This is a genomic window from Seohaeicola saemankumensis (genome assembly GCF_042678485.1).
Lineage (GTDB): Bacteria > Pseudomonadota > Alphaproteobacteria > Rhodobacterales > Rhodobacteraceae > Seohaeicola > Seohaeicola saemankumensis.
This window is the reverse complement of the sequence record NZ_JBHTKR010000001.1, coordinates 280154-392778: the sequence shown is the minus strand read 5'-3', so window position 1 is coordinate 392778 and position 112625 is coordinate 280154. Positions and strand designations below refer to the sequence as shown.

At 64.0% G+C, this 112625-nt stretch carries 106 protein-coding genes and 2 tRNA genes (2 of these 108 running past the window's edge); 35 read left to right on the top strand and 73 right to left on the bottom strand.

All coding sequences use genetic code 11. The annotated features are described in order from the left end of the window. The 6 genes from ACFQ3C_RS01865 to ACFQ3C_RS01840 all read right to left on the bottom strand — a co-directional run. Positions 1-660: the 5' portion of an ABC transporter permease gene (locus tag ACFQ3C_RS01865; RefSeq protein ID WP_380788680.1), read on the bottom strand. 150 nt of this gene lie to the left of the window's left edge; only the first 660 of its 810 coding nucleotides appear in the window; the start codon lies at positions 658-660; its stop codon lies beyond the left edge, outside the window. Further along, positions 650-1624 carry an ABC transporter permease gene (locus ACFQ3C_RS01860; RefSeq protein WP_380788678.1) on the bottom strand — a complete coding sequence of 325 codons (975 nt, stop codon included), beginning with the start codon at positions 1622-1624 and terminating at the stop codon, positions 650-652. The genes ACFQ3C_RS01865 and ACFQ3C_RS01860 overlap by 11 nt, the downstream gene beginning before the upstream one ends. After that, positions 1624-2613 (bottom strand): ABC transporter ATP-binding protein, encoded by a 990-nt coding sequence (locus tag ACFQ3C_RS01855; RefSeq protein WP_380788676.1) that lies wholly within the window; start codon positions 2611-2613, stop codon positions 1624-1626. Before ACFQ3C_RS01855 ends, ACFQ3C_RS01860 begins: the two co-directional genes overlap by 1 nt. A gap of 76 nt (positions 2614-2689) precedes the next feature. Beyond that, on the bottom strand, positions 2690-3847 hold the full coding sequence (locus ACFQ3C_RS01850; protein WP_380788674.1) for an ABC transporter substrate-binding protein: 1158 nt from the start codon (positions 3845-3847) through the stop codon (positions 2690-2692). A gap of 200 nt (positions 3848-4047) precedes the next feature. Further along, positions 4048-4950 carry a LysR substrate-binding domain-containing protein gene (locus tag ACFQ3C_RS01845; RefSeq protein WP_380788672.1) on the bottom strand — a complete coding sequence of 301 codons (903 nt, stop codon included), beginning with the start codon at positions 4948-4950 and terminating at the stop codon, positions 4048-4050. 75 nt (positions 4951-5025) lie between these two features. Then, on the bottom strand, positions 5026-6456 hold the full coding sequence (locus ACFQ3C_RS01840; protein WP_380788670.1) for a DUF2793 domain-containing protein: 1431 nt from the start codon (positions 6454-6456) through the stop codon (positions 5026-5028). A 178-nt stretch (positions 6457-6634) separates the two neighbouring features. Between ACFQ3C_RS01840 and ACFQ3C_RS01835 the strand changes: the two genes are divergently transcribed. Together ACFQ3C_RS01835 and ACFQ3C_RS01830 are read left to right on the top strand one after the other, a co-directional pair. After that, the gene (locus tag ACFQ3C_RS01835; protein WP_380788668.1) at positions 6635-8299 is read left to right on the top strand and encodes an amidohydrolase; all 1665 of its coding nucleotides are present in this window, start codon (positions 6635-6637) and stop codon (positions 8297-8299) included. Between the two features lie 57 nt (positions 8300-8356). Continuing rightward, positions 8357-9739 (top strand): ABC1 kinase family protein, encoded by a 1383-nt coding sequence (locus ACFQ3C_RS01830; protein WP_380788666.1) that lies wholly within the window; start codon positions 8357-8359, stop codon positions 9737-9739. Positions 9740-9803: 64 nt separating this feature from the next. On the opposite strand, the gene ACFQ3C_RS01825 is transcribed toward ACFQ3C_RS01830, so the two are convergent. From ACFQ3C_RS01825 to ACFQ3C_RS01810, 4 genes are all read right to left on the bottom strand, one after another. After that, positions 9804-10910, bottom strand: coding sequence for a diguanylate cyclase domain-containing protein (locus tag ACFQ3C_RS01825; RefSeq protein WP_380788663.1), 1107 nt, complete (start codon positions 10908-10910; stop codon positions 9804-9806). A 3-nt stretch (positions 10911-10913) separates the two neighbouring features. Then, on the bottom strand, positions 10914-11525 hold the full coding sequence (locus tag ACFQ3C_RS01820; RefSeq protein ID WP_380788661.1) for a heme NO-binding domain-containing protein: 612 nt from the start codon (positions 11523-11525) through the stop codon (positions 10914-10916). A 227-nt stretch (positions 11526-11752) separates the two neighbouring features. Continuing rightward, a complete protein-coding gene (locus tag ACFQ3C_RS01815; RefSeq protein WP_380788659.1) occupies positions 11753-13312 on the bottom strand; it encodes a trimethylamine methyltransferase family protein in 1560 nt (519 codons plus the stop codon). Between the two features lie 121 nt (positions 13313-13433). Next, complete coding sequence (locus ACFQ3C_RS01810) at positions 13434-14123, bottom strand: HAD family hydrolase (RefSeq protein WP_380788657.1); 690 nt, start codon at positions 14121-14123, stop codon at positions 13434-13436. Positions 14124-14265: 142 nt separating this feature from the next. Here ACFQ3C_RS01810 and ACFQ3C_RS01805 point away from each other — a divergent pair, with 142 nt between their 5' ends. Continuing rightward, entirely contained in the window at positions 14266-14721 is a 456-nt protein-coding gene (locus tag ACFQ3C_RS01805) for a MarR family winged helix-turn-helix transcriptional regulator (protein ID WP_380788655.1), read from the top strand. 39 nt (positions 14722-14760) lie between these two features. Here ACFQ3C_RS01805 and ACFQ3C_RS01800 read toward each other — a convergent pair whose 3' ends face one another. Beyond that, positions 14761-15045 (bottom strand): DUF3572 domain-containing protein, encoded by a 285-nt coding sequence (locus ACFQ3C_RS01800; protein ID WP_380788653.1) that lies wholly within the window; start codon positions 15043-15045, stop codon positions 14761-14763. Between the two features lie 99 nt (positions 15046-15144). Here ACFQ3C_RS01800 and ACFQ3C_RS01795 point away from each other — a divergent pair, with 99 nt between their 5' ends. Then, positions 15145-16599 carry a diguanylate cyclase gene (locus tag ACFQ3C_RS01795; protein WP_380788651.1) on the top strand — a complete coding sequence of 485 codons (1455 nt, stop codon included), beginning with the start codon at positions 15145-15147 and terminating at the stop codon, positions 16597-16599. Between the two features lie 37 nt (positions 16600-16636). On the opposite strand, the gene ACFQ3C_RS01790 is transcribed toward ACFQ3C_RS01795, so the two are convergent. From ACFQ3C_RS01790 to ACFQ3C_RS01775, 4 genes are all read right to left on the bottom strand, one after another. After that, a complete protein-coding gene (locus ACFQ3C_RS01790; RefSeq protein ID WP_380788649.1) occupies positions 16637-17191 on the bottom strand; it encodes a periplasmic heavy metal sensor in 555 nt (184 codons plus the stop codon). A gap of 2 nt (positions 17192-17193) precedes the next feature. Continuing rightward, positions 17194-17601, bottom strand: coding sequence for a hypothetical protein (locus ACFQ3C_RS01785; protein WP_380788647.1), 408 nt, complete (start codon positions 17599-17601; stop codon positions 17194-17196). Further along, positions 17588-18172 carry an RNA polymerase sigma factor gene (locus ACFQ3C_RS01780; protein ID WP_380789106.1) on the bottom strand — a complete coding sequence of 195 codons (585 nt, stop codon included), beginning with the start codon at positions 18170-18172 and terminating at the stop codon, positions 17588-17590. The genes ACFQ3C_RS01785 and ACFQ3C_RS01780 overlap by 14 nt, the downstream gene beginning before the upstream one ends. Before the next feature lie 105 nt (positions 18173-18277). Next, positions 18278-18802: an EF-hand domain-containing protein gene (locus ACFQ3C_RS01775; protein ID WP_380788645.1), complete on the bottom strand. Its 525-nt coding sequence runs from the start codon at positions 18800-18802 to the stop codon at positions 18278-18280. Positions 18803-19075: 273 nt separating this feature from the next. Here ACFQ3C_RS01775 and ACFQ3C_RS01770 point away from each other — a divergent pair, with 273 nt between their 5' ends. Together ACFQ3C_RS01770 and ACFQ3C_RS01765 are read left to right on the top strand one after the other, a co-directional pair. After that, on the top strand, positions 19076-19531 hold the full coding sequence (locus ACFQ3C_RS01770) for a DUF983 domain-containing protein (protein ID WP_380788643.1): 456 nt from the start codon (positions 19076-19078) through the stop codon (positions 19529-19531). Between the two features lie 24 nt (positions 19532-19555). Then, positions 19556-20260 carry an NUDIX hydrolase gene (locus ACFQ3C_RS01765; protein WP_380788641.1) on the top strand — a complete coding sequence of 235 codons (705 nt, stop codon included), beginning with the start codon at positions 19556-19558 and terminating at the stop codon, positions 20258-20260. Here the strand turns inward: ACFQ3C_RS01765 and ACFQ3C_RS01760 are convergent. Next, a complete protein-coding gene (locus ACFQ3C_RS01760; RefSeq protein ID WP_380788639.1) occupies positions 20223-21125 on the bottom strand; it encodes an EamA family transporter in 903 nt (300 codons plus the stop codon). The genes ACFQ3C_RS01765 and ACFQ3C_RS01760 overlap by 38 nt on opposite strands. Before the next feature lie 21 nt (positions 21126-21146). After that, complete coding sequence (locus ACFQ3C_RS01755) at positions 21147-22061, bottom strand: fatty acid desaturase (RefSeq protein WP_380788637.1); 915 nt, start codon at positions 22059-22061, stop codon at positions 21147-21149. A 106-nt stretch (positions 22062-22167) separates the two neighbouring features. Between ACFQ3C_RS01755 and ACFQ3C_RS01750 the strand changes: the two genes are divergently transcribed. Continuing rightward, positions 22168-23028 carry a helix-turn-helix domain-containing protein gene (locus tag ACFQ3C_RS01750; protein WP_380788635.1) on the top strand — a complete coding sequence of 287 codons (861 nt, stop codon included), beginning with the start codon at positions 22168-22170 and terminating at the stop codon, positions 23026-23028. A 12-nt stretch (positions 23029-23040) separates the two neighbouring features. On the opposite strand, the gene ACFQ3C_RS01745 is transcribed toward ACFQ3C_RS01750, so the two are convergent. The 5 genes from ACFQ3C_RS01745 to ACFQ3C_RS01725 form a co-directional block, all read right to left on the bottom strand. Beyond that, positions 23041-23565 carry a lipocalin family protein gene (locus tag ACFQ3C_RS01745; RefSeq protein WP_380788633.1) on the bottom strand — a complete coding sequence of 175 codons (525 nt, stop codon included), beginning with the start codon at positions 23563-23565 and terminating at the stop codon, positions 23041-23043. Between the two features lie 91 nt (positions 23566-23656). Continuing rightward, on the bottom strand, positions 23657-24841 hold the full coding sequence (gene arsJ / locus ACFQ3C_RS01740; protein ID WP_380789105.1) for an organoarsenical effux MFS transporter ArsJ: 1185 nt from the start codon (positions 24839-24841) through the stop codon (positions 23657-23659). A 62-nt stretch (positions 24842-24903) separates the two neighbouring features. Then, complete coding sequence (locus tag ACFQ3C_RS01735) at positions 24904-25914, bottom strand: ArsJ-associated glyceraldehyde-3-phosphate dehydrogenase (RefSeq protein WP_380788631.1); 1011 nt, start codon at positions 25912-25914, stop codon at positions 24904-24906. Beyond that, positions 25911-26765: a metalloregulator ArsR/SmtB family transcription factor gene (locus tag ACFQ3C_RS01730; RefSeq protein WP_380788629.1), complete on the bottom strand. Its 855-nt coding sequence runs from the start codon at positions 26763-26765 to the stop codon at positions 25911-25913. Before ACFQ3C_RS01730 ends, ACFQ3C_RS01735 begins: the two co-directional genes overlap by 4 nt. A gap of 50 nt (positions 26766-26815) precedes the next feature. Then, complete coding sequence (locus ACFQ3C_RS01725; protein ID WP_380788627.1) at positions 26816-27862, bottom strand: aldo/keto reductase; 1047 nt, start codon at positions 27860-27862, stop codon at positions 26816-26818. Positions 27863-27971: 109 nt separating this feature from the next. On the opposite strand from ACFQ3C_RS01725, the gene ACFQ3C_RS01720 reads away from it, so the two are divergent. From ACFQ3C_RS01720 to metG, 3 genes are all read left to right on the top strand, one after another. Further along, positions 27972-28595 carry an ImuA family protein gene (locus ACFQ3C_RS01720; protein WP_380788625.1) on the top strand — a complete coding sequence of 208 codons (624 nt, stop codon included), beginning with the start codon at positions 27972-27974 and terminating at the stop codon, positions 28593-28595. Between the two features lie 137 nt (positions 28596-28732). Further along, positions 28733-29956, top strand: a complete 1224-nt coding sequence (locus ACFQ3C_RS01715; RefSeq protein WP_380788623.1) for an MFS transporter — start codon at positions 28733-28735, stop codon at positions 29954-29956. 74 nt (positions 29957-30030) lie between these two features. Then, positions 30031-31752 carry a methionine--tRNA ligase gene (metG, locus tag ACFQ3C_RS01710; protein ID WP_380788621.1) on the top strand — a complete coding sequence of 574 codons (1722 nt, stop codon included), beginning with the start codon at positions 30031-30033 and terminating at the stop codon, positions 31750-31752. A gap of 129 nt (positions 31753-31881) precedes the next feature. On the opposite strand, the gene ACFQ3C_RS01705 is transcribed toward metG, so the two are convergent. The 11 genes from ACFQ3C_RS01705 to ACFQ3C_RS01655 all read right to left on the bottom strand — a co-directional run bounded on the left by ACFQ3C_RS01705 (position 31882) and on the right by ACFQ3C_RS01655 (position 48168). Continuing rightward, on the bottom strand, positions 31882-35076 hold the full coding sequence (locus tag ACFQ3C_RS01705) for an efflux RND transporter permease subunit (protein ID WP_380788619.1): 3195 nt from the start codon (positions 35074-35076) through the stop codon (positions 31882-31884). Further along, positions 35073-36038, bottom strand: a complete 966-nt coding sequence (locus ACFQ3C_RS01700; protein ID WP_380788617.1) for an efflux RND transporter periplasmic adaptor subunit — start codon at positions 36036-36038, stop codon at positions 35073-35075. The genes ACFQ3C_RS01705 and ACFQ3C_RS01700 overlap by 4 nt, the downstream gene beginning before the upstream one ends. A gap of 184 nt (positions 36039-36222) precedes the next feature. Next, on the bottom strand, positions 36223-38715 hold the full coding sequence (locus ACFQ3C_RS01695; RefSeq protein ID WP_380788615.1) for a Lon protease family protein: 2493 nt from the start codon (positions 38713-38715) through the stop codon (positions 36223-36225). Between the two features lie 170 nt (positions 38716-38885). Continuing rightward, positions 38886-40727, bottom strand: a complete 1842-nt coding sequence (locus ACFQ3C_RS01690) for an ATP-binding protein (protein WP_380788613.1) — start codon at positions 40725-40727, stop codon at positions 38886-38888. A 328-nt stretch (positions 40728-41055) separates the two neighbouring features. After that, complete coding sequence (locus tag ACFQ3C_RS01685) at positions 41056-42633, bottom strand: oleate hydratase (RefSeq protein WP_380788611.1); 1578 nt, start codon at positions 42631-42633, stop codon at positions 41056-41058. Positions 42634-42764: 131 nt separating this feature from the next. Then, positions 42765-43514, bottom strand: coding sequence for a glycosyltransferase family 2 protein (locus tag ACFQ3C_RS01680; RefSeq protein ID WP_380788609.1), 750 nt, complete (start codon positions 43512-43514; stop codon positions 42765-42767). Continuing rightward, positions 43511-45019, bottom strand: a complete 1509-nt coding sequence (locus tag ACFQ3C_RS01675; RefSeq protein WP_380788607.1) for an ArnT family glycosyltransferase — start codon at positions 45017-45019, stop codon at positions 43511-43513. The genes ACFQ3C_RS01680 and ACFQ3C_RS01675 overlap by 4 nt, the downstream gene beginning before the upstream one ends. Then, complete coding sequence (locus tag ACFQ3C_RS01670) at positions 45006-45266, bottom strand: lipid-A-disaccharide synthase N-terminal domain-containing protein (RefSeq protein WP_380788605.1); 261 nt, start codon at positions 45264-45266, stop codon at positions 45006-45008. The genes ACFQ3C_RS01675 and ACFQ3C_RS01670 overlap by 14 nt, the downstream gene beginning before the upstream one ends. A 244-nt stretch (positions 45267-45510) precedes the next feature. After that, the gene (locus ACFQ3C_RS01665; protein WP_380788603.1) at positions 45511-46527 is read right to left on the bottom strand and encodes an NAD-dependent epimerase/dehydratase family protein; all 1017 of its coding nucleotides are present in this window, start codon (positions 46525-46527) and stop codon (positions 45511-45513) included. A gap of 36 nt (positions 46528-46563) precedes the next feature. Continuing rightward, positions 46564-47892: a UDP-glucose dehydrogenase family protein gene (locus ACFQ3C_RS01660; protein ID WP_380788600.1), complete on the bottom strand. Its 1329-nt coding sequence runs from the start codon at positions 47890-47892 to the stop codon at positions 46564-46566. A gap of 190 nt (positions 47893-48082) precedes the next feature. Further along, positions 48083-48168: transfer RNA gene (locus ACFQ3C_RS01655), tRNA-Leu, on the bottom strand. 123 nt (positions 48169-48291) lie between these two features. Here ACFQ3C_RS01655 and ACFQ3C_RS01650 point away from each other — a divergent pair. Next, complete coding sequence (locus tag ACFQ3C_RS01650) at positions 48292-49110, top strand: rhomboid family intramembrane serine protease (RefSeq protein WP_380788597.1); 819 nt, start codon at positions 48292-48294, stop codon at positions 49108-49110. After that, positions 49107-49499 (top strand): GFA family protein, encoded by a 393-nt coding sequence (locus ACFQ3C_RS01645; RefSeq protein ID WP_380788595.1) that lies wholly within the window; start codon positions 49107-49109, stop codon positions 49497-49499. The genes ACFQ3C_RS01650 and ACFQ3C_RS01645 overlap by 4 nt, the downstream gene beginning before the upstream one ends. Before the next feature lie 3 nt (positions 49500-49502). Here ACFQ3C_RS01645 and ACFQ3C_RS01640 read toward each other — a convergent pair whose 3' ends face one another. Then, positions 49503-49997 (bottom strand): PaaI family thioesterase, encoded by a 495-nt coding sequence (locus ACFQ3C_RS01640; RefSeq protein ID WP_380788593.1) that lies wholly within the window; start codon positions 49995-49997, stop codon positions 49503-49505. 60 nt (positions 49998-50057) lie between these two features. After that, positions 50058-50924, bottom strand: coding sequence for a methylenetetrahydrofolate reductase [NAD(P)H] (metF, locus tag ACFQ3C_RS01635; protein WP_380788591.1), 867 nt, complete (start codon positions 50922-50924; stop codon positions 50058-50060). A 94-nt stretch (positions 50925-51018) separates the two neighbouring features. Here metF and ACFQ3C_RS01630 point away from each other — a divergent pair, with 94 nt between their 5' ends. Then, entirely contained in the window at positions 51019-51924 is a 906-nt protein-coding gene (locus ACFQ3C_RS01630) for a LysR family transcriptional regulator (RefSeq protein ID WP_380788589.1), read from the top strand. 182 nt (positions 51925-52106) lie between these two features. On the opposite strand, the gene ACFQ3C_RS01625 is transcribed toward ACFQ3C_RS01630, so the two are convergent. Further along, entirely contained in the window at positions 52107-52700 is a 594-nt protein-coding gene (locus ACFQ3C_RS01625) for an NAD(P)H-dependent oxidoreductase (RefSeq protein WP_380788587.1), read from the bottom strand. 232 nt (positions 52701-52932) lie between these two features. On the opposite strand from ACFQ3C_RS01625, the gene ACFQ3C_RS01620 reads away from it, so the two are divergent. Continuing rightward, the gene (locus ACFQ3C_RS01620) at positions 52933-53733 is read left to right on the top strand and encodes an inositol monophosphatase family protein (RefSeq protein WP_380788585.1); all 801 of its coding nucleotides are present in this window, start codon (positions 52933-52935) and stop codon (positions 53731-53733) included. Between the two features lie 102 nt (positions 53734-53835). Here the strand turns inward: ACFQ3C_RS01620 and ACFQ3C_RS01615 are convergent, their stop codons facing one another. The 3 genes from ACFQ3C_RS01615 to ACFQ3C_RS01605 form a co-directional block, all read right to left on the bottom strand. After that, on the bottom strand, positions 53836-54903 hold the full coding sequence (locus ACFQ3C_RS01615) for a DUF2235 domain-containing protein (protein ID WP_380788583.1): 1068 nt from the start codon (positions 54901-54903) through the stop codon (positions 53836-53838). Further along, the gene (locus ACFQ3C_RS01610; protein ID WP_380788581.1) at positions 54878-57187 is read right to left on the bottom strand and encodes a xanthine dehydrogenase family protein molybdopterin-binding subunit; all 2310 of its coding nucleotides are present in this window, start codon (positions 57185-57187) and stop codon (positions 54878-54880) included. Before ACFQ3C_RS01610 ends, ACFQ3C_RS01615 begins: the two co-directional genes overlap by 26 nt. Positions 57188-57345: 158 nt before the next feature. Further along, entirely contained in the window at positions 57346-58515 is a 1170-nt protein-coding gene (locus ACFQ3C_RS01605; protein ID WP_380788579.1) for a type III PLP-dependent enzyme, read from the bottom strand. A gap of 69 nt (positions 58516-58584) precedes the next feature. Between ACFQ3C_RS01605 and ACFQ3C_RS01600 the strand changes: the two genes are divergently transcribed. Then, complete coding sequence (locus tag ACFQ3C_RS01600; protein WP_380789104.1) at positions 58585-59016, top strand: Lrp/AsnC family transcriptional regulator; 432 nt, start codon at positions 58585-58587, stop codon at positions 59014-59016. A gap of 87 nt (positions 59017-59103) precedes the next feature. Beyond that, on the top strand, positions 59104-62055 hold the full coding sequence (locus tag ACFQ3C_RS01595) for a valine--tRNA ligase (protein ID WP_380788577.1): 2952 nt from the start codon (positions 59104-59106) through the stop codon (positions 62053-62055). 143 nt (positions 62056-62198) lie between these two features. On the opposite strand, the gene ACFQ3C_RS01590 is transcribed toward ACFQ3C_RS01595, so the two are convergent. Further along, complete coding sequence (locus ACFQ3C_RS01590) at positions 62199-62984, bottom strand: crotonase/enoyl-CoA hydratase family protein (RefSeq protein WP_380788575.1); 786 nt, start codon at positions 62982-62984, stop codon at positions 62199-62201. Positions 62985-63132: 148 nt separating this feature from the next. On the opposite strand from ACFQ3C_RS01590, the gene ACFQ3C_RS01585 reads away from it, so the two are divergent. After that, positions 63133-64251: a pyridoxal phosphate-dependent aminotransferase gene (locus ACFQ3C_RS01585; RefSeq protein ID WP_380788573.1), complete on the top strand. Its 1119-nt coding sequence runs from the start codon at positions 63133-63135 to the stop codon at positions 64249-64251. A gap of 84 nt (positions 64252-64335) precedes the next feature. Here ACFQ3C_RS01585 and ACFQ3C_RS01580 read toward each other — a convergent pair whose 3' ends face one another. Then, on the bottom strand, positions 64336-65532 hold the full coding sequence (locus tag ACFQ3C_RS01580) for a pyridoxal-phosphate-dependent aminotransferase family protein (RefSeq protein ID WP_380788571.1): 1197 nt from the start codon (positions 65530-65532) through the stop codon (positions 64336-64338). Positions 65533-65675: 143 nt separating this feature from the next. Here ACFQ3C_RS01580 and ACFQ3C_RS01575 point away from each other — a divergent pair, with 143 nt between their 5' ends. After that, a complete protein-coding gene (locus ACFQ3C_RS01575; RefSeq protein WP_380788569.1) occupies positions 65676-66350 on the top strand; it encodes a fused DSP-PTPase phosphatase/NAD kinase-like protein in 675 nt (224 codons plus the stop codon). A gap of 66 nt (positions 66351-66416) precedes the next feature. Then, positions 66417-67154 (top strand): CAF17-like 4Fe-4S cluster assembly/insertion protein YgfZ, encoded by a 738-nt coding sequence (gene ygfZ / locus ACFQ3C_RS01570; RefSeq protein ID WP_380788567.1) that lies wholly within the window; start codon positions 66417-66419, stop codon positions 67152-67154. A 125-nt stretch (positions 67155-67279) separates the two neighbouring features. Here the strand turns inward: ygfZ and efp are convergent, their stop codons facing one another. Then, the gene (gene efp / locus ACFQ3C_RS01565; RefSeq protein WP_380788565.1) at positions 67280-67843 is read right to left on the bottom strand and encodes an elongation factor P; all 564 of its coding nucleotides are present in this window, start codon (positions 67841-67843) and stop codon (positions 67280-67282) included. A gap of 211 nt (positions 67844-68054) precedes the next feature. Between efp and ACFQ3C_RS01560 the strand changes: the two genes are divergently transcribed. Next, a complete protein-coding gene (locus ACFQ3C_RS01560) occupies positions 68055-68375 on the top strand; it encodes a DUF6280 family protein (protein WP_380788563.1) in 321 nt (106 codons plus the stop codon). A 117-nt stretch (positions 68376-68492) separates the two neighbouring features. Here ACFQ3C_RS01560 and ACFQ3C_RS01555 read toward each other — a convergent pair whose 3' ends face one another. The 3 genes from ACFQ3C_RS01555 to ACFQ3C_RS01545 form a co-directional block, all read right to left on the bottom strand. Beyond that, positions 68493-69467, bottom strand: coding sequence for a hypothetical protein (locus ACFQ3C_RS01555; RefSeq protein WP_380788561.1), 975 nt, complete (start codon positions 69465-69467; stop codon positions 68493-68495). Between the two features lie 72 nt (positions 69468-69539). Beyond that, a complete protein-coding gene (locus ACFQ3C_RS01550) occupies positions 69540-71000 on the bottom strand; it encodes a TolC family outer membrane protein (RefSeq protein ID WP_380788559.1) in 1461 nt (486 codons plus the stop codon). Between the two features lie 56 nt (positions 71001-71056). Continuing rightward, positions 71057-71710 (bottom strand): protein-L-isoaspartate O-methyltransferase family protein, encoded by a 654-nt coding sequence (locus ACFQ3C_RS01545; RefSeq protein ID WP_380788557.1) that lies wholly within the window; start codon positions 71708-71710, stop codon positions 71057-71059. Between the two features lie 168 nt (positions 71711-71878). Here ACFQ3C_RS01545 and ACFQ3C_RS01540 point away from each other — a divergent pair. After that, a tRNA-Cys gene (locus ACFQ3C_RS01540) sits at positions 71879-71952 on the top strand. Positions 71953-72032: 80 nt separating this feature from the next. On the opposite strand, the gene ACFQ3C_RS01535 is transcribed toward ACFQ3C_RS01540, so the two are convergent. From ACFQ3C_RS01535 to ACFQ3C_RS01485, 11 genes are all read right to left on the bottom strand, one after another. Further along, complete coding sequence (locus ACFQ3C_RS01535; protein WP_380788555.1) at positions 72033-73046, bottom strand: tyrosine-type recombinase/integrase; 1014 nt, start codon at positions 73044-73046, stop codon at positions 72033-72035. Positions 73047-73961: 915 nt separating this feature from the next. Next, positions 73962-75416 carry a phage major capsid protein gene (locus tag ACFQ3C_RS01530; RefSeq protein ID WP_380788553.1) on the bottom strand — a complete coding sequence of 485 codons (1455 nt, stop codon included), beginning with the start codon at positions 75414-75416 and terminating at the stop codon, positions 73962-73964. After that, positions 75409-76041, bottom strand: a complete 633-nt coding sequence (locus ACFQ3C_RS01525) for a head maturation protease, ClpP-related (RefSeq protein WP_380788551.1) — start codon at positions 76039-76041, stop codon at positions 75409-75411. Before ACFQ3C_RS01525 ends, ACFQ3C_RS01530 begins: the two co-directional genes overlap by 8 nt. After that, a complete protein-coding gene (locus tag ACFQ3C_RS01520) occupies positions 76038-76649 on the bottom strand; it encodes a hypothetical protein (RefSeq protein WP_380788549.1) in 612 nt (203 codons plus the stop codon). Before ACFQ3C_RS01520 ends, ACFQ3C_RS01525 begins: the two co-directional genes overlap by 4 nt. A 533-nt stretch (positions 76650-77182) precedes the next feature. Further along, positions 77183-79273 (bottom strand): acyltransferase family protein, encoded by a 2091-nt coding sequence (locus ACFQ3C_RS01515; protein WP_380788547.1) that lies wholly within the window; start codon positions 79271-79273, stop codon positions 77183-77185. A 196-nt stretch (positions 79274-79469) separates the two neighbouring features. Continuing rightward, entirely contained in the window at positions 79470-79745 is a 276-nt protein-coding gene (locus tag ACFQ3C_RS01510; RefSeq protein ID WP_380788545.1) for a hypothetical protein, read from the bottom strand. Between the two features lie 208 nt (positions 79746-79953). Next, positions 79954-81279, bottom strand: a complete 1326-nt coding sequence (locus tag ACFQ3C_RS01505) for a helicase RepA family protein (protein WP_380788543.1) — start codon at positions 81277-81279, stop codon at positions 79954-79956. Then, positions 81276-81725 carry a hypothetical protein gene (locus ACFQ3C_RS01500; protein WP_380788541.1) on the bottom strand — a complete coding sequence of 150 codons (450 nt, stop codon included), beginning with the start codon at positions 81723-81725 and terminating at the stop codon, positions 81276-81278. Before ACFQ3C_RS01500 ends, ACFQ3C_RS01505 begins: the two co-directional genes overlap by 4 nt. Continuing rightward, entirely contained in the window at positions 81725-82018 is a 294-nt protein-coding gene (locus tag ACFQ3C_RS01495; RefSeq protein ID WP_380788539.1) for a hypothetical protein, read from the bottom strand. The genes ACFQ3C_RS01500 and ACFQ3C_RS01495 overlap by 1 nt, the downstream gene beginning before the upstream one ends. 93 nt (positions 82019-82111) lie before the next feature. After that, entirely contained in the window at positions 82112-82651 is a 540-nt protein-coding gene (locus ACFQ3C_RS01490) for a GNAT family N-acetyltransferase (protein WP_380788537.1), read from the bottom strand. A 53-nt stretch (positions 82652-82704) separates the two neighbouring features. Next, a complete protein-coding gene (locus ACFQ3C_RS01485) occupies positions 82705-83514 on the bottom strand; it encodes an ABC transporter permease (protein WP_380788535.1) in 810 nt (269 codons plus the stop codon). Positions 83515-83641: 127 nt separating this feature from the next. Between ACFQ3C_RS01485 and ACFQ3C_RS01480 the strand changes: the two genes are divergently transcribed. Continuing rightward, entirely contained in the window at positions 83642-84868 is a 1227-nt protein-coding gene (locus ACFQ3C_RS01480; protein WP_380788533.1) for a sugar transporter, read from the top strand. A 34-nt stretch (positions 84869-84902) separates the two neighbouring features. After that, positions 84903-85556: an ABC transporter ATP-binding protein gene (locus ACFQ3C_RS01475; protein WP_380788531.1), complete on the top strand. Its 654-nt coding sequence runs from the start codon at positions 84903-84905 to the stop codon at positions 85554-85556. Positions 85557-85582: 26 nt separating this feature from the next. Here the strand turns inward: ACFQ3C_RS01475 and ACFQ3C_RS01470 are convergent, their stop codons facing one another. After that, entirely contained in the window at positions 85583-86578 is a 996-nt protein-coding gene (locus tag ACFQ3C_RS01470; RefSeq protein WP_380788529.1) for a glycosyltransferase family 2 protein, read from the bottom strand. A gap of 186 nt (positions 86579-86764) precedes the next feature. On the opposite strand from ACFQ3C_RS01470, the gene ACFQ3C_RS01465 reads away from it, so the two are divergent. The 7 genes from ACFQ3C_RS01465 (at position 86765) to ptsP (ending at position 94637) form a co-directional block, all read left to right on the top strand. Further along, on the top strand, positions 86765-88030 hold the full coding sequence (locus ACFQ3C_RS01465; protein ID WP_380788527.1) for a rhamnan synthesis F family protein: 1266 nt from the start codon (positions 86765-86767) through the stop codon (positions 88028-88030). Beyond that, positions 88030-89055 (top strand): hypothetical protein, encoded by a 1026-nt coding sequence (locus ACFQ3C_RS01460; protein WP_380788525.1) that lies wholly within the window; start codon positions 88030-88032, stop codon positions 89053-89055. Before ACFQ3C_RS01465 ends, ACFQ3C_RS01460 begins: the two co-directional genes overlap by 1 nt. Positions 89056-89189: 134 nt before the next feature. Continuing rightward, on the top strand, positions 89190-89666 hold the full coding sequence (locus ACFQ3C_RS01455) for an NUDIX hydrolase (RefSeq protein WP_380788523.1): 477 nt from the start codon (positions 89190-89192) through the stop codon (positions 89664-89666). Positions 89667-89795: 129 nt separating this feature from the next. Continuing rightward, positions 89796-90245, top strand: a complete 450-nt coding sequence (locus ACFQ3C_RS01450) for a DUF1178 family protein (RefSeq protein WP_380788521.1) — start codon at positions 89796-89798, stop codon at positions 90243-90245. 22 nt (positions 90246-90267) lie between these two features. Continuing rightward, positions 90268-90915 carry an SDR family oxidoreductase gene (locus ACFQ3C_RS01445; protein ID WP_380788519.1) on the top strand — a complete coding sequence of 216 codons (648 nt, stop codon included), beginning with the start codon at positions 90268-90270 and terminating at the stop codon, positions 90913-90915. Between the two features lie 143 nt (positions 90916-91058). After that, the gene (locus tag ACFQ3C_RS01440) at positions 91059-92318 is read left to right on the top strand and encodes an aspartate kinase (protein ID WP_380788516.1); all 1260 of its coding nucleotides are present in this window, start codon (positions 91059-91061) and stop codon (positions 92316-92318) included. Positions 92319-92396: 78 nt separating this feature from the next. Then, on the top strand, positions 92397-94637 hold the full coding sequence (gene ptsP / locus ACFQ3C_RS01435; protein ID WP_380788512.1) for a phosphoenolpyruvate--protein phosphotransferase: 2241 nt from the start codon (positions 92397-92399) through the stop codon (positions 94635-94637). A gap of 183 nt (positions 94638-94820) precedes the next feature. Here the strand turns inward: ptsP and ACFQ3C_RS01430 are convergent, their stop codons facing one another. Continuing rightward, complete coding sequence (locus tag ACFQ3C_RS01430; protein WP_380788509.1) at positions 94821-96434, bottom strand: AMP-binding protein; 1614 nt, start codon at positions 96432-96434, stop codon at positions 94821-94823. Between the two features lie 66 nt (positions 96435-96500). On the opposite strand from ACFQ3C_RS01430, the gene ACFQ3C_RS01425 reads away from it, so the two are divergent. After that, positions 96501-96665 carry a hypothetical protein gene (locus tag ACFQ3C_RS01425; protein WP_380788506.1) on the top strand — a complete coding sequence of 55 codons (165 nt, stop codon included), beginning with the start codon at positions 96501-96503 and terminating at the stop codon, positions 96663-96665. Between the two features lie 19 nt (positions 96666-96684). Here the strand turns inward: ACFQ3C_RS01425 and ACFQ3C_RS01420 are convergent, their stop codons facing one another. The 4 genes from ACFQ3C_RS01420 to ACFQ3C_RS01405 form a co-directional block, all read right to left on the bottom strand. Then, positions 96685-97473 carry an aspartate dehydrogenase gene (locus ACFQ3C_RS01420; RefSeq protein ID WP_380788504.1) on the bottom strand — a complete coding sequence of 263 codons (789 nt, stop codon included), beginning with the start codon at positions 97471-97473 and terminating at the stop codon, positions 96685-96687. A 6-nt stretch (positions 97474-97479) separates the two neighbouring features. Then, on the bottom strand, positions 97480-97887 hold the full coding sequence (locus tag ACFQ3C_RS01415) for a (R)-mandelonitrile lyase (protein WP_380788501.1): 408 nt from the start codon (positions 97885-97887) through the stop codon (positions 97480-97482). Between the two features lie 67 nt (positions 97888-97954). Next, positions 97955-98719 carry an EcsC family protein gene (locus ACFQ3C_RS01410; protein ID WP_380788498.1) on the bottom strand — a complete coding sequence of 255 codons (765 nt, stop codon included), beginning with the start codon at positions 98717-98719 and terminating at the stop codon, positions 97955-97957. Between the two features lie 72 nt (positions 98720-98791). After that, positions 98792-99280 (bottom strand): GNAT family N-acetyltransferase, encoded by a 489-nt coding sequence (locus ACFQ3C_RS01405; RefSeq protein ID WP_380788495.1) that lies wholly within the window; start codon positions 99278-99280, stop codon positions 98792-98794. Positions 99281-99428: 148 nt separating this feature from the next. Between ACFQ3C_RS01405 and ACFQ3C_RS01400 the strand changes: the two genes are divergently transcribed. The 3 genes from ACFQ3C_RS01400 to ACFQ3C_RS01390 all read left to right on the top strand — a co-directional run bounded on the left by ACFQ3C_RS01400 (position 99429) and on the right by ACFQ3C_RS01390 (position 101550). Beyond that, positions 99429-100034, top strand: coding sequence for a flavin reductase family protein (locus ACFQ3C_RS01400; RefSeq protein ID WP_380788493.1), 606 nt, complete (start codon positions 99429-99431; stop codon positions 100032-100034). An 83-nt stretch (positions 100035-100117) separates the two neighbouring features. Continuing rightward, positions 100118-100987 (top strand): S-methyl-5'-thioadenosine phosphorylase, encoded by an 870-nt coding sequence (locus tag ACFQ3C_RS01395; RefSeq protein ID WP_380788489.1) that lies wholly within the window; start codon positions 100118-100120, stop codon positions 100985-100987. 32 nt (positions 100988-101019) lie between these two features. Then, positions 101020-101550: an adenine phosphoribosyltransferase gene (locus ACFQ3C_RS01390; RefSeq protein WP_380788486.1), complete on the top strand. Its 531-nt coding sequence runs from the start codon at positions 101020-101022 to the stop codon at positions 101548-101550. 81 nt (positions 101551-101631) lie between these two features. Here ACFQ3C_RS01390 and ACFQ3C_RS01385 read toward each other — a convergent pair whose 3' ends face one another. From ACFQ3C_RS01385 to coxB, 11 genes are all read right to left on the bottom strand, one after another. Next, complete coding sequence (locus ACFQ3C_RS01385) at positions 101632-103050, bottom strand: FAD-binding oxidoreductase (RefSeq protein ID WP_380788484.1); 1419 nt, start codon at positions 103048-103050, stop codon at positions 101632-101634. A gap of 48 nt (positions 103051-103098) precedes the next feature. Continuing rightward, entirely contained in the window at positions 103099-103935 is an 837-nt protein-coding gene (locus ACFQ3C_RS01380; RefSeq protein WP_380788482.1) for an MBL fold metallo-hydrolase, read from the bottom strand. A 129-nt stretch (positions 103936-104064) separates the two neighbouring features. Beyond that, positions 104065-104649, bottom strand: a complete 585-nt coding sequence (locus ACFQ3C_RS01375) for a GNAT family N-acetyltransferase (protein ID WP_380789103.1) — start codon at positions 104647-104649, stop codon at positions 104065-104067. Further along, positions 104649-105911 carry a M16 family metallopeptidase gene (locus tag ACFQ3C_RS01370; RefSeq protein ID WP_380788480.1) on the bottom strand — a complete coding sequence of 421 codons (1263 nt, stop codon included), beginning with the start codon at positions 105909-105911 and terminating at the stop codon, positions 104649-104651. Before ACFQ3C_RS01370 ends, ACFQ3C_RS01375 begins: the two co-directional genes overlap by 1 nt. Then, on the bottom strand, positions 105908-107296 hold the full coding sequence (thrC, locus tag ACFQ3C_RS01365) for a threonine synthase (protein WP_380788477.1): 1389 nt from the start codon (positions 107294-107296) through the stop codon (positions 105908-105910). The genes ACFQ3C_RS01370 and thrC overlap by 4 nt, the downstream gene beginning before the upstream one ends. Before the next feature lie 4 nt (positions 107297-107300). Beyond that, the gene (locus ACFQ3C_RS01360; protein ID WP_380788474.1) at positions 107301-107975 is read right to left on the bottom strand and encodes an SURF1 family protein; all 675 of its coding nucleotides are present in this window, start codon (positions 107973-107975) and stop codon (positions 107301-107303) included. A gap of 114 nt (positions 107976-108089) precedes the next feature. Further along, on the bottom strand, positions 108090-108890 hold the full coding sequence (locus tag ACFQ3C_RS01355; RefSeq protein ID WP_380788472.1) for a cytochrome c oxidase subunit 3: 801 nt from the start codon (positions 108888-108890) through the stop codon (positions 108090-108092). A 25-nt stretch (positions 108891-108915) separates the two neighbouring features. Beyond that, on the bottom strand, positions 108916-109500 hold the full coding sequence (locus ACFQ3C_RS01350) for a cytochrome c oxidase assembly protein (RefSeq protein WP_380788470.1): 585 nt from the start codon (positions 109498-109500) through the stop codon (positions 108916-108918). 3 nt (positions 109501-109503) lie between these two features. Further along, the gene (locus tag ACFQ3C_RS01345; protein ID WP_380788468.1) at positions 109504-109704 is read right to left on the bottom strand and encodes a hypothetical protein; all 201 of its coding nucleotides are present in this window, start codon (positions 109702-109704) and stop codon (positions 109504-109506) included. After that, entirely contained in the window at positions 109701-110642 is a 942-nt protein-coding gene (gene cyoE, locus ACFQ3C_RS01340) for a heme o synthase (protein ID WP_380788466.1), read from the bottom strand. Before cyoE ends, ACFQ3C_RS01345 begins: the two co-directional genes overlap by 4 nt. 98 nt (positions 110643-110740) lie before the next feature. Beyond that, complete coding sequence (gene coxB / locus ACFQ3C_RS01335; RefSeq protein WP_380788464.1) at positions 110741-111583, bottom strand: cytochrome c oxidase subunit II; 843 nt, start codon at positions 111581-111583, stop codon at positions 110741-110743. A 195-nt stretch (positions 111584-111778) separates the two neighbouring features. Between coxB and tldD the strand changes: the two genes are divergently transcribed. Further along, positions 111779-112625: the 5' portion of a metalloprotease TldD gene (tldD, locus tag ACFQ3C_RS01330; RefSeq protein ID WP_380788462.1), read on the top strand. Its footprint extends 575 nt past the window's final position; only the first 847 of its 1422 coding nucleotides appear in the window; it begins with the start codon at positions 111779-111781; its stop codon lies beyond the right edge, outside the window.

Below are 112625 nucleotides of genomic sequence, written 5' to 3'. Positions count from 1 at the left end.
CGGCAGCGTGCTTTGCTGGCCCGCGGTGAAGGTGGTCACGATCACCTCGTCGAAGGACAGCGCGAAGGCCAGCATTCCGCCCGCCAGCAGGGCAGAGCCCAGGTTGGGCAGGATCACATGCCGAAAGGTCTGAAAGCCGTTCGCACCCAGATCCATCGATGCCTCGACGATGGAGCCGGACAAGCGCCGGAACCGCGCGACCGCGTTGTTGAACACGATCACGATGCAGAAGGTCGCGTGCCCCATCAGGATCGTCCAGGTCGAAAACGGGATATCCATGATCGAAAAGGCCGAACGCAGCGACATGCCGGTGATGATGCCGGGCAATGCGATGGGCAGGATGATCAGAAGGCTGATCTGGTCGCGCCCGAAAAACCGCGTCCGCGCCATGGCGGCGGCGCAGAGCGTGCCCAGGATCAGCGCCATCACGGTAGACAGGGCCGCCACCTTCAGCGACAGGTAAAGCGGCGGCCAGATATCGGCGCGGTTCCAGGCCACGGCGAACCATTGCGTGGTCAGGCCGGGGGGCGGGAACTGATAGGTGCGTTCATCCGTGGTGAAGGCATAGAGAAAGATCAGCAGGATCGGCAGGTGCAGGAACAAAAGCCCCGCGATGGCGCCGGCGGTCAGGATCAGGGGCGGGCGGCTATCAGAGCGCATCGAAAGCCCCCTTGCGCCGCGCGATCGTCAGGTAGATCAGCATGATCACGATAGGCACCACGGCAAAGGCGGCGGCCAGCGGGATATTCCCGGCCGTGCCCTGCAACTGATAGACCGCCTGCCCGATGAAGCGCCGCGACGATCCCACGATCTGCGGGATGATGTAATCGCCCATCGTCAGAGAGAAGGTAAAGATCGACCCCGCGATGATCCCCGGCAGCGCCAGCGGAAAGATCACCGTCCGCATCGTCTGCCAGCGGCTGGCCCCCAGATCGGCCGAGGCTTCCAGCATGGATTGCGGCACCCGTTCCAGCGCGGCCTGCATCGGCAGGATCATGTAGGGCAGCCAGACGTAAAGAAACACAAGCCATGTCCCGATATAGCTGGTGGACAGCGATGTGCCCCCGATCACCGGCAAGGACAGGATGCCGTTCAGCACCGCCGAGGCCCCTATCCCGTCCGTGGCCCAGGTGATGATCCCCTCGCGCGCCAAGATCAGTTTCCAGGCATAGACCTTGACCAGGTAGGATGACCACAGCGGCAGCATCACGCCAAGATAGAACAACGCCTTCCAATGGCCCTTTGCATAGCGGGCCGCGAAATAGGCGATGGGAAAGGCGATGACCACCGCCCCCAGCGTGACGGCGGCGGACATGACGACCGTGCGGATGATGATGTCCATGTTGGACGGGCGGAACAGTTCGGCATAGGTCGACAGCGTGAATTCCCGCCGGATCTGGCCCGAGAATTCGTCGATCGAATAGAAGCTTTGCAGCAGCAGGGCCGATAGCGAGCCCAGATAGACAACCACCAGCCACAACAGCGGCAGCGCAAGCAGCGCGGCCAGCAGCACATTCGGATGCCGCCAGAACACCGCCGACACCTGATCGCCCAGTCCCCGGACGGGCAGGATCGCCCCCTTGGGGTCGGGCGGCGTGCGGGATGGATCGGCCGCCAGCGTCATCAGCCCTGCTCCATCACATGCATTGCCTGCGGGTCCCAGTTCAGCCCCACATCGCTGCCTTGTTGCGGCACGGGGCTGCCCTTGTTCACAAAGACCGACAGCTCGCCCCCCGGCACGGCGACAACGACGCGCGTGCCCGCCCCCAGATAGCGCAGCGCCAGGACGCGACCGCGCACTCTTGCCCCTTCGTCCACGATGCCGATCGACTCGGGCCTCAGGCTGGCAGGGCGCGCGGGCGCGCCAAAGCTGGCCGCCATCTCGGCGCTCAGCACATTCGACGACCCGACAAAATCGGCCACGAACCGCGTGCGGGGCTTTTCATAGATCTCGGACGGGGTGCCGATCTGGGCAATCCTGCCGTCCGAAAAGACCGCGACCTGATCGGCCATCGACAGCGCCTCGCCCTGGTCATGGGTGACGAAGACAAAGGTGATGCCCAGCCGCTGTTGCAGGGCTTTCAGCTCGTCCTGCATCGCCTCGCGCAGCTTGAGGTCCAGCGCGCCCAGCGGCTCGTCCAGCAGCAGCACGCGCGGCTCGTTGATCAGCGCACGCGCCAGCGCCACGCGCTGCCGCTGCCCGCCCGACAATTCGCCCGGCTTGCGGCCGCCGTAGCCATCCAGCTTGACCAGCGCCAGCAATTCCTCGGCCCGGTCATGCCGGGTACGCTTGTCCACGCCCTTGACCATCAGACCGTAGGCCACGTTGTCGCGCACGTTCATATGCGGAAACAGCGCGTAATCCTGGAACACGGTGTTCACGTTGCGCCGATTGGGTGGCACATCGCTGCAATCCTGCCCGAAGATGCGGATCATGCCGCCTGTGGGCTGCTCGAAACCAGAAATCAGCCGCAGGCAGGTGGTCTTGCCCGACCCCGACGGCCCCAGCATCGCAAAGAACGTGCCTTCCGCGATGCTCAGGTCCACGCCATCGACCGCCCGGACCGATCCGAAATGGCGCGACACGTTCAGGAATTCGACAGCTGCGGGCATGGGATCTTCCGGGTCAGACAGGGGCGCCCCCCGCTTGCGCGGGGGTGCCGTTTCGTGAGTGGTGGAAAGGGCTGTGTCAGCGGCCGCCGATCACGCCGATATAGTCGGACACCCAGCGATAATAGGGCACGCATTCGCCCTGACTTTCGCATTTGGTGACCGGGGTGGTCCAGAAACGGATCCGTTCGAAATCGTCGAAACCGTTCTTGGTGCAACCCTCGGCGGTCTGCATCCCGCGCCCGTCGGTACAGGCCGCCGGCACCACGGGGTTGGCCCCGAACCACACCGACAGGTCGGCCTGCAGATTCGACGACAGCGTATGTTCGATCCACAGATAGGCGCAGGTCGTGTTCTCGGCGTTCACATGCAGCATCGATGTATCGGCCCAGCCGGTCGCCCCTTCCTGCGGGATCACGCTGGCCACCGGCACGCCATCGGCCTGCAACAGGTTGACCTGGAACGGCCATGTGCCCGAAGCCGCCATGCCTTCGTTGCGGAAGTCGTCCATCTGGATGAAGGCGTCATGCCAGTAGCGCGCGGTCAGCGTGCGCTGCACACGCAGCACGTCCAGCGCCGCATCATACTGTTCCTGGTTCAGCTCATAGGGCGAGGTGATACCCAGCTCGGGCTTGTGGAACATCAGATATTGCGCCGCATCCGCAATATGGATCGGCCCGTCATAGGCCTGTACGCGGCCCTTGTTGGTCTTGCCATCGGGCAGGTCCATTTCCTCGAACACCACGTTCCAGGACGTGGGCGGGCTGTCACCGAACACTTCGGTATTGTACATCAGCACGTTCGGACCCCACTGGTAGGGCACGCCGTAATGCACGCCGTCCACCACGTACCAGGGTGCTTCCTTCAGCCGGTCATCCACCGTTCCCCAGGACGGGATCAGCGACAGATTCACCGGTTGCACACGTCCACCGGCCACCAGCCGCAGCGACGCATCGCCCGAAGCGGTGACAAGGTCGAACCCGCCCTCGTTCATCAGGGCCACCATCTCATCCGAGGTATTGGCGGTCTTGACCTGCACCATGCAGCCCGTCGCCTCTTCGAACTTGGTCACCCAGTCGAATTCGGCCATCGTCTCGCCGCGCTCGATATAGCCGGGCCAGGCGACGATATTCAGCTTGCCCTCGGGCGTGCCCAATGCGGCGATCTGCGCCACGGCCGGCATCACGCCCAGCATGGCCGCCAGTGCCGTGGTTCCCATCAGTCTGAGATGTTTCATTCCAGTGCTCTCCATGTCGGTGCTTCACATTGCGCCGCCCCTTGCGCGGGCCGGTCCTTCATTGCAATCAGCGTATGGAGAGGGGGTTGCTTCGCAATATCAAAATGCAGAAGCAATCCATCGGTTTTTCCGATACCTCGCGCCAATTCTGCCGGGCATGAGGTTTTTCAGGCAAATTCAAACGATAGCCAGGCGGCGGCCTAGCGGCCCGGCAGGGTGGACTGCGCCACCCTGATGAAATTTCGGGCCTGCGGGCTGAGCGGCGCACCGCGCCGCCAGGCCAGCCCGACCTGGACGGTGGGCAGATCGCCCGACACGTCCCGGATCTCGATTCGGTCGCCTTCCAGCGACCAGGGCCGATAGACCAGACCCGGCAGGATCGCGAGGCCCGCGCCCGTGGCGACAAGGCTGCGGACCGCCTCGACCGACCGCGTCCGAAAGGCGATCGTCGGCTTGACCGCCAGCGCCGCCATCAATTGCCGCATGCTTTCCTCGATCTCGTCGACCATCAGCTGGATCAGCGGCACCTCGGTCAGCTGCTCCAGCGAAATTGCATCCGCCTGCCCCAGCGGATGGCCCAGCGGCAGCCACAACCGGTAGGGCGACACCAGAAGCGTCTCGACATTCAGCGCCATGCGGTCATGCACCGAGGATGTCAGAAGGACAGCGACATCCAGCTCTCCGCCGATCAGCAGATGTTGCAGGTATTCGCCGCTGTCCTCGATCACGTTAAGTTCGACCTTCGGATGCGCGCGACGAAAGCGCGACAGGATATCGGACAGCACGTACCCTGCCACCAGCGAGGTGACGCCCAGTGCCAGACGCCCGCCTTCCTGGTCGGCCTGGCCCCGGAACGCCTGCCGCGCATTCGACACATCCGCCAGGATCTGCTGGGCATGGCGCAGGAACTGGCTGCCCAGATGGGTGATCTCAAGCCCGCGCGCCTGCCGCTCGAACAGGGTCACGCCCAGATCATCCTCCAGCGCGCGGAGCGCTTCGGTCACCGAGGATTGCGAGATCGACAACACCCGCGCCGCCCCCGTCACCGACCCCTGTTCGGCAGCGGCGATGAAGAATTGCAGCTGTCGCAAGGTGAATGCCATGTCATGCGTCCTGCCATTTTACCACGCCCTCAGCATCGGGGCGCGGACCGGGCAAGGTCAAGCGGAAGCTGGCCGCTACAGATAGCGCCCCCCTTCGGACAGAACCCCGGCCGTCGTACCCGGAATGAAGGACGGCCCCGCCCCCGCGGTGTTGATCACACCATTCCCGGTCGCGGTGTAGCGCCCACCCTGGATCGCACCCGCGCTTTGGTTCCAGGTGACCTGGCCGCCCACAACCTGTGCGATCCCGTTCAGCCCGGCATAGACCGTGGAGAGGAATGTCACAGGCGACGCGGTCATGATGCTGACACCGCTGCCAAGGTAGATATGCCCGCCTGCCGTCGCGAACAGGAAATACGCGCTGCTGGTCACGGCAATCCGCAGGACGCAGGACAGACCCTCGATATAGGCGGCATTGTCGGCCCCGATCAGACGGGCGGTGCCAGTGCCCAGCTCGATCGTGCCGCGCAGGTTCACCCGCGCGCCATAGCGCGCCCAAAGCGTCACGCTGGCCCCGGCGATCCGCAGATCGCGCAGCGACAGATCGCAAGGCCCGGACACCTGCACGCCGTAGACTGTCCCGGAAATCGTGGTCACACCCGCCCCCGCCCCTTCCAGCGACAGCCGCAGGTTGCCATTGCCCGGCACAAACAGCCGCGCAGCTTCCGCGAAATTGCCCGCGCCGATCCGCACCGTCACCGTGAACGGCCCGCAATAAAGGCCTGCGGCCAGATCGACCGCCCGCTGCACCGTGCGAAAGGCCCCCGCGGCTGTATCGGCAGACCCGTCATTGGCGTCGTTGCCGTCCAGGCGCACGAAATAGGTCCGGTTTGCCGTCAACCGCTCGGGCGCGCCCTCGATCCCGGCGGGAAACGCGGCCCGCCCCGTGGCCGCGTCGATCACCATCGCCTCGGTCCAGGTCGCGCCGTCGGCACTGACCTTGAGATGCAGATCGTCATCACCGGCCAGGCCCATTTCCGCCCGGCCAGACCATCCGTCCTGCCACAGGATCGTGGCGGTATCCCCGCTTGCTGCCTTGTTGATCACCAGCCGATGGTCGTCTCCTTCGTGGCTGAACAGCGTGGCCGGGGCAGATACCGCCAGCCGGTTGGTCGCATCGGCCGTGGTATTGATCCCGATCCCGGTCAGGTTGTCCAATCCCGCAAGGCCGGGCACGACCCATGCGGCGCCATCCCAGACGCGCAGCTCTGCCGATCCGGCAAGCGTGGCGATCCAGCCGGGACGCGGGCTGCGGAACATCCAGCCATTGCCCGCATAGACCGCAAGCGCGCCCTCCTGACCGGACCAGGCGCCGCCTGCCCCGGCGCCGATGGCCCAGACCTCGCCCTGGGCGGGCTGCGCCGGTGGCACCGTCGCGCCGAAACCTTCGACCGCAAGCTTCACAAGCGCATCCAGCACCCGCAGGGCCTCGTTATGGGTGACATGCTTCTGCGCCTGCGATGGCAGGATGAACGGCAGATCGAGCCGGGGTGAATTATCCGACATGGGGCCTCCTCGATATTGGCTGCGGGGACCGATGGATAGGGCAAAAAGGGTCAAGACGGCCTGAACCGGGCGCGCGGGGCGTTTACCGGTCGGAAAGGATTGCACCGGGCAAAGACGCGCTTGGACAGGTCAGCCGCGACGGGCTAGGCTGCGTCAAACCCCATATTGGAAAGCCCCCATGTCCCCAACCGCCACGACGATCATCACGAATGCCCGCGTCCTGACCATGGACCCGACCTGCCCGCGCGCAGAGGCCGTGGCGCTGACCGATGACCGCATCCTTGCCGTGGGGTCCGTGGACCGGATCGCGGCCCTGGCCGGGCCGGGCTGCACGGTGATCGACGCGGGCGGCGCCAGCCTGCTGCCGGGTTTCATCGAAAGCCATCTGCACCTGTTCATGGGCGGATCCGAGCTGTCGCATCTGCAACTATTGGGGATTGAGGGCCCGGATCACCTGGGCCGCGCCATTCACGGCTATGCCGACGCCCATCCGCACCGGCCGGTGATCGTGGGGCAAGGCTGCGATTATGGCATCTATGGCCGCCCCCTGACCCGCCATGATCTGGACGCGATTCTGCCCGACAGGCCGATCATCCTGGTTGCCGCCGATCACCACACCGGCTGGGCCAATACCCTGGCCCTGACCGAGGCGGGCATTCTGCAAGGCGCCACCGTCGGCCCCGGCAACGAGGTGGTGATGGGCGCCGATGGCCTGGCCACGGGCGAGCTGCGCGAATTCGAAGCCATGGCCCCGGTGCTGCGTGTCGCCGGTGAACACCGGATCATGGCGGGCATCGCCACCGGCTTTGACCCCCTGCCCGCACCGACCCAAGAGGAAGTGAAGGCCGATCTGCCCGCCATGGCGGCGGGACTTGCCCATTGCGCGCGGCACGGTTTCACCAGCCTGGTGAACATGGATGGCAACCGCTACACCCTTGACGTGCTTGACACATTGCGCCGCGACGGGCGTCTGACCGCACGGGTGCGCGTGCCCTTTCACTACCGCAACACCCGCAGCCCCGCCGACCTGGCCGAGGCCAGCATCCTCAGTCGCGACTACAACGATGACTGGCTGTCATCCGGCTTCGTCAAGATGTTTATGGACGGCGTGATCGACAGCGGCACGGCGGTCATGCTGAACGACTATCCCGATCAGCCCGGCTGGCGCGGCGACCCCCTGCATGAGGCGGACCGCTTTGCCGAGATCTGCATCGAAGCTGACCGGCGCGGCCTGCAGATCGCGGTCCATGCCATCGGGGACGGTGCCGTGCGGCGGGTGCTGGATGGATATGCCGCCGCCCGCGCCGCCAATGGCCCGCGCGATGCGCGCCACCGGATCGAACATATCGAACTGATCGACCGCGCCGATGTGCCCCGCCTTGCACAGCTTGGCGTGATCGCGTCGGTGCAACCCTCCCATGTGCCGGGCGCGCTGGATTTCCCGCTTTTTCCGACGCTGGACAAGATCGGACGAGGACGCTGGAAAGACGCTTTCCTCACCCGCAGCCTCGCGGACGCGGGCGCAAGGATCGTCTTTGCCTCGGATTGGCCCGTCGCCGACATCAACCCGCTGCGCAGCATCCAGGCCGCGCTGACCCGTCCAACCTTCGAGGGCGCGCAGGACGAGCGGTTGACCCTGCATCAGGTGCTGGCCGCCTATACGATCGGCGGCGCCTATGCCGAACATACCGAAGACCGCAAGGGCATGCTGCGGCCTGGCTACCTGGCCGATCTGGTGCTGCTGGACGGCGATATCGAAGCGGTCGCAGCGGACCGGATCGCAACCCTGTCGGTCGTCCGCACCATCTGCGGCGGCCGCACCGTCTGGGACAGTGCCGCCTAAGCGCCGTCACAGACTGGTCACGCGCCGCATTCGCCCCATCTTGCCCCAGGCAGCAGGATGGCGGAGCAGGCAATGTCACAACAGGATCAGGATCATGACGCGATCGCCCTGCCCGATGGGCGCATCGGGCGGCTGCTGCGCCTTGGCGGCATGACATCCGGGCTTGTGGGTGACATGGCGGCGGCCGGCCTGCGCCAGGTCGCACGCGGCCAGCGCCCGCGCTTGCAGCAGATGATACTGACCCCGCAGGCCGCCGCCCGCGTCACCCGCGACCTGCGGGTCATGCGCGGCGCGGCCATGAAACTGGGCCAGATGCTGTCGATGGACCCCGGCGTGGTCCTGCCACCCGAGATGACGACGATCCTGGCCGCGCTGCGGGACGAGGCGCATCACATGCCCCCCGCGCAATTGCGCGATGTGCTGGATGCCGAATGGGGCCGCGACTGGCGCCGTCGCTTCAGCCGTTTCGACGTGCGTCCTTTCGCGGCCGCCTCGATCGGGCAGGTGCATCGCGCCCGCACGCAGGACGGACAGGATCTGGCCATCAAGGTGCAATACCCCGGTGTCGCGGGCAGTATCGACAGTGACATCGCCAACATGGGCAGCCTGTTGCGCCTGCCTGGCCTGCTGCCGCGCGGGCTGGACATCGCGCCGATGCTGGCCGAACTGCGCGAGCAGCTGCACGCAGAGGTCGATTACACAGCCGAAGCCCGCAATCTTTCCGATTTCAACCGTCTGCTGGCCGGATCAGAGGGCTTTTGCCTGCCGGTGCTGCATCCCGAGCTGAGCACGCCAAGGGTCCTGGCAATGACCTATCTGGACAGCCAGCCGCTTGACGCGCTTCTGACCGAACCCCAGGCGCTGCGCGACCGGGTGGCGGGGCAGCTCATCACGCTGCTGCTGCACGAGCTTTTCGATTTCCGCACCATGCAGACCGATCCGAACCTGGCGAATTTCCGCTATGATCCGGGCACGGGGCGGATCATCTTGCTGGATTTCGGGGCCGTGACACGCTTTTCACCAGACCAGGCCCAGGGGTTTCGCACCCTTCTGCGGGCGGGCCTGGCACAGGATCGCGCTGCGGCAGAGGCGGCGTTGACCGCGCTGGGATATATCGGCCCGGAAACGCCCGCATCCCTGCTCTGGCGTATTCTGGATATGTTCGAGACAGCGATGACACCCTTGAGGGACGATGCGCCGTTCGATTTCGCGGCATCCGACCTGGCCTACAGGCTGAACGCAATGGGGCTTGCCCTTGGGCAGGACCCCGACATGGCGCAGACCCCGCCCGAGGGCACGCTGTTTCTGCATCGCAAGATCGCCGGCATGTACCTGCTGGCCGCCCGGCTGAAAGCCAGGATCGCCATCCGCCCCCTGGTTGCCGCCCATGCCGCAGATCCCGCCCATGCCACCCCAAGGCCGGATCGCGCCTCTGCCTGATCCGGCCGTGAACGGCGGGACGGTGCCCGGCCCTGGTGCGGCAGCCGGATCCGGCGCCTGCCGGTCAATCGTCCTGCGCCTCCTGATCAAAGAAAAAATGGCGGCCCCGCCCTGCATGTTTTGACCGGTAAAGCGCCTCGTCCGCGTCGGCCATCATCCGCGCCATATCAAGCTTGTCGTAATGGGACGACAGCACGGTGCCGATACTGCCCGAGATGCGGCAAACATCGTCGCAATAAGGGATCGGCTGGCATAACCGGGCAATGATCCGCCGCGCGATGGCATCCAGCAGGCGACGATCCTGAAGATTGGGGAACACCAGAACGAATTCATCCCCCCCGACGCGCGCCACGGTATCGCCGCTGCGCGTCTCTTCGGACAGGATCGTGGCGACATGGCGCAGCACGTGGTCGCCAGCGGCATGTCCCAGCGTATCGTTCACCGCCTTGAAGTGGTCGAGATCCAGATGCATCAGCGCGAAACCATCACGCCCATAGGCCAGACGCTCAAGCCGTTGTTCAAGCGCCCTGCGATTGGCAAGGCCCGTCAGCGTATCGGTCAGCGCCTGCGCCTCGGCGGCAACCATCGCGCCGCGCAAGCGCAGGTTCAGCTTGCGGCTTTCCTCCATCGCGGCCGATTTTGCCTCGACCAGGTAAAGCAGTTCCACCGTCATGTCCGTCACCGCGAAATCCGCAGAGGTCAGGGCATAGTCGCGCAAGGCCGCCAGGATGGAGATCCCGAAGGACAGGTTCAGCACGATACCCTGATCCGACAGGGCAAGGCAGCCCTTGAAATCCGTCATCGGCTGATCGCGAAACGTCAGGCGAAGCATCTTGCCTTGCAGGCCAAGCAGATCATCCCAGCCACCGATCTGCCGCGGGCGCGTCACCTCGAAAAGGTCCAGAAACCTTGCGCCGTTCAGGCAGGTGTGCGGGCGCAACCGGGCCAGGGTCGGTCCCGCGTGCAGAACCTCGCCAGCCTGGCTGAGCAACAGATGCATCGGGCACAGCACATCCAGAACCTGCGTCATGGCCGCCAGATCACGCGTATCTGTCACCCCTGTGCCGGCCAGAGCCGGACGCCCGGCGCCAGCCGTTGCGGTCATGTTGCCTGAGTCATCGACCGGGGCGTCGCCCGCCTGGTTGCGCAGTCCCGCGCCTTGCCCGTCCATGCCTCAACCTGCCTTCCGGCCAAGTTCGAAGCGGCGCCCTTCGCTGTAGTCGCATGCGACAAGCGCAATCTCGATCACCTCGCATCCCGGCTCGGGCGCGCCATGATCCAGCACCACCAGCGCGCCATAGTCATCGGCCATGGCCCGCAAGACGCCCATCATGACCGATCCGAAGCCGGAAAACCCGCCGTCCTGCCGATAGGGCGCCCCTGTCAGGCAGCGCAGCCTGTAGCGATCATGCGCCAGCTCATGCAGTTCCAGCACCGGCAGGTCCAGATCCGCCACCGCCAGCCGGGCGCGTTCCGGCAGGTCGTCCAGCGAACAGAGAAAATCGGAAAAGTCTTCGCCGCCGAACCGCAGCAAGCGGCGCAACGCCTCGACATTGGGGTGAGAGACCAGGTAGGTGCCGATATCTTCCAGCACCTCCGCCCTGGGACGACAGAGCCGCTGGCAGGTTGCATCAAGCACCCTGCCCGTCAGCAAGGGATCATGGTCAAGCATGGCTTCGATCCCCGCGCCATGCAGCTGGGCCGCGCGGGCCACATCGTTCCAGATTGCAGCGCCATGCATGTCTGTCACGAAACACTGTATCGCCCGGTTGATCAGCCCATGCATCCCAGATCCCTTTCCTGCACCTCTGTCAGGATGCGGGAAAACCGTAAAGATTTGACCAATATCTTCAATTTGCACGACTTTCGCGCGCGACACGGCTTTCACCCGCACGGGGCATTCTGCCGGGCCATGCGCGCCTTTGGTCTTCGGCCCGGGTCGGGCAAGGGTCGGGCAAGGGTCGGCACGATTGGTCGAAAGGGGCGTGTCCGCCCCTTTCATGGGCCGGAGGATCAGAAATCGGTCGGTGCGCCGCCTTCCGCCTTGCGGCGGCTGACAAAGGCCAGCAATTCGTCATGAATGGCCACATCCATCGGTGGGGCTTCGAACTCGGCCATGATCTGGCGATAGATCCCGTGCGCGCGTTCATGCGTCCAGACAGCACCGGCGATGTCCCAGGCCTCGTAGTTGCGCCAGTCGGACAGGAAGGGTTGATAGAACGCCTTCTCATAGCGGTCCTGCGTATGCTGGATGCCGAAGAAATGCCCCCCCGGCCCGACCTCGCGGATGGCTTCCAGGGCCAGATCCTCGGGCGTGGTGGCAAAGGTCGCGGGCTCCATGTAGCGCTGGATCTGTTGCAGCACCTCGCAATCCATGACGAATTTCTCAGGGCTGGCGATCAGCCCGCCCTCAAGCCAGCCCGCCGCGTGATAGACCATGTGCGTGCCCGATTGCACCGCCGCCCAGAGGCTGTGCGATGTCTCCCACATCGCCTGACCGTCGGGCACATTGGCCGCACAAACACCGGAGGACCGCATCGGCAAGCCGTAGAACCGCGCCAGCTGCCCGGTCATCTGGGTCGCGCGCATGTATTCGGGCGTGCCAAAAGCAGGCGCGCCCGATTTCATGTCCACGTTCGATGTGAAAGTCCCGATCGCGCAGGGTGCGCCGGGCCTGATCCACTGGGCCAGCGCGATCGCGCACAGCCCCTCGGCCAGGCTTTGCGCCACCGCCCCCGCCATCGTCACCGGCGCCATGGCGCCCGCCAGCGTAAAAGGTGTCACCACCAGCCCCTGGCCCCGCCGCGCCAGCCGGATCCAGCCATCCAGCATGGGAATGTCGTGTTTCAGCGGCGAGGTGGAGTTGATGTTGGTGAACATCTTGGGGCTTGCGTCGAATTCCTCATGCGTATGCCCGCCCGCGATGCGGACCATCTCCATCACGTCCTCGACCCGTTCCTTTCCCAGGGAATAGGCATGCGCCACCTTGTCGGTCAGGGTCAGCGTATCATAAAGCACATCGAGGTGCCGGACCGAGGCATGCACATCCACGGGTTCCACCGGATAACCACCGATGAAGTGAATGCAGTTGAAATACTGGCTGAGCTTGAGCAGGTCGCGGCACATCTCGCGCGTGCCGGACAGTTTGCGGCCCGTCGCCATGTCCCAGTAGTTCGGCGGGGACGAGACATTGCCGAACAGGATGTGATCGCCGCCGATGGTGATCTGCCGCTCAGGGTTGCGCGGCGTGATCGTCCATTGCTTGGGTGCGCGGCCCAGCATCTCCATCACGAAATCGCGGCCCATGCGGACATTCTCGCCCTGCACGGTGCAGCCCGCGTCGCGCAGGATATCCAGGGCCTCGTGATTCAGGAATTCGATCCCGATATCTTCCAGGATGAACATCGCCGCCTCGTGGACAGCCTGCACGCCTTCGGCGGTCAAGGGTTCGATGGGCCGGTCCAGGTTGACAGGCAGGCGCCATGGCATCTGCTCGATCGCGGCCTTGCCGCGACGGGTCGCATGACCTGCCCGGCCACCGTTGCGTTTCCTGCGAAGCACCTCTTCCGTCATCACGGCCTCCTGCGTAGTCGGAAGACCAGCAAACTACCACCACGCCCCGCGCGCCTTTCCGATTGCGACTGAAGGCGTCGTTTTTCGTGAATGCCGCCGCAAGACCGATACGGCGGGGGGATCAGGCGTCGATCCAGGCCGGGATGTGACCGATATCGGGCAAAACGGCATCGGCCAGCGGGGCCAGATCGGCCGCAAGCGCCGTGCCGGTCAGCACGCCCAGCGTCTGCATGCCCGCGCGCCGCCCGGCCAGCAGGTCGTGATGACTGTCACCCACCATGACCACGCGCGCCGGGTTCAGCCCGGTACTGCGGCAGAAGGCCAGCAGCGGCGCCGGATCGGGTTTGGCGCCATGCCCGCTGTCGAAACCTGCGACGAAATCGAAATGCGCCAGCACACCGGCCTTGCCCAGATGCGCCAGCGCCCCGGCTTCGGTGTCATTGGTGATCACGCCCAGCGACAGGCCGCGTGCGGCAAGCCCGGTCAGGTAAGGATCAAGCGGTACGGCAGGGGCCAGCGGGGCCATCGCGGCGCGCATGCTCAGAAAGCTCTCGATCTCTTCGACGGGGCGGCCCGGAAGGGCGGTGCCGATCGCTTCGGCGGCTTCGCGATTGGTGCCCGCGATGATCGGACTTTCCGGGCGAAAGGCGCGCGCGGCCAGGTCGAACACCGCCGCATCGGCAATGCGCTGCGCCAGCGCCGCGTCGCCGGCCGACAATTCGTCGATCACACCCAGCGCCCAGACATCCCATGTCGCCCGGAAATCGAACAGCGTGCCGTCCTTGTCGAAGATGATCCCGTCAATACGCATTCCGCCCGGCCCCCTGCCCTGCACGCGGCACATTGCACGCCGTGTCCCTTGTCTGGCTTGCCATAAGGTGGCCGTGCAACAGTCGGGTTGCAAGCCCTGCGCGCGCTTGACTTTCGCGGGCCGATCCTGTGGCTTGACGTCCATGGACAGTATCGGACCTTACCGCCTTCATGCCTCGCTGGGCTATCACCTCTCTGTCGCCGCGCGCCAGCAGGAGCGGCGGCTGGACGAGACATTGAAGACGCTTGGCCTGACCCGCACAACATGGTGCATTCTTCTTGCCGTGGGCAACGAGGGGCTGTCCCAGCCGTCTGACATCGCAGGGTTCGTGGGCATCGACCGCACCGCGACCAGCCGCGCGCTGCGGCAGATGGAAGCCGACGGCCTGCTGGCGCGCTCCAGCGGCACCGAAGACCGGCGCACCCGGCGGGTCGAGCTTACACCGGCGGGCTGCGCCGCGATCGAGGCCGCGACCCCTTTTGCCCGGCAGAACGCCGCGATCATGGCCGAGCGGCTGGAGCCCGGCGAACAGGAGGCGCTGATCACGCTGCTGACCAAGCTGCGCCCAGAGGATGATGCACCGCTGAACACCCTCTGACAGGCTGGCTGGCAGGCTGGCTGACGGGCTGGCGCCTGATCAGGTCCAGTGCATCTGCGCCCCGCCCGGCAGCGCCGCGCGCGCCCGCATCGGCGCATCATAGGGCTGACGCGCCGCATCGCAAAAGGCGATGACCCAGGCATCTTCCAGCATCAGGAAATCCAGCAGCGCACCAAGGAAAGCGGGGTCTGCGGCGCCGGTGCGAAGGTCTTCCACGCTGGCGCCGCTGGCCGCCATGAACTGCCCCAGAACCTCATCATTTCCGGCCATCCAGCCCAGCGCTTCGATCGCCAGCATCTCGGCCTTTTCCTGCTCGGATTTCATTTTCTTGCGCCCGGAAAGAATTTCTTAACCAGTTTCAGTAGAGACTGCGGGAACGCGGTTGGCAAGTGGCCCTCCGCCCGCTTTCTGAGGCTGAGGACCATGCCCGGCAAAATCCTGATCGTCGATGACATTCCGACCAACCGCATCCTGTTGCGGGTGCGCCTGATGGCGGCTTTCTACGATGTGCTTCAGGCCGCCACCGGGGCCGAAGCGATGGAGGTGATCACCCAGCAGGCGCCTGATCTTGTTCTGCTCAGCGCGGGCCTGCGCGATTGCGACAGCCTTGAGCTGTGCCGCCGCATCACCGGCTTTTGCGAAAGCCCGGATCAATCCGGCGCCAGGGCCGCACCGTCCTTCCTGCCCGACACCGCCCCGGCGCCGCCACCGGTGCTGCTGCTGTCGGCGCAGGCTGATCACGGGCTGCGCCTGTCGGCGCTGGCGGCCGGGGCAGAGGATCTGCTGGCCTTTCCGCGCGATGACCTGCTGTTGCAGGGGCGATTGCGCAGCCTGATGCGTGTCGGTGACAGCCTGCAGGAATCGCATCTGCGCAGCGGCACCAGCAGGGCCCTCGGCTTTGCCGAGGCCCCGCAGGAATTTGTCACCCCGCCGCGCATTTGCATCCTGACCGACCCGACGCTGCACAATCCGGCCTGGCGTCACAGCTTGCAGGCCGCACCGCAAGGCGCGGTCAGCCAGCATGACAGCCGTAGCTTCCTGCGCGATGTCACGGCCGACAACGCCCCGGATCTGTGCCTGCTGGTGCTGGATCGCAGCCTGTCATCGCCCGGGCTGCGCCTGTTGTCAGAACTGCGCGCCCATCCCGAAACCCGCCATGCCGCCGTGATCGTCATCCTGCCGGAACCGGACAACCACATGGCCGCGGATGCGCTTGACCTTGGTGCGGGCGATGTCGTGGCGGGCCTGTTCGATCCTGCGGAACTGGATCTGCGGATCGCCAGCCAGATCCGCCGCAAACGCATGGCCGACCAATTGCGAAGCACCCTGCGCGATGGCATGCGCGCGGCGGTGACAGATCCGCTGACCGGGCTTTACAACCGCCGCTATGCGTTGCCGCATCTGATGCGGATGGCCGAACACGCGACGCGCAATGGCCGGCGCTTCGCGGTGATGCTGGCGGATCTGGACCATTTCAAGCGGATCAACGATCTTTACGGCCATGCCGCCGGCGATGCCGTCCTGGTCGAGGTGGCGCAGCGGCTGCGCGCCAATCTGCGCGCCGTGGATCTGATCGCCCGCATCGGCGGCGAGGAATTTCTGATCGCGCTGCCCGACACCAACAAAACCGAGGCGCGCGTGGCCGCACGCCGCCTGTGCCGCATGATATCCCAGGATCCCATTGATGTGCCGGGGCAGGATCTGGCCGTCACCATGACCGTCAGCATCGGCGTCGCCATGGGCCATCGCCCCCAGCCCCAGCTGTCGGATCCGCTGCCGCTAATCATCGAAAGGCTGCTGGACCGGGCGGACCGGGCGCTCTATGGCGCGAAGGCCTGCGGACGCAACCAGGTGACGATCAGCAATACCGCCGCATGATTGCCGCGTGATCATGAGCCTGTCGCAGTCCGCGCCATCAGTCGCGCGGGGCCAGGCCGCGCTCGTTGCGGCGCTGCTCGCGCCAGTTGTCCCGTCGCTCAAGCCGATCCGCCAGCCTGTCGGCAAAGGCCGCGCGCGCGGCGGGGTCCATCTGGGCGATACGCTGCAACAACAACTCCTGGCCGATCTGCTGACGCTCCAACCCGGCCTGGAACTGCCGCGCGACGATGATCTGAACCGCGGCCGGATCATAGGGGTCGGCCCGCAACGCCTGCACCACCGCATCGAAATCGGCGCGGATATCGGCCCGGCCCGGCCGCCCGTCAGCCTGCATGGCGCGCATCTCGCGCCAGATCGCGCGGCGATCCTCGCGGCTCAGGGCACCCGTGTAAGGCCCGCCAAACTGATCGGCCCGCGCGCCCCCCCTGTCGCGCAGGGCATCATGGCGCAGCATCGCGCCGACCGCCAGGCCCGCCACGGCAAGGTTGAGGGCAAGCGAGATGAACAAAAGCGCCTTGATCCAGCCGCCCAAGGGGGCACGGGCCGCACCGGCGGGGCTTGTCGGGGATCGGGGATCGGTCGGATTGGTCATGTTCAGCCCTCGCTCAGGTCCATGGCGATGTCGAAATCCAGTTCCGGCATCAGGTCGACAAGATAGGTGTCCGCGCCCTGCCCCAGCAGCGCCGTCGCCAGGTCCGCCATGCTGGCAGGGGCGGCGATCCCGATGGCCAGCCCCATCAGGCCAGCCGTCGCCAGCCCACCCAGCGCAGGCCAGCCGCCCAGCGCCGCGCGCAACTGGGTCAGCGCCGCGCGCAGCGGCGCCCAAACGCCGGGGCGCGGCAGCGGGCGCGGAGCGGCCGGTGGTTGTGCCGCCAGCGCATCGGCCAGAACCCGCGCCATCAGCGCATCCGACGGGTCAAGCGCGTCGCGGCGCGCCGCATCGAAAAAGCGCTCCAGCCCGTCATCATCCAGCGGTGTCTTGCCGTCGTCAGTCATCGTCATACCCCAATTCTGCGCGTCGCCCCGACAGGGCAGCCGTCAAGGCGCGTTTGCCCCGGGCGATCAGACTTTCGACCGCCTCGGCGCTGATTTCCATGATCCCGGCAATCTCGGGATTGCCCAGACCTTCCAGATGGCGCAGCACGACCGCCTGCCTCTGGCGCGCGGGCAGGGCCGAAAGGGCCCGCTGCAAGGCCGCCGCGCGCGCCTTGTCCTGCAACCGGTCGGCCGGACCCTGTGCATCATCCTCCGGCTCGGGAACGCTATCCAGCGCCACGCCGCGCCGTTTACGCAGACGGTCCGTCGCCAGGTTCGCCGTCACCCGGTAAAGCCAGGTGGTCACTTGCGCCTCGCCCTCGCGCCAGTCCGGCGCGATCCGCCAAAGCCGCAACAGCGCCTCTTGCGTGACATCCTCGGCCTCGGCCCGGTCGCCCAGAAGCCGCATGGCATGGGCATGCACGCGCGGCGTCAAACGCAATGTCAGCGCCCGCGCCGCCGCCGCATCGCCCAAGGCGAAGCGGCGCAGCAGCACGTCATCTGCCAGATCCGAAAGGGCATCGAAAGCCATTGTCATCGTCACTCCGGCCTATCCTGTCCCTGCCGTTTCGGCAATCAGGTGACCCGTCCGGGTGGAATGGCCCGCCAGGGCCATTCCGTCACATCTGTCAGGGGGCGTCGATCAGTCGCCCTTGTGGTCCCGGTGATGCCCGTCGCCCAGACGATGCGCGCCGCGCATCTCGCGGGCGGCCTCATATTCGGCGCGCGACAGCGCGCCATCCGCGTCCTTGTCCAGCCGCGACAGCATCCGTTCGAAACGATCGCCCTTGCGGGGCCCTGCGCGCATTTCCTCGGCCGACAGCTTGCCGTCGCCATCCCGGTCCATCCGCTCGATCATGCGCGCGCTGCGCTCCTGCATCCGCGCGGTGGCACGGGCAAGCATCTGCGCCTGCATCTCGGCCGCGTCCAGCAAACCGTCCTTGTCGGTATCGGCCGCGTCGAAGCGCAGCCCGGCATGGGCCTGCATTTCCTCGGCCGTGATCTTGCCATCGGCATCGGCGTCGATCTCTTCGAAGGGCAGCATCATGCCCCGCTCGCCCCGGTGGTCCGCCCGACCCGGTTTGTCATCGGATGCGGCGATCGCGGCAAAGGTCGTGCCGGCAAGGGCAAGGGCGGTCAGGCTTGTCATCAGGATATTGCGTTTCATCTTGGTCTCTCCAGTGTGACTGCGGCGCAAGGCCGGGGTCGTGTTCAAGGCCGGGGTCGTGTTCAAGTTTGGGGCCCGGTTGCCCCGTGTTGTGCAGGTGATACGGGCCGACCGGCGGTTTCCGTCGCACGCCACGCAACCTTTTTCGACAGGTTCATCCCGTCGCCTTCCCTTGGCGGATTTTTGCGACAAGTAGACGCGGCGCAGGGATCACCGCTTTTCAAGGCCCGTGATTTGGCAGATGGTCGCGGCTTGACCGAACCCGAGGCCTCCATGAACCAGCACAGCCCCCACGCGATGACGGCGCCGCAGACAGACACCGTCCCGGATCATGCAGCGCCCGACGGCGCGGCACACAAGCCGACACCGCGCGACACATGGCCTGCCATGTGGAAGGGATGGCGCGGCAAATGCCCCAATTGCGGCAGCGGACCGCTGCTGAAAGGCTATCTTTCGGTGCGCAAATCCTGCCCGGTCTGCTGCGAGGAATTGCACCATCATCGCGCGGATGATGGCCCGGCCTACCTGACGATCCTGTTCGTGGGTCACCTGATGGCGCCGCTGCTTCTGTTCGTCTTCGAGACATGGCGCCCCGAGCCGCTGATCCTGTTCAGCATCTTCGCCCTTGGCTCTGTCGCGCTATCGCTCTACCTTCTGCCCAGACTGAAAGGGGCGATCGTGGGCCTGCAATGGGCGCGGATGATGCACGGGTTCGCCAAGGCCGCGTGACCCTTTCGGAATGAAAGGGACCAGATGAGCATCGACAAGACTGCAATCCGCAACGCCTCGACCGTGATCGTGCTGCGCGACCGGTACAACGATCCGCATGTCCTGATGGGACAGCGCGGATCGAAAGCAGCCTTCATGCCGGACAAATTCGTCTTTCCCGGCGGGGCCGTCGATGACGCCGACCGCGCCGTGCCGCTGGTGACACCCTTGCCGGATCTCTGCGCCGGCCGGCTGTGTGACGATGCGCCGCCCGATCTGGCCCATGCGCTGGCCGCCGCCGCGATCCGCGAATTGTGGGAAGAAACCGGCCTTGTGCTGGGCGCCAAGGGCCTCTGGACCAGCCCGCCGCCTGATTGGCAGACCTTTGCCGCAACCGGCCACATGCCCGCCGCCCATCCGCTGCAATTCGTGTTCCGCGCCGTCACGCCACCCGGCCGGCCCCGCCGGTTCGACGCGCGTTTTTTTCTGGTCGATGCCGATGATCTGGCCAGCGATCCCGATGATTTCAGCGCCGCCTGTGACGAGCTTTCGCATCTGCAATGGATCCCGCTGCCGCGCGTGCGCGAATTCGACCTGCCCTTCATCACCGAGGTGGTGCTGGCCGAGGTCGCCGCAAGGGCCAGGGAAACCGAACCGCCCGCCTCTGTGCCCTTTTTCAAGAACAACGAAGAGGAAAGCCTGTTCCTGCGCCTTAAAGGAATAGGACCAGTGACAGGACGCTCGCACTGATCAGGGCGATGCCCACCGCCTCGCGGCGCGTGAATTTCTCGTTGAAGAACAGGATCGACGCGGCCAGCGAAAAGATCAGCTCGACCTGCCCCACGGCCTTCACATAGGCCACGTTCTGCAGGGTGAAGGCCGTGAACCAGCACAGGCTGCCCGCCATCGAGGTCAGGCCGATCCAGACGGCGCGCCGCCACACAAGGATCACGGCACGGATCTGCCCCGGCTCGCGCCAGCGCAGCCACAGGGTCATGGCGATGGTCTGGGATGCCGTTACGGCCGCCAGCGTGACCATGGCGCGCAGAAAGGGATCGTCGCTGGCCAGTTCCAGCGATGCGCCGCGATAGGCCACGCTGGACACCGCGAAAAGCGCCCCCGCCAGCAGCCCCAGACCCGCCGCGCGCGAGGCGATGCGCCGAAGCCAGTTGCCGGTCAGCCCCGGTGTGCCCGACAGCACCAACACCCCCACCAGCCCCAGCAGGATCGCGGCCAGACCCGCAGGCGTCACCCCCTCGCCCAGCACCACAAGCCCGGCAAAGGCGGTCAGCACCACCTCGGTGTTCTTGAAAGTGATGCCCACCGCGAAATTGCGTTGCCGGAACAGGGCCACAACGCAGATCGTGGCCAGGATCTGCCCCAGCCCGCCCAGCAGCGCGTAGACCCAGAACAGGCCCGACAGCGCCGGCATCGCAACCCCCTGAAGGGCCAGATAGACAGCCACCAGCAGCAACACCAGCGGCGAGGAATAGATGAACCGCGCGAAAGTGGCGCCCGCCGTGGACAACGCCCCCATGCTCAGCTGTTTTTGCAGCATGAACCGGGCCGTCTGAAAGGCGGCCGCCAGGACAGTTGCGATGACCCATGTTTCCATGGGCGCTCTCATGCCCTCAAATCACGGGCGACGCCAGAGGGGATGCGGCACCGGGTCCTTGGCCTTGAACAGGTAGCGCCGGAAGATCGCCGCATAGGACGGAAACATGTAACCGTCATTGCGCGCAAGATACCGGTCCCGGTTGGCGAAATAGAGGGCGGGCAGCCGGTACCATGGCAGCTTGGGATGCATGTGATGCACCACATGCAGGTTGTTGTTCAGAAACAGGAACGCCAGCAGGCCGCGATCCTCGATGATGACCGTGCGCCCGCGCGCGCGCAGATGCGCCTGATGCTCCAGAAAGGTGCGGATCTTCAGGATCGACAGCGCCGCATAGCTTGCCAGCAGAAAGGCCCAGACCGGCATCTGCCCCAGGGCCGTCACCCACCAGATCACCAGCCCCACCGCCGGGATATGCCACAGCCAGCCGCGCAGAACGGCCCTGTCGCCGGCGCGGATCGCGCGCCAGTCGGAAGCCATGAAGGCCACCTGCCCCACCAGCGGCCCGATCAGCAGCCGCCCGATCAGCCGGTTGTTGAGGTTCAGCACCGCCTGCATCCATGGCGACAGCCGCTCCCAGTCGCTGGCATCAAGGTAGTTGCTTTCCGGATCGTCATAGGGATCGGTCAGGATTGCGTCCTGATGATGCGCCAGATGGGTGTCGCGAAAGCGCAGATAAGGGATAAAAAGCGTCAGCGCCGGAAACACCAACGCCTCGTTCAGCCGCCTGGCCCGCGTCGGATGCCCGTGCAACACTTCGTGGCAAAGCGAGGAATGCAGCGCCGCCGCAAGCGTGACCATCACCATGCCCAGCGGCAGGAACCAGCCCGCGGCCCATGTCATGCCGATCGCCCAGACCCCATAGCACCCGGCCAGCAGGGCCAGTGTCGGCCATTCGATCGATTTGCCCGGAACGCCCTGCGTGCGACTGCTCATGAAAACCTGACTTTTTCATCTTTCCCAGAGGTTTAGTCGGGATGCAGACATGTTTGAATTCTGGAAATGATTAACATTTCTCGACAAACGTGATATATTTCAACATATGAGTGAAAATATCGACAAACGGCAACGTGCCGCGCAATTCCGCCAACGCCTTGTCGCCGCGATGGACCGGCGCGGCCTGAACCAGAGCAGCCTTGCCCGGCGGATCGGGGTGGACCGTTCCACGGTGTCGCAACTGCTGGGCGGCGACGGGGCGCGCCTGCCGAATGCACAGGTCGTGGGTGAATGCGCCTCGGCGCTGGGGGTTTCGGCGGATTGGCTGCTGTCGCTGTCGGACCGGCCGGAAACAGCCGCCGACCTCATGGCGATCTCGCTGTCGCTGACCGAAGCGCCGCGCGCGCTGGTGGATGAACAGATCTTCAGCTGGCACCGCGAAGCGGCAGGCTACAAGATCCGCCATGTGCCTGCCGCCCTGCCCGACATGCTCAAGACCCGCAACCTGCTGGAATGGGAATACACGCCCCATCTGGGCCGCACCACGGAACAGGCGATCAATGCCTCGCAGGATCGTCTGGACTGGATGCGGGGGGCGCATTCCGACTATGAAATCGCCCTGCCGCTGCACGAAATGGAAAGCTTTGCCCTGGGCACCGGGTATTATGCCGGTCTGTCACCCGCGATCCGGCGGGAACAGATTGACCGCTTCATGGATCTGAACGCGCAATTCTATCCCGGCCTCAGGCTCTACCTTTTCGATGCAAGGCGCGTCTATTCCGCGCCGATCACCCTATTCGGCCCGCTGCTGGCGGTGCTTTACGTCGGCCGCAACTACGTGGCGTTCCGCGACAGCGAACGCGTGCAGGCCTTCACCCGGCATTTCGACCATCTGGTGCGCGAGGCCAGCATCTCGGCCCGTGATCTGCCCGTCCATCTGCAAGCGCTGCGGGACCGGATCACCTGATCCGCCCGCGCCTTACCGCGCGCTTTGCAGGCGCGTCATGTCATAACCGTACCAGTCCAGGATCTCGCGCGCGGCGCGTAACCGGTCGGGTGCAGGCGCTGCACTGCGATCCAGGATGAAGGCCCGCGCCCCCGAAGGCGTGCCAAGGACAGCCGTGCGAAACCCCTCATCGACCCAGAGCACCCACAGATCCCCCGGCGGCGTGTCCTGTCCGCGCGGGCGCAACCGACCGGGGGCGACCAGATCATAGACCTCGCGCCGCGTCGCGCCGCCGCTATCCGTGATGTCGGCCACGATCTGCCCGGTGGTGGCGCGCCGATATAGATGGGTCTGCGGCGTGATTGCTTCGCCGGGGGCCGCAAAGGCCGCAACCTGCACCCAGTTGCCCAGGAAGCGATCGGCCTCGAACCGCTGGGTCGAGGCGAAAGGCGCGGCGGGATCGCGAAAACCCGTCATCGGCGGGGGCGGCGCCGCGCAGGCGGCCATCAGGCCAAGCGCCAGCAGGCCAAGGGCCATACGAATGGTGACACGTTGCATCAAGGCTCCCCCTCGGGCGGAACCTGCGCCCGCCATGGCGCCACCCTAGGGGGGCGTTGCCGCGTGATGCAAGACGATAGCGGAAGATCGGCTAGAGGGCGCGCAGGCGCCGCACCGCCCACCAGCTGGCCCCGGCCATCACCCCCGCCGTCGCCAGACAGAGCGGCAGCCCCCCCAGTTGATAGGACAGGCCCGACAGCAAGGTCCCCAGAAGTCGCCCCGCCGCATTCGACATGTAGTAGAACCCGACATCCATGGTCACCCGGTCGTCACTGCTGAAAGCCAGGATCAGGTAGGAATGGACCGCGGAATTGATCGCGAAGACAAAGCCGAACAGCAGCAGCCCCGCCACCAGCGACAGCGTCAGCCAATCGGCGGGCGCGCGCCCGACCAGGGCCAGCCCCGCCAGAACCAGCGGGATCGGCACCAGCAGCCCCGCCCAGCGGATCGCCTGCCCCACGATCTCGGGTTCGGGGCGCAGCGCCGCGCGCAGGATGCGCGGCGCCGCCCCCTGCACGGCACCATAGGCGATGATCCAGAGCGCCATGAAACCGCCGATCAGGAAAAAGGCCGCCCGCGCGCCCTCGGGCGTGCCATCGGACAGGACCGACTGGAAATAGATCGGGATGCCCACCACGAACCACACGTCGCGCGCACCGAACAGGAACATCCTTGCCAGCGACAGACGGTTGATGCGGGCATCGCGCGACCAGACCTGCGCGAATTTCGCCGCTTTCTTTCCCGCGGGCAGGCCCGTCGGCATGAACAGCATCACCGCCGCCAGGATCACCGCCAGCACGGCGGCCATCACCCAGACCGCCGGCACAAAGCCCATCAACGCCAGAAGGGCCGCCCCCAGGAAAAAGCCCACCCCCTTGACCGCGTTCTTCGATCCGGTCAGCAGCGCCACCCAGCGGAACAGACCGCCATCCGTCTTTGGCGCCAGCAACTTGACCGCCGATTTCGACGCCATCTTGGCCAGGTCCTTGGCCACGCCCGAGGCCCCCTGCACCGCCATCACGAAAGCCACTGACGCGGCGACACCCCATGCCGGGTCAAGCTGCGTCAGGGCCATCAGCGCCGCGATCTGCACCGCGAGGCCCGCGTAAAGCGTGACCGTCAGCCCGAACCGCGCCGCGATCCAGCCCGCCGACAGGTTGGTGACGATCCCGGCCACCTCGTAAAGCAGAAACAGCCAGGCCAGTTGCACCGGGCTGAACCCCAACCCGTTGAAATGCAGCAGCACCAGCATCCGCAGCGCCCCATCCGACAGCATGAAGGCCCAATAGGCCGCCGTCACCGCCACATAGGCGCGTAAACCGTTCGGGGCGGTGCTGCTCACATCGTCCCCGCGACCATGCGGGCGATATCGGCCATGCGGCAGGCATAGCCCCATTCGTTGTCATACCAGGCATAGACCTTCAGCTGCGTGCCGTTCACCACCATGGTGGATGGCGCGTCGATGATCGCCGATCGCGGATCGCCGCGATAATCGCAGGACACCAGCGGGCGTTCTTCATAGCCAAGGATGCCCCGCAGGTCGCCTTCGGCGGCGGCCTTGAACAGGCGGTTCACCTCTTCAGCCGTGGTGGCCCGCGCCATCTCGAAGACGCAATCGGTGATCGAGGCATTCAGCAGCGGCACCCGCACCGCATGGCCGTTCAACCGGCCTTTCAGCTCCGGGTAGATCAGCGTGATCGCCGTGGCGCTGCCGGTGGTCGTGGGGATCAGGTTGGTCAGTGCCGATCGCGCGCGGCGCATATCCTTGGCCGGGCGATCCACGATGGTCTGGGTATTGGTTACATCATGGATTGTCGTGATTGATCCGTGCTTTATGCCGATATTCTCATGCATCACCTTCACAACCGGGGCCAGGCAGTTCGTGGTGCAGCTGGCTGCCGTGACCAGCGCATGTTGCGCCGGATCGTAAAGGTGATGGTTCACCCCGTAGACGATGTTCAGCGCCCCGCCATCCTTGACAGGCGCTGAGACGATGACCTTCTTCACCCCCGCCGCATAATAGGGCGCGACCTTTTCGGCGGTCTTGAACACGCCCGTGCAATCCAGCACCAGATCGATGCCCAGCGCGGCCAGCGGCAGATCCTCGATCCGCTTTTGCGCTGTCACCTGCATCCGTTGCCCGTTCACGGTCAGGCTGTCGGCATCATGGCCCACCTGCCCCCGCCAGCGCCCGTGCACACTGTCGAACTCCATCAACAGCGCATGTTGTTCGGGCGTGCCTGCGGGATCGTTGAGCAGGACAATCTCGCCCCGTGCCGGATCATCCGCCAGGGCGCGCAGCAACAGCTTGCCGATGCGGCCAAATCCGTTCAGCGCGATACGGGTCATGCGTTTCTTCCTTCCAGCACGGCATCTCGGCCGATGTCGTCGATGCGTTTTTGCAAACTGATCCGGTCCAGCGCATCCATGGGCAGCGCTACGAAGGCCGCGACCCTGCGGCGCAGCGCATCAAAGGCCGTGGCAAAGGCCAGCGCCTGTTCCGCCTCGGCCCCCGTCGCCTTGACCGGATCGGGGATGCCCCAATGGGCGCTGAGCGGATGGCCCGGCCAGGGCGGGCATTCCTCGGACGCGGCCCGGTCGCAGACGGTAAAGACGAAATCCATCCACGGCGCATCCTCGCCCTCGAATTCCGCCAGATCCTTGGACCGCAGACCCTCGGTCGCAAAGCCTGCCCGTTTCAGCAGATCGACCGCACGCGGGTGCGGCGCCCCGCGCGGCACGGTGCCCGCCGAAAAGGCGCGGAAACGTCCTTGCCCCATGTCGTTCAGAAGCGCCTCGGCCATGATCGAACGGGCCGAATTGCTGGTGCAAATGAACAATACGTTGAACATCCCGTTCTCCTGTTCGTCATGGGAAAACAGTTCAGCCCCCGTCAGATGGGCGCAAATCTCGGGCCGCCCGCGACAGCAATCATCCGCCAGATAGGCGACAAGCGCCCCGGTGCGCTCCAGATCGACACTGTAGAACAGCGACCGCCCCTGACGGCTCACGCGGATCAGCCCCGCGCGCTCAAGGTCGGACAGGTGATGCGAAAGCGTGTTCTGCTTGATCGACAGCGCCTCGGCGATCTCGGTCGGGCGCACGCCCTGCGGCATGTGACGCATCAGCAGCCGGAAAACCGACAGGCGCCCGGCATGGCCAAGCGTCGCGAAAGCGGAAATGGCAAGGTTCGTATCCATACTTCCTGAATAATGGAAATATGGATACGGTCAAGTCTGTTTCTTCGGGATCAATAAGGCAAGGGATGCGCCCGGTGGATCTGATCGATGCGCGCGGCCAGCCCTTCGGGCAGGACCATTCCGGCGCCCGCCAGCACATGTTCAAGCTGCGCCTGTGTCGTGGCGCCAAAGATCACCGACGTCATGAAAGGCCGCGCCGCACACCAGGCCAGCGCCATATGCACCGGGTCCAGCGCGAACTCCGCCGCCAGATCAAGGTAGGCCGCGACCGCAAGATGCGCACGCTCGGTATTGCGCCCGCCAAGATCGGGGTTCAGTCTGCGGCGCGACCCTTCGGGATTGGCCCCGTCGCGGTATTTGCCGGTCAAAAGCCCGGTCGCCAGCGGCGAAAAGGCCAGCAGGCCCACATCCTCGTTCACGCTCATCTCGGCAAGGTCCGTGTCATACATCCGGCACATCAGCGAATATTCGTTCTGGATCGAGGCGGCGCGCGGCCAGCCTTTTTCATCGGCGATCCGCACCCATTGGGTCGTACCCCAGGCGCTTTCGTTGGACAGGCCGAAATGGCGGATATTGCCCTTCTCGACCTGACGCTGCAGCGCCTCCAGCGCATCCTCCATATGGGCGATGGTTTCGGCCCGGTTCTGGCCCGAGGGATCATAGCCCCAGTTGCGCCGGAACATGTACGACCCCCGATTGGGCCAGTGGAACTGGTAAAGGTCGATCACATCGGTTTTCAGCCGCTTCAGCGAGCCTTCGATCGCGCCGGGGATCGTGGCCGATGAAATCGGCGCGCCGTCGCGCACATGGGCCAGGCCTTCACCGCTGTGCTTTGTCGCCAGCACATAGTCGCCGCGCCGTCCCGGATGGGCGGCCTGCCACGCGCCGATCACCTCCTCGGTCAGACCGATGGTCTCTTTCGCGACCGGATTGACCGGATACATCTCGGCCGTGTCGATGAAGGTGATACCGCGATCCAGCGCAGTCTCGATCTGGCGATGTGCATCGGCCTGCGCGGTCTGGGTGCCCCAGGTCATGGTGCCCAGGCATAGTTCGCTGACCATCAGGCCGGTGCGGCCCAGCGGGTTCTTCTTCATCGCAACTCTCCTTCTTTGGCTGTTTGCGACGGACCCTAGCGCTTTTCACGGCAGGGTCACCCCTGAAATGGAGGTTGGAACAAATGAAGAACATGCTAAACTTGCGGCCATGACGATTCCCCTGAACCCCAGCCTGCTGACTCGCGCGCCGCACCGCCCCCACCCGGCGCTGACGGTGGCGGATGACATCCGCCTGACCCTGGCCCGCCTGCACGAGGCCTGCGGCCCCGCAAGGCGCAGCTTTGCCATCTGGCTGGCCGGGACGGTGCAGCGCAAGCATGAAGGCCCGGTCATCTGGATCGCACCCCGCCACCTGCCCGACCGGCCCAACCCCGACGGGGTGCACGGCCTGGCCCGGCCCGAAGGCTTCGTGCATGTCAGCCCCCAGCGTACCGAAGATCTGCTGTGGTGCATGGAGGAATGCCTGCGCAGCGGCGCCGCCCCCCTTGTGGTGGCAGACCTGCCCGGCCCGCCCGGCCTCACGCCTGTCCGTCGTCTGCATCTGGCCGCCGAAACGGGTGCCGCCGAAGGCGCCTTTGCGCCCCTTGGCCTGATCCTGACCCCGGAAATGGGCGGCGCGCCGGGGGTAGAGACCCGCTGGCACATGGCCCCCGCCCATACCCCCGCGCGGCAGGGCTGGGCCCTGCGCCGCCTGCGCGCACGCCAGGACCCGCCCCGCGACTGGCATCTGGCCGGCCCCGCCCATGCCGCCACGGGACCGATCCGGGCCTAGGTTGCATGATGAGTATTTGAAGAACGATGAAAGGGCGCGCGCCTGCCCCTTCATCGTTCTTCAAATACTCAGGCAATGACCCGCAAAACACGTGCAAGCCCCTTGCCATCCCCGGCAGGATCGGCAGGACTGACACAATGCGCCTGATGATATCTTTCGCGGCCCTCTTTCTGTCGGTCATCCTGCTACAGCTCTCGACCGGGGGCGTGGGGCCGCTGGATGCATTGTCGGGACTGACGCTTGATTTCAGCAATGCCCAGATCGGCCTGTTGGGTTCGGCGCATTTCCTGGGCTTCTTCATCGGTTGCTGGTGGGCGCCGCGCCTGATGGGCACGATCGGCCATTCACGCGCCTTCGCCGCCTTCACCGCCACTGGCGCGATCGGACTTCTGGCGCATATGCTGGTGATCGACGCCTATGCATGGGCGCTGATGCGCGTGGCTTCGGGCCTCTGCGTGGCCGGTTGCTACACGGTGATCGAAGCCTGGCTGCAGGCCAAGCTGACCAACGAGACGCGCGGCCGCGCCATGGGCACCTACCGCGTGGTGGACATGGGCGCATCGCTGGTGGCGCAGATGCTGATCTCGGTGCTCGAACCGGCCTCCTATGTGTCCTACAACCTGCTGGCGCTGCTGTGTTGTGCGGCCCTTCTGCCGATCACCCTGACCCGCACGGCAGAGCCTGAAACACCGGCCGCGCTGCGTCTGCGCCCCATGCTGGCGGTGACACGCTCGCCCCTGGCCGCGGCCGGGGTGGTGGTGGCGGCGCTGTCCAGCGCCTCGTTTCGCATGGTCGGCCCGGTCTATGGCCAAGGCGTGGGGCTGGCGGTGGACCAGATCGCCTGGTTCCTGGCCGCTTTCGTGGCGGGCGGCGCGCTGGCGCAATACCCCGTGGGCTGGCTGGCGGACAAATACGACCGCCGCTGGGTGCTGATCTGGCTCTCGGTTGCCTCGATCCTCAGCTCGGCCCTGACCGCGCTGACCGGCGATCTTGGCACCACGGGCGTCCTGCTGACCGCCACGCTTTTCGGGGCCACGACCTTTCCGATCTATTCGGTCGCCGCCGCCCATGCCCATGATTTCGCCGATGCATCGGAACGGGTGGAGCTTTCGGCGGCGCTGATGTTCTTCTTCGCGCTGGGGGCCATTGCCGCGCCGCTCATGGCCTCGACCCTGATCGAGGTCTACGGCCCCTCGGCCATGTTCGTGATGATCGGCGCGGGTCATGCCGTGCTGGTGATCTTCGGTCTGATCCGCATGCGGATGCGCCCCCGCGCCGCGCGCCGCACGCCCTATGTCTGGGCACCGCGCACCTCGTTCCTGATCGGCCGGCTGACCGGGCGCACCCGCGACGAGGACTGACGCGGCAAGCCACCGCTGGAACCCCACCGCACCTTGCGCTAAGGAAGGGCCAATTCGGACAAGGGCGCAAGAACATGGCACGGCATCTGATCACCTCGGCGATTCCCTATATCAACGGGATCAAGCATCTGGGCAACCTGGTGGGCAGCCAGCTGCCCGCCGACCTTTACGCACGCTACCAGCGCGGACGCGGGCATGAGGTGCTGTTTCTCTGCGCCACGGACGAACATGGCACGCCGGCCGAACTGGCCGCGGCCAAGGCGGGCAAACCCGTGGCCGAATACTGCGCCGAAATGCATGATGTGCAGGCCGGGATCGCGCGCGGCTTCCGCCTCAGTTTCGATCATTTCGGCCGCTCCTCCAGCGCGCAGAACCATCGCCTGACGCAGCATTTCGCAGGTCGGCTGGCCGCGGCCGGGCTGATCCGCGAAGTGACCGAAAAGCAGATGTATTCGAAGGCCGATGGCCGCTTCCTGCCCGACCGCTACATCGAGGGCACATGCCCCAACTGCGGCTTCGACTCTGCGCGCGGCGATCAATGCGACAATTGCACCAAACAGCTGGACCCGGTGGACCTGATCAACCCGCGCTCGACCATCTCGGGCTCGACCGACCTTGAGCAGCGCGAGACCAAGCATCTCTACCTGCGGCAAAGCGCGATGCGCCAGCAATTGCAGGACTGGATCGACAGCAAGACCGATTGGCCGATCCTGACCACGTCGATTGCCAAGAAATGGCTGAACGATGGCGATGGCCTGCAGGATCGTGGGATCACCCGCGACCTGGACTGGGGCATTCCCGTCAGGAAGGGCGATCAGGACTGGCCCGGCATGGAGGGCAAGGTCTTTTATGTCTGGTTCGACGCGCCGATCGAATACATCGCCTGCGGTGCGGAATGGGCCGAGGCGCAGGGCCTTGGCGCAGAGGGCTGGGAACGCTGGTGGCGCACCGACAAGGGCGCAGGTGACGTGACCTATACCCAGTTCATGGGCAAGGACAACGTGCCCTTCCACACCCTCAGCTTTCCGGCCACGATCATCGGCTCGGGCGAGCCGTGGAAGCTGGTGGATTACATCAAGTCCTTCAACTACCTCAATTACGACGGCGGCCAGTTCAGCACCTCGCGCGGGCGCGGCGTCTTCATGGACCAGGCGCTGGAGATCCTGCCCGCCGATTACTGGCGCTGGTGGCTGCTGTCGCACGCGCCCGAATCCTCGGATGCCGAATTCACATGGGAAAACTTCCAGGCAAGCGTGAACAAGGACCTCGCGGACGTTCTGGGCAATTTCGTCAGCCGCATCACCAAGTTCTGCCGCGCGAAATTCGGCGAGGCCGTGCCCGAGGGCGGCGCCTGGGGCGAGCAGGAAACCGCCCTGATCGAGACACTGACCGCCCGCATCCGCACCTATGAGGCGCTGATGGACGCGATGGAGGTGCGCAAATCAGCGCAGGAGCTGCGGGCGATCTGGGTGCTGGGCAATGAATACCTGCAATCGGCCGCCCCTTGGGTCACCTTCAAGGAAGACCCCGAACGCGCCGCCATGCAGACGCGCCTGGGCCTGAACCTGATCCGTCTTTACGCGGTGCTCTCCGCGCCCTTCATCCCCGACGCAAGTGCGGCGATGCTCACCGCGATGCAGGCGCAAGACGCCCCCTGGCCCGAGGGGGATCTGGGCGAGTGGCTTTCCGCCCTGCCCGCCGGACATGCCTTCACCGTGCCCGAGGTCCTGTTCGGCAAGATCACCGACGAACAGCGCGAGGATTGGCAGACCCGTTTCGCGGGCATCCGCACCTGACCCCCAAAGAAAAAGGGCGCGCCCGACCGGCCCGCCCCGTTTCTTCTTGCATTAAATATCCGCGGGGGGATCGTTGAACAGCGCGCTGCGCTGTTCAACGTAGGGGGGATGCATCCCCCCGGTCCGCCCTCACGTCTTGAAGACGCGGTAGATCGCCGGGATCACCAGCACTGTCAGCAGGGTCGAGCTGAACAGGCCGAACAGCAGCGACAGCGCCAGCCCCTGAAAGATCGGATCGGCCAGAATGACCGTCGCGCCGAACATCGCCGCAAGGGCCGTCAGCAGGATCGGCTTGAACCGGATCGCGCCCGCCTCGATCAGGATATCCACCGGCGACTTGCCCGCCGGGTCCGTGTGGCGGATGAAATCCACCAAGAGGATCGAGTTGCGCACGATGATCCCCGCCAGCGCGATGAAACCGATCATCGAGGTGGCCGAGAATGGCGCGGCCCACAACCAGTGACCCGCCATGATACCCAGGAAGGTCAGCGGCACCGGGGTCAGCACCACCAGCGGCACCCGGAATGATCCGAACTGCGCCACCACCAGCACATAGATGGCCAGAAGCGCCACCCCGAAGGCCGCCCCCATGTCGCGGAAAGTGACCCATGTCACCTCCCATTCGCCATCCCACAGGATCGTGGGGCGGCTGTCGTCCAACGGCTGTCCGTTCAACAGCACCAGCGGTTTTTCCCCCTCGGCCCAGTCCATAGCGTCCAGGGCCTTGCCCACTTCGACGATCCCGTAAAGCGGCGCCTCGAACCGGCCGGCCAGTTCGGCCATCACCATCTCGGCGGGGCGGCCGTTACGGCGGAAGACCGGATAGGACATCATCTCTTCCTCGATCCGCACCACATCGCCCAGTTCCACCACGCCACGCGCACCGGGCAGCACATTGGCGGGGATGGGCGTGGACAGGAACCGCTCGTCCATCACCCGGTCCGACAGGTCGCGCGCGACCGTGATCGGGATCGGACGGCGGCCATCCTCGCGGTGCGAATAGCCCACCGTGGTTTCCCCGTTCAGGATGCCGATCGTGTCGAACACATCCTGTTCCTGCACCTTGAAGAATTCCAGGTCATCGGGCGAGATCACGGCCCGCAACCGGCGCGGCGGGTTGCCGAAGCTGTCATCCACATCGACGATGAAATCGACGCTCTCGAAGGCCGCGCGCAGCCTGGCGGCGGTCTCGCGCCGTGCCTCGGGCGTGGGGCCATAGACCTCGGCCAGCAGGGTGGCCATCACGGGCGGGCCGGGCGGGGGTTCGACCGTTTTCAGGCTTGCGCCCTCGGGCAGATCCAGCGCCTTGAGCCGCGCGCGCAGTTCCAGCGCGATCTCGTGGCTTGACCGCGCGCCATGGCCCACCTCTGACAGGTTGATCTGCACATCGCCCATATGCGGTTCCGCCCGCAGGAAATAATGCCGCACCAGCCCGTTGAAGTTGAAGGGCGCGGCGGTGCCCGCATAGGTCTGCACGCTGACAACCTCGTGCAGGTCCATCGCGATGCGCGCCACCGATTGCGCCACCCCATCCGTCGCCTCGACCGATGTGCCCTCGGGCATGTCGATGACGACGGCCAGTTCCTTCTTGTTGTCGAAGGGCAGCAGTTTCACCGTCACATGCTGGGTATAAAGCAGGCCAAGCGAGCCGAAGGACAGAACCGCCGTCGCCAGCAGAAAGGTCAGGCTGCGCGCCTTGGTGGCCAGAACGGGCCGGGCCACACGGGCAAACACGCGCCCCAGAAAGCCGCCATCAGCGCCATCATGGCCATGCATCGGCGCGTTCCCCGCGATCTTGACCATCAGCCAGGGCGTGACCATCACCGCGATGAAGAACGAGATGATCATCGCGGCCGAGGCCACCGCCGGGATCGGGCTCATGTAGGGGCCCATCAGGCCGGACACGAACAGCATCGGCAGCAGTGCCGCCACCACCGTCAGCGTCGCCACGATGGTGGGGTTGCCCACCTCGGCCACGGCGTCGATGGCGCGGGTCACGCGGTCGCGCCCGTCCTTCATGCCCCAGTGGCGGGCGATGTTCTCGATCACCACGATGGCGTCATCGACAAGGATGCCGATGGAAAAGATCAGCGCGAACAGCGATACCCGGTTCAGCGTGTAGCCCATGATCCAGGCGCCGAACAGCGTCAGCAGGATCGTGACAGGGATCACCACAGCGACCACGATGCTTTCGCGCCAGCCGATCGCGACCAGCGTCAGCACGATGATCGACAATGTCGCCAGAAACAGCTTCAGCAGCAGCGTATCCGCTTTTTCCTTGGCGGTTTCGCCATAGTTTCGCGTGATTTCGACCGCGACGCTGTCAGGGATCAGGATCTCTTGCAGCGCCGCTGTCCGCGACAGTATCTGATCGGCCACCACCACGGCATTGGCCCCCGCGCGCTTGGCGAAGGCCAGCGTCACGGCGGGGCTGCGGGTGATCGTGCCGTCGTCATTGCGGGTCACATGCGCCACCAGGCGGTCGGACATGTCGGGCACGAAGTCGATCGTGGCCACGTCGCCCACATAGACCGGGCGGTTGTCGCGCGTGGTCAGCAAAAGCCCCGCGATTTCCGCAGGCGCGGTCAGGCTTTGCCCCGCCACAAGTCCGATCTGCTGGCCCGCGTCGCGCACACGGCCCGCGGCCATCGTGCGGTTGGCCGATTGCACCTTTCCCGCCAGCTGTTGCAGCGTGATGCCATACATCGCCATGCGTTCAGGGTCGGGCGCGATGCGGATCGCCTCGGACGCTTCGCCCACGACATAGCTCAGGCCCACATCCTCGACCCGTGACAGATCCGCGCGCAACTCGCGCGCCAGCCGGGTCAGGTCATTGGCGCTGACCTCGGCCCCGCCCTTTGCGGTCAGGGTCAGGGTCACGATCGCCACGTCATCAATGCCGCGCGCGATGATCAGCGGCTCGGGAATGCCCACGGGGATGCGATCCATATTGGCGCGCACCTTTTCATGCACGCGCAGAATGGCAGCATCCGACGAGGTGCCCACCTCGAAGCGGGCGGTGACCATCGCGCCGTCATCCATGGTCTGCGAATAGACATGTTCGACCCCGTTGATCGCCTTGACGATGGTTTCCATCGGCTCGGACACAAGGCGCACGGCATCCTCGGCCTTCAACCCCGGCGCCTGCAACAGGATGTTCACCATCGGCACCGAGATCTGCGGCTCTTCCTCGCGCGGGACGACCATCAGGGCAATGAGGCCCATGGCCAGCGCCGCCAGCATGATCAGCGGGGTCAGGGGCGAGCGGATGAAACCCTTGGTCAGGTTGCCCGCGATGCCCAGCGACTGGGGGGTGTCGGTCATTTCAGCACCACCGTCTCGCCTTCCGCCAGACCCGAAAGGATCTCGCGCAGCACCACATTCCCCTGTTCATGGCGCTGACCCAGCATCACGGCGCGTTCGCCCTGCTGCGCGCCCTCGACTGTCACGAAATCAAGCCCGGCGCGGGTGGTCACGGCGGTTTCCGGCACCAAAAGCGCGCTGCGCTGGCCCACCGCAAGGCGTACCAGAACACGGGCATCCACGAAAGCTTCGGCCAGCCCCTCGACCGCCACATCGGCGATCACGCGGCCATTCTCGATCTGCGGATAGATGCGCGCCAGACGCCCCGTCGCCCCGTCATCCGCGCCGTCGATCCTGATCTCGTCACCTTCGCGCAGGGCGCGGGCGTGGCGTTCGGGGATGGCCAGCCGCAGGAAGAAACCACCGCCCCCGATGGTGGCCACGGCCTCGCCCGGCATCACCACCGCACCGGCCGCGACCGGCACGGTCAGCACCAGCCCCGCGATCGGGGCCAGCACATCGCCCTCGGCGGCCTGCTGCACAATGACAGAGCGTTCGGCCCGCGTCGCATCAAGCTGTCCGTTCAGCACATCGACCTGGGTACGCAGCGCATCCAGACGCTGCACCGTGGTCACGCCGCGCTGCAACAGCGCCTCGCCGCGTTCCAGTTCCGCCTTGGCATTGTCCAGTTGCGATTGCAGCGACTGCAACTGCGCGTCGATGGCGCGCAATCGCAGGTCCAGCTTGTCATCGACCACACGGGCCAGCACCTGCCCCGCCTCGACCCGGTCGCCCTCAACCGCGTCAAGCGAGACAAGCGTCCCACCCAGCCGGGCGCGCGCCGGCAGACGGGTCTGCGCCTCGATCTGGGCATAGACGGCTTTCCAATCCGTCACGGGTTGCGGGGTCACGATCAGGGATTCGGCCTGCAACAGCGATGCTGACGCCAAAAAACCAACCAGAGCAAAGACTTGCGCTTTCATAATGCGCCTCCATGGGGTCTTGCTGACCCGGTGTCGGGCCAATTTCATATTCCATATAGTGAATACTTGAATCCGGCACAATGGCAGGGGAGCATGGAAGATGCCCCCACTTCTGCGCGACCGAACCCCTCTCACCATCCGGGCCAAGACTAGGGTAACGCGCCACCCCCTGCCCTGACCCAGATCAAGCCGGGCCCGATCCCTCTGCGTTGCCGGTGACCTTGCCGATCCGGTCCCGGCCGAACTGCTGGCGGGCCGTGGCAAAGCTGGCCAGGCGCGCCTCGACCAGCGCGTTCACGCTACCCTCGGGATAGGCACCGTCCGCATCCCGCACCCCGGCATCGACACCCGTCAGGATTGCGATCCCCGCGTCGATGGTGGAAACCGGCAGGATGTGAAACTGTCCGGCATCGACGGCTGCCACCACATTTTCCCGCAGCATCAGATGCGGCACATTGGTCGCGGGGATCAGCACGCCCTGATCCCCGGTCAGCCCGCGCGCGACGCAGATGTCGAAAAAACCTTCGATCTTTTCATTCACGCCGCCTATCGCCTGCACCTGCCCGGCCTGGTTGACCGATCCGGTCACCGCCAACCCCTGGCGGATGGGCAGACCCGACAGGGCCGACAAAAGCGCGTAAAGCTCTGCCGAGGAGGCGCTATCGCCGTCCACGCCGCCATAGCTTTGTTCGAACACCAGGCTTGCCTGCAGGGAAAACGGCATCTCCAGCGCATAGGTGGCCGAAAGATAGCCCGACAGGATCAGCACCCCCTTGGAATGCAGCGGCCCGCCAAGTTCGACCTCGCGCTCGATATCGACCAGCTTGCCCGCCCCCATCCGCACGCGCGCGGTGATCCGCGAGGGGCGACCGAAGCGAAACCCGCCGATCTGCGCCACCGACAAGCCGTTGATCTGGCCGGTCACGGCCCCATCCGTGTCGATCAGGATGGTCCCGCGCGTGATCGCCTCCTGCATCCGGTCGCGGATCCGGGCGTTGCGCCGTTCGGCCTCGGTCAGGGCCATCTCGATATCCTCGACCGAAACCGGCGCCGCCTCATCCGCGCAATCCTGTCGCGTGCAGGCATAATGCTCGGCCTCGCGCAGGATATCGGCCAGCACCCCCAGATGCAGCGAGAGCTTCTCGCTATCCTCGGCGCGGCGCAGCGCCTCTTCCAGAAGCCGGGCCACCGCCGCGGCTGTCAGCGGGCGCAGCCCCTCGCGCCGGATGAAAGACGCAAGCAACCGCGAGAAGAGTTCTGCATTCTCGGGGGTCAGGGCAAAATCTTCCTCGAAATCGGCCTGTAGCTTGAAGAGTTCGGAAAAATCCGGGTCCAGCATCACCAGCAACGCATGCAGCATCCGGTCCCCCACAAGCACCACCCGCACATCCAGGGGGATGGGGTCGGGTTCCAGCGACAGGGTCTGCACCAGGCTCAACCTTTCCGCCATCGAGGTGATGGCGATGGTGCGATGTTGCAGGCAGCGTTTCAGCGCCTCCCAGGCGAAGGGTTCGGACAGGACGCGCCGCGCATCCAGCACCAGAAAACCGCCATTGGCGCGATGCAGCGCACCGGGGCGGATCAGCGTGAAATTGGTCATCAGCGCGCCCATATGGGCGATATTCTCGATCCGGCCCACCAGGCGGTTCAGGGTCGGCAACTCCTCGGTTTCCAGCGGCGCGCCTGTCTTGTCGCCCTCGGCATGCGAGACCATCACATTGATCACGTAGCGTCCGAATTGCGGCAGGCGGTGGATCTTGCGGATCCCGGCCGGAAACGGCCCGTCACGTCCCTGGGCATGCGCCTCAAGGAACAGTTCCGCGTTGCGGATGATGTCCTGCGCGACCTCGTCAAGATACTGCTGCACACTGTCGATCCCGGCGAAATTCGCCCGTGCCTCGCTGATGCGGGCCTGAACCGCCTGTTCGGCCATGCTGGCATGCAGGGCGATGACCCGTTGGCGATGCGCCCGCACCAAGGCAGGCGTGCCTTCGATGATGGCGTTCAGCTCTTTCTGGAAGCGCGCGATCTTTTCCTCGATCCGCGCCTGTTCGTCCGGCGACAGCTTGTCGAACACCTCTTTCTCGATCACTTCGCCATTCCGGATGGCGGCCAGCAGAAACCCCGAAGGCGTGTTCACGATGCCCACATCCTCGGCCTTGGCGCGCGCCGCAAATTCCTGCATCCGCGCGCTGCCTGCATCGGCGAATTCCGCCTCAATCGCCTTGCGCCGCGCCTGGTAGTCATCAGCCTCGAACAGGGCCGGGATTTCCGCGCCAAGATCATCGACAAGATCTTCCATCTCGGCCTTGAGGCGCTGCGCCTCGCCCGATGGCAGCTTGAGGGCGCGGGGTTTTTGTTCATCCTCGAAATTGTTGACATAGGCCCAGTCGCAGGGCACCGGCCGATCCGCGGCCTCGTGGTCCAGCACCATCTGTACGGCGCTGTGCCGCCCGGTGCCTGCCGGGCCCACCACAAACAGGTTGAAGCTGCGATGCCCGATCCGCGCCGCCAGCCGGATCGCCTGCATGGCGCGATCCTGCCCGATCAGCCCTTGCACCACCTCCAGCGTTTCGGTCGTCTCGAAGCCCAGGCTGGCGGGATCAATCCTGCGCCGCAATTGCGCGGGCGTCAGCCCTGCGGGAAAGGCCCTGCCCCGTTCGTCTTCGCCATGCATCCGCCAATCCCCCAAGCCAGGCATACGGACGCCGGTACGCGGGGCAAGGTGACACCTGAACATGGGCAAGCCCCAGGGCGACCGATACGCAACATGTTCTTCTCGAACATATTCATTCCACCCGATCCGTCACACAAGATCAACCGTGCTGTCGGCAGGGGATCGGCGGGTCAGACCGTCTGGTACTTGCGCGACAGGATTTCGCGCAGGATCGTCGTCAGTTCTTCACGGCGGATCGGTTTGGGCAGATGCGCGTCAAAACCGGCGGCAAAATAGGAATGGACATCCTCGGTCATGACATTCGCCGTGACGGCAACGGCCAAGGGCGGGGTCCCCGGCTGGCGGCTGTCGCCCTCGCGCAGGGTCATCAACGTCTCGACCCCGTCCATGCCCGGCATCGAGATATCAATCAGATAGGCATCGAAGCTTTGCAGGCAGGCCAGGCGAACCGCCTCGTGACCGTCTTCGGCCATGACCGGATCAATCCCGTCAAGTTGCAGCAAAGCCTGCAGCACCAGCCGGTTGATCGGGTCGTCATCGGCACACAGGATCGAAAGGCCGGCGCAATCCGCCGCCCAATCCGCCGCCTCGCCGGGTTCGGGCGCGGGCCGCGTCAGGGTCGGCGCATCCGGCAACGGCAGGTCCAGTGCAATGGTCGTGCCCTGTCCGGTGCGGCTTTCGACGCGGATCTGCCCTTTCATCGCATCGACCAGCATCTTGACGATGCTCATGCCCAGCCCGGTGCCGCCATAGCGCCGCGTGGTGTCGGCGCCCCCCTGATGGAACGGCAGGAAAAGCGTGTTGATCTGGTCCTGGGTCATCCCGACCCCGGTGTCGCGAATGCTGATCGTGACCATGCCCGGCTGCGGACGAGTCAGGGTCACGGCAATCTCGCCGGAACGGGTGAATTTCAACGCATTGCTCAGCAGATTGTGCAGGATCTGGCTGAGCCGGGTGGGATCGCCCATGATCGCGGGAAAATCCGGCGGGTCGATGACCAGGCCGAGGTTCACGTTCTTGCTGGCGGCAAGCCGGCGGTACTGGCCCGTGGCACTTTGCAGAACTTCGCGCAGATCGATCGGAAGCGTCTCAAGCTGGACATGCCCGGCCTCGGCCTTTGAAAAATCCAGCACCTCGTTCGCGATGGAAAGCAGCAGGTTGCCCGAGCTTTGCAACTCGGCCAGCAGGGCCGCGCCTTCGCCATCGGGCAGATGCGGCTTGAGCAGTTCGGACAGGCCAAGGATGCCGTTCAGCGGGGTGCGGATCTCGTGGTTCATCTGCGCGAAGAAACGCGCGCGCTGGCGCGACATGGTTTCAGCCTGCAACCGCGCCTTCAGAAGCTCCTGATTCAGGGCCGCCTCGCGCTGGATGATCAGCGCAAAACCCCAGTACATCGACGCCACGCCAAGGATGAAGGCGATGATCGCCGTCGATGTCGCCGCCGATGCCGCCACGGACGCCGCTGCCGCTTCTGCCCCGCCCGTATCCGCCAACATGACCAGGCGCAGCACATAGGCCATCCCGATGATCGCGAAAGGCAGCCCCAGAAGGATATTCAGGAACCGCTTGTCCATGCGTGACAGCCGGATGATGTCCGATGCGGCATATAATGCAACAAGCGAGTTCACGACGGAGGTGCTGACCATCAGCGGCAAGGCCGAATTGACCAGGAAGGCCATCACCCCCTGCACCAGGCACAAGGTGCCCGACAAGGCCACGACACGCCGCCAGTCCAGCGGCCGCGAGGCGGTATGCCGGAAGGCGCCATAGGCACAGACGATCCCGAAATGCGCGCCAGTGATCACCAGCACCGCGCTTGGCGCGAAAGGAAGCAGATTGGCCAGCAGCACGCCCGACACGGCCAGCAGCAGAAACAGCGTGCTGGCCCCGTACCATAGGGTGGCCCGGTGGAACTGTTCGCTTGCGGTACGCATCAGATAGGCCACCAGCGCAAGAGAGATCATGGAAAGAATCGCCGCGACGCTGACAAGAAGGCTGAGGTTCACGGCCATGTTCGCTTCACTCCTGCATTTCCCGCGCCTGTTGCAGGATCACGGGCGCTGCCATCCGCGCCGGATCCGTCAAAGGCCGCGCCCCCTGTCCGCGCGCCAAACCGACGCGACCGGGCAAGCGACGCAGGGTCACGATAGGCCATGCTGCCGGGAACTTCCAGTTCGACAAAGACAGGGGGCCGATGTCCTTTGACCTGCCCTGCCATCTGGCGGGACAGGATCACCCCGGGCAGGCCAAACGCGGTTCGTCATACCCACGGTCGCGCGCAACAGGCCCATGCCCGCCCGGCGCGCCAGCTCCGCAAGATGCATCTGCAGGCCGTGGGCCTCATATCCCCAAAAGGACCCTGGCCGCACGCGCCAGGACCAGCGGGTCAAGATCCGTGCGCGCGACCGGAGGGGGCGCATCCACCTGCCCGGTCATCGCCGCCGCAGCCGTGCGCGCGGACCGCACGGAATATTCCACCGTGAAGACGCAATCGCGGGGCAATTCGCAATACTGTCCGATCAGCGCGAAATTCCGCGATCCGGCCGGGCGCACATCGGGGCGGTCACCCGCATGTCTCGGCATGAACTGGCTTGTGATATAGGGCATGCGGCATGGGATCACGCGCGCCTGATCGAACCATGCCTTCTGCGGATCGGTCAGCTTCAGATGCCCGCAAAGCTCGGTGATGATTTCTTTGCCTGTGGCCTGCCACATCGGTTTTTCCACGAAATCGCCATTCCGGTCCCCGCGCAGGCCATAGCCCCAGAACGTATAGGTCCCGTGCGTCTGGCCTCGGAAATGCGGCTGATGGAACAGCACGACGGACAGGGTCCAGCCAGATCCCGCAAAGGTGATCAGCCCGCCTGTGCCGGTCCGGTTGTTGGTGAAATCCTCCATGAACTCGAAGAAATCCGGGCTGTCCAGCGTGACCGTGAAGGAATGCCATGCCGTCTTTCCAGTATCGCTGCAAAAGGCGTCGGGGCGGCCGAAACCTTCGTGCCGGGCCGCCAGGTTGCGCCAGAGCGCCCAGGCACCGCCCTCATCAGCCTCAAGGCTGGGCGCGCGGTCGTTCGCACCAAGGGTAGAGCCTTCGGTCATTGACCCCAAGGTCAGATAGACACGATCCACCATGCGGACGGGCAAGCTGCGGCCATCCGCCAGCACCAACCGCGAGACCCAGCGATCCTGTCTTGTCCCCTGGATTTCAACATCCGCGATCCGCGCCCCGGTTTCGATCTGCACACCCCGGTCGCGCAGCCAGGTCACGATGGGCGCGATCAGCGAATCGTACTGGTTGTACCGGGTCCGCAGAATGCCGGCGATCCGCGTGAACCCCGGAAAAAGATGAATGAAACGGCGCAGGTAGCGGCGCATCTCGATCAGCGCATGCCAGGGCTGGAACGAAAACATCGTGGACCACATCAGCCAGAAATTGCTGTCGAAGAACCCAGGGCGAAACCAGTCCTCGATCCTGCGGTCCCCAAGACTGCCCTCCGGGTGCAGGATCAGACGGTTGATATCCAGAATGTCATGCGCCTCCAGCGTCAGGTCATAGCGGTCCTCGGCGGGCTTGCCGTCGCGCACGATGCGGCAGTTCGACGAACCGGGCACCATGCGGTTGAAGGCAAGAATATCCTCGGTCACCGAAACGCCCGGATCATCCGCCGAAGGAATGGAGGACAGCAGATCGAAGGTGCAGGCGAAATGTTCCTCGAACATCCTGCCCCCGCGGATCAGATAGCCGGTTGTCGCATTGCCCGAGCCGTCCAACGATCCGCCCGCCACGGTCAACTGTTCATGGATATGGATGTTCGCGCCGGGAACACCGGCATCGCGCACCAGGAAAACGGCTGTCGCCAGACCCGCGATCCCGCCGCCGACGATGTGATGATGTTGCTGCGCTGCGGTGGCTTGCATGATCTGTCCTCCTCTGTCGCAAGACAGACGAAGTATCGCATACCCCCGGTTGCCCGGCGTTGACGCTGATCAAGTCGAAAGGTGGCGGTCGCCCCGGACCGGGGGACCGGGCCGCCTGCGGCAGCAAAGCCTTATGGCTTGTCGTCGGCACCCGTCCACCAGGGCCGCACGATCCCCTGGGTCACCGGGGCCCGCCAGATCAGCCAGCTGACGCCGATCAGATCGGGGATGCCGGCAAGCCCGCGCTGCCAGTTGTTGTAATGCGACTGTCCCCATTCGCGCGGGGCATGGCTGACCGGATAGCTGATGATGTCCCATCCATCGCGCCGCATCAGCGCGGGCATGAAGCGGTGCAGGTGCTTAAACCATGGCAGGTCCAGATAGGCCTGCCGCCAGAACACCCGCAGCGCGCAGCCGGAATCCTTGCACCCGTCGCGCAGCAGAAAGCCCCTGATCGCATTGGCAAATCGCGAAGCCAGCCGCTTGGACAAGGTATCCTTGCGCTTGACGCGTTCGCCCTGCACCATGCCTACGCCCTCGGGTGCCTCGATGAAACGCGCGACCATGCCGCGCAGGTTCTCAGGCGGGTTCTGGCCATCCCCGTCCAGTGTCGCGATCACCGGCGCGCGGGCGGCACGGATCCCGCTGCGAAGCGCGGCCGACTGCCCTTTCGAAGCCTCATGTGTCACGACGCGCAGGCGGTCCCATCCCGCGGCCAGACCGTTCAGCACCTCGGCCGTAGTGTCGCCAGAGCCGTCATTGACCACGATCACCTCGGCGTCGAAATCTTCTGCGATGGCGCGAATATCCGCGACAAGACCGGGCAGGTTGGCGGCTTCGTCATGGGCCGGGATCACGATGGCAAGGCGGGGATCAGTCATTTTTTATCCATATTGGACCAGATGGCCCAGTCGTCGTTGCGGTAGTAGATGATGTCTTCGGGCGGCCATGCTGGGTGCAGGTCGTCCTTCGGCCGCCCAAGGATCAGCCCATCGGGCTTTGCCTCTGCGAAGGCTGCGATGTCTTCCGGGGTGGTCAGGATCGCGAAAGGCTCTTTCAGGCGGCCCAGGAAATGGAATTCGGAATGGTAAAGGCTGGTGACGATCCCGATCTTGCCATCCGCAGGGGCAATCCGCTCTGCGATGGTGCGCGGGGACATGACCTGTGCCGCAGGCCCCACCGCATAGGCCAGATGCAGCGCCGTCAACGCGACGGGTGCCGTCAGATAGACCAGCGATCCGCGCCGCGCGATCAGCACCGCAGCACCAATCAGGACAACCGCCGCCAGCAAGGCCGCCGGGATGGACACCATGCGCCCCGCCTCATCGCCCAGCAGGCCAAGCCCCATCGCGGGGAAGGCAATGCCCAGCACGATCAATACCGCAACCGCCCCCCAGGCACGCCCCAGGGTATCGGGAAAGCGGCGCGCCAGCAGGATGGCAAGCCAGGGCGTTTCGGGAAGCAGATAGTTCAGCTGCTTGCCGCTGATCAGGCTGAACAGCAACAGCGGGCCGAAGCTGGCGATCAGCAACAGCTTTTCGGGGCTGTCCAGCGGCAGTCTTTTCCAGAAACCGGGCATCCAGCCCCAAGGAAAGACAAGCACCGGGATCAGCGCCAGGTAATACCAGAACGGTTGTGCATGGGCGAAACTTGCCACCGTGCGCCCGGCCGACTGGGTCCACAGAACCGCCTCGCGGTATTCGGCGCCGCCCAGGATCAGCGCCGGCAGCAGCCAGACAAAGACCAGACCCGCACAAACGGCCAGCGCCACAGCCGTGCCGCGCAAGGCGCGCGGCCCATGGGGCGCCCAGACCCGCAGTAACAGCAAGGCGGGCAGCACATGCACGAACAGAACCGGCCCCTTGCTCATCAGGCCCAGCGCCATGGCCGCGCCCAGCAAGGCCCAGTCGCGGGTACGGTGATCATCGCGGGTGCCGATTTTCCACAGCTGGCCGACCGCCAGCACCACGGCAAGCGACAGCATCGTGTCAAAGCCGGTTTCAAGGCCGAAGAACTGAAAACAGCCGAAGGTGGCCAGGATCAGCATCGCGGCCGTTCCAGTCCGCCGACCCAGCCCCATCAGGTCGCTGGTGCGTCCCGTGGCCCAGATCGTGGCCAGCGAAAAGGCCGGCGCGACAAGCCGGCCGGTGAATTCGCTGACGCCCGGTATCCAGACCAGGTTGATCAACCAGAACAGCAGTGGCGGTTTGTGATCATAGGGAAGGCCGTTCTTGAACGGCACGATCCAATGATCGCCCAGCCGCATCTCCCACGCGACGGACAGATAACGGGTCTCGTCGATCGGCATCAATGGCCGCAGCAACACCCCCGAAATGACAAACAGAGCGTAGCCCAGAAGGATCAGGCGACGATCAGGAAGATTCATTTTTGGGGCGGGACTTCGAAATCAGCATCAGATTGCGGATATAGACGACAAGGCCGAAGGTCTGCCCCATGATGAACACGGGATCCTGACGCCAGATCGAATAGACCAGAAGCATCAGCCCGCCACCGATGGAAAACCACCAGAACAAGACCGGCATGACAGAGGCTTTCGCCCGTTCGGACGCAAGCCATTGGACCAGAAATCGAGAGGTGAACAGAAGTTGTCCGGTGAAACCCACGGCCAGCATGGGGTTTATTGCAAGAACTGTCAAAAGGGAGGCTCCCCTGTATGTTGACTTGCCTGACAAATGCAAACCGTCAGGTTGCGGCAGCGATACCAAAGGGCAAGGTCATATTCAATGATCTTAATGCCTGTCGCGGCCACTATTCCCGCGCGGGTCAAGCGGCAATCCGCCCAGGCTCCGCCGGCCCTGCGTCCAGGTCACGGCCTGTGACCGCCGCCCATCCCTTCCAGGACACGCGGCCCCAGGGTCACTTTGCGTAATAGTCGCGGAACCAGGCCACGAAGCGCGCGATCCCGTCACGGACATCGGTACGCGGGCGGTAGCCGGTCAGCGCGTGCAACAATTCCGCATTGGCCCATGTGGCGGGCACATCACCCGCCTGCATCGGCATGTAGTTGCGGATCGCCTTTTTCCCCAGGCAATCCTCGATCGCCTCGATGAAATCCAGCAGGCGCACCTTTTCGGAATTGCCGATATTCACGATGCGGAACGGGGCCACCGGCGACAGGCTGTCGCCCGGCGCGATATCGGCGGGGCTGGCCGGACGCGCGGGGATGGCATCCATCAGCAGGCGGATCCCGCGCACCAGGTCATCGACATAGGTGAAGTCGCGATACATCTCGCCGTGATTGTAAATGTCGATCGGCCGCTCATCCAGAATCGCATCCACGAATTTGTAAAGCGCCAGATCAGGCCGCCCCCAGGGGCCGTAGACCGTGAAGAAGCGGAACATCGTGGTGGGCAGATCATGCAGATGGGCATAGGCATGGCCCATGCTTTCATTCGCCTTTTTCGTGGCCGCATAGATTGTCAGCTGCAGATCGGCCTTTTGCGTCTCGATGAAGGGCATATCATCGTTGCCGCCATAGACAGAGGAAGTCGAGGCCATCAGCAGGTGCTGCACATTCAGCCGGCGCGCCGCCTCCATCACGTTGAAGGTGCCGATCACATTGGAATCCAGATAGGCGCGCGGGTTTTCAAGGCTGTAGCGCACGCCGGCCTGCCCGGCGAGATGCACGATGATGTCGGGCCGAAAGCTGTCTGCCACGCGATCGAACAGCGCCTGATCCTCAAGCATGCCCTCGGTGGCCGTGAACTGGGCATTCTGCGACAGCATGGCATGGCGACGCTGCTTGAGGCGCACATCGTAATAATCCGTCATGCCGTCATAGCCATGCACGACAAAACCTTCCGCCAGCAACAGTCGCGCCAGATGAAAGCCGATGAACCCGGCCGTTCCCGTGATCAGGATCTTCTTTGTCATGCGCTGCGACCCAACCCTTGCATTCGTGACAGTCAATCAGCTGTCCTGCTCGTCGAAGCCCTGCCGGCCGATCGAGGCATAGGCGGTGAATCCTGCCTGTCTGGCATCCTTGGGGGCATAGACGTTCCGCAGATCCGCCATGTGGGGTGTCGCCATCTTGCGGGCCATGCGCTTGAGATCAAGCGCGCGGAACTCGTTCCATTCGGTCAGGATCACCAGCAGGTCGGCATTCTGCACCGCCTTGTAGGCGTCCTGCTGCCAGTTGACGCCGGGCAGCAGCGCCTCGCCCTCGCGCTGGCCTTGCGGATCGACCACGCGCACCTTCGCGCCGCCCCCCACCAACGCGGGAATGATCGTCAGGCTGGGCGCGTCGCGCATGTCATCGGTATTGGGCTTGAAGGTCACGCCCAGCACGGTCACCGTCTTGCCGTTGAAGCTGCCGCCGCACAGATCCAGCAGCTTGTCGACCATCCGGCGCTTGATCTCGTCATTGACCTTGATCACCGTCTCGGTGATCTGCATGGGCATCGAATGATCCTGCCCGATCCGGGCCAGGGCCACGGTATCCTTGGGAAAGCACGACCCGCCATAGCCGGGCCCCGCATGCAGGAACTTGTTGCCGATCCGTCCGTCCAGACCGATGCCGCGGGCAACTTCCTTGATGTCGCCGCCCGCCCGTTCACACAGGGCCGCGATCTCGTTGATGAAGGTGATCTTGGTCGCCAGAAAGGCATTGGCCGCGTATTTTATCATCTCGGCGCTTTCCAGATCGGTGGTGACGATGGGAAAGTCGCGCAGGTAAAGCGGGCGGTAGATCCCGGCCATGACCTCGGCGGCGCGGTCGGACTGAACGCCCACGACCACGCGGTCGGGCTTCATGAAATCCTCGATCGCGGCCCCTTCGCGCAGGAATTCCGGGTTCGAGGCGACATCGAAGTCAAGCGCCGGGTTGGCCTTGCGGATCAGCTGCTTGAGGTGCCTGTTGGTGCCCACCGGGACCGTCGATTTGACCACGATCACCACGTAATCGGTTGCCGCGCGGGCCACATCCTCGGCCGCAGCATGGACATAGGACAGGTCCGCATGCCCGTCGCCCCGCCGCGTCGGTGTGCCCACCGCGATAAAGACCGCATCCGCCCCCTGCACCGCATCGGCCAGATCCTGCGTGAAGCGCAGGCGCCCGGCCTCGACATTCTTGACCATCAGCGCCTCGAGCCCCGGCTCGAAGATCGGCACGATCCCTGCGTTCAGCTTTGCGATCTTGCCCGGATCCTTGTCGACACAGACAACGTCATGACCGAAATCCGAAAAGCAGACCCCCGAGACCAACCCGACATAGCCCGTTCCGATCATCGCGATTTTCATTCAAACACTTCCCTACTGACATGACGGTCATGGTTTTCCGCGCGCCAGCACCCGTCGCCGTCCAGCACGCGTCGCCTTGTGGTCTGACAAAAGCGTTATTGCATCTTGTCACCCTGGTCCATCGGCATGGGACAAAACCGCCGGGATTATACATGCCATCCCTTCGAAACGGGTGCCATGATGCTGCAAATGGTGCCCGCGGCCGGACTCGAACCGGCACGGCCTTGCGGCCTGAAGATTTTAAGTCTCCTGTGTCTACCATTCCACCACGCGGGCGCGCGGGACGAACGGCGCGACAATAGCCACTGGCGGGACGGTGTAAAGCAGCCGTCGCGCACCGGCCTGCGACCATGATCACGACAGCTTGACGCGATACCCAAAACCCTTGATCGTGCCGCCATGTTTCCGATCCGCGATCACAACCCCTCGCAAAAGACACCCTATGTCACCTACGCGCTGATCGTGGTGAACATCGTGGTCTTCGCCAGCTACTGGGGGATGTTCTCGGACCCACGCGCGATCAATGCCCTGTTCGCGGCCTTCGCCCTGACACCCGCCACGGTCACCGGGGGCAGCGAATGGCATACGATGCTGACCTCAATGTTCATGCATGGCGGGCTGATGCATCTGGCCGGCAACATGCTGTTTCTCTACATTTTCGGCGACAACCTGGAAGAGGAGCTGGGGCATCTGCGCTACCTTGGTTTCTACCTTGTCTCGGGGCTGCTGGCGGCCTTGGCGCATGTGATTTCGGCCCCGTTCTCGACCGTGCCGCTGGTCGGCGCATCGGGGGCCATCGCCGGGGTCATGGGCGGCTATCTGCTGCTGTTTCCCAAGGCGCGGGTGGATGTGCTGTTCATCTTCATCATCTTTTTCAAGATCTTCCCGATCCCGGCCTGGGTCATGCTGGGCGTCTGGTTCGGCCTGCAACTGTTCAACGGCGTGGGCGTCGACACCCAATCGGGCGGCGTGGCCTATTGGGCCCATGCGGGTGGCTTCATCGCGGGTATGGCCCTGATCCTGCCGTTCTGGCTGAACCGTGGCGGGCCGCTTTACTGGCGCCGCACCGAAGGTCATCCCCCCCATCCGGAAGCACAGTATCGCATGGTCAAAAGCGCCATCCCCCGGGCAGGCCAGCGCAGGAACGGCGATGCGCCCGGGGCAAGCACAGCCCGCAGCCTGACGGATATCCCGCGCAGCGGGCGGCCGCGCCGATGAGCGTCGCCGCGCCCGGCCCGACACACCGGCTGACCTGCCACTGCGGCGCGGTCGAGCTGGCCGTGCGGCTGTCCGGCGGGCTGACCACGGCGCGGCGCTGCGATTGTTCCTTTTGCCGCAGACGCGGGGCGATAGCCGTCTCGGCCCCGCTGGACGGGATCACGATCGTCAAAGGCGCCGACAACCTGACGCTTTATCAATGGGGCACGGGTGCGGCAAAACACTGGTTCTGCAAGACCTGCGGGATCTACACCCATCACCAGCGCCGGTCCAACCCGCATCAATACGGGGTGAATGCCGCCTGTCTGGAAGGCGTAAACCCCCGCGACCTGGACCCTGTGCCCTGGATGGACGGGGTCAATCACCCCTCGGACCGCAATCCCGGCTGACCCTCAGTCCTTGGTCATCTTCATGATGATGCAGGTCGTCGTGCCGGTCGCATAAAGCTTGCCATCCTCGACGCCGCGGATCTCGCCCTCGGCCACGCCGGTCGACCGTCCCGCATGTTGCACACGCCCCGTGGCGCGCACCTGCATGCCGATGGGAACAGACCGGATGATGCTGATCTTGTATTCAAGCGTGGTGTAGACGGACCCCTTGGGCACTTTGGTCATGACCGCACAGGCCATGCAACTGTCCAGCAGCGTGCCGTACCAGCCGCCATGCACGGTGCCCATCGGGTTGGTATGTTCGAACAGCGGCGCCCCGACAAAGGACACCTCGCCATCCTCGACCTTTTCGGGGTGATAGTTCAGCGTGCCGGCGATGGGCGGGCCTGCGTGTTTGCCGGCCAGCATGTCCTGCATGAATTGCAGGCCCGATTTCGACAGGGTCTCTTCCAGGGTCGCCATGTCTTCGGGCGTCTGGGCAATCTTGCGCGCGGTCATTCTGTGCCTCCCTTGATCCGCGTCAGAGTGGCGCGGACCAAGGGGACAGGCAAGTAGCCGTTACGCAACGTTCTCCAACTGGACCCGCGGCGCGACGCCCAGCGCATGGCACACATCGCGTGTCAGTTCCGGGCGGTTCAGCGTGTAGAAATGCAGGTTCTCGACACCGCCCTCGATCAGCTCGCTGCACAGTTCGGTGCAAAGCGCCGTGGCCAGCAGATCCTGCCGCCCGTCGCGGATCGCCTTGTCGAAGGCGTCATCCAGCCAGGCCGGAACAGAGGTGCCGCAGCGCAGGGCGAATTTGCGCGCCCCGGTCCAGTTTTCGATCGGCAGGATGCCGGGCGTGATCGGCGCGGTGATCCCAGCCTTGGCGCAGGCATCGCGGAAGCGGAAGAATGTCTCGGCCTCGAAGAAGAACTGGGTCAGCGCCTCGGTCGCGCCTGCATCCAGTTTGCGCTTCAGCCAATCGACATCGGCGGCGGTATTCGCAGCCTCGGGATGCGCCTCGGGGTAGGCGCCAACGCGGATCGTGAATTTGCCGGTCTCGGCCAGCGCCGCGATCAATTCCACGCTTGATGCGAAACCGTCGGGATGCGCCTCGAATCCTGCGCTGCCCTTGGGCGGATCACCCCGCAGGGCCACGATCTCGGACACGCCGGCCGCGGCGAAGCTGTCGGCGATGGCCAGGGTTTCCGCGCGGCTGGCGTTCACGCAGGTCAGATGCGCCGCCACATTCAGCCCGCTGGACTTGTGAAGGGTGGCCACGGCATCGCGGGTCAGGTCGCGGGTCGTGCCGCCCGCACCATAGGTGACGGACACGAAACGCGGGGCCAGCGGCGCCAGCACCTGCACCGTATCCCACAGGCGAAACGAGGCCTCGAGGTTCTGGGGCGGGAAGAATTCGAACGAAACAGCCGGTGTGATCATGATACGATTCCTGTGTATGTTGCCTCCTTGTCGCAAACCCCCATATGTGAGACAACTTCATAATTCTCAAGGTCATCATGAGGACCACCACATAATGCATATCGAGTTTCGCCATCTTCGTACCATCAAGGCCATTCATGAGGCGGGCGGCCTTGGCAAGGCTGCGGACCTGCTGAACATCACGCAATCCGCCCTCAGCCATCAGATCAAGGGGCTGGAGGATCAGGCCGGGGTCGAACTGTTCGTGCGCCGATCGAAGCCATTGAAACTGTCGGCGGCGGGGATGCGGCTGCTGCGCGCCGCCGACCGCATCCTGCCCGAAGTGGCCGCGCTGGAAGAAGAATTCAGCGGCCTGCGCGAAGGCAAGTCGGGGCGGTTGCATATCGCCATCGAATGCCACGCCTGTTTCGAATGGCTGTTTCCGGTGCTCGAGAATTTCCGCAAGACATGGGGCGATGTCGATGTGGATATCCGTCCCGGTCTGGCCTTCGACGCCCTGCCCGCGCTGATGAAGGAAGAGGTCGATCTGGTCGTCTCCTCCGACCCCGAGGATCTGCCCGGCATCTCCTTCGAGCCGCTGTTCGATTACGCGCCCGTCTTCGTGGCCTCCGCCCAGCATCCGCTGGCGCAGAAGCCGTGGATCGAGGCCGAGGATTTTCGCGGCCAGACCCTGATCACCTATCCGGTGGAACGATCGCGTCTGGATATCTTCAGCCAGTTGCTGACCCCGGCCAAGGTCGAACCCGCCCAGATCCGGCAGGCGGAACTGACGGCCGTGATCCTGCTGCTGGTGGCATCCAACCGCGGGGTTGCCGTGCTGCCCGACTGGGTCGTGCGCGAGGTCAAGTATTCGTCCGATTACGTCACCCGCCCGCTGACCGAAAAGGGTATCACCCGCCGCCTTTACGCCGCCGTGCGGACCGAGGATCTGGAAAAGCCCTATATGTCCGGCCTGATCCGGCTGGCCGGCGAAGAGGCACGGCGCTTGCAGGCCGCCTGATCAGCACGTCACGCGATCGCCGCCCCGGGGGGCGTGTCGGCGATCGCGCGGCGGTGCTGCGCGCCTTGCTTCCGCGCGGCAAGAAAACGCATCCCACTCACCCAAAACGCAAAACGGAAAACGGAAAACGGAAAACGGGGCCAGTGCCACGCACCAGCCCCGCCTGGCAAGTGTCAGACGGATCAGGCGGCCAGCTTGGCCGTCATCTCGACCAGCCGCTTGGCCTGATGCGCTACGGCGGCGCGGCCCTTGTCGTCCAGCGCGCCCGCATTGGTCGAGAAACCGTAGGGATTGCCGCCCGCCTCGGCCACCGATGCATCGGTGAAACCGGGCGCCACGATCACCGCGCCCCAATGCATCGCGGTCGTGTAAAGACCAAGGATCGTGCTTTCCTGCCCGCCATGCGCGTTCTGCGCCGATGTCGTCGCCGTGAAGGTCTTGTTGGCCAGCTTGCCCGCAAACCACAGCCCGCCCAGCGTGTCGATGAAGGCGCGCATCTGGCTGGCGACCGCGCCATAGCGGGTCGGCGAGATGAAGAAGTAACCATTGGCCCATTCCATGTCGTCATGGCTGACCTCGGGGATGTCCTGCACCTTGTCCAGTTGCGCTTTCCACGCGTCCTGCCCGGCGACAACCTCGGCGGGGGCGGTTTCGGCGATGCGGCGCAGGCGCACATCGGCCCCGGCGGCGCGGGCGGCTTCGGCGGCGGCAAGCGCCACCTGATGATTGGTGCCATAGGTCGAATAGAAGACGATGGCGATACGGGCTTGGGTCATTGCACGGGCTCCTTGAGGGAATATCGGGATCACGCCAGGCAAAGCGGCGCTTGTTCCGGCATATATGCGCTTGCCCCTGAGCCGTCCTGTGCGCCGCAACGCAGCCCCTGTGCGCGATTTCGCAAGCGGCACTGGCGGGCGGTACGGAAGGGCGGTACGGGAGGGCCGTTCTGCCCTTGGCAAGCGCCCCCCCAGCGCGTATACGCGCGGCCTGACAGACAGGAGCCGGACGATGCAGGGCAGCGCAAATCTCAACATCATGATCAAGGCCGCGCGCAAGGCGGGTCGGTCGCTGGTCAAGGATTTCCGCGAGGTCGAAAACCTCCAGGTCTCGATGAAGGGCGCGGGCGATTTCGTCAGCCGCGCCGATCTGGCCGCCGAGAAGATCCTGAAGGACGAATTGCTGGGCGCACGCCCCACCTATGGCTGGCTGGCCGAAGAAGGCGGCGAGATCGCGGGACAGGACCCCACCCGCCGCTGGATCGTCGATCCGCTGGACGGCACCACGAATTTCCTGCACGGCCTGCCGCATTGGGCGATCTCGATCGCGCTGGAACACAAGGGGCAGATCGTCTCGGCCGTGGTCTTCGACGCCGCCAAGGACGAGATGTTCTATGCCGAAAAGGGCAGCGGCGCCTGGATGAACGACTCCAAGCGCCTGCGCGTGTCAGGCCGCAACAAGATGATCGAGGCGATCTTTGCAACCGGCATCCCCTATGCGGCCAAGCGCACCCTGCCCGCCACCCTGCAGGATCTGGCGCGACTGATGCCGGAATGCGCGGGCGTGCGGCGCTGGGGTGCCGCGGCGCTGGACCTGGCCTATGTCGCCGCGGGCCGCTACGACGGCTTCTGGGAACGCGAGCTTCAGCCCTGGGATCTGGCCGCAGGCATGCTGATCGCCACTGAAGCGGGCGCGCTGGTCGGCCCGATCCGTGACGGCCATGACCCCCTGCAGCACGGCGACATCATCGCGGCCAATGGCGCGCTGTTCGATCATTTCGCAGGTATCATCCGCACCCGCCCCGGATCCTGATCCAGGGTCCTGATCCCGCGTCCGAACCTGTGCGCGACCTGCGGGTCTGCTGCCAGTCTGGCTACAGGTCTGCCAACCAGTCGGGCATGTTGCCCTGCCCCGTCAGGCCCCCAGATCAGCCCCCAGCTGCAAGGCATGACGCGGCACCGTCCTGACCGTGTGATGCAATCGTTCCGAAGGGTCCTGCCCCACCAGGCGCGTGCGGCGCAGCAGGAACATCCGTCCCCAGCCACGCCAGGTGCCGACGCGGGGCGCGTCCGGATCGCAGGGAAACCGCCCGCGCCATCCCGCAGGCAAAGGCAGGCCACAGCCTTCGGCCTTCTCCAGCATCCACACCAGCGGAATATTCGCCAAGGGCCGCGCCGCATGGAAACCGCCCAATTGCCCGCCCACATCGCCATGCGCCCCGTTGAACCAGACCTGTTCCACCGATACGGGCCGGTCTGACAGCGTTTCCCACAGGATCGGCGCAAAGACCTCGCGCGTTTCGTCCAGCGCCAGCGCGTGAAATCCGTGCCGGACAGACGCGCCCAGCTGGTGCGAATGAAAGGCATGGGCTGTTTCGGACCATTTCCACAGCAGGGGCAACCGCAGGCCCAGCGCCTTGACCGTATCCCAGATGCCGATCATCTCGACCATGACCGACGGGTGGCAATAGGCCCGGTGAAAGGCACGGGCGACATCGCTGCCGGGCAGCGCCTGATAGTGGCGATAGGCCGTGCGGATGTTGCGCTCGGTCGCGCAATCGGCGCGCAACAGCCCCACCTGGTCGATCACCCCGGCCAAAGACCGCACCGCGAAAGCCCCGCGCGAGTACCCCATCAGAAAGATCATGTCGCCCGGACGGTAACGGCTGGCCAGCCAGCCATAAGCGCGGCGGATCTGCCGGTTGATCCCGCGCCCCATCATCACGTCAGGCGCGCGTCGCCAATCCAGCAACTGGATGCCAGGCTCGTAATAGACCGAGACACCCGCCACTTCCGACAGAAGCTTGCGGGTCAGGCCGGCATTCGTCTCATGTCCCGCCCTGAGGGTGGACATCGTGCCGTCCAGAATGATCACAAGGATCTGCGGGCCGCGTCGCGGCAGCAGGGCAGCGGCCTGTTCGGGCGGTTTTCGCCGCAGGAACCGGCCGAAAAGCGCCTTACTCAGCTGCCTCCAGGTGGTCATTCAGCATCATCCATACCCTGTGCGGCGTGAATGGCATGTCGGCGCGCCTGATCCCGCGATCCCACAGCGCATCCAGCACCGCATTTGCCGTGGCGGCCATCGCCCCCACGGTGCCCGCCTCGCCACAGCCCTTCATGCCCATCGGGTTCGCCGTCGATGGCACCGGTTCTGTCTCGAAGGTGAACATGGGCAGATCATCGGCGCGCGGCATCGCGTAGTCCATGAACGTTGCCGTGAGCAACTGCCCATCCGCGTCATACACGACATGTTCTGTCAGGGCCTGGCCGATCCCCTGCGCCACCCCGCCATGCACCTGACCTTCGGCCAGTACCGGATTGATAAGATTCCCGAAATCGTCAACCACGCTGTAGCGGTCCACGCGCACCACGCCGGTATCGGGGTCGATCTCGACCTCGGCCACATGCGCGCCATTGGGATAGGACCGCCCCGGCAGCGTTGCGCGCGCCTCATGCACCAGCAGGTCGGCGCGGCCATCGGCGGCGGCCATCTCGGCCACCTCAAGCACCGTGGGCGTCAGGTTTGACCCCGGCGCGCGGAAGCGTTCATCGTCAAATGTGATGGCGTCAGGTTCAACGCCCATCTTGTCGGCCAGGTAGGGGCGAAAGCCCGCCATCATCACATCGACCATGGCCAGCGTCGCATTGGCCTGCGTCGTCACCGAACGCGAGCCTCCCGTGCCGCCGCCCTGCGCGATCAGGTCGCTGTCGCCCTGCACCACGCGGATCAGATCGGCGGGAATGCCCGTCTGATCCGACAGGAACTGTGCATAGACTGTTTCATGCCCCTGCCCGTTGCTTTGGGTGCCCACATAGATCGTGGCGGTCATCCGGCCCTGATCATCGGCGGCGAATTCCACCTTCGCCCCTTCGGACGGATCGCCCAGGATGCTTTCGATGTAATAGCACAGCCCCATCCCGCGCAGCTTGCCGCGCGCGGCACTGGCCGCCTTGCGCGCGGCGAAACCGGCGCGGTCGGCGGTGCGTTCCGCATGGGCCAGCACGCGGGCAAAATCGCCCACGTCATAGGTTTCGCCCGTGGCGCTGACATAGGGAAAACGCTCCACCGGGATGAAATTGCGCCGCCGCAGGTCCCAGCCGTCCACACCCAGTTCGCGCGCAGCCATGTCCATCGCGCGCTCAAGCACATAGATCGCCTCGGGGCGGCCCGCACCGCGATAGGCGTCCACCTGCGTGGTATTGGTGTAATAGCCTTCCACATGCAGATAGGTGGTCTGCACGTCATAGACCCCCATCAACACCTTGGAAAAGAGGTCGGTCTGGATCGGCTGGCCGAACTGGCTGTTGTAGGCCCCAAGATTGCAGCGCGTATCGACCCGGTAGGCCAGGATCTTGTTGTCCGCGTCAAAGGCCAGCGCCACGTCATGCACAAGATCGCGCCCCGCATTGTCCGACAGCATCGCCTCTGTCCGCTCGGACATCCAGCGCACGGGCCGGTCCAGCACGCGGGCGGCATGGGCCACGGCGAAGGATTCCGGATAGCTCATGGATTTCATGCCGAATCCGCCCCCCACATCAGGGTTGGTCACGCGGACCTGATCGGGCGCCAGGCCCAGGATCTCGGACAGGTGCCGCTTGATCACCCAGACGCCCTGCCCGTTGACCGCCAGATGCAACCGCCCGTCCTGCCATTCGGCATAGCAGCCGCGCGGCTCCATCGAATTGACGATGATGCGGTTGTCATCGACCTGCAGCCGCACGACACGGGCGGCCGTGGCAAAGGCCGCGTCGCAGGCCGCCTCATCGCCCTTGGACCAGTCGAAGGCGCGGTTCTCGGGCGCTTCGTCATGCAGGGCCTCGCCCCCTGCAACCAGATCAAGCTTGGCTGGCAGGTCGTCGTAATCCAGTTCGATCAGTTCCGCCGCATCACGCGCCTGCGTTGCGGTTTCGGCGATGATCACGGCGATCGGCTCGCCCACGAATCGCAAACGCCCTTCGGCCAGAATAGGCCGCCTGGGTGCCGCCGCCCGGCTTCCATCGCGGTTCGTCAGCACTGTCGCCACCAACCCTTTGGTGATCCCCGCCGCCGCAAGGTCATCGGCGGTGATCACAAGGTGGACGCCGTCCGCCTCGCGCGCCGCATCGACATCCAGCCGGGTGATGGTCGCATGGGACACGGGCGAGCGGAAGACGAACGCCTGCAAGGCATCGCCGGGCGCGATATCATCGACATAGCGCCCCTGTCCCGTCAGGAAACGGACATCCTCGACCCGCTTGACCGGTTGGCTTTTTCCGAACTTTTCCATGCGCCTGTCCCCGTTTTGACTGGCCTCGAACCTAGCGGACAACGCGCCAGTGTCCAGAGGACGCGCCCCCGGCAGGCCTTGCACAGATGAGTATTTGGGGAAAGATGAAGGGGCAGGCCGCGTCCTGCCTCATCTTGCGTCACATGAGGATCGCAGGATCAATCACCAAAACCGGCCACCGTGACCAGCGCATCGGGCCCGTAGCCGTTGAATCGCGTGGCGATGGCATGGGAATAGGCCCCCATGCCCGCGAAGATCAGGTAATCATCTTCCGCCAGATCGGCCGGCAGCATCAGGGGGTCGGGCAGCCGGTCGATACTGTCGCAGGTCGGCCCAAAGACGATGCGCGGACAGGCGGGCGCCCTGCGCGCGCGGCCGTCGCAGGCCAAGATCCGCACCCTGTCATGCGCCGCGATATCGCGCCATTCCGCCAGCGCGCCATAGATGCCATCGTTCAGATAAATGGCATCATCCCGCAGGCTTTTGACGCGGGTGGCAAGCTGGCAGGCCTCGGCCACCATCGCGCGGCCCGGCTCGCAGACCAGCGCGGGCGCGTCAGGACCAAAGGCGGCGCGGACCTCGGCCCCGATCCGGGCGAACACGGCCTCAAGGTCGGGCGCGACACCGCGATGCGCCGCAAATCCGCCGCCCACGTTCAACCGCCCGAGTTGCACACCCGCGCGCCGCGCCACATCGGCGCAAGCCCTGATATAGCCCGCCCAGACGCCTGCATCGGCGCATTGTGTCCCGGGATGAAAGGTCATCGCAGGCGCGAACCCCATCGCCGCCACCTGCCCCAGCAAGGCTACCGCCTGATCGGGGCCCGCCCCGAACTTGGCCCCGAAATCATAGGCCGCCCCCTTGAGCGGCAAGGCCAGACGCACGGCGATTTCCGTGCCGCGCGGCAAGACCGCCAGCTTGTCCAACTCCCCCGCGCAATCAACCGAGGCCGAGGCGATACCCATATCGGCCGCTGCCGCCACTTCGGACCGCGACCGCACCGGATTGTTGTAATGCAGAACCGCGTCGGGACAGACCGCCCGCACGGCCTGCATTTCCGGCACCGAAGCCACGTCAAAGGCCCGCAGATCCGCCGCCACCAGGTTTTCCAGCACGGCATGGACCGGATTGGCCTTGACCGCATAGCTCACCAGCCCCGGAAACCCCGCCTGGAACCGCCGCGCCATCCGGCTGATCTCGGCGGGGCAGAGATAAAGCTGCGCGGTATCGGGCTGCATCTTTCGCAGATGATCTTCGGGGGTGGACCAGATCGGATCGGATTTCATGGCGCTGCCTCGGGAATGGTGTTTTGCATCACTCTGCGCCATGGTTTTGTCGATTCATGCTGTCACTTGTTGCATTTTGTATGAATTCTGCATCATATCGTCAGCATGAACATACAGATCGACGACACAGACCGTGCCCTTCTGGCCCTTCTGACCGAAAACGCCCGCCTGCCCGTGGCGACGCTGGCCCGCCGTCTGGGCCTTGCACGCAGCACCGCACAGGCGCGGCTGGACCGGCTGGAGCAATCCGGCATCATCGCAGGCTATGCCCTGCGCCTGGGCGAGGCCGCGCGCGCCCCCTTGCGGGCCACGGCACTTCTGCAGATCGAACCCCGCACCGGCCCCACGGTTCTTGCGCGCCTGAAATCCCTGCCGCAAGTCGCCCGCGTGCACACCACATCCGGCCGCTTCGACCTGATCGTCGAAGTGACGGCCCGCAGCACCGAGGAACTGGACGAAACCCTTGACCGCATCATCGAGGCCAAGGGCGTGCGATCCTCTGAAAGCCTGATCCACCTGTCCACCAAACTTGACCGGAACTGACAGGCACCGCAGGCCTTCCCCTTGCCCGCTCAATTCGCTAGATGGGCTGGAACCCGAAAATCCGAAGATCACGCAGGATCAAGCATAATGGCGATGGACAAGACCTTCGACGCGGCCGAGGCCGAAGCCCGGCTTTCAGCGGCATGGGAAGCAGCGGGATGTTTCCGCGCAGGCGCAAACGCGCGCCCCGGCGCGGAGACGTTCTGCATCATGTTGCCGCCGCCCAACGTGACCGGATCGCTGCATGTGGGCCATGCCTTCAACCACACCCTGATGGATGTGCTGATCCGCTGGAAACGGATGCAGGGGGTCGACACCCTCTGGCAGCCCGGCCTTGATCACGCAGGCATCGCCACGCAATTGCAGGTCGAAAAGCTGCTGGCCAGCACCGGCCAGCCCGGCCGCCGCGAGCTGGGGCGCGAGAAATTCCTCGAAAAGGTCTGGGAATGGAAGGCGCAATACGGCGGCACCATCGTCATGCAGGACAAGCGGCTGGGCACGTCGATGGACTGGGATCGTCTGGCCTTCACCATGACCGGCGCGCCGGGTGACCCCTCGGGCGGCACCGATGGCCCCAATTTCCATGACGCGGTGATCAAGGTCTTCGTGGACATGTACAACAAGGGGCTGATCTATCGCGGCAAGCGGCTGGTCAACTGGGACCCGCATTTCGAAACCGCGATTTCCGATCTCGAGGTCGAGAACCTCGAGGTGGACGGCCATATGTGGCACTTCAAATACCCGCTGGCGGGGGGCGAGACCTACACCTACGTCGAGCGTGACGCAGACGGCAATGTCCTGTTCGAGGAGGAGCGCGACTACATCTCCATCGCCACGACCCGCCCCGAAACCATGCTTGGCGACGGCGCTGTCGCCGTTCACCCGGAAGATGAACGTTACGCGCCAATCATCGGAAAACTCTGCGAGATTCCTGTCGGCCCGAAAGAGCATCGCCGCCTGATCCCGATCATCACCGATGAATACCCCGACCGCAACTTCGGCTCGGGCGCGGTCAAGATCACCGGGGCGCATGACTTCAACGACTATCAGGTCGCCAAGCGCGGCGGCATCCCGATGTATCGCCTGATGGACACGCGCGGCCAGATGCGCGCCGATGGCGCGCCCTATGATCAGGCCGCGACCCGCGCCCAGGCCATCGCGAATGGTGCAGAGTTCACCGAGGCCGAGGTCGATACCCTCAACCTCGTCCCCGACCACCTGCGCGGGCTGGACAGGTTCGAGGCGCGCAACCGCGTGGTCGCCGAAATCACCGCCGAAGGCCTCGCGGTAATGACCGAAGCCACCGATCCCCGCCTGGGCAAGGCGGCGGTCAAAGCGCCGGTCGAACCCTCAGAGGGCGGCGAGATGCGGACAGAGGACGCGCAGCTTGTCCCGTTGGTCGAGGCCAAGAAGATCATGCAGCCCTTCGGCGACCGCTCCGGCGTGGTGATCGAACCGATGCTGACCGACCAATGGTTCGTGGACGCCGCCAAGGTTGTCGGCCCCGCGCTCGACGCCGTGCGCACGGGCCGCACGAGGATCATCCCGGAATCGGGCGAAAAGGTCTATTACCACTGGCTGGAGAACATCGAGCCCTGGTGCATCTCGCGCCAGCTCTGGTGGGGTCACCAGATCCCGGTGTGGTTCGACGAAGACGGCCGCGAATACTGCGCCGCCTCCGAGGCGGACGCGCAAGCCATGGCGCCGGGCAAGACGCTCACCCGCGACCCCGATGTGCTGGATACCTGGTTCTCTTCGGGGCTCTGGCCCATCGGCACCCTCGGCTGGCCGGAACAAACGCCTGAAATGGCGAAATATTTCCCGACCGACGTGCTGATCACCGGGCAGGACATCCTGTTCTTCTGGGTCGCGCGGATGATGATGATGCAACTGGCCGTGGTGGACGAGGTACCGTTCCACACCGTCTACCTGCATCAGCTTGTGCGCGACGAGAAGGGACAGAAGATGTCCAAGACGCGCGGCAACGTGATCGACCCGTTGCAGATCGTGGATGAATTCGGCGCCGATGCGCTGCGCTTCACCATGGTGCAGATGGCGGCCCTGGGGGGCGTGCTGAAACTCTCGACCGAACGGATCAAGGGCTATCGCAACTTCGGCACCAAACTCTGGAACGCCTGCCGCTTTGCCGAGATGAACGGCGTCTGGGAAGGCCACGCGACGCAATCCGCCCCGCCCCCCGCCACCGCCACCGTGAACCGCTGGATCATCGGCGAAACCGCCCGCGTGCGCGCCGAAGTGGACGCCGCCCTGGATGCCTATCGCTTCAACGATGCCGCCAATGCGCTTTATGCCTTTGTCTGGGGCAAGGTCTGCGACTGGTATGTGGAATTCTCCAAACCCCTGCTGATGGACGGCGATGACGCGATCCGCGCCGAGACGCAAAAGGTCATGGCCTGGGTACTCGACCAATGCCTGATCATGCTGCACCCGATCATGCCCTTCATCACCGAAGAACTCTGGGGCCAGACCGGAACCCGCACCAGGATGCTGGTCCATGCCGACTGGCCAGACGACAGCGCCGCCGACCTGGCCGATGCCGATGCCGACCGCGAGATGACCTGGGTCATCGGCCTGATCGACAGCGTCCGTTCCGCCCGCGCGCAGATGCGTGTCCCCGCCGGCCTGCAAGTGCCCATGGTGCTGACCGAGCTGGACGCGGCGGGCCGCGAGGCCTGGTCGCGCAACGAAGCCTTGATCCGCAAGCTTGCCCGCATCGACAGCCTGACGGAGGTGCCCAGCTTCCCCAAGGGCACGGTGACCCTGGCGGTAGAGGGCGGCATCTTCGGCCTGCCGCTGGCCGATATCATCGACGTCGCCGAGGAAAAAGCGCGGCTGGACAAGACACTGCAGAAGCTGGCCAAGGAAATCGGCGGGCTGCGGGGCCGTTTGAACAACCCCAATTTCGCCACCTCGGCCCCGGAAGAGGTCGTGGCCGAAACGCGCGAGAACCTGGCCCTGCGCGAGGAAGAAGAGACCACGCTGAAAGCAGCACGCGCGCGCCTGGCCGAACTGGGCTGATACGATCAGAAAAGAGGGGCTGTTTGCCCCCCTTAGGCCCTTCGGGCCACCCCCCAAGGATATTTCTGGCAAGAAGAACCCTTGTGCGCCCGCCTTTCTTCTTGCTTCAAATATCCATGGTGCCGCGGCCGCCGCGTAGCGTCTCAGCCGAATTTGGGGGCGCGGTCTTGCAGGTTCGCGGCGATCACTTCCATCTGATGCGGCTTGCCGATCAGATCGACCTGCTCGCGGCTTTCTTGCCACAGCACGGTTTTCGCATCCGCCTGTTCGGACAGGCCGATCAGCCGTTTCGCCGCGCGCATGGCGCTGGGGCTTTTGCCGGAGATGGTCGCGGCCATGGCGCGCGCCGCCGCCAGCGGATCATCGGCCAGTTCGGTGACAAGCCCCCAGTCAAGACCTTGCTTGGCATCAATGGGTTCCGCCGTGTAAGTCATGCGCCGGATCACATCCGATCGCGTCAGTTGCGGCAGAAGGACCATGCCGCCCATATCGGGAACCAGGCCCCATTTCATTTCCATGATCGCCAGCCTGGTGTCGGGGGCGGCGATCCGCACATCGGCGCCCAGCGCCATCTGGAACCCGGCGCCGAAGGCCACCCCATGCAGCGCCGCGATCACCGGCACGGGCACGGCGCGCCAGACCAGCGCCACCTGCTGCATCAGGTTCGCGTCCCCATGGCTGCGCGGCATGATCCGCGCCTCGGGATCCTGGGCGGCAAAGGCGGAAAAGCTGGCCACATCCAGACCCGCGCAGAAGGCACGCCCCTCGCCTGACAGCACCACCGCGCGAATATCGGCATTGTCGATCAGACTGGTGCCTGCGGCGACAACCGCCTCGGCCATCGCGGGATCGACGGCGTTCATCTTGTCACCCCGTGTCAGGGTGACATGGGCGATATGGTCCTTGATCTCGATGCTGACGCGATCCATGGGCGCTCCTCCGCTGTTTGACGACAGTCTTGCCGCAAACCGCGCGCCGATCCAGCACGACGTTAGGGAATTTTGCCACCCCTTCCGGAGCGAAGGGGCAGCGCGCAGCCCCCTTGCCGAAAGCCGGGCCCTCGGTTTATCTGGCGTCATGACCGGACCCAGATTGACACCGCTTGCCGCCAGCCTTCCCGCCGCCGTGCCCTTTGTCGGGCCCGAAGCGCAGGAACGCACCCTTGGACACCCTTTTGCCGCGCGGCTGGGGGCCAATGAAAGCGTCTTTGGCCCATCGCCCCGCGCGATCGCCGCGATGCAGGCGGCGGTCGCCGAGATCTGGATGTATGGCGACCCCGAGGCCCATGACCTGCGCCACGCCCTTGCCGCCCATCACGGCTGCGCCCCCGCCAATATCATGATCGGCGAAGGGATCGACGGCATGCTGGGCTATCTTGTGCGCCTGCTTGTCGAACAGAGCGATGCGGTCGTCACCTCGGACGGGGCTTATCCCACGTTCAACTACCATGTGACCGGGTTCGGCGGGGTGCTGCACAAGGTCCCCTATGCCGGTGATCACGAAGATCCCGCCGCCCTGATGGCGCGTGCCGCCGAGGTCGATGCCAAGCTGGTCTATCTGGCCAATCCCGACAATCCGATGGGCAGCCATCATGGCGGCGCCGCCATTGCCGCCGCGCTTGATTCGTTGCCGGATGGCACGCTGCTGGTGCTGGACGAGGCCTATATCGACCTCGCGCCCGAGGGCACTGCTGCGCCGGTTTCGCCCGATGATCCGCGCGTGATCCGGATGCGGACCTTCTCGAAGGGGTATGGCATGGCCGGCGCGCGGGTGGGCTATGCCATTGGCGCGGCCCCGCTGATCGACGCCTTCAACAAGGTCCGCAATCATTTCGGCATGAATCGCGCGGCCCTGGCGGGCGCGCTGGCGGCGCTGGAAGATCAGGACTGGATGGCCCATGTGCGCCGGGAAGTGACGCGCGCGCGCGACGAGATCGCCCGCATCGCGCGTGACAACGGCCTTGCGCCCCTGCCGTCGGCCACGAATTTCGTGACCGTGGATTGCGGTGGTGACGGCGCGCTGGCCCGCCGCGTGCTGGAGGGGCTGGTGGCGCGCGGCGTGTTCGTTCGCATGCCTTTCGTAGCCCCGCAAAACCGCTGCATCCGCATCAGCTGCGGCACTGCGGACCAATTGGCCCTGCTGGCCGGGGCACTGCCCGACGCCCTTCGGGATGCGCGGGCCGCCACAAAAAGCTGACGCCGCGACGGGGCCATTGCATTGCATTGCATCCGCCCCGCAGGACCACGGACAGCCGCACACGGCCCCGCAGCCCGTGATCGGCTAGCCGCGGGCCATCATCGCCGCCGCCGCATCCAGCGCCCCCGCCCCATGGGGAATGTCCAGCGCCACGAAACCGGCCTGTATCGCCCCCAGCGCGCCCATGACCATATGCGCGTTCACATGTCCCATATGGCCGATCCGGAAAAAGCCGTGCCACTCAGGATCGCCCGGTTCCGCCATGCCCAATCCGATACCCAGCGTCACGCCCGCCTGGTGTTCCGTCCATTTGCGCAAAGAGGTGCCATGCGGCGCACCGATCCTGAGCGAGGTCACCGCCCGGCTGCGATGGGCAACATCGGCGATGTTCAATTCCATCGGCCCGCCCTGGCCCCAGGCGTCACAGGCGGCCCAGATCGCGCGGGCCAGCGTGTCATGGCGCGCCCAGATCGCCTCGATCCCTTCTGCATGGATCATGTCCAGCGCGGCGCGCAGCCCGTAAAGGTGATGGGTCGGCGCAGTACCGCCCGAATATTGAAAGAAGTATTCGGGATTGGCGCGCGGCACCCAGTCCCAGTAGCGGCTGACCCGTTCCATCCGCGCGCGTGCGTCCGCGGCGCGCGGACCGAAGAACACGAAGCCCAGCCCCGGCGGCACCATGATCCCCTTCTGGCTGGCGGCTACCATCACGTCCACGCCCCAGGCGTCCATCTCGAAACGATCGCAGCCCAGTGACGCGATGCAATCGGCCATCAACAGCGCCGGATGCCCCGCCGCGTCCAGGGCGGCGCGCAGCCCGGCAATGTCGTTCAGCACCGAGCTTGACGTATCCACATGGCTGGCCAGCACGGCCTTGATCCGGTGACCGGTATCGGCGCGCAGCGCATCCTCGATCCGGTTCAGATCGAAGGGGCTGCGTTTGCCAAAGTCGATCACCTGCACATCGCAGCCCAGACCCGCCGCCATATCGCCCCAGCCATGCCCGAAACGCCCCGTCGCAGGCACCAGCACCCGATCACCCGGGGCGACCACATTGGCCAGCGCCGCCTCCCATGCCGCATGACCATTGCCGATGTAGAAGGTCGCGGCATGCTCGGTGCGGGCCACGCGCCGCAGATCGGGGATCAGGCTGTCGGTCAGCGCGACCAGATCGCCCTCATAGATATTGGGCGCAGACCGGTGCATCGCGCGCAGCACCTCCTCGGGCATGACCGAGGGGCCGGGAATGGCAAGATAAGGGCGACCGTGGGCAAGGCTCATGTCGTTTCTCCGGAACGGTGACGGCGCGACACTACCCCCTTGCCGGGCAGCGTCAATCTCTGGCGTCCTGCCCCGGCGGCAAACTTGCCAGCGCGGCCCCAAGACATTACATCATCGCCCAGAGAAAAGGCCAAAGGATCACGATGAACCCGCTTTCCCGACTGCTGCGTAGGGACCGCCCGGCGCGGCTGCCAACGGAAGGCGATCTGTCCGATCCCGGTCAGAGGCGTCGCGCCTTCTGGGCCTATCAGTTCATGGATCACGCGATCCTGCGCCATCTGTGGAGCAATTTCGACCAGATCGCGCCGGGGGTCTACAGGTCGAATCAACCGGGGCACTGGCGGTTGAAACGCTATCGCGACATGGGCATCCGCACCGTGCTTTACCTGCGCGCCTCCTCCGAGAAATGGGCCTTTCACTTCGAACGCGAAAGCCTTGAGGCCCTGGGCATGACCATGATCAGCGCGCCCCTGCATTCCCGCAGCGCCCCCACGCGCGAGGCCGTGCAAAGCCTGATCGCGGCCTTTCGCACCATCGACAGGCCCTTCCTGATGCATTGCAAATCGGGCGCGGATCGCGCGGGCCTGGCCAGCGCCATCTACCTGATGGTGATGTTGGGCAAGGATGTGCAGGCCGCGCGCCGGATGCTGTCGCCGCGCTATATTCACCTGCGGTTCACAAAGACCGGCGTTCTGGACATGATGCTGGACTGGTACGAGGCGCGCAATGCCGAAGGCCCGATCGGGTTCGAGGACTGGATCGCCCATGAATACGACGCGGCCGCCCTGCAAGCGGCCTTTGACGCAGGCCGCCGTTGAGCCCCTGTTGCAGCCCGCCACCGCGCCCCATATCCTGACCATGCCTGACCCAGGACCATCAACGCCATGACACGACGCATCTACCGCCTCAGCGGGGCCGACGCCCGCCATTTCCTTCAGGGTTTGATCACCAATGACATCGCCGCAATCGACCGTGGCGCGCTGGTCTATGCCGCGATGCTGACGCCGCAGGGCAAATACATTGCGGATTTCTTCCTCAAGGCCGAGGGTGCGGATATCCTGCTGGACGTGGATGCCGCGATTGGCCCCGCGCTGGCCCAACGCCTGACGATGTACAAGCTGCGCGCCGATGTGCGGATCGAGGAAACCGCCCTGACCGTGCGGCGCGGCACCGGCCCTGCGCCAGACGGCGCGCTGCCCGATCCGCGCCATGCAGACCTTGGCTGGCGACTTTACGGCGCGACGGGGGGCGATGACGGCACCGATTGGGATGCCATCCGCGTGGCGCATTGCATCCCCGAGACGGGCATCGAACTGACGCCCGAGACATATATCCTGGAAGCCGGGTTCGAGCGTCTGCATGGCGTCGATTTCCGCAAGGGCTGCTATGTCGGGCAGGAAGTGACCGCGCGGATTAAGCACAAGACCGAGCTGCGCAAGGGGCTGGTGCGGGTCGCGGTGACCGGCGCGGCCCCCGTGGGAACCGAGATCACCGCAGGCGAAAAATCTGCCGGCACGCTCTATACCCAGGCCGGGGGGCAGGCCATCGCCTATCTGCGGCTGGATCGCGCCATGGGGCCGATGCAGGCGGGCGCGGCACAGGTGACGCTTTTGCAGGACTGAACCCGGGGCAAGCCTGGAAAGCCTTGCATTTGATGCATGACGCTGCGTCACGACATCATCGGACCGGGCAAAAAGAAAACCGCCCCCAGAGGGGCGGTTTCACGTCTCTGATCGTCCGAAACGCGTCAGGCGCGTTCGACATATTCCATCAATTCAGTGTTCACGATCACATCTTCATCCGGCCCGACGAAGGGCGGCACCAGGATGCGAACGCCATTGTCCAGAATTGCCGGCTTGAAGCTGTTGGCCGCGGTCTGGCCTTTCACAACCGGTTCCGTCTCGGCGATGCGGCAGGTCACTTTCTGCGGCAGCGTCGCGTTCAGCGCTTCCTGATCGTAGTATTCGATATGGACCATCATGCCATCCTGCAGGAAGGGGCGGCGCTCTCCCAGGATCTCGACAGGCAGTTCGATCTGCTCGTAAGTCTCTGAATCCATGAAGACAAGCATGCCGTCCTGCTCATAGAGGAACTGCTGGTCCTTCTGGTCCAGGCGCACGCGCTCGACCTTGTCCGCGCTGCGGAAGCGTTCGTTCAGCTTGGACCCGTTACGCAGGTTGCGCATTTCGACCTGGGCAAAGGCACCGCCCTTGCCGGGCTTCACATGATCGACTTTCACCGCGGCCCACAGACCGCCATTATGCTCCAGCACGTTGCCGGGGCGAATTTCGTTTCCGTTGATTTTGGGCATGGGTAAACCTGACCAGAAGGTTGATGAATATCTGGGCGCACCTATATCTGGGGTTCACCTGCGTGGCAAGCAGACGAAATACAGGCAAAAACGCATGGAGCCATGCACCGCGCGCATGACAGCCATGTTTTTACAGCCTATCCGAATCGGATCCGATCCGTCATAAGGAGCGCCACGCCTGAAACGCAAGAGCAATAACAAAGGACGAATCATGAAGGATTTCGTTGACGGCACTGCCTTCAATAATGAGCAGGGCAACCGTGCGCGTAAACTGTTTGCGGCCGTCGTGCTGGCCGCTTTGGATGATGCGATCGCTGATGACAAGAAATACGGCAACGGCCCCGAGCAGATCGCCCGGTGGGCACGCTCGCGCGATGGCCGCGAAGTGCTGTCCTGCGCCGGGATCGATCCCAACGAGCGCGTTGTGACCGGCCTGATGGATTTCGTTGCCAAAGGTGTACGCACCTCCGTCGCGCTGTCGCGCGAGGAAAGCGAGCGTCGCAACGCCGCGCAGCAAGCCGAAGCAGCCTGATCTCTGGCCCCGCCTGACGGGGCGGGGCAACAGACCGAAACATGCGCCCTTCAGGGGCGCATTTTTCGTTTGGGGTCACGGTTTTTCAGATGATCGGCGCAGGCTTGCCGCAGCCTGTCATTCCAGCTCGTGGCTGGTCAGGGCCCGGTGGATTTCGCGGCGCACCAGCTTGCGGACGTTGCGGGTGATCCGCTCACCCAAGGCACCTTGCAGTTCCTGGCGCACGATTTCAGCCACCAGTTCGCGCAGGCTTTCCTCATCCAGGATGGTTTCATCATCGCGGAAGATGCTGCTGCCGGTCTCGTCGCTGTCACCTGCGTCATAGGCAGCGGCGGTCGCCGTCATCTCCGCATCATCGTATCCGATAGGGTCACGCGAGGAGGCAAAGATGAAATCCGACGGATCGGCGGCGTCATCCGATCCCTCGGTCATCGTATCACCAGCCTCGGGCGCAACCTCGGACGCGGTGTCTGACGCCGTGGATGCCATCGCCCACGCATCATGAGGCGCTGCCTCCTCTGAGGATGCCGCCTGTGCGGCTGCCGCAGCAGCGGCCAGAATGGTGTCCGATCCTGCGTCCGATCCTGCATCCGCTTCTGCGGTGTCAGTCTCGGTATCCGCATCTGTCACGGCTTCGGGGATGTCGGCGATCAGGGCATCTGACAGACGCAGCGGCGCCGCATCATCCGTCTCGTCCAGGTGATCCTCCCAGGCAATCGCAGACAGGTCGGATGCATCCTGTACCTCCGTGTCGGCAGCAGGCGGGTGTGGGTCGGCGGTTTCGGCACTGTCCGGAAAGCCTGCGTCATCCGCCGCGGCGGACCCGTTCAGATCGGATTCGGCCACGTCATCATGCTGTTGCAGCTCCGGGGCCTGCGCGGACTCGTCAGCCACAGCCTCGGCCGATGTCTCATCCGCTGCGGGTGCAGAGACACGCAAGGCGGGCGTCAGCACCAGTTTTCCGGTGGAGGCTTCAGGCACGGCTGGTTCTGCGCGCAGCCCATGCGGACGGACGCGGGCGTCTTCGGACACCAGACGCCGTATAGAGGACAGGACGTCCTCGATTGCCACATTGGTCACAGGATCGCTCATGTCGGATTACCACTCTCGCCTTTTGGCAAGTGTAGCTTTTGCCAGCAGTTCGCACAACAGATAGAGTCTACTTTACTCTCTGCCCAGGGACTTCAGAACCTGGTCAAGCTGGCGCCCCTGCTTGCTGATCTTGCTGGGCGCGCGCTCTACCTGGTTGTAATAGGCGCCGGGGTCGTAGACCTGCACGTTCAGTTGCAGCTTCTGCGCGGTCAATTGGCCCATGGCCGCCAAAAGACCGTAGGCCGCCGCATACTGGTTCGACACTGCCGTGATCCGGTTGGCTTGCGCGTCCAGCAATTCCTGCTCGGCGTTCAGAACGTCCAGCGTGGTGCGGGCACCAAGCGCTGCTTCCTCGCGCACCCCTTCAAAGGCGGTGCGGGCCGCGCGGATCTGCCGGTCGCTTGCCTCGATCGCGGCGCGGGCCACGTCAACACGGGCGAATGCCGTGCTGACATTCTGCGCCACGCGCTGCGTCGCCTCGTACAGCGCCGAACGTGCGGCGGTGCCGCGGTTGATCGCCTGGCGTTCCAGCGCGGAATTGCGCCCGCCCTGGTAGATCGGGCCGGTCAAGCCGATACCGACGCTGCCGCCACGGCTGTAATCACTGTTGTCCAGATCCTCGGTCAGCCCATAGCGCGACTGCAACCGCACCGTCGGTATCGCCGCCGCCTTGGCCACAAGCACCCGCAAATCCGAAACCGCTACCTCGTGCTGCGCGCCCAGGATCTCGGGGTGGCTCCGCATCGCCAGGTCCTGCGCCGCGGCAACCGATGCCGGCCGCGCCGGCAGCGCCGGCGGTGCCGCCAGCGCATTCGCGTCGCGCCCCACGGCGAAACGATAGAAGGCCCGCGCCTCGGCCAGATCGCCTTCGGCCTGGGCCAGCAGCGCATTGGCGCCCGCAAGGCGCGCCTCGGCCAGGGCCACATCTGTCCGGGTCACTTCACCCACTTCGAAACGATCCTGCGCCGCGCGCAACTCTTGCGTGATCACGCGCACGTTGTTGCGCCGCAGCGCCACGATCTCGGTGTTGGACCGCACGTCCATGAAGGCTTGCACGGCCTGCAACAGAATGTTCTGTTCGACACCCAGAAGCGCCTGCCGCGTCGCCAGAACGGATTCCTTGGCGATATCCACACCCATGCGCGAGCGGCCACCGTCATAAAGCACGATCTCGGCCGAGAGGCCGAGCGAGCCACTTGTGTCCTGGGTGCTGCGCACCAGGCCGCCCGTCTGCAAGGAACGCGCCTCGTTATCGCTATAGGTCACATCAGCAGACCAGCCGATGATCGGGCGCAAGGCCGACAGGGCCACGGCCACGTCTTCATCTGCCGCCCGCAGCAGCGCGCGGTTCTGTTCCAGCAGCCCGCTGTTCGTGTAGGACCCTGCCAGGGCATCGGCCAGGGTCTCGGACAGGGCGGTCACGGGCGCCCCGAAGAACAGCAGCCCGGCGACCACACCCGCCACGAACCTGTGCACGCCAGCCCCCTTGCTGCGGTTGTCGGTTGCCGCTTCGGTCTTGGTCATCCGTGCCATGGTCCTGTCCCGTCACCTGGTCTGTGGGGCGCTGCGTTCAGGCCCCTGTTGGCCCTTCACAGGCTGAAAGCAGCCTGTTTCTCGAATCCCGCCAGCACCGGCGCACTGGCATTGAAGGCAAAGCGCCAGCTGATACCGCCGTCCAGCTTGTAGCCGATACGCACGACACCCAGCGCGCCCTCCATGAACAGGCAGGCGATGCGCCCGCCATCCTTCAACTGGTCAAGGACCGACGCGGGCAGTTCGGCAACCGCGCCCTCGATCACGATCACGTCGTAGGGCCCGTGCTGTGCGGCCCCTTCTGCCAGCGGTCCCTGGTGCAGAATGACGTTGTCGGCACCCTCGCGCGACAGGATCTCCTGTGCCTCCGAGGCAAGCTCCTCGACGCTTTCAACCGCGACGACAGCTTCGGCCAGGCGCGCAATCACGGCAGAGGAATAGCCAAGCCCGCATCCCAGATCCAGCACCAGCTCGTCGCGCTGTACATCCAGCGCATCCAGCATCTTGGCCAGCGTCCGCGGCTCAAGCATCACGCGGCCAGCACCCAGATCAAGGTTCTCGCCAACATATGCCGCCTCGCGGCGGCTGTCGGGCACGAATTCCTCTCTGGGAATCGAAAGCATCGCTTCGATGATGGGGAATTTGGTCACATCCGAGGGTCTGACCTGCGTATCCACCATGGTGGTCCGGCGCGTGGCGTAGTCTGTCATCAGCTAAACTCTTCTGTTCAGTCTCTACTTTCGTCTTTTGTCACATCGTCCGGGGCTGGGCAACGGGAATGCGCCCCCCTGTCCGATCTGCCGCAGATCGTGCCCTCGGATCACGTCAGGGGCCTTGCAGCGGTCCGCAATATCCGCTAGGTCCATCGCCATCTCGGCGGCGGGTTGGCGGAGAGGTTACGCAGCGGATTGCAAATCCGTGTAGACCGGTTCGATTCCGGTACCCGCCTCCAAGGATTTCAATGGGTTAGTGTTTTTTCTGCTCATTGGGTATCACCTCTGGTATCACGTTCTTGTTCCGGTCCTGTTCTGTTCAGTGCCGCTTGAGTCGTGCTTGCTTTGCCCTCATTTGCTGGCGCGCCTCTCCTGCATACTTCGCGATCATCGCTTTCGTGGTGTGCCCGCTGTAGCTTGCGATCTCGTCATCGTCACATCCAGCCCAAGCCAATTCCATGACACCGCGATAACGCAGCGCGTGAAGGTCATAAGCAGCCAAGCCAAGACGCTTGCGCTCCGAGAGCATCAGATGGGCAATGTAGTAATAGCCCATCGCGCCGCCTGTCGGCTTGCACAGGATTGGGCGAGACGGTAGCGGCGTGAACCCCAAGTCCGCCTTGGCCTTCTCTAACGCCGCTTTCAGATGTTCCGTGCATGGCAGGGTCAGCGGAATGTCAGTCTTGTTCTGCCTCAGGGTCAACGATCCATCGCCTGACGGGTCATAGTCGCCCCAAGTAAATCCCGGCCAGTCGCCGGGGCGCTGAACTGTACCAACTCCGATTTCAAATATCAGTCGCGCAAGGTCCGAAGCTTCGGCACGAAACTTATCCACTGCCGCGTCTGGCCATGGGACGTGCGGCTTTCGCTTCGTCTTCGGCATTGCCTTGGGTGAAACACCGATTGCCGGGTTGTCCGACCTCCAGCGCTTTTTCACGGCCACCTTTGACAGCATTGAAATTGCGGTGGCGATGTAATTTGCAAACCTGACCCGATGACGGTTCGCCTCCATCGCGTCGTAAATGTCCGCCTGGGTCAGTCTTGCTACGTCCATCTTGCCCATCTTCACAATCAGGTAGGCAAACACGGGTTCAAGGTCTTTACGGTATCGCGGCGACAGATCGGCCCACTCGTCGGACTGAAGCACTATCTCAATCAGCGCCTTCCAAGAGCGTTTTGACTCGGCCCGCTTTCCGGTCATTATTTCCCAATATTGAGCGTCAAACTCTGCCGTGCCTTCCGGGTGCAGCATCCGCACCAGCAGTTTTGGGTTTTTTCGCCGGAAATAGACGCGCCCCTTTGGATGGTTCCAGAGATATTTTTTGCGCTTCACCACTGTATGCCTCCGCCTTCTATCGCTTCGCCGCTGCCGATATGTCGTAGGGTATCCACATGCCACCGCACACAGCCCGGCCCGATTTCTTTACCTTTGGGCAAGTGTCCCGCCTCCACCAGCGCGCGAAACTCGGCAGGCTTCATATCCAGAAGCTTTGCCGCGGTTGTTTCGCATGCAAGGATGAGGGCGGGATTAGCCATCAGTCCGACGCCCCAGTATGTGCCGCCCGAGACAACACACCGATCTGATTGTAAATTAATTGGTTAGCATCAAGATCCACGTAGCGGACCCTAGACCGTGTCGCCTGGGTGATTGCTGCAGCCTGATTTGCCATAATCTAGATCCCGTCTTGCGGTTCTGTTTTTCAACGCCCCCTGAAAACAAAGGCGGGGACAAACCTAATCTGTATTGGCCTTAAAATTGTGCGCCATACATATTGCACATACTTGCACTAAAGGGATCTTTCGTCAAGTGTGCGTCATGGCCGTAGCACTTATATTCAGCCATAAACCTGCTGATGCTTTGAAAAGCCAGCCTCGTGGGCTGCATCCTCACGCAATGGGAGGTAATTACCCCCTCCCCTTTGCCATACCGAGCGCCCTGCCCTGGCTCAATCTGATTGAGCAATCCACCAGCCCGGCGCACAGCCCGCGCACGGATGCACTTCTCCATATCCTCTAGTTGGGTGTCGTCCTGCGATTTTAGGTAAGTTCCGGGTGTTTCGCACCCCAGCGGACCAAGGCGGAGGGAGGGTGCGAAACTTTTCGAGGCCCGACCCTCGCCAATGACGGCCCCCCGCTCGGCTGGATACGCAAGGAGATTGTGCCCCAACCGGTTCTTGTGCCAAGCACCCGTTAGGATGCCCAGCGGTTCAAATGACCGGACGCGATCGCCGCGCCCGGTCGGATCGTGTTATGCGCCAGGGTTGCGGAACCAGGTCGCGGTTTCGATGAACTTGGCGTCCAGCGCCCAGGTCAGGCGGAACTCCATCCCCAGGGTGTTCCACCCGGCCCGCGACTCCACGCGAGGGGTGCGCTGGCCGTCCAGGAAGGCGTGTGCAAGGCCATCGTGGCGGGCGGGGTTGCCGATCAGATACCATGCGGCATCATCGCTCAGGCCCGGCTCTACGATGATCTCCAGCGTTCCGCTGAACGGGTTCACATCGTCGGACGTGGCTGCGTTAATCGCTGCCACCACCTGTTGCGCGGCTGTCTCCAGTTCTGCCGGAACCACCAGCGCCCAGGGATCAACCGGGCGCAGTTCGCCCTTGAGGCCGGTCATCTTCCGAAGGGCAAGGCGCGCCTCGGTCAAGCTAGTGATCGAGATCGTCGCACCTGTCCCGGCAAGGTTGCCGTGGTCAACGTGGAACATCGTCTTGGTGTCGGACATGAACTGACCGTTGCCGCTGTTGGCCGCGATCGGTGCCAGAAGAACCTGGCGCAGTCGCTCGACCGCGCCTTCGGTCATCTTGCTGGAAATGTTGCTCATCAACCGGATTGCGGTCGAGTCGTTTTGCAAGGCTTGGTTCGAGATGTTGAAACCGCTGGCAAAGTCGCGGACGGTCGGCAGTGCCTCGCCCTTCTCTTCCATGGTCACGAACTGGATCTCGCCGCCTTCGGCCACTTCCTGCGGCATGCCAGAAGCGGACAGCGACAGCGCGTTTCCGGCGCGGTAATCTTCCCTGGCGACCTCATGCGAGGCGCGCACCAGGTCAGGCATGCGCTGTTCGATCTGGCGCGCAACATCGTTGGAAATCGAGCCTTCCAGGATCAGCGGAAAATCGGGCGTGGTGTGCGAGGCCATGCGAATTGCATCGGCATAGTCGAAAGGCTTCAGGCCCGCGTTGCGGCAAGACTGCATCGCGATCTCGCCCATGCTGAACTGTGCGGCATCTCGGCCCATTGCCGTTGCCTCTTTCGGGTTCAAACGCGCGGACAGGCCCGCGGTCATCTTCGCGCAAAACCCGTCGCCATGATCCCAGGAATGCCCGACTGTGGCCGTTGTGCGGTTGATGAACTCTACCGGCTTTTCCGTCTCGGCCTTCACCTTGCGGCGCGTCAGAATATCATCCAGGGCAATTTCTTCGATCGCCTTGGCCTTCATGCGAGTTTCACTTGCGGCATCTTCCGACGACAGCGATGCCAGCGCATTCCGAAGAATTTCGTTGCCCTCATCCAGGCTCAAACCTGCCAGTTCGGCGGCAAAGTGGATGCGGCCTGCGGAGTTGCGAAGACCTTCAGCCATCTGCACATCACCCGTGACGGACAGAACCGCGTCAGCGATAGAGCCATCGAGTTTGTTCTTGCCGTAGTGGGCGCGCACTCGCGCAAGATCCCGCGCGGCGGGAGGGGTTTCTTGGTCAAGCATGAATCTTGCCTTTCTCTGAAACATTAGACGATCCGGTCGCCCATCCGTTTTGCTGCGCAATCCGCATCAGGTGTGCGGGCGCGTGGCGGAACCTGCCGTAATCGAACTGTGCATAAGCGACCGGATCTTGCCCTCCCTCGACCCGGTCACAGAAATTCAGGGCCAGCGCCTCTTCGGAACTCAGCCAGGTTTCGTCTTTCATCCAGCGCCGGATTGACTGTTCGGAATTGCCGCTCAGGCGCGCATAGGCGGCGGCGTAGATCGCCGTGAACTTGTCCAGGTTGTCGGCGGCGGTTCGAAAATCTTTCGACGTGCCAAAGACCATTGATGCAGGCTCGTGGATCATGACCATCGCATCGCGGTGCATGACCACTTCCCGCCCCCCAAGCATCAGCAGAGAGGCCGCACTAGCGGCCATGCCGATCACCCGGCAGACCGCGTTGCCGTGACGCTCGATCTCGGCCAGCATGGCCGCGCCATCGACGGCGCCTCCACCCGGCGAGTTGATGATGATTTCGGGCGCGGCTGGCGCAGGGTTTGCGCGAAGGAAATTGCCCAGCGGTTCAGGGCGACAGTTTTCGAAACCGATCTCGCCGAAGACCATGAAGGGCGCGGGATTGCTCATAGGGAATCCCCCTCTTCTGTCTCGGCATCTTTGATCTTGTAAATCTTCCGACCGTCCAAAACGAAGCCAGCGGCCTCTGCCCTCTCCTTCAAAATCAGATAGGCCTCTGCAAGAGCAACCACTGCTACATTGATAACGCCGGTGCTGCGCTCGATAGAGCGTCCGCCACGGGTTTGCTTTTCTTGTCCAGCAAGTTCGCCCTTTGCCGCAAAGGTGTTCGCTATTTCTTCAAATGTGCCAGTAGACAGCAGCTCAGTTTCTTTCCAATTTCGCCCAACCCAGCTGTCGAACTCCAGGGTGACGATGTTTGCGATGAACAAGGGCTGGACCCCTTTGCCCTTGTCGATACCATCCAAGAATTTGTTAACTACATGCAGGTTGTCGCGAACCAGTTCCGCAGCTCTGTCGGCGTGAATGTTCATTCCAGAAAGCATTTCAGCCAGCACCAAGGTGAGCGCATGCAGTCCGGTGTAATTCCGGTATCCGGGTTGATCTGCAAACTCAGTATCATCCCAAGGGGTGATCTGGCGATTTTGCAGAGCGCGGATCGTGTCGCGTGTCCGTCCGCTAATCTCGGCCAGTGCAGTCAGGCGAACAGTGTGTTTCATCTCGGCTCCATTGTGCAAAACGTATATAGCACAATGGGGTATCTAGGCACCGCTGTCAAGGATTTGCGCGTGGTTTATGACGCACAAATTATCGGTCCCGCCACCCGCTGCTTAAGCGCGACAACCAGAATTGCTGTTATATTATAACAACCCCCTTTGAATGCACTGTGCCTAGAAACGGATCGGGCCTGCCGACCCACATACCGTTTCAGTCGTGGAAGGACCCGCGATGCAAAGCTAACCGAAGGGAGTTCGATAAAGTGTTCGGCTCAAGGTCGACCTTAGCTGCGCTTATAGAAAAGGCCCGATAGGCGGATTAAAGCGAATATGGTCACTTCGGACTTCAGGACTGCTTTTGAGCATCGCAACGACAGCATCATCTGGCTAGAGCCAATGGAAACTGGCATAGATCCCGGAAATCTCAAAAGCATATGAAATGGCCATACAAAACCACCTAACCGATTGCTCTCCAAATCGACTTTCGAAACTTAAAAGTCCAACCGGGAAGCATATGGGGCATTCACCGTCTTAACTCAAAACGACCTTTCAACTCGGATCACGATGATTAGATCTGGTTTTTTCTTTGCACTAGTAAGGTCCTGTGGAAGTGTGCTCAGTTTCGAATTCCAGTGCCCAAGATAATGGACCTCCTTAAAGGTAGCGTTGATGTAGGGCGCTATAGCATTTGTAAAGGAATCACCGATAATCCATACAGTCTGCTCAGATAGTGGTGCATTGTTCATCACAATCTCAGTGCGGCCAAAGGACGTTTCTGGCTGGTTCGCAAGATGCTTGGTTTCCAAGTCTGGATCGCGGGCCCATTCGATTTGCCAATTATCGCCAGCTGTAATGGGAAAGCTCTCAAGCTCAGAGATCGCGATTAAATCACCTGAGTGCGACTTGCCTTCTCGGAATGATACTTCAGGAACGCGCCAGCCCATGCGCTCTGCCAAAATTGAGAAGACACGAAATGCTCCCTTATTGTTCCAGTGCGTGTCTGTTCTGTAATACAACAGACCAGAGCTTTCTTTGGTGCGCAGCAAGCCTTCGACTGGATCAACGACAGTCAGATTTGGAATAGCGTTAAATCGCTCAGTGAAAAAAGTCACGTAGCGCCGCCCAGAAGGTTCGATCTCATCTGGTAGATACTCCGGATAGATCGTCGATTTATTAGGGCCAATCAACAATACAACCGAAGTGTTTGCCGTTTCCGCAGCTTCAGTCAAGTTTGCAAAAAGACTTGCTTCCCGCTCAATATTCGCTGGAACAGGAGGAGGGGTGAGCTTTAGTTTTGCAACCGTATCGTTATACGCATTCCCCAAAAAGAGCCACCCATCTTGACCCCGATACCATTTGGAAGATGTGCCATAAATGTGTTCGGCCCCCGGGCGTTTGATGAGTAGGTTTTCGAACGTGTGCGATTCCGAGAAATCCGTTCGACTTATAGCGAGCCCAGTCAGACCTACGAAAATCATCGCTCCCGTCAAACCTACTGACTTCATGCGAACGCACCGTTGTCCAAATCGCAAAGGCCTTTCAATAAACCTGACCGTCAACCAAGCCAGAAAAATTGCCAAAACGACTGCAATAATGCGTGCATCCCTGTGCGGAAGTTCACCACTTTCAACAATTTGAAGAAACGACAGAATGGGCCAGTGCCAAAGATAAAGTGGATAGCTGATCAACCCAAACCAGATCGCAACTGGGTTCATCATAAAGATACGATTGGACCACGCAGTTGCTCCTGCTGCTATGATGAGAATGGCACCGCAAACTGGAACAAGGGCCCAAGTGGACGGGAACGTCACGTTTGAGTTGATCCCCATGAAACCGTACATCAAAAGGCAAAGCCCCCCAAGAGCCATAGCATTTTCGGTAAAGGCGAGCTTTCCAGGCGCGAACGACAAGGGCACCATCCGCTCAACAAAAATGTCGATGCGCATCTTGGCGAGATCTAATACTTCCCGTTTATAGATCATCAGCCAGGCAAGCACACTGCCGCTCAGCATTTCCCAAAAACGGCCGAAGGGCCAAAAGAAAGTCTCGGTCGGGTTCGACTCCACGAAGCGAAAATTGAAATAAAATGACGCCACTGCAACCAAGAGTGTGATCCAGATGAGACTAAAATGTCGCCACCACGCAAGCCATAAAACGACTGGCCAGACGAGATAAAACTGCTCCTCGACGGCTAGACTCCACAAATGAAGCATGGGCTTCGTATCTGCGGCGGTGTCGAAATATCCGCTTTCACCCACAAGTATGAAATTGACGATAAAGGCCGCGCCACTGGCTACGTGCTTTCCAAGTTGTTGAAATTCCTCTGATACTAGGGCGAACCAACCAAAAATGAGAGAGCTGGCCATCACGAGAATGAGGGCCGGAAAAATCCGCCTGATGCGTCTTTGAAAGAAGTCGAGAAAAGAAAAATTGCCTTCATCAAGGCTCGTGAAGATATGAGAAGTAATCAGATAACCACTAATAACGAAAAAAACATCAACTCCGGTGAAGCCACCCGTTAAACCCGCAGGAAATGCGTGATACGAAACAACCGAAAGTACAGCAAAGGCTCGAAGCCCATCTATTTCAGCCCTGTAAGCCGTCTTTGTAGATTCTGTAGAAGACAAAATTTTCTCTTTCTGAAAAAGTCGAAGTTTCGGTCAATTAGACAATCTTGCTCTGCACGTTCAGTCACTACGGTTTACGCAAATATCTAGCTTGTGACGGGTAAACGGATTCAAGAAAGGTGACAAGATGGCGGGTTTGTCCGCTCAGATCACCCTTACCTGCACCGCAGCGAAGGTCCGCTTCCCGCGCCCATGGTCAGGCGCGGCCCGCTGGCCCGACTGTAGCCAGCGCGACGATCTTCTCGTAGGCCTTGCGGCTTGGTAGGTTCTCAACCCGCTCCGCTGCCTGCCTTGCGGCCATCGCTGCCATCGGCCCGCCGTATGTCTCAGCAATCGCGCCGATCGTGTGCGCATGCATCGCGGCCAGGACCACATGCATGGGAATGCCATTTTTAAGCATCAGCTCGATCGCCAGCTTGCGGACTTCTTCGTTGACGATCTCGACTAGTTCGTGGTGTTTTTCGGTGCTCATTTCGCAGTTCCTTTTCCATGAGAGGTCGCTTGCCCCTTTCGGTGCGCATTTCTAGCGGTGTTGAAGGGAGGGGAAGGCCAATCTGCCGAGTGGCGCGCGGTCACCGTTGCCACGTTGCCACCCTTAAGGGTGTGGCAACGGTGGCAACGCTTGGGTGACATGGTTGCGATGCGTTCCCGGCAACGGTTGGCAACGGTGGCAACGGTCATCACGCGCACCCCCAGACATAACCATCCTGAACACGGACCAGGCCCCGTTCCTGCAAGTTTGTCTTGTTCTTGTGAAAGGCTGCGCGATTGCTGCTTTCCCCTTCACCTGATGACAGATCGTGCCGATCGCAATATTCGCGCCACCTCTCCAAGGCCACGCACTGCCGGTCTTCTGGGAATGGCTGGCCCTTCTTGAATTCGCCGTGATTTGCCAGCGCTTCGTTGAATGCGTTCATCGCGATAAGCGCCTGCCCCCTGAGGCGCGGTTTGCGCTTTTCTGGTGCCTCTGCTGCCTCGACCACTGCAGACGTAATGTCGTCGCCGTCTTCATCTTGCCCGATCAAGACGCTCCGCAGGGTGTAGGCAAAAACGTTGCCTGTTGGCATGTCCCGCTGTTTTTTCGTTTCGGCCAGGATAACCGTCCCGTCGCGGGTCAATTCAATCTCGGTATCCACTGCCGCCCGCAAGCTGCCGCTGCCACGTGCGCCCTTGGACGTGTCCTTGCCGCTGTGATGTATCACCATGACATGCGCGCCAGTCTCCGCCCGTATGGCGTCAATGTTGCGAATGAATGCCCCCATATCCTTGGCAGTGTTTTCGTCGCCACCGCCAAAGGCGCGCGCGAGGGTGTCGATCACAATCAGAGAAGGCGGGGCGGGCAAGTCATCCAACGCGGCCACCAGGGCGGCTGCATCATTGCTTTCACACAAATCAAGTGCGGTCGGCAGCAGCATGAAGTCGCCGTTTTCTTCAGTGTAGCGCATCAAGTGCGCGCGTTCCCGGCGAATTGCCTCGATCCTGTTATTGATCCCTGCGCCACCTTCACCCGCGACATAAACCACCGGCCCCGCATAGTTCGTATTGCCGGGTATCCGGTTGCCGTGCCAGTCACGCGCCGCAGCAACGTGCATCGACAAGTCCAGCGCAAAGAAGGTCTTGCCCACGTTGCTTTCGCCGTAGACGACAGAAAATGCGCCACGATCCAGCCAGCCTTTAACGAGGTAGCGTGAATCCAGAACCGGGTTGATCGCATTAAGGGGTTGCAGGAGTATCGACAGATCCGCAGCGCGTCCCTTTAGTTCGGGTGCGATGTAACCGCCAGAATTGGTTGTCGGGCGCAAGTCTGCAAACCCGTGCTGGGTGCAGTAGTCAGTCGGTCTGCCATCTTCATGAAACCAGACCCGGCTCTGCGCATCGATCCGCAAGATCGTTCCGTTGCACTTGTGAAGGTTACTGTAAGCCCGGTCACCGGCCTTCCAAAGGTTACGACCGAATTCTGCCAGGTGCGCAGAATCCTGAGCATTCAATTCTGAAAATGCGTTCATGCCACCGCCCTCCGCTGCACGAAGCTCAGGAACGCGGCTTGGCGCGCCGGTGCCATCCTGTTGAAGCATGCAAGGCAGTAGGCATCCAGCTCGTCAGGATCGGCCAGGTCGGCCCAGAACGCGGCCTCGGATATGACGCCATCGAAAGCGGCGATCGGCATTCCCGCCGTCGCCTCTTCAAGCGCCGCCTTGGCCGTCATCGCCGCCTCATCCGGCCCCATCGACCGCAAGGTCGAGAAGGCCAGCGCCGCCCGTTCCTCGATCGTAAGGCGCGACATGAGGACGATGATAAGGCCACGCCAGGACGCTTCGTCGCCCAGCGTCAGCGCATAGCCCAACGACCGCGTGGCGGCTTTGTGCTTGGGGTTGGCATATTCCGACAACGCGTTGCGGACGGGTTTCTGCGCGGCCTTGGCGCAGTGTTCAAAATGCTCATCTATCCGCATCAGACAGCCCCCCAGATCAGGGCGGCGACGGTCTTTGCCGTTGCTCCTGTCAGGCCATATCGGCGGACCAAGAAAGTTGCGGCATTGGGGTGATCGTGATATTCAGAAAGCTCAGACGTTTCATTTGCACCTCCCTGACTAACCCCGGTTGCGCCCGCCAGCGCGCCGGGGTTTTTCATTGCCTGATCCGTCAAAGTATCCGGGGTATCACGTTCACGACGCGTTCCCGCAATGTCTTGATACTTTTTCCAGCCTAGTGCGTTGTTATCGATTGATAATTTATAGGATTGCAAATCCGTGTAGACCGGTTCGATTCCGGTACCCGCCTCCAGACATCCCCCGGTATTTTCGCGACATGCGGCCCCTGATCGGATCTGGCCAGGGCCCTACCACAAATCCGGATTGTTCAGCGCCGCAACGCAGGCAGCAGGCCCCTTGAGGGGCGCAAGCGGCGCATCGGTTAGCGACTGGCCAAGCCACCCCTCGGGCTGTCGCAGCGCAAACGGGGCTGCGGCCTGCGCCACGCTGATCTGTGCAAAGCCCACACGCCCGTAGAAATCCGGATCACCATAGGTCAGCGCCACCGCGACACCATCCGCACGCAGCACCGCCAGCGCATGACGCAGCAGCGCCTGCCCGACACCCTGCCCCTGCCTGTCCGGCGCCACCGCCATCGGCGACAGGATGAAAACCCGGCGCGCATCCCGGTCATAGCGCATCCGGCTGAAGATCGCGCCGCCGATGATGGTGAGCCCCTCGCAGGCCAGAAAGACATGCAGATCCCCCGCCGGCGTGCCCTCAAGCAGGTCGCGCACCAGCGCGGCGATCAGCGTCCCCTCCGCCGCCCCCTCCGCTGCGGTGAAACTCGCGGCGAAAAGATCGATGATATCCTGTTCACGCCCCTTGCCGTCACTGACGAAATCCATGCCCATACCTTTTTGTTTCGGCGCCCAGCCGATCGCAAGGCAAGCTCCAGACCCTAGCGGTTCAGCAATTCGCGGTGATAGCGGCGCAGCAGCAAAAGGCCCAGCGCCATCGGCACCATGACCCAGACTCCCACATAGGCCATCGAGATATAAGTCGGCCGATAGAGCGGGTAGAAACCTTCCCGCATCAGCCCGGTCAGATGCAGCAACGGATTATACCACGACAATTGCTGCGCAAAGATCGGCATGTCCTCATAGAGGAAGATGACCCCGGAAATCAGGAACAAGGGCTGCGTCAGGATGCGCCAAAGCTGGTTCCAGACAGGAAACCGCATGAACAGATAGCAATTGAGGCAGCCAAGCCCCAGACCAAGCAAGGCCGCCATGCCCATCGCCAGCATGATCGCCCCCCAGTCCAGCACCAGTGTCAGCCCGTCGTAAAGCGCGATCCCCCACAAGATCAGGATGGTCACCACGACCACCACCATCAGGTTCAGGATGAACCGCGCCGCGATCGCATCGACCCATGTGACGCGCGGATAAAGCAGCAAGGGCCGCGAAAACGTCAGCGCGTTGCCGACATTCCCGCCCAGCACGGTAAAGACCTGCAGGATCATGAACCCGGTCGCCTTGAACAGCAGAAAAGACGTGCCCAGCGAAGGCGCATTCGACAGCAGCGCGAAGGCCATGCCCAGCACGATGATCATTCCCAGCGGTTCGGCAATGGCCCAGGCATAGCCGCCCGGCGTGCGGCCATAGCGCGTGGACATCTCGCGCAGCATCAGCGCCACGATCACGCGCAGGCGCGCCATCGGGTTCAGACCTGTCGCAACATAGGCGCGCCGCTGCTCCGGCCCCGGCATTGACATCATACCATCTACTCTCACACGCATCATCGGCTGGCCGCTCAGGGGCTTGGGCTGACGTTCTTTAATTGATAAGCCGTTGCAAGGCACATTACCATGCCGCTTGTCGAGTGAAGGTTGCAGTATGAGTGAAACAACGGTGAAACCGGATACGGGCAAACCCGTGCCCCCCTCTTCCGTGGTGGAGATCGCCAAACCTGGCCTTGCTGCGCCACTGTCGAAGCCGGTCGCGGGTCAGGCCCGGATCAAGGGACGCCATCGCGGTCTTATCCTGAGCATCGGCCTGCTGATCCTGCTGCCCCTTGTGCTGACGGCGCTTTACCTCTTCGTGATGGCGCGGGATCAATACGCCTCGACCACGGGCTTTACCATCCGGCAGGAGGAAACCAGCTCGGCCAGCGACCTGATGGGCGGTCTGGCGCATGTCTTTGGCGGCGGATCGCCCGGCAATGCCGATCTGCTGTACAATTATGTCCAGAGCCAGGAAATCGTCGAACGGATCGACGCCCGCTTCGATCTGCATAGGCATTACACCGCGAACTGGCCCGCCGATCCGGTCTATGCCCTCTGGCCCGGCGCCACGATCGAGGATCTGGTCTGGTTCTGGGCGCGCATGGTCAAGGTGACCTATGACAAATCCTCGGGGCTGATGCTGGTCGAAGTGCGCGCCCGCGATCCGCAAAGCGCGCAAACCATCGCCCGCATGATCGTCGAGGAAAGCGAGGCGATGATCAACAGCCTGAACGAGACCGCGCGCCGCGACACGACCCGCAATGCCGAGGCCGATCTGAACGCCGCGATCCAGCGCCTGCGCCTGGCCCGCGAGGCGCTGGCCGAATTCCGGGTGCGGACACAGATCGTGGATCCGCAAGCCGATATCCAGGGGCGTCTGGGTGTGCTGAACAATCTTCAGCAACAACTGGCCGAGGCGCTGATCGACCACGATCTGCTGTTGCAGACCTCGGAAGCCAATGATCCCCGCGTGCGCCAGGCCCAGCGCCGGATCGACGTGGTCCGCAACCGCATCACCGAAGAACGTCGCACCTTCGCCGAACAGGATGTGACCGTGGATCAGACCGAATATCCACGCCTGATCGCCCAATATGAAAGCCTGCTGGTCGATCAGGGCTTCGCCGAAACCACCTACCAGGCCGCGCTGATGGCGCTGGATGCCGCGCGTTCGAACGCGGCGCGTCAAAGCCTCTATCTGGCCAGCTTCATCCAGCCCACCCTGGCCCAGCGCGCGGCCTATCCCGAAAGGATTGTCATCCTGGCCCTGACCGCGTTTTTCCTGTCACTGCTGTGGTCTGTCCTGGCCCTGATCTATTACAGCCTGCGCGACCGGGGGTGATGACGACGATGACGATGCGGCAGGCAGGCCCGGCATGATCGTGTTTCAGGACATCTCCAAGGGGTTCTGGGTGCGCGGCGAATACCGCCCGGTGATCTCGAACCTCAACCTGACCCTGCCCAGCGGGCGGTCGCTGGCGCTTCTGGGGCGCAACGGGGCGGGAAAATCCACCCTGCTCAGCATCGTGGCGGGCACCCTGCGCCCCGATACGGGCCGGGTGATCAGCGATGGCTCGATCTCGTTCACGGTGGGTTTTTCCGGCAGTTTCCACGGCGACATGACCGGCGCGCAGAACACCCGCTTCGTGGCGCGCGTCTACGGGGTCGATACGGACGAGCTGACCGATTTCGTTCAGGATTTCGCCGAAATAGGCGAGCATTTTCATATGCCTGTGCGGACCTATTCGGCCGGCATGCGATCACGCCTGGCCTTCGGCATCTCGATGGGGATCCGCTTCGACACCTACCTGATCGACGAGGCGACAGCGACGGGCGACGCCCGCTTCCGCCAGAAAAGCAGCGAGGTGTTTCGCGCCCGCATGGCGCAATCCAGCGCCATCATGGTCAGTCACAGCATGGCCGATATCCGCAAATTCTGCGATGCGGGCCTGGTTCTGCATGACCGCGAGATCGAGGTTTTCGACGATGTCGAAGATGCGATCAAACGGCATGAGACCCTGATGAAATGACCCCGCCCGCCCCGCGGCCGCGCGTGTCATACCCGGCCCAGCAGCACCGCCATCCACAGCGACAGACGCCCTGACACTCCGGCCCGGAACAGGCCCAGCCGGCGCAGGATCGTCAGGCGCCGGATCAGGCCCGCGCGCTGCATCAGGGCGAAGTCGCCCAGCACCGCCCGGTTCTCGGGCGTCAACCGATGCGCCGAGGCTTGCAGCGCCCGCAGATTGATCGCGTTCCAGCGCCGGAACCGGCCCTTGAGCAACCAGCCCAGCCGCCGCAGGGCCGCCGGCAATCCGGCATTCGCGCCGATCTGGTTGCCCCCGTGCTGCCGATACAGCACCAGAGGCGCGCGATCAAAGATCACCTGCCCCCCTGCCCCCGATACGATCTGATAGGCCCACCAGTCATGCATCACGATGCGCCCCGCCTCGGGGGCGGCCTCGCGCAGCAGGCGCGCGGCTGCGGCATTCAGCATCATCGTGTTCCCGCCTGCGAAATTCTGCACCAGTGCATGGCGGAACGACGGCGCGCGGGTCGGCAGGCGCGACAACCGGCGCCGGGACAGGCCCGCATCGCAGACATAGCTGCGCCCGCCGACCAGCGCCGGACGGTCGGCCGCAACATGCCCCAGCGCGCGCAGGCCACGGGCCAGCTTGTCGGGCAGCCAGACATCGTCCTGATCGGCAAAGGCGACGGGGCCGCAATCCGCGGGCAGCGACCGCAACAGATGCAGGAAATTGGCGGCCGCCCCGCGCCCCGGCCCGGCCATGATCCGCATCCGCAGGCCCGGATGCGCCGCAGCGAACCGTTCCAGGATCGCAACCGTCCCATCCCGCGACCCGTCATCGCTGACGATCACCTGGCCCGGGCGGCGTGTCTGCACCAGAAAGCTGTCCAGCTGCGCCTGAAGATTGGCCGCCCCGTTGCAGGTCGCCATCAGGATCGTCACCCCGCCCTGGCGCGCAGGCGCGGCACCGGCAAGTTCGGGCAGCGGCGGGCCGGGGCATGCGATCGGGTCGGACAGGGGCATGGGGGCAAACATCACACGGGTTACGCAAACAAAATCATCACCTTGCCACCAGACGCGACCACAAGGCGCAAACCGGGGGCAGACAGGTCATCTTACACTGGCGCATTTCGCACATGGCTGGTAGACCAAAACCGTTGTTAACGAGTGGCGGTGTCTGCGCCACCTTGAAAAGTGGCGTGATGTGACATGAATCCGATTCACCGTATCCAAAGCGTGATGCTCTATCCGGCGGCCCGCGTGATCGTCACCGCACAATCCGAGTATCAGCGCCTCAAAACCCTTGGCAAAGCGCCGAAAATCCATTTCGAGGAAAGCTACAACGGCCAGCCCATCATGCTGCTGGCGCTCTACCAGAAGGGCCGCCTGCGCCCCGACCTGATCCGCCTGTTACGCAGCGCCAAGGCCCAGGGCCTCTATGTACTGGGCGTCAACACCCTGAAGGTGAAAGAGCCCGAGGCCCTGCGTGGCCTGATCGACTGCTATATCGAACGCTCGAACTTCGGCCGCGACTTCGGCAGCTACAAGACCGGCTTTCTGCACCTCTTCTCCCGCCGGTGGGAAGGCACATGCTCCCGCCTCGTGATGCTGAACGACAGCGTGTTCTATTCCTCGCGCGGGCTGGACGCCTTCATCGGCGAGCTCGCCACCTCGCAGACCGAGGTGCTGGGCGGCACCGAGAATTACGAGATCGAGTATCACCTCGGCTCTTTCTGCATCTCGATGGCCCAAAACGTGCTGCAATCCGACCGCTTCAAGACCTACTGGAAAGGCTACCGCCTGACCGACGTGCGCCCGGTCGTGATCAAGCGGGGCGAGATGAAACTGTCCAAGACACTGAAACGCTGCGTGTCCATGCCGTCGGAATTCCGCGCGATCTACAGCTCGGACCGGTTTCTGAACGAGGTGCGGCTCAACCCCGCCTTGCAGGACGTGATGATCAGGGACAGTCGTACCAGCGCCCTTGTGCACTGGCCTCGCTTTGGCACGGAAAGCGTGACGAAGTTGCTGGCCGGTCGCTTCATCGCGCGCCGGTTCAGCCTTGGCGAAAAGGTCGACGTTAGCGTGGATACCCCAGTGAAAGAGTTGAACGAGGAGGTTCTGCTTACCACCCGTGACGAGTTTGCGCGTTACTTGGTTCGCCATGTCCCTGAAAAAACCGACAACATCAAAGAACTGCTGACCGATGCGATTTCCGCTGTGGCCACGGAAACCTTCATGAACGGCAGCCAGATCCACCAGAACGCCGCCGTCCTGCTGGAAATCGGCCTGCCCATCATCAAGCTGGACGGGCTTTATCGCGGCATGTTCAACAACTACGACGTGCTGCGCCTGCAAAAGAAACTGAACGACACCGAAGCCCGGGAATTGAGTGCAATCCTGATGGAACGCCCGTTTGGCGGCAGTACCCTGATCGGCTGGAAAAAAGCGGCATTCATGGTGGGGTTGATTTGATGAAGGACGAAGACGGAATATCTAAGAGAAGAAATATGACAGTAACTGGCAAGCCCACAGTTGAGTATATTCTGGCAGGATATGAACGTGGCGGGACCACACTGCTTTCAGACTTGTTTCGCGCCAATGGTTTTGAATCAGGCTTCGAATGTGGCGTTCTACTGGGAAAAAATCCTTCAGAAATGCCAAACATCAACCCTTACTGGGATATGTTATTAAGCGGATGGAAAATATCAAAAGAAACGAGACAAGCTGCAATCAGTGGAAGTCTTGAAGATTTTTACCAAACAATCTGCAAAGCGGCCTTCCCTGAATTCAACGGCTCCTTCTTCGACAAAACTCCGATTTACATGAAAACACTCGGCACTTGCATCAACCGCGCTCCTTTCATCAAGGGCGCCGTTGTGATCCATCGCGACCCGAGAGCTGTCTTCGCATCCATGGCGAAAAGGCTAAGCCCTAATGATAGCGTTGCAAGCGGCGTGGAGAAAAACTTCAAACTGTTACAAAATCGCTATTTGTCTTATTTTATCGGATCAATTAGCCACCTTGAAAGCAAAAGAGTTATTTTTGTTCCATTTGAAGAATTGGCAAGCAGAGAAAATGTCTGGTTGAAAACAATTGGATATTTTGTGAATGGAAAATCGTTTGAAAAGCGGGATTTTAAATCAAGATTCGAAAATGTGACTTCTTCAAAAATGGACTTAAATAAGATCATTGAGTTCAATGAGCTACTTCCAATTGACCTGCAAAACCGCATTCTAGAAGCAACCCGTTTGGCATCAACATTTTTTGCGGGTCCGGTGGAACGCGCAAAATACGGTGATTTGTGGGAAGAAACACTTGAAACCGCGCAGAAGCGACTTGCAGAGTTCGACCTGCCTGCCGTCGGCATGGACATAGACGGCACTTATTTCGAACCTCTGACCTACCTGATCCGCTATCCCGATGTACTGAAGGCGGGGGTCAACCCTGTTGAGCACTTCCGCAAAGCAGGACGTCGGGAAAAACGCACACCGGCATGATGCCCCACCCCCCAAACGAAATCGCAACCTCTCGCTGTCGCAGACTGGAACTGACGCATCGCCTGCTGTAGTCTTGCCGGGCGCGCCCCGCCGGGCGCCTTCCTATCCCGCGCCATCCAGAAAGGCCCCGGTTCTTGACGGTCCAGAGCATCAAGCAGCTGCCGCTCCGGCTACAGGTCGCGCATAAAAGCGATGTGCGGACCCAGTTTGCCGCGCTCTGCTACCGGGTGGTCAAGGACAAGACCCAGATCCTTCTGGTGACCAGCCGCGGCTCGGGCCGCTGGATCCTGCCCAAGGGCTGGCCGATGGACGGCGTCACCCCCGCCCGCGCCGCCATGACCGAAGCCTGGGAAGAGGCGGGCGTCGAAGGGCAGGCCGTTGATATCTGCCTTGGCATGTATTCCTACGCCAAGGTTCTGGGCCCCGACACGCTGCTGCCCTGCGTCGCCATGGTCTATCCCGTCCGGGTGCGCGATCTGGCCAGCAACTACCCGGAATCCGGCGCGCGGCGGCGCAAGTGGTTCAGCCGGAAGAAGGCCGCCAAGGCCGTGCAGGAACCCGAGCTGGCCCAGATCATCAAGCAGTTCGATCCCAAGCGGCTGCGGCGCTGACTTGATTTCGCGGGCCAAGCCTATATGTGTTTTTGTGTGCGGGGCGCGGATGGTCTTTGACCGCCAGCCCCACCGCAGCGACCCGCAAGCGCACGGGACAGATGGCGCAGACACCGCAGAGCAGGCAAGATGATCCAGTTCTCGCTCAGATGCAGCAATGACCACCGCTTCGACAGCTGGTTCCAGTCGTCAGAGGCCTATGACAAGCTGGCCAAGGCGGGCATGATCAGCTGCACGATCTGCGGTGCGACCTCGGTGGACAAGGCCGTGATGGCGCCCCGCGTGCGCCCCGCGCGCGATGCCGCCCCTGCGGCGCAGCCCGATCAGCCGCGCCCGACCCCGCTGGCCGCGCAGGCCACCCCCGCCGAACAGGCCCTTGCCGCCCTGCGCCAGCATATCGAGGCGCATTCGGATTATGTCGGCCGCGATTTCGCCCGCGAGGCCCGCGCCATCCATGACGGCGAAGCCCCCGACCGCGCCATCTTCGGCGAGGCGCGCCCCGACGAGGCGCGCCGCCTGCTCGAAGACGGGGTGCCGATCGCGCCCCTGCCCTTCCTGCCCCGCCGCAAGACCAATTGACCCCAGCAGAACAGGATACCCCATGCATATCGTGATCACCGGCGCCAGCCGCGGCATCGGACAGGCGCTGCGCGCCCAATACCTTGACCAGGGGCACGCGGTCACCGGCACCTCGCGCAGCGGTGGCGACGGGCTGCTGGCACTTGATGTGACGGACCCGGCCGGCCATGCGCGGCTGGCCGAAACCCTGGGCGACAGACCGGTCGACCTGCTGATCTGCAACGCCGGCATCTATGTCGACAAGGGCCAGAGCCTTGATGCCGGCTATCCCGCCGCCCTCTGGGCCGACACGTTCGCCACCAATGTGACCGGCGTGTTCCTGACGGTGCAGGCGCTCTTGCCGCATCTGTCCCGCGCCGCATCCCCGAAGATCGCCATCATCTCCTCGCAGATGGGCAGCGACACCACGGCACCGGGCGGCAGCTACATCTACCGCGCGTCCAAGGCCGCGGCGCTCAACCTCGGCCGCAACCTGGCCACCGATCTGCGCCCGCGCGGCATGGCGGTGGGCATCTATCATCCGGGATGGGTGCAGACGGACATGGGCGGCGCCGCTGCGGATATCACCGTGGAGCAATCCGCCAGCGGCCTTGCCGACCGTTTCGCCGCGCTGTCACTGGACACGACGGGCTGTTTCGAAACCTGGGACGGGCGCGCCCATCCATTCTGATCGACGCCGGCGCGTTGCAAGGCGCAAGCCGCAACGCCGCCCCTCCGTTGCGTACCCCTGCGCGATAGATCCTGCGCGATAGATATTGCGTGCAGGGCCGCGACGGATTACACGCGGGCGCAACTTGCGACCAAGGACAGACCATGCCCGTTCTCGTGATGAAATTCGGCGGTACATCCGTCGCCAACCTCGACCGGATCAAGCGCGCCGCCAAGCGGGTGGGCGTCGAGGTCGCAAAAGGCTATGACGTGATCGTCATCGTCTCGGCCATGTCCGGCAAGACCAACGAGCTGGTGGGCTGGGTGCAGGAAATCTCGCCCTTCTACGATGCACGCGAATATGACGCCGTCGTGTCCTCGGGCGAGAATGTCACCGCCGGTCTGATGGCGCTGACGTTGCAGGAAATGGATATTCCCGCGCGCAGCTGGCAGGGCTGGCAGGTGCCGCTGATCACCACATCCGCCCATTCCGCGGCAAGGATCGAAGACATCCCGGCCGACAACATCAACGCCAAATTCGCCGAAGGCATGAAGGTCGCGGTCGTTGCTGGCTTCCAGGGCATCTCGCCCGAAGGCCGGATCACCACGCTGGGGCGCGGCGGATCGGACACCACCGCCGTGGCCTTCGCCGCCGCCTTCAATGCCGAACGCTGCGACATCTACACCGACGTGGACGGGGTCTATACCACCGATCCCCGCGTCAGCCCCAAGGCCCGCAAGCTGGACAAGATCGCCTTCGAGGAAATGCTGGAACTGGCCAGCCTGGGCGCGAAGGTGCTGCAAACCCGCTCGGTCGAGCTGGCCATGCGCTATAACGTCAAGCTGCGCGTACTCAGCTCGTTCGAGGAACCCACAGACACTGCAGGCACGCTGGTCTGCGACGAGGAGCTTATCATGGAATCCAAAGCCGTCTCCGGTATCGCCTTCTCGCGTGACGAGGCCAAGATGACCCTTGTCACCATCGAGGATCGCCCCGGCATCGCCGCCGCCATCTTCGGCCCCCTTGCCGATGCGGGCGTCAACGTGGACATGATCGTGCAGAACGTGTCCGAGACGAATTACCAGGGCCATGCGGGCGGCGTGACCGACATGACCTTCTCCTGCCCCGTGGACCAGATGAAGCGCGCGGAAAAGGCCCTGAACGATGCGCGCGAGGCCGGTCTGATCAAGTTCGACCGGCTGGAGGCCGATACCGACGTGGCCAAGGTCTCGGTCGTGGGGATCGGGATGCGCAGCCACGCAGGCGTGGCCGCCCGGATGTTCAAGACGCTGTCGGATGAAGGCATCAACATCAAGGTGATCGCTACCTCCGAGATCAAGATTTCCGTGCTGATCGACAGGAAATACATGGAACTTGCGGTGCAGGCACTGCATGATGCCTTCGAACTGGAAAAATCGGCCTGAGACATGTCGACCGGTGGCCCGCTTGGGCCACGGGCCGCACTGGCGGGCCGGCACGGAACGGGGAACTAGGCAGGCGATATGCCCGAACAGACCGAATCCGAAAGCCGCAAGCTGCTGCGCCGCTTGCGCGATGCGATGGCCGAAGACAGCGCCGGACAGGCGCGTCTGGACAAGATCACGCATCTGATTGCCGATTCGATGGGCACGGAAGTGTGCTCGATCTACCTGTTTCGCGATCTCGAAACGCTTGAACTCTGTGCGACCGAGGGCCTCAAGGCCGAGGCCGTGCACCAGACCCGGATGAAACTGGGCGAGGGCCTCGTGGGCCGGGTCGCGAAATCGGGAAGCATCATCAACTCCGCCAATGCGCCGCAGGAAAAGGGCTTTCGCTTCATGCCCGAAACCGGCGAGGAGATATATTCCTCCTTCCTGGGCGTGCCGATCCAGCGCCTGGGCGAAAAGCTGGGCGTTCTGGTCGTGCAGTCGCGCGAAGCCCGCGAGTTTTCCGGCGATGAGGTCTACGCGCTGGAAGTGGTCGCCATGGTGCTGGCCGAGATGACCGAACTGGGCGCCTTCCAGGGTGAAGGCGCGGCGCTTTCGGCACGCCACCAGCAATCCGTGCTGATCCGCGGCACCACGGCGCAGGAAGGTGCCGCCGAAGGCCATGTCTGGCTGCACGAACCCCGCGTCGTCGTCACCAATCCGATCTCGGAAGACCCCCACAAGGAACTGGAGCGTCTGCAGGACGCCGTTGAACAACTGCGTCTCAGCGTCGATGCGCTGCTGGCCAATACCGTGGGCGACAAGGACCAGCATGAGGTGCTGGAAGCCTACCGGATGTTCGCCAACTCCAAGGGCTGGATGCGCCGGATGGAGGAAGACATCGCCCGCGGCCTCACCGCCGAGGCGGCCGTGGAAAAGGAACAGTCCAACGCCCGCAACCGCATGGAACAGGTCACCGACGCCTATCTGCGAGAGCGGCTTCACGATCTGGATGATCTGTCCAACCGTCTGCTGCGGATCCTGACCGGCCAGGGCAAGGACACAGGCGCCGAAATGCCCGTGGACCCGATCCTTGTGGCGCGCAACATCGGCCCCGCCGAACTGCTGGATTATGGCCGCAGCCTGCGCGGCATCGTGCTGGAAGAAGGCTCGGTCGGCTCCCATGCCGCCATCGTCGCCCGCGCGCTGGCGATCCCGCTGGTGATCCGCGCGGCCCGCATCACGACCGAGGCGCTGAACGGCAACCTGATCATGGTCGATGGCGACCAGGGCGTGGTGCATCTGCGCCCCGAAGAAACCGTGGCCTCTGCCTTCCGCGACAAGATCGCCATGCAGGCACAGGCGCAGGAACGCTACGCCTCGATCCGCGACAAGCAGGCCGAAACCCCCTGCGGCCGCGTCATCGGGTTGCACATGAACGCAGGCCTGATGGCCGATCTGCCCAGTCTTGCAGGTTCGGGGGCCGAGGGTGTGGGCCTTTTCCGCACCGAATTGCAATTCCTCGTGCGCAACCAGATGCCAAAACGGTCCGAACTGTCGGCCCTCTATTCCCGCGTGCTGGATGCCGCCCAGGGCAAGCGCGTGGTGTTCCGCACCCTCGACATCGGGTCGGACAAGGTGCTGCCCTACATGAAACCCAATGACGAGCCGAACCCCGCGCTTGGCTGGCGCGCGATCCGCGTGGGTCTCGACAAGCCGGGCGTCATGCGGATGCAATTGCAGGCGCTGATCCGCGCCGCCCATGGCCGCCCGCTGACCGTGATGTTCCCCTTCGTCGCCCAATATGGCGAATACCTGGCCGCCAAGGCCGAGATGGACAAGGCGATGGAGCGCGAGCGCATCCTCGGCCATCCCCTGCCCGCACGGCTGGAGGTGGGCGCGATGCTGGAAACCCCCAGCCTTGCCTTCGCCCCCGAACAGTTCTTCGAAGAGGTGCAGTTCCTCTCGATCGGCGGCAATGACCTCAAGCAGTTCTTCTTCGCCGCCGACCGCGAGAACGAGCGCGTGCGCCGCCGCTACGACACGCTGAACGTCAGCTTCCTGACCTTTCTGGAAAACATCGTCGACCGCTGCCGCGCCACCTCCACCCCGCTCAGCTTCTGCGGCGAGGACGCAGGCCGCCCGGTCGAGGCCGCATGCCTGGCCGCCATCGGCTTCGACATGCTCTCGATGCGCCCCGCCTCCATCGGCCCGGTCAAGTCGATCCTGCGCCGCACCCGCCTTGACGGCCTGCGCGACGTGATCCACGCCGCCCGCACCCGCGGCGAGGAATCCGCAAGGCCTGCGGTGATGGACTATCTGGCAAGCCAGGGGTGAGTGGCACCTCGGAAGTGCAGCCCTCTGCGCGGAATCAAGGTGCGGAACGCACCGCCGCGCGATCGCCGACCCGCCCCCTCAACCCGTTAAAAAACGGCAAACACGCCCCCGTAACCCGCTGAAAACAAACATCCCGAAAAATGTCCCATCGTGGGACGGGGGCGGGGTCCGTCCTGACGGGCCTCAGATCTTGCGGCCCGCCCCCTCCCAATAAGGGGCCCGCAGGCGGGGTTTGAAGATCTTGCCGCTGTCCTCGCGCGGCAGGGCCGCGTGGAAATCCACCTTGCGGGGCTGTTTGAAGCGGGCCAGCTTGCCCTCCAGATAGGCCATGACCTCGGCCGCATCAGGCGTCCAGTCGGGCATCGGCTCCACCGCCGCCACGACCTTCTCGCCGAACTCGGGATCGGGCGCGCCGAACACCGCCACATCGCGGATGAAGGGCGCGCGGATCAGCACCGCCTCGATCTCGGCGGGAAAGATATTGGCCCCGCCCGAGATGATCATGTCCTTCGCCCGATCGGTGATGAACAGAAACCCGTCCGCGTCCAGCCAGCCCAGATCACCCACAGAGAAATGCCCGTGCTTTTCCGCCGCCGCCCGTGCTGCCGGGTCGTTGGAATAATCAAAGCCGCCGAAGACATCCATCCGGGCGTGGATCTCGCCCACCTGTCCCGGTGGCAACGGGTTGCCCTCGGCATCAAGGATCATCACCGTCCCGCCCATCTGCATCCGTCCCGCCGTGCCGGGGCGTTCCAGCGCCTCGGCAGAGGAGACCATGGTCATGAACCCGATCTCGGTCGCGCCATAGCTTTCCCAGAAGACCGGCCCCCACCAGTCGATCATCGCCACCTTCAGGTCATGCGGCCATGGCGATCCGGTGGACACCACGAACCGGACCGACGACAGATCATACCGCGCCTTGACCGCCTCGGGCAGCTTCAAAAGGCGGCTCATCATCGTGGGGACCATGTAGACATGGGTGATCCGGTCCTGCGCGATCCGGGCCAGAAAGGCCTCGGGGTCGAACTTGGGCGCCAGATGCACGCAGACACTCGGCGTGACCAAGGCCGCCGCGGTCAGGGTCGAGGGGGCGGAATGATAGACCGGGGCCGCCGTGAAAAAGCGATCGCCAGCCGTCAGGCGCATCATCTCGTCGCCCACCTGCCGCAGCACGGGTTCGAAATCCCGCCGCACCCCGGTACTGGCGCGGCGCACGCCCTTCGGGCGGCCGGTCGAGCCGGAGGTATAGCGCATCAAGGGCCGGGTCATCGCCTTTTCGGGCAAGGGGTCGGCCGCATCCACCAGATCGGCCCATTCCGGGACATCGGACGCATCCCTGGCCGCGGCGGGTGCCAGACCATAGGCCGCACAGAGCGCGGGCCCCGGCGTCACGCCGATCAGCTGCCGCCCCTCCAGCGCCGGACGCAGGGCCGCGATCAGATCGCGGTGGATGATCACGGTCCGCGCGCCGCTGTCGTCGCAGATGGCGCCCACCTCTTCGGCGGCGCCATGCCAGTTCAGCGCGACGATCACCACGCCCGCATGGGCGGCGGCGCGCATCACCTCAAGCTGGGTCAGGTCATTGCGCATGATCACGGCCACCGGCGTATCCTCGGCCAGGCCCAGCGCGCGCATGGCCCCGGCCCCTTGCGCCGCCCGCGCCTCCAGCGCGGCGCGGCTCATGCGCTTGTCGTCATCGCCTACCCAAGCTTCGGTCATCGCGGTCCCCTCCTCCTGCTCCGCAGGCCAGTCTTGGGCAATTGTGTCCGATGTTCCAGCCCTGATCGCCCGTTGCATCCACCTTGTGCAAAACCGCGCCGTGGTGCATGAGCAGGCGATACCCAGACAGTCGAGGGCAAGGTCATGGATTACGGAAAACAGGGCGCAAACAAGTCGGCCAAGAACATGCCGCGCCACAAGGAACATAACGAAAAGGGAACCGACAAGAACCCTTACGGCAAGACAGCCCCCAAGGCCGAGCTTCTGGCGCGCATGAAAGCTGCTGCCGAAGCCAAGAAAAAGGGCTGAGAGCGCCCCCGATCCGGCGTCAGAACCGGATCGCCGCGCGGTGATCGGCCAGGGCTGACAGCACGCTCATCGCAGCCAGCGCGGATGTGCGCGGGTTTCCGGGCAGTGTCTGGCCTGTGATGGTCAGCCGCATCTCGCCGAAATCGCCATGTGCGGTGATCCGGTGGGTGTTGCCCTGCGCGGCAGGGTCCGCGATCAGCCGCACCTGTGTGCCCTCGAACCCCAGCCCCGCAAGGGCGACAGCGGCGGCCACATTGGCGTTCTTGGGATAAAGCAGCGCGGCCTGCCGGGCGTCCCCGTCGAAATGCACAGCCGCGGCGTCCAGCGGCACGGACAGGTCCATCACCTTTTCCGCCCGCGATCCGGCCCAACCCTGCGGCGGCTTGCGCCCCTCGTATGTGACCCTGTCCAGCCGCCCCATCCGGGCCGCGCGCAGGGCATCAAGGCCGCCAATGGCCCCGCTGCTCAGGATCAGGCTTGTCTTGCCCTGCCGTGCGGCCTCGGCCAGCCCGGCCTGAAGCGCGGCATCAGCCAGCGCGCCCAGCGAGACGGTGATCATTGGAACGCCCGCGCGCAGGATCGCGGGACCATGCTGCGCTAGACCGGCATGGCCCGCGCAATCGACCATGATGTCGGGCAGATCATCCCCGATGCTGTCGCGGCAGATCACATCTCCCAGCGCCGCCTGCGCCGCCACGGCACGCCCTGGCCGCACGATGATCAGCGACAGCGTCGCGCCGAGACCGGACAGTCCGCGCGCCACATATTGCGCGATGGCGCCATGCCCGATCAGCCCGACCCGCAGCACCCTGCCCTAGCCTTCGACCGGACGGCCATAATCGGCATCGGTCACATGCTCCATCCAGGTTACGGCAGACCCGTCCAGCGCCTCCTGCATCGCCAGATGGGTCATGGCATTCTGGGGCGCCGCCCCGTGCCAATGCTTTTCGCCGGGCGCGAACCAGATCGTATCGCCGGGGCGGATTTCCCGCACCGGGCCACCCTCGCTTTGGGCAAGGCCCAGGCCGGACAGCACCAGCAGCGTCTGGCCCAGCGGGTGCGTATGCCAGGCCGTGCGGGCGCCGGGTTCGAAGGTCACGCGCACCGCCCGCAGGCGCGCGGGGGCCGGCGCGGTGATCACCGGCTCCATCCGCACATGCCCCGTGAAATAATCGGCCTCGCCCCGCCCCGAAGGGCGCGCCCCGTTCTGCGTGATCTCCATGATACGTTCCTTCTGCCATCTGGGGGTACTGTTCCGAAAACCCGCGGGCAGGGCAAGCACGGATCGCCTAGCGCCGGGGCATCGGCTGACGGGTCAGCCTGTCACGCAGGCGCTGCGCCAGTTCTGCCTGCGGCACGTCCCCGTCGATCGCAAGCTTGCGGAGCCCGAAATGCACATGGGCGATTTCCTGGTAGTAGCTGGTATAGGCGTAATTCGTGGCCGCCCCCGCCACCGCCCCCAGAACCGGCACGGCCTGCGCCGCCAGTTTCTGGCCCAACACCGTGGCCAGGCGAGGGGCCACACGGGCGATCAGACCATGCAGCACCGGCCCCGTAACCGTCAGCCGGGTCGAGATGAAGGCCAGATCGGCCCCGTCATCCCGCGCCAGCGGTCCGGCTGCCGAAAACACCTCAAGGCAGTCGAACTGCACGTTCTTGGCCGCAGGGTCGAAATCATATTCCGCCGCAACACCCTGGATCGCGCGCAACAGGATGGTGGTGGTGATCGGCAATTCCGCCAGCGCCGACGGCAAACCGCCAAAGCCGCCAGCCGCGCCCATCGCCGTGGTCACGGCCGTGTTCATCCATCCCGGCTGATCGCCCACCACCCCGCGAGAGCCCTGCGCGGCCTTCATGGCCCAGTGCAATGCCGCCTCGGTTCCCTCGCCCAGGCGGTCACGCACGGGGGCGGGCAAACGGTCCAGCAGCGATTCGGTCTGACCGCCGATCAGGTTCAGCACCTGTATGCCCAACCCGCCGGCACGGGCATGGCGCGCGGCCAGCCTGTCAAGCGCGGCATCGACATCTACGGGGATCAGGGAATGCGTGGTCATCGGCCCATCCTTGAAGCGGTTCCATGATAGATTGGTGGGAACAGCCCCGCGTTCAAGCGCCCCTGGCCCAGATCAGTCGATCCAGCGCGTCACACGGCCCCTGACACCGCGCCATGCCCCTCGGGTCAGATCCTGCCCCAGCACGCGGTCGGGGTTGGTCGGTGGCGGCATCTCGACCCCTTCCAGCCTGCTGAAACCGAAGCGGCTGTAATAGGGCGCGTCGCCCACCAGCATGACCCGGTCCCAGCCCGCCGCGCGGGCGCGCGCCAGGCTGTCCTTGATCAGCAGGGCGCCCAGCCCCTCGCCCTGCCGGGTCGGGTGCACGGCAACCGGCCCAAGCAACAACGCGGGCGCCCCGCCCACCCGTACCGGCCAATAGCGGATCGCGCCCGCCAGGATCCCGTCCCCGTCACGCGCCACCAGCGACAGGCCCGGCACTGGCGGGATATTGTCACGCAAGCGGTAGGACGACAGCGCCTCGCGCCCCGGCGCGAAACACAGGTCATAAAGCGCTTCGACCTCCCACCAGTCGGCGGCGGTTTCCTCGGACAATTGGAACACCTGGACCAGTCCTCGCGCGTCTGTTCAAGTTTCGGGTGGAAACCGACCTAGCATGGCGCTAGGTCAGGCACAAACCCAACTGCGCCAAATGCGCGCATGAGGTCGGAAAGAGCGCCCCAGGCGCACCTGTCACAAAGCGAGGGACCCGATGTTCTACCAGCCCAAGGATGGCCACGGCCTGCCCCACAACCCGTTCAATGCCATCGTGACGCCCCGGCCGATCGGCTGGATCTCGTCGCGCGGAAAGGATGGCGTGGACAACCTTGCGCCCTATTCGTTCTTCAACGCCGTGGCCTATACGCCGCCGCAGGTGATGTTCGCCTCGACCGGGACCAAGCCGGACCGCGACGGCACCAAGGATTCGGTCGCCAATATCATCGAAAGCGGTGTGTTCTGCGTGAACATCGTGGAATTCGCGATGCGCGACGCGATGAACGCCTCGTCCAAGACGCTGCCCGCAAACGTGTCGGAATTCGACCATGCCAAGCTGGCCCGCGCAGAATGCGAAACCATCGCCTGCGCGCGCGTGGCCGCGGCGCCTGCGGCGCTGGAATGCCGCCTGACGCAGATCGTCCAGCTGGAAGGCGAGGGCAACACGCTGGTGCTGGGCGAGGTGACGGGCGTGCATATGCGCGACGATTGCCTTGTGGACGGGGTCTTCGACGTGACCACATTCCGCCCCCTCAGCCGGCTTGGGTATCGCGACTACGCGGTCGTGACAGAGCTTTTCGCGCTCAGCCGTCCCGACGACTGATCACAGGCGCAATCGCGGCTTGCACCCGGCACCGCCTGGTCTAACCTGACCGCAATGCAGCGCAACAGGGGATGGGCAGGCCCATGCAGACCAGGATCGGGATCATCGGGGGATCGGGGCTTTACCAGCTGGACAGCCTGGAAAACCCCGAATGGCTCAGCGTCACCAGCCCCTGGGGCGTGCCGTCGGACCAGATCCTGACCGGCGTGCTCCAGGGCGTGGCCATGGCCTTTCTGCCGCGTCACGGGCGCGGCCATGTGCATGCGCCATCAGACGTGCCCTACCGCGCCAATATCGACGCGCTGAAACGGCTCGGCGTGACCGATGTGATCAGCGTCAGCGCCTGCGGTTCCTTCCGCGAGGATCTGGCGCCGGGCGATTTCCTGATCGTGGACCAGTTCATCGACCGCACCGTGGGCCGCGATGCAAGCTTTTTCGGATCGGGCTGCGTGGCCCATGTCAGCCTGGCCCATCCCACCTGCCCGCGCCTGTCGGCGGCCTGTGCCGATGCCGCCCGCGCCGCCGGTGTGACGGTGCATGAGGGCGGTACCTACCTGGCGATGGAAGGCCCGCAGTTTTCCACCCTCGCCGAAAGCCGCCTGTACCGCGAGGTCTGGGGCTGCGACGTGATCGGCATGACCAACATGCCCGAGGCGAAACTGGCCCGCGAGGCCGAGCTGTGCTATGCCAGCGTCGCCATGGTCACGGATTACGACTGCTGGCATCCCGACCACGCCGAGGTGGATGTGGCCCAGGTGATCGCGACCCTTGGCGCCAATGCCGCCCATGCCCGCGCATTGGTGGCAGGGCTTCCCGCAAGGCTGGGCGCTGATCGCGCCCCCTGCCCGCATGGCTGCGACCGCGCACTGGAACATGCCATCATGACCGCCCCCGACCGCCGCGATCCGGATCTTGTGGCGCGGCTTGATGCGGTGGCGGGGCGTGTTCTATAGCACTGAGCATCACAGCACATTCCGGAGCACCCATGAAGACCGTCAAGGATTACATCCGCACCATCGTCGACTTCCCGCATGAGGGGATCCTGTTCCGTGATGTGACAACGCTTTTCGCCGATCCGCGCGGCTTTCGCATGGCGGTGGATCAGATGCTGCACCCCTACGCGGGCCAGCGCATCGACGTGGTCGTCGGGCTTGAGGCGCGGGGCTTCATCCTTGGCGGCGCCATCGCGCACCAGTTGGGCACCGGCTTTGTGCCGATCCGCAAGAAGGGCAAGCTGCCCGGCACCACGATCAGCCAGCATTACAAGCTGGAATATGGCGAGGCCATCGTCGAGGTGCATGACGATGCGATCCAGGCCGGCCAACGGGTGCTGATCGTCGATGACCTGCTGGCCACGGGCGGCACGGCCGAGGCCGGAATCAGCCTGGTGGAACGGCTGGGCGGCGTGATCGTCGGCTGCGCCTTCATCGTGGACCTGCCCGATCTGGGGGGGCGCCAGCGTCTTGAGGCGATGGGGATGGAGGTGCACGCGCTCTGCGCCTTCGAGGGGCTGTGACAGCGGGCTGACCGCCGAGGGGGGCCGTCTGCCCCCCGTCCCTGCGGGACTCCCCCCGAGAGTATTTTCGGAACGGTGAAGTCAGACCTGCCGCAGCACCGCGCCGGGGTTCAGGATGCCATTAGGGTCGAGCGTGGTCTTGATCTGGCGCATGACCGCAAGCTTGACCGGATCGCCGTAGCGTTCCAGATCGTCGATCTTCAGCCGCCCGATCCCGTGTTCGGCACTGACCGAGCCACCCATCTGATGCACCAGGTCATGCAGGTCGTGCTTGACCCTGTCGCGTTCGGCCAAGTGATCGGCGCGCGTTTTGCCCGGCATGGGAAAGACGTTGTAATGCAGGTTCCCGTCGCCCAGATGACCAAAGCAATTGACGCGGAAGGCGCCTATGCCCGCAATCAGCGCATCGGCGCGGGTGATGAATTCGGGGACCAGCGCAACCGGCAGCGAGATATCATGGCTTGAAACCGATCCGATACGGCGGTTTGCCTCGGGGATCTGTTCGCGCACCTCCCAGAACTGGTGGCGCTGCGCCTCGCTCTGCGCGATCAGCCCGTCGCTGACCAGCCCTGCCTCAAGCGCCCGCTCGAACAGGGTCTCAAGGGCCGTGGCGGGGTCAAGCCCATGCGCCAGGCCGACGTCGATCAGAACGAACCATTCCGGCGCGTGATCGAAGGGCTGGCGGATGTCCGGCAGGGTCTGGGCCAGGAAATGCAGCCCATTGGCATGCATCAGCTCAAAGGCGCTGATACCTTCGCCCATCAGATCGCGCGCCAGCGACAGCAGGCCCAGCGCTGCGGCGGGGCTTTCGACGATCATCATCGCCGTGCCCTCGCCCGCCGGACGCGGGACAAGGCGCAGGCTGGCGGCGGTGATCACGCCCAGCGTGCCCTCGGACCCGATCATCAGATGGCGCAGGTCATAGCCCATGTTGTCCTTGCGCAGCCGCGACAAGCCGTTCCAGATGCGCCCGTCGGCAAAGACCACTTCCAGCCCCAGGCACAGATCGCGCGCATTCCCGTAGCGCAGCACGTTGACCCCGCCGGCGTTGGTGGCCAGGTTCCCGCCGATCCGCGCCGATCCCTTGGCCGCGATGCTGAGCGGAAACAAACGGTTCACGGCCGTGGCCGCATCATGGATATCGGACAGGATCGCGCCTGCCTCGGCAATCAGGACGTTTTCATCCGCATGGACCGCGCGAATGGCGGTCATCCGCTCCATCGACAGCAGGAGAGGCGCGGGACCCTCCGGCATGATCTGCCCGCCGACCAGCCCGGTGCCGCCGCCATAGGGCACGACGCCGATACGCGCGGCATGGGCGGACCTCAGCACGGCTGCCACCTCGGCCGTGGTTTCAGGCGCGATGACAAGACCGGCATGGCCCGCCCAGCGCCCGCGCGGCTCTTCCAGATAGGCCGGTGTCACCTCGCGAAATGCGCGGTCGGGCAGATGATCGCGCAGGGCGCGGGCGAATGCGGGGGTGGCGGGGTTCAGCGTCATGCAGATGGTTCTATCACGTCGCCGCATCCCGTCCAGTGGGCGCGGCGCCTACTGGGCCTCGGTCAGCCATGCGGGCTGCAACAGCATGATCGTGGGCTGGCGCGGCAAGCTCCGCAAGGACAGCTCGACCTGGCTGGCGCCCGCGTCGATCACGGCGAACTGGTCGCTCATTCCGGCGACAAAGGCACGCAGCGTGCTCTCGCCGAACCAGTGCATCGGGATCACCACCGAAGAACGGAGCCGCCCGACAACCCGCATCATCGACTCGATATCCAGTGTCAGCCCGCCATCCACCGGGGCCATGACCACATCGAGCCGTCCGATCGCCGCATATTGCTCGGGGCTGGGTTCCTGATGCAGATGGCCCAGGTGCCCGATGCAAAGCCCCGCCACCTCGAAGATGAAGATCGAATTGCCACGCGGCTCGACCCCTCCGAAAGACCGGATGTCAGTGGACACGTTGCGCACCAGCATCTCGCCAAGATCAAGGTAGTGCTCGACACCCGCGCCGAAGGTCTCGCCCCAACCGCGCAGCACATGGGGAATCGCCGGATCGGGCGCGGCTGTCCAATGGGTGGAATGGGCGTGGTTCATGGTGACCACATCGGGGATCATGTCCACATTGCCGATGAACCCGGTGAAATCAGTCACCGCAGAAAGCCCGCCCTGGGTCTGGATCAGGAACGAGGCATGGGCGAGGTAACTGATCCGCACCGTGTCATCGGGCAACGGATCGCGGAAACTGGCCTTGTGCAGATATTCAAGCCCCGGCGCGGACTGGGCCACCGCGATACAGTGGCTTGGCGTGCGCTGCTGCGCCTGGGCATGGCCTGCGCCCAGGACCAGGGCCAGCAACGCGGCAAGAACGGGCATGGGTCGGGTCATGGCAAGTCCTCCTGACGCTGAGGATAGCGCAGGGATGGGCCTTGTCACGCACCTGCCCTGTTTCTTCTTGCCTCAAATATCCGGAATCCGCCCCGTTCCACCGGAACTGCCAATAGAATGGGCAGCGCCTCAGCCCACGTCGGTCCGACCGCGCCGGTCCATCCGCAGAGCGGCATAAAGCACATGGGTGCGCCAGCGTCCGGCTATCTGCAGATAGCTTTGCGCCACACCCTCGTATTTGAAACCGCAGCTTTGCAGCAACCCGCGCGAGGGTGCGTTCTCGGGCAGGCAGGCGGCTTCGATCCGGCTCAGGTCCAGACGATGAAAGGCGTGATGCACCAAGGCTTCAATCGCCTCGCGCATGTATCCCTGGCGCGCGTGGCTCTGCCCGATCCAGTAGCCCAGCGTGCCAGCCTGCGCGGGTCCGCGCCGGATATTGTCCAGCGTGATCGCACCCAACAAAGCATCGTCTTCGCGCCGCACCAGGAACAGCGGCAAGGCCGATCCGTTGGCTGTGGTCCGCTGTGCCCAGTAGACGCGATTGGTGAACGCCTTGCGCGACAGGTGATCCGGTGCCCAGGTCGGCTCCCACTTCGTCAGAAAATCCTCGCTGTCGCGACGCAGGCTTGACCAGGCGCGAAAATCAGCATGGGCCGGAGGCCGCAGGGTCAGACGCTCGGTCTCGATCCTGACTTTCCGTCGCCCCAGCAGCATCAGGCGGCGCGCCTGTCCTGGATCGCCTGCCAATCGGGTGCCCCCGCGACCGGACCGTAAAGCGCCAGCGCGGCAGGCGCGGTGCTGATCATATGCGCGGCCATGGCGCGCACATCCTCGACCGTGACAGCATCGATGTGATCGACCACCTCGGACAGCGGCGGGATGCGGCCCCAGACCTGCATCTGCCGCGCCAGCCGTTCCGCCCGATTCGACGGGCTTTCCAGCCCCATCAGCAGCCCTGCCTTCATCTGGGCGCGGGCGCGGGCGACTTCGGCTTCGGTCATGTCATCGGCGGCGCGCTTCATCTCGTCCAGGGTGATCGCGGTCAGATCGCCCAGATCCTCGGCCGAGGTACCGGCGTAGATGGTCATCATGCCGGTATCCGCATGGGCCCCGGCCTGCGCGAAGATCGTATAGCACAGCCCCCGCTTTTCGCGCACCTCCTGGAACAGGCGGCTCGACATGCCGCCACCAAGGGCCGAGGCGTAGATCTGCGCGGTATAGATCGCGGGATCGGTGTAATCCGGCCCCTCGAAGGCCAGGGCGAAATGCGCCTGTTCCAGCGTCTTTTCGACCCGGTGTTCCCCGCCGATGAAATGCGCGGGCGCCGGATGATGCAGCCGTCCCTTTGGCAGATGGCCAAAGATCGCTTCGGCCTCGGTGATGATGGCGTCGTGATCCACGGCACCTGCCGCCGACAGGATCATGTTGGCGGGGCTGTAATGCTCGGCCACGAAGCCTTTCAGATCGTCGCGGCCAAAGGCGCGGATCCGTTCGGCCGGCCCCAGGATGGTGCGCCCCAGCGGCTGGTCGGGATAGGCCTGTTCCTGCAGCCAGTCAAAGATCACGTCATCAGGCGTATCCAGCGCCTGCCCGATTTCCTGCAGGATCACGCCGCGCTCGACCTCGATCTCGCCGCGATCGAACACCGGGTTCAGCACGATGTCGGACACCACGTCCAGCGCCAGCGGCACATCAGCCTCCAGCACGCGGGCGTAATAGGCCGTCGCCTCGCGCGATGTATAAGCGTTGATATAGCCGCCCACATCCTCGATCACCTCGGCGATCTGCAGCGCGGAACGGCGCTTGGTGCCCTTGAAGGCCATATGTTCCAGGAAATGCGCGATCCCGTTCTGCTCGGGGCGTTCATGCCGCCCGCCGGACAGAACCCAGATGCCGATGGCCGCGGATTGCAGCCCCTCCATCCGTTCTGTGACGATGCGCAATCCGTTGGCAAGGGTATGGGTGCGGACGGTCAATTGGCGATACGCTCTCTGATCAGGGATTCGATGGCGGCAAGATCATTGCCGATCCGGGTGACACGTTCCGGCCGGTCATAGAGATCGGCCATGCGCGGCGGCAAGGGCGGGCGGACGCCCGTCGCTGCTTCGACCGCATCGGGGAATTTCGCAGGATGCGCGGTGGCCAGCGTGATCATCGGCACGCCGCGCTGGCGCATCTTTTCGGCCACATGAACGCCGACGGCCGTATGCGGGCAAAGCAGCTCGCCCGTCGCCTTCAGCGTGCGCCCGATGGTGGCGCTTGTTTCATCTTCGCCGCAGCGACCGCTGTCAAACGCCTCGCGCAGCGCCTGAAGCGCGCCCTGGCTGACGGAGAAACCGCCCGCCTTCAACTCGTCCATCAGCTGCGCCACGGCGGCCCCGTCCTGGTTGTAGGCATAAAACAGCGCCCGCTCGAAGTTGGAGCTGACCTGGATATCCATCGAGGGGCTGATCGAGGGGATCACCCCGTCAGGGCGATACTCGCCCCCCGACAGGCAGCGATGCAGGATGTCGTTATGGTTCGTGGCCACCACCAGCCGGTCGATCGGCAGGCCCATGCGCTTGGCGATGTAGCCCGCGAAGATATCGCCGAAATTGCCGGTGGGCACGGTAAAGCTGACGGCGCGATCCGGGGCACCCAGGCTGACGGCGGAGGTGAAGTAATAGACCACCTGCGCCAGAACGCGCGCCCAGTTGATGCTGTTTACCCCTGCCAGGCGCACCCCGTCGCGAAAGGCGAAATCGTTGAACATGTCCTTCACGCGGGCTTGCGCGTCGTCGAAATGCCCGTCGATGGCCAGGGCATGGACATTGCTTTCCACCGGCGTGGTCATCTGGCGGCGCTGCACCTCGGACACCCGGCCATGCGGGTAAAGGATGAACACATCCACCGCATCAAGGCCGCGAAACGCCTCGATCGCGGCTGATCCGGTATCACCGCTGGTCGCCCCCACGATGGTCACCCGGTCGCCGGACCTTGCCAGGGCCGCCTGGAACAGCTGACCGATCAGCTGCATGGCGAAATCCTTGAAGGCCAGCGTGGGTCCGTGAAACAGCTCCAGCAGGTGATGGTTGCTGTCCAGCTGCACGAGGGGTGCGCGGGCGGCATGGCCGAAACCTGCATAGGCGCGGGCGATGATGTCCTGGAATGCGGTGTCGGTGAAGGTCGCACCGATATAGGGGCGCATGATGCGAAAGGCCGCCTCCTCATAGGACAACCCGCCAAGGGCGCGGATGTCGTCCGCGCTCATCATCGGGATCGTTTCGGGCAGGTACAGCCCGCCATCGCGGGCAAGGCCGGTCAGCATCGCCTGTTCGAATGTCAGCACGGGGGCTGTGCCACGGGTCGAGATATACTGCATGCTGTCAGCCTTTCGCGGGTTTGCGGATGCGCCACAGGAAGAAACCGGTCATCACCACCCAGACAATGGCCAGACCGAACCATGTGACGGCATAGCCCAGATGATCGTTGGGGATGCCCGATGTGTCGACCGGCAGGGGCGACGGTGCGCCATCCGGCAGCGACGTGACGCGCGCCACCACCAGCACTGGGTCCGTGCCCAGATGCGCGGCCATGCGCGGCAGGTCGCGGGCGAACCATATGTCGGCGGCAAGATCAGGCTCGGGCGTGTAGCTGTCCACCTCGTCGGGCCAGTGCAGGTTTCCGGTCACGCTGACCGGATCTGACCCGGTCGGGGCAAGGACGGCATCGGTCCGGATGAAACCCAGATCGACCAGAACGCGCCTGTCGCCTGCCTGCATGGCGCGAATGATGCGATAGCCCGCGCCGACCTGTTTCTGGCTGACCAGCACGCGGATCGGCGGATCCTGCAGGATACCGCTGACGGTCACCGGCAGATAGCGGTCGGCAACCGGATCGGGCTGCGCGGGCAATGCGACGGGGGCCGCCACGATGCGCGCATCGATATCGGCCAGAACCGCCTCTTTCCAGTCAAGCCGTTGCAATTGCCACAGGCCAAGCCCCACCAGCACCAATGTGCCGGCCAGGCCGAATATCAGGGGAAGCAGGATACGCGCCAAATCGGATGGGCCCTTTGAACGTGGAAAGCGCGCGGAACCCGCGCGCTTTGCTTTCTTTCGTTTTGTCCGCCGGATTTCAACCGCTAAAGCACAGCAGGCCACCGGCAGGCGGGATCACTGACCCCAGACGTAGACGGCCGCAAACAGGAACAGCCAGACCACATCCACGAAGTGCCAGTACCAGGCCGCCGCTTCGAAGCCGACATGCTTTTCCTGGCTGAAATGGCCGCGTTGCAGGCGGATCAGGCAAACGAACAGGAAGATCGTGCCGATGACCACATGCAGACCGTGAAAGCCCGTCGCCATGAAGAAGTTCGCGCCATAGATGTTGCCCGCGAAACCAAAGCCCGCGTGAGAATATTCATAGGCCTGGAAGCCGGTGAAGATCGCACCCAGGGCGATCGCGATGATCAGGCCCCACTTCATGTCTTCGCGGTTGTTCTCATGCACCAGCGCATGGTGCGCCCATGTGGCGGCCGCACCCGAGCACAGCAGGATAAGCGTGTTGATCAGCGGCAGGTGCCAGGGATCGAAGGTTTCGATTCCCACAGGCGGCCAGACACCATCCACAGCCGGGCTGAGCGGCCCCATCGGGTACATGGCATGCTTGAAGAAGCTCCAGAACCAGGCCGCGAAGAACATGACCTCGGACATGATGAACAGGATGAACCCGTAGCGCAGGCCGATACGCACCACCGGGGTATGATCGCCGACCTGGCTTTCCGCGACGACATCGGCCCACCAGCCGAACATCACGTAAAGGACGCCGACAAAGCCGGCCAGGAACATCCAGGGCATCCCCTGCGACATCCACAGCACAGCCCCGAAGAGCATGAAGAAAGCCGCGATAGCGCCCAGAAGGGGCCAGAGCGACGGGGCCAGAATGTGGTAATCGTGATTTTTCTCGTGCGCCATCTCGTTTCCCTCGTTGGAAGGCTTCTTAGTTCAGTGTGGTATCCGCGCCGGGGGCCGCCACGTCAAGGGCTGCCTGTTCGGCGGGCAATTCTGTTTCATAAAAGGTGTAGGACAGGGTGATCTGCTTGACGTACTGGCCGTCACGGTCGGTGACGATCTCGGGGTCGACATAGAAGGTCACCGGCATCAGCACGCGCTCGCCCGGTTGCAGGACCTGCTGCTCGAAGCAGAAACACTGGATCTTGCTGAAGAACCCGCCCGCCTCATAGGGCGTGACATTGTAGCTTGCGGTGCCCGCGACAACACGGTCCGTCGGGTTATAGGCCTCGTAGAAGGCCAGACCCGTCTCGCCGATGCGGATTTCCATTTGGCGTTCGACCGGCTTGAACTCCCACGGCATGTCGCGATCCTTGGAGGCATCGAAACGCACGATGATGGTCTGGTCCAGCACCTGATCGGGGGCCACCGTCGATACGCCGGTGGTGCCGCCAAAGCCGGTGACACGGCAGAACCAGTCATAGAACGGCACCGAGGCCCAGGCCAGGCTGCCCATCACCACCACAAGACTGGCCGCTTGCACGACGGTCTTCGATTTCGGGGACAATGCCATCACTCAGTCTCCTTTAACCGGGGCGGCACCGGGAATGATCTCGGGCCGCGATACATGATCGAACGCCTGCATCGGGTCGCCGCTGGTCACCTTGACCACCGTCAGACCGAAGACGATGACGATGAACCCGACCAGAACCACAGCCAGACCGATGTTGCGGCCGGCGCGACGGCGGTGCAGCTCATGCTCTGCGCGCAGGCTCATCCCCAGCCTCCCAGGCCATAGGGCCGCAACGCCGCTTCGGCCAGAATCGCGCCGAAATGCAGGAAAAGATACAGCAGCGACAGGCCGAAGAACGACTTCTCGATCTTGTACTTGTCAGCCTGCGACGCCTCTTCGTCGCGCCGCCAGATCCGCAGGGCCCCCAGAAGGAACAGCGCGTTCAACACCACCGCCACCGCCAGGTAGACCGGTCCGCCGATCGAGGTGAAGCCGGTGCCAATGGCCAGCGGCGCCAGCAACAGCGTGTAGACCAGGATGTGATTGCGCGTCACGCGGCGGCCATGGGTGACCGTCAGCATCGGCACGCCCGCTTTTTCGTAATCGGCATTCATGAACAGCGCCAGCGCCCAGAAATGCGGAGGGGTCCACATGAAGATCAGCAGGAACATCAGCACGGATTCCAGCCCGATCCCGCCGGTCGCAACAGCCCAGCCGATCATCGGAGGGAAGGCGCCCGCAGCACCGCCGATCACGATGTTCTGCGGGGTCCAGCGCTTGAGCCACATCGTGTAGATGACGGCGTAGAAGAAGATCGTGAAGGCCAGCAGCCCCGCCGCGACAAGGTTCGACGCAAGGGCCAGCATCACCACGGCAAAGCCAGACAGGGCGACGCCCACGGCCAGCGCCTCGCCGGGTTCGACCTTGCCGGCCGGCACCGGCCGCTTGGCCGTACGCTTCATCACGGCATCGATATCCGCATCCCACCACATGTTCAGCGCGCCCGAGGCCCCTGCCCCCACCGCAATGAACAGGATCGACGCAAAGCCGATCATCGGATGCACGCCCACAGGTGCAGCCAGCAGACCCACCAGCGCCGTGAACACCACAAGCGACATCACGCGCGGCTTGAGCAGCGCGACGTAATCGCCAAAGCCCGCCTCGGGCTGGATCGTCTGGGTGTTGATGCTTGCGTCGGTCATTGGCTTTCCCCTGTGGGGTCGGATGATGCAGCGGGCCGGATCGCTCCGCCCTGTGCGCCGCGAAGGCGGGCGTTGCGCCCGCCTCCAGGCTTGCGTGATCAGTCGGCCGCGGCCAGGGTCAGGGTGCGCGGCGTGCCGGCATATTCCTGGATCGCGCCATCAAGCCAGGCTTCATAGGCTTCCTGGCTGACCACCTTGACGGTGATCGGCATATAGGCGTGGTCCTTGCCGCACAGTTCCGAGCACTGGCCGAAATAGACGCCTTCCTTTTCAGCCGAGAACCAGAGCTGCGCCAGACGACCGGGCACACCATCCTGTTTCACGCCAAAGGCGGGAATCGTCCAGCTGTGGATCACGTCGCCGCCGGTGACCTGCATCACCACGGTCTTGCCCACGGGCACGACAACGGCAGTATCGGTGGCCAGCAGGTATTCGTCCTGGCTGTAGCCATGCTCTTCCAGCTGATCGCGGCTCAGCATGAAGCTTTCGAACCCGAAATCATGGTCGGTATACTCATAGCCCCAGTACCACTGGTAGCCGGTCACCTTGATGTTGATGTCGCCAACAGGGATTTCCTGCTGCTTGAACAGCACCGGCAGCGAGAAGGCGCCGATGAAGATCAGGATCACGACCGGCACCACCGTCCACGCGATCTCGACCGGCGTGTTGTGGGTGAAGGTCTTGGGCACCGGGTTGGCCTTGCGGTTGTAGCGCAGGATCACGATGGCCAGCAGCACACAGACGAAAATGGTGATCGCGGTGATGATCACCAGCATCATGCCGTCCAGCCACTGAAGATCGCGCGCCAGTTCTGTTGCGGCCGGCTGGAAGCCAATGCCACCCGGATGTGGCTTGCCAATGATCGGCAAGGCCTCCTGCGCGGCGGCAGGATTGGCAAGAAAGGCGGGGAAAAGCGCCAGCAGGCTTGTGAGTCGTCGCATATGTCACCCTGATCGGTTGAGGTGTTTCTGGGTCTTGATACGGTTATCCGTGGTGTATGCCATAGAATCCCGTTGTTTTGTCGAGGCGTGAAACCATATTCTGACAGACAAAACAACAACGACCATTGCGGCAAACGGACGCGAAACTGATTTAGATCAAACGAACGCGCTGCGAAAGACACAGAAAGCACCTTCATGTCCGATACGGATTTCCGCCCACTCGAAGACAGAATCTCCCCCGAAACCGCAGTTTCGCTGCTGCGCGAGGCCACCGCGGGCGCCGATGACGGGGAACTGTTTTTCGAACGTCGCCGCTCCGAGGCACTCGTCTTCGACGACGGTCGCGTGAAAACCGCCAGCTACGACGCATCAGAAGGCTTCGGGCTACGCGCCGTGCGCGGCGATGTGACGGGCTATGCCCATTCCTCGGAAATCTCCGAGGCGGCCCTGCGTCGCGCCACCGGCACCGCGCGCCTGGCCGTGGGCGATGGCGGCGGCACCTGGGCCGAGGCGCCGCGCGCCACCAATCGCCGCCTCTACACCGATGCCGATCCGATCGCCGGCGTCAGCTTTCCCGTCAAGCTGGACACGCTGCGCGAGATCGACGCCTTCGCCCGCGCGCTGGATCCGCGCGTGGTGCAGGTCAGCGCGACCATCGCCGCCTCGATCCAGGAGATCGAGATCCTGCGCCCCGACGGGGTGCATCTGCGCGACGTGCGCCCCATGACCCGGGTCAACGTCAGCGTGATCCTCGATCAGGACGGGCGGCGCGAAGGCGGCACTGCCGGCGGCGGCGGGCGGGTGGGACTGGACGGGCTTCTGGATCCCGAGGACTGGCAGGCCAAGACCCGCGAGGCGCTGCGCATCGCCGCCGTGAACCTTCAGGCCGTCCCGGCTCCGGCAGGCGTGATGGATGTGGTTCTGGGGCCGGGCTGGCCCGGCATCCTGCTGCACGAGGCGATCGGGCACGGGCTGGAGGGCGATTTCAACCGCAAGGGCACATCCGCCTTTGCCGGGCTGATGGGCCAGCAGATTGCCGCGC

What these genes read in the sequence shown, in the direction of transcription:
- ACFQ3C_RS01465 (WP_380788527.1), top strand. Translation starts at nt 86,765, where the DNA reads ATGAATCCGATTCACCGTATCCAAAGCGTGATGCTCTATCCGGCGGCC.
- ACFQ3C_RS01490 (WP_380788537.1), bottom strand. Translation starts at nt 82,651, where the DNA reads ATGGATTTCGTCAGTGACGGCAAGGGGCGTGAACAGGATATCATCGAT.
- ACFQ3C_RS01430 (WP_380788509.1), bottom strand. Translation starts at nt 96,434, where the DNA reads ATGCAACGGGCGATCAGGGCTGGAACATCGGACACAATTGCCCAAGAC.
- thrC (WP_380788477.1), bottom strand. Translation starts at nt 107,296, where the DNA reads ATGCAGTATATCTCGACCCGTGGCACAGCCCCCGTGCTGACATTCGAA.
- ACFQ3C_RS01790 (WP_380788649.1), bottom strand. Translation starts at nt 17,191, where the DNA reads ATGACCAATCCGACCGATCCCCGATCCCCGACAAGCCCCGCCGGTGCG.
- ACFQ3C_RS01685 (WP_380788611.1), bottom strand. Translation starts at nt 42,633, where the DNA reads ATGCAAGCCACCGCAGCGCAGCAACATCATCACATCGTCGGCGGCGGG.
- ACFQ3C_RS01590 (WP_380788575.1), bottom strand. Translation starts at nt 62,984, where the DNA reads ATGGATCGCGTCAGCATCGAGATCAAGGACCATATCGCCCATGTCACC.
- ACFQ3C_RS01575 (WP_380788569.1), top strand. Translation starts at nt 65,676, where the DNA reads ATGAACCCGCTTTCCCGACTGCTGCGTAGGGACCGCCCGGCGCGGCTG.
- ACFQ3C_RS01510 (WP_380788545.1), bottom strand. Translation starts at nt 79,745, where the DNA reads ATGAGCACCGAAAAACACCACGAACTAGTCGAGATCGTCAACGAAGAA.
- ACFQ3C_RS01525 (WP_380788551.1), bottom strand. Translation starts at nt 76,041, where the DNA reads ATGAGCAATCCCGCGCCCTTCATGGTCTTCGGCGAGATCGGTTTCGAA.
- ACFQ3C_RS01610 (WP_380788581.1), bottom strand. Translation starts at nt 57,187, where the DNA reads ATGGAAAAGTTCGGAAAAAGCCAACCGGTCAAGCGGGTCGAGGATGTC.
- ACFQ3C_RS01375 (WP_380789103.1), bottom strand. Translation starts at nt 104,649, where the DNA reads ATGCTGCTGGGGCGACGGAAAGTCAGGATCGAGACCGAGCGTCTGACC.
- ACFQ3C_RS01500 (WP_380788541.1), bottom strand. Translation starts at nt 81,725, where the DNA reads ATGCGGATAGATGAGCATTTTGAACACTGCGCCAAGGCCGCGCAGAAA.
- ACFQ3C_RS01475 (WP_380788531.1), top strand. Translation starts at nt 84,903, where the DNA reads ATGATCGTGTTTCAGGACATCTCCAAGGGGTTCTGGGTGCGCGGCGAA.
- ACFQ3C_RS01690 (WP_380788613.1), bottom strand. Translation starts at nt 40,727, where the DNA reads ATGGCCGTGAACCTCAGCCTTCTTGTCAGCGTCGCGGCGATTCTTTCC.
- ACFQ3C_RS01555 (WP_380788561.1), bottom strand. Translation starts at nt 69,467, where the DNA reads ATGAGCGATCCTGTGACCAATGTGGCAATCGAGGACGTCCTGTCCTCT.
- ACFQ3C_RS01715 (WP_380788623.1), top strand. Translation starts at nt 28,733, where the DNA reads ATGCGCCTGATGATATCTTTCGCGGCCCTCTTTCTGTCGGTCATCCTG.
- ACFQ3C_RS01595 (WP_380788577.1), top strand. Translation starts at nt 59,104, where the DNA reads ATGGCGATGGACAAGACCTTCGACGCGGCCGAGGCCGAAGCCCGGCTT.
- ACFQ3C_RS01620 (WP_380788585.1), top strand. Translation starts at nt 52,933, where the DNA reads ATGCAGGGCAGCGCAAATCTCAACATCATGATCAAGGCCGCGCGCAAG.
- ACFQ3C_RS01520 (WP_380788549.1), bottom strand. Translation starts at nt 76,649, where the DNA reads ATGAAACACACTGTTCGCCTGACTGCACTGGCCGAGATTAGCGGACGG.
- ACFQ3C_RS01760 (WP_380788639.1), bottom strand. Translation starts at nt 21,125, where the DNA reads ATGGAAACATGGGTCATCGCAACTGTCCTGGCGGCCGCCTTTCAGACG.
- ACFQ3C_RS01400 (WP_380788493.1), top strand. Translation starts at nt 99,429, where the DNA reads ATGTTCTACCAGCCCAAGGATGGCCACGGCCTGCCCCACAACCCGTTC.
- ACFQ3C_RS01410 (WP_380788498.1), bottom strand. Translation starts at nt 98,719, where the DNA reads ATGACCACGCATTCCCTGATCCCCGTAGATGTCGATGCCGCGCTTGAC.
- ACFQ3C_RS01800 (WP_380788653.1), bottom strand. Translation starts at nt 15,045, where the DNA reads ATGAAATCCGAGCAGGAAAAGGCCGAGATGCTGGCGATCGAAGCGCTG.
- ACFQ3C_RS01470 (WP_380788529.1), bottom strand. Translation starts at nt 86,578, where the DNA reads ATGCCCCTGTCCGACCCGATCGCATGCCCCGGCCCGCCGCTGCCCGAA.
- cyoE (WP_380788466.1), bottom strand. Translation starts at nt 110,642, where the DNA reads ATGACCGACGCAAGCATCAACACCCAGACGATCCAGCCCGAGGCGGGC.
- ACFQ3C_RS01605 (WP_380788579.1), bottom strand. Translation starts at nt 58,515, where the DNA reads ATGGCGCAGAGTGATGCAAAACACCATTCCCGAGGCAGCGCCATGAAA.
- ACFQ3C_RS01350 (WP_380788470.1), bottom strand. Translation starts at nt 109,500, where the DNA reads ATGGCATTGTCCCCGAAATCGAAGACCGTCGTGCAAGCGGCCAGTCTT.
- ACFQ3C_RS01660 (WP_380788600.1), bottom strand. Translation starts at nt 47,892, where the DNA reads ATGAAAATCGCGATGATCGGAACGGGCTATGTCGGGTTGGTCTCGGGG.
- ACFQ3C_RS01480 (WP_380788533.1), top strand. Translation starts at nt 83,642, where the DNA reads ATGAGTGAAACAACGGTGAAACCGGATACGGGCAAACCCGTGCCCCCC.
- ACFQ3C_RS01395 (WP_380788489.1), top strand. Translation starts at nt 100,118, where the DNA reads ATGCAGACCAGGATCGGGATCATCGGGGGATCGGGGCTTTACCAGCTG.
- ACFQ3C_RS01860 (WP_380788678.1), bottom strand. Translation starts at nt 1,624, where the DNA reads ATGACGCTGGCGGCCGATCCATCCCGCACGCCGCCCGACCCCAAGGGG.
- ACFQ3C_RS01560 (WP_380788563.1), top strand. Translation starts at nt 68,055, where the DNA reads ATGAAGGATTTCGTTGACGGCACTGCCTTCAATAATGAGCAGGGCAAC.
- ACFQ3C_RS01825 (WP_380788663.1), bottom strand. Translation starts at nt 10,910, where the DNA reads ATGGACGGGCAAGGCGCGGGACTGCGCAACCAGGCGGGCGACGCCCCG.
- metF (WP_380788591.1), bottom strand. Translation starts at nt 50,924, where the DNA reads ATGATCACACCGGCTGTTTCGTTCGAATTCTTCCCGCCCCAGAACCTC.
- ACFQ3C_RS01680 (WP_380788609.1), bottom strand. Translation starts at nt 43,514, where the DNA reads ATGACTGATCCCCGCCTTGCCATCGTGATCCCGGCCCATGACGAAGCC.
- coxB (WP_380788464.1), bottom strand. Translation starts at nt 111,583, where the DNA reads ATGCGACGACTCACAAGCCTGCTGGCGCTTTTCCCCGCCTTTCTTGCC.
- ACFQ3C_RS01780 (WP_380789106.1), bottom strand. Translation starts at nt 18,172, where the DNA reads ATGACAATGGCTTTCGATGCCCTTTCGGATCTGGCAGATGACGTGCTG.
- ACFQ3C_RS01505 (WP_380788543.1), bottom strand. Translation starts at nt 81,279, where the DNA reads ATGAACGCATTTTCAGAATTGAATGCTCAGGATTCTGCGCACCTGGCA.
- ACFQ3C_RS01810 (WP_380788657.1), bottom strand. Translation starts at nt 14,123, where the DNA reads ATGCGTATTGACGGGATCATCTTCGACAAGGACGGCACGCTGTTCGAT.
- ACFQ3C_RS01650 (WP_380788597.1), top strand. Translation starts at nt 48,292, where the DNA reads ATGTTTCCGATCCGCGATCACAACCCCTCGCAAAAGACACCCTATGTC.
- ACFQ3C_RS01485 (WP_380788535.1), bottom strand. Translation starts at nt 83,514, where the DNA reads ATGCCGGGGCCGGAGCAGCGGCGCGCCTATGTTGCGACAGGTCTGAAC.
- ACFQ3C_RS01545 (WP_380788557.1), bottom strand. Translation starts at nt 71,710, where the DNA reads ATGACAGACTACGCCACGCGCCGGACCACCATGGTGGATACGCAGGTC.
- ACFQ3C_RS01670 (WP_380788605.1), bottom strand. Translation starts at nt 45,266, where the DNA reads ATGCTGGCCGTGGGTTTCACCGGACAACTTCTGTTCACCTCTCGATTT.
- ACFQ3C_RS01855 (WP_380788676.1), bottom strand. Translation starts at nt 2,613, where the DNA reads ATGCCCGCAGCTGTCGAATTCCTGAACGTGTCGCGCCATTTCGGATCG.
- ACFQ3C_RS01380 (WP_380788482.1), bottom strand. Translation starts at nt 103,935, where the DNA reads ATGACCCGACCCATGCCCGTTCTTGCCGCGTTGCTGGCCCTGGTCCTG.
- ACFQ3C_RS01585 (WP_380788573.1), top strand. Translation starts at nt 63,133, where the DNA reads ATGACCGGACCCAGATTGACACCGCTTGCCGCCAGCCTTCCCGCCGCC.
- ACFQ3C_RS01695 (WP_380788615.1), bottom strand. Translation starts at nt 38,715, where the DNA reads ATGCATGGCGAAGACGAACGGGGCAGGGCCTTTCCCGCAGGGCTGACG.
- arsJ (WP_380789105.1), bottom strand. Translation starts at nt 24,841, where the DNA reads ATGCTGTCGGATGGGGCGCTGCGGATGCTGGTGCTGCTGCATTTCAAC.
- ACFQ3C_RS01770 (WP_380788643.1), top strand. Translation starts at nt 19,076, where the DNA reads ATGAACCAGCACAGCCCCCACGCGATGACGGCGCCGCAGACAGACACC.
- ACFQ3C_RS01675 (WP_380788607.1), bottom strand. Translation starts at nt 45,019, where the DNA reads ATGAATCTTCCTGATCGTCGCCTGATCCTTCTGGGCTACGCTCTGTTT.
- ACFQ3C_RS01750 (WP_380788635.1), top strand. Translation starts at nt 22,168, where the DNA reads ATGAGTGAAAATATCGACAAACGGCAACGTGCCGCGCAATTCCGCCAA.
- ACFQ3C_RS01700 (WP_380788617.1), bottom strand. Translation starts at nt 36,038, where the DNA reads ATGAAAGCGCAAGTCTTTGCTCTGGTTGGTTTTTTGGCGTCAGCATCG.
- ACFQ3C_RS01445 (WP_380788519.1), top strand. Translation starts at nt 90,268, where the DNA reads ATGCATATCGTGATCACCGGCGCCAGCCGCGGCATCGGACAGGCGCTG.
- ACFQ3C_RS01735 (WP_380788631.1), bottom strand. Translation starts at nt 25,914, where the DNA reads ATGACCCGTATCGCGCTGAACGGATTTGGCCGCATCGGCAAGCTGTTG.
- ACFQ3C_RS01390 (WP_380788486.1), top strand. Translation starts at nt 101,020, where the DNA reads ATGAAGACCGTCAAGGATTACATCCGCACCATCGTCGACTTCCCGCAT.
- ACFQ3C_RS01665 (WP_380788603.1), bottom strand. Translation starts at nt 46,527, where the DNA reads ATGACAAAGAAGATCCTGATCACGGGAACGGCCGGGTTCATCGGCTTT.
- ptsP (WP_380788512.1), top strand. Translation starts at nt 92,397, where the DNA reads ATGCCCGAACAGACCGAATCCGAAAGCCGCAAGCTGCTGCGCCGCTTG.
- ACFQ3C_RS01440 (WP_380788516.1), top strand. Translation starts at nt 91,059, where the DNA reads ATGCCCGTTCTCGTGATGAAATTCGGCGGTACATCCGTCGCCAACCTC.
- ACFQ3C_RS01820 (WP_380788661.1), bottom strand. Translation starts at nt 11,525, where the DNA reads ATGCATGGGCTGATCAACCGGGCGATACAGTGTTTCGTGACAGACATG.
- ACFQ3C_RS01775 (WP_380788645.1), bottom strand. Translation starts at nt 18,802, where the DNA reads ATGAAACGCAATATCCTGATGACAAGCCTGACCGCCCTTGCCCTTGCC.
- ACFQ3C_RS01755 (WP_380788637.1), bottom strand. Translation starts at nt 22,061, where the DNA reads ATGAGCAGTCGCACGCAGGGCGTTCCGGGCAAATCGATCGAATGGCCG.
- ACFQ3C_RS01845 (WP_380788672.1), bottom strand. Translation starts at nt 4,950, where the DNA reads ATGGCATTCACCTTGCGACAGCTGCAATTCTTCATCGCCGCTGCCGAA.
- ACFQ3C_RS01460 (WP_380788525.1), top strand. Translation starts at nt 88,030, where the DNA reads ATGAAGGACGAAGACGGAATATCTAAGAGAAGAAATATGACAGTAACT.
- ygfZ (WP_380788567.1), top strand. Translation starts at nt 66,417, where the DNA reads ATGACACGACGCATCTACCGCCTCAGCGGGGCCGACGCCCGCCATTTC.
- efp (WP_380788565.1), bottom strand. Translation starts at nt 67,843, where the DNA reads ATGCCCAAAATCAACGGAAACGAAATTCGCCCCGGCAACGTGCTGGAG.
- ACFQ3C_RS01640 (WP_380788593.1), bottom strand. Translation starts at nt 49,997, where the DNA reads ATGACCGCGCGCAAGATTGCCCAGACGCCCGAAGACATGGCGACCCTG.
- ACFQ3C_RS01625 (WP_380788587.1), bottom strand. Translation starts at nt 52,700, where the DNA reads ATGACCCAAGCCCGTATCGCCATCGTCTTCTATTCGACCTATGGCACC.
- ACFQ3C_RS01795 (WP_380788651.1), top strand. Translation starts at nt 15,145, where the DNA reads ATGCCCGGCAAAATCCTGATCGTCGATGACATTCCGACCAACCGCATC.
- ACFQ3C_RS01615 (WP_380788583.1), bottom strand. Translation starts at nt 54,903, where the DNA reads ATGACCACCTGGAGGCAGCTGAGTAAGGCGCTTTTCGGCCGGTTCCTG.
- ACFQ3C_RS01705 (WP_380788619.1), bottom strand. Translation starts at nt 35,076, where the DNA reads ATGACCGACACCCCCCAGTCGCTGGGCATCGCGGGCAACCTGACCAAG.
- ACFQ3C_RS01725 (WP_380788627.1), bottom strand. Translation starts at nt 27,862, where the DNA reads ATGAAGAAGAACCCGCTGGGCCGCACCGGCCTGATGGTCAGCGAACTA.
- ACFQ3C_RS01630 (WP_380788589.1), top strand. Translation starts at nt 51,019, where the DNA reads ATGCATATCGAGTTTCGCCATCTTCGTACCATCAAGGCCATTCATGAG.
- ACFQ3C_RS01830 (WP_380788666.1), top strand. Translation starts at nt 8,357, where the DNA reads ATGGCGGAGCAGGCAATGTCACAACAGGATCAGGATCATGACGCGATC.
- ACFQ3C_RS01385 (WP_380788484.1), bottom strand. Translation starts at nt 103,050, where the DNA reads ATGACGCTGAACCCCGCCACCCCCGCATTCGCCCGCGCCCTGCGCGAT.
- ACFQ3C_RS01730 (WP_380788629.1), bottom strand. Translation starts at nt 26,765, where the DNA reads ATGGATACGAACCTTGCCATTTCCGCTTTCGCGACGCTTGGCCATGCC.
- ACFQ3C_RS01765 (WP_380788641.1), top strand. Translation starts at nt 19,556, where the DNA reads ATGAGCATCGACAAGACTGCAATCCGCAACGCCTCGACCGTGATCGTG.
- ACFQ3C_RS01745 (WP_380788633.1), bottom strand. Translation starts at nt 23,565, where the DNA reads ATGCAACGTGTCACCATTCGTATGGCCCTTGGCCTGCTGGCGCTTGGC.
- ACFQ3C_RS01580 (WP_380788571.1), bottom strand. Translation starts at nt 65,532, where the DNA reads ATGAGCCTTGCCCACGGTCGCCCTTATCTTGCCATTCCCGGCCCCTCG.
- ACFQ3C_RS01415 (WP_380788501.1), bottom strand. Translation starts at nt 97,887, where the DNA reads ATGGAGATCACGCAGAACGGGGCGCGCCCTTCGGGGCGGGGCGAGGCC.
- ACFQ3C_RS01720 (WP_380788625.1), top strand. Translation starts at nt 27,972, where the DNA reads ATGACGATTCCCCTGAACCCCAGCCTGCTGACTCGCGCGCCGCACCGC.
- ACFQ3C_RS01805 (WP_380788655.1), top strand. Translation starts at nt 14,266, where the DNA reads ATGGACAGTATCGGACCTTACCGCCTTCATGCCTCGCTGGGCTATCAC.
- ACFQ3C_RS01550 (WP_380788559.1), bottom strand. Translation starts at nt 71,000, where the DNA reads ATGGCACGGATGACCAAGACCGAAGCGGCAACCGACAACCGCAGCAAG.
- ACFQ3C_RS01815 (WP_380788659.1), bottom strand. Translation starts at nt 13,312, where the DNA reads ATGACGGAAGAGGTGCTTCGCAGGAAACGCAACGGTGGCCGGGCAGGT.
- ACFQ3C_RS01345 (WP_380788468.1), bottom strand. Translation starts at nt 109,704, where the DNA reads ATGAGCCTGCGCGCAGAGCATGAGCTGCACCGCCGTCGCGCCGGCCGC.
- ACFQ3C_RS01645 (WP_380788595.1), top strand. Translation starts at nt 49,107, where the DNA reads ATGAGCGTCGCCGCGCCCGGCCCGACACACCGGCTGACCTGCCACTGC.
- ACFQ3C_RS01835 (WP_380788668.1), top strand. Translation starts at nt 6,635, where the DNA reads ATGTCCCCAACCGCCACGACGATCATCACGAATGCCCGCGTCCTGACC.
- ACFQ3C_RS01840 (WP_380788670.1), bottom strand. Translation starts at nt 6,456, where the DNA reads ATGTCGGATAATTCACCCCGGCTCGATCTGCCGTTCATCCTGCCATCG.
- ACFQ3C_RS01850 (WP_380788674.1), bottom strand. Translation starts at nt 3,847, where the DNA reads ATGAAACATCTCAGACTGATGGGAACCACGGCACTGGCGGCCATGCTG.
- ACFQ3C_RS01425 (WP_380788506.1), top strand. Translation starts at nt 96,501, where the DNA reads ATGGATTACGGAAAACAGGGCGCAAACAAGTCGGCCAAGAACATGCCG.
- ACFQ3C_RS01785 (WP_380788647.1), bottom strand. Translation starts at nt 17,601, where the DNA reads ATGACGATGACTGACGACGGCAAGACACCGCTGGATGATGACGGGCTG.
- ACFQ3C_RS01530 (WP_380788553.1), bottom strand. Translation starts at nt 75,416, where the DNA reads ATGCTTGACCAAGAAACCCCTCCCGCCGCGCGGGATCTTGCGCGAGTG.
- ACFQ3C_RS01450 (WP_380788521.1), top strand. Translation starts at nt 89,796, where the DNA reads ATGATCCAGTTCTCGCTCAGATGCAGCAATGACCACCGCTTCGACAGC.
- metG (WP_380788621.1), top strand. Translation starts at nt 30,031, where the DNA reads ATGGCACGGCATCTGATCACCTCGGCGATTCCCTATATCAACGGGATC.
- ACFQ3C_RS01355 (WP_380788472.1), bottom strand. Translation starts at nt 108,890, where the DNA reads ATGGCGCACGAGAAAAATCACGATTACCACATTCTGGCCCCGTCGCTC.